This window comes from Microcoleus sp. D2_18a_B4 (genome assembly GCF_036702475.1).
In the GTDB taxonomy this organism is placed as follows: Bacteria; Cyanobacteriota; Cyanobacteriia; order Cyanobacteriales; family Microcoleaceae; genus Microcoleus.
Genome location: NZ_JAUBTL010000010.1, coordinates 57,672 through 149,897 on the forward strand (window position 1 = coordinate 57,672; position 92,226 = coordinate 149,897).

Consider the following 92,226-nt stretch of genomic DNA (forward strand, 5'->3'; position numbering starts at 1 on the left):
GCTGCTAATGCTGGAGAAATTGCCAATCAAGTACAACAACAGGGCGGCGTTAATATACCGAATCAAGCGCCGAATGTAGACCCAAATCAAGTTCGCGATATAGCTGGTAATACAGCTAAAGCTGTTTGGTCATTTCTACTTGGCTCTTTGCTGGGTTTGGCAGGGGCAATGAGTGGTGCTGCTCTTGGCGCTCGCAAACCTCGCGTTTATGCTTGATTAGCGGTCAACCACCCACCACTAATCGGAGTACCGATATAGTGGGGGCACAGAAATTGCCAAGTTGACCAGTCTAGGTGTTAAATCACTACGTTTAAGGCAAGTGTTAAAGACCTACCAGAGAATGCGTTGCTAGTTCTGTGCTCTAGAACTTAAAAGTTAAACAGGTGTAAGGGTTAAGCCAGTGCTTTTAAGATAGTTACCGACCTTAAACATTGACGAAGCTAACATTACCCCGAAAGGGAGGACTTAAAATGTCTAACTTTGTTTTTGTACTAGATACCCAAAAACGACCGCTCAATCCAATCCACCCAGGAATGGCCCGTAAATTGCTAACTAATGGCAAAGCTGCTGTTTTTAAAAGGTATCCATTCACACTAATTCTCAAGGTAGAGGTGACAGCAACCCAAAAACCAATCACTCTCAAAATAGACCCTGGCTCTCAAACCACTGGATTCGCATTACTGCAACGAGAAAAAGTAATCTTTGGTGCCGAACTAACTCACCGAGGTCAAGCTATTAAAGCCAGCCTTGAATCTCGTCGTTCATTGCGTAGAGTCCGGAGGAATCGCCATACTCGCTATCGTCCAGCTAGATTCCTAAATAGAACTCGCCTTAAAGGTTGGCTAGCCCCAAGTTTGCAACATCGCGTTGAAACAACTATAACATGGGTGACTAAATTGATGAAAGTAGCCCCCATTGTTTCTATTGTTCAAGAACTTGTGCGGTTTGACTTACAACAATTAGAAAACCCGGAAATTTCTGGAATCGAGTACCAACAAGGCGTTTTGTGTGGCTACGAGGTTCGCGAATACTTGCTCAACAAATGGGAGAGAAAGTGTGCTTACTGTGGTGTTACAAATACACCATTACAAGTCGAACATATTCATCCTAAAGCTAAGGGTGGTTCTAATCGTATTTCTAATCTTTGCCTTGCTTGTGAAAAGTGCAATATCAAGAAAGGAACTCAAAATATAGAGCAATTCCTGTCTAAAAAGCCAGAGGTTTTAAAACGGGTTTTGTCTCAAGCAAAGCGTTCTTTAAAAGATGCGACAGCAGTCAATTCAACTCGTTGGGCATTATTTAATCGGCTTAGCATGATTGGTTTGCCTGTTTCTACTGGCAGTGGTGGCTTAACAAAGTTCAATCGCACTCGATTAAGTCTAGCTAAAACTCACTGGTTAGATGCAGCTTGTGTAGGGAACGTTGAATCGCTGAAAATTTTAACAAACAAGCCGTTGTTAATTAAAGCTACTGGGCATGGGACGCGCCAAATGTGTCGTACCGATAAGTTTGGATTTCCATGTCGCTATGTTCCCCGGCTTAAGTTTGTTAAAGGTTTTCAAACTGGAGATATTGTCAAAGCAATCGTTACTTCTGGCAAGAAAGTTGGTAAATATGTTGGGCGTGTTGCCGTTAGAACGAGTGGTTCATTTAATATTGCCGCATCAGAATTGGTGTCAGGGGTTAGCCACAAATATTGTTCAATTATTCACAGAAAGGATGGTTATTCGTATGCAGCATAAACCTTGCCCCCCTTGGACTCCCACCACGCTCCCTGAGTACAGGTGAGCGTGGGGGTCTCCAAGGGGGAAGACAGATGAACGAGCTAAAAACCTTTTATAAGGTTTGGGCATAGAGATTTAAAAGAAGATGAAGCGATGCAACAGCAGAGGATCTGGCAAAAATATACAAGGTTAACAAGTTCGATCTTGTTAACGGCAACGGTTTTAGTTGCTCCCTCGTTCGCCGCTGATAGAAATCAAAAACAGATTCAAGGTGAATCTTTACTAGCGCAAGTACCCGATAGCTGTCGCCAGGTTATTGCGAGGAATGGTCTTAATGTTCGGCGACAACCGACGGCTAACAGCGAAGCGGTTGGCACCATCGGTTCCGCACGAAATGTGACGATTCAAAGTCTTGGTGAGAATGGCTGGGTACCAATTACAGCCCCGCTACAAGGCTACGTATATGGTGGTTTTCTCGGATTGTGTGAAGCCGCAACCGCCCCGCCTCCTACTAACTGCCGCCAAGTTGCAGCCGCCAGAGGAATTAACGTACATCAAGCACCTTCCACTGATGGGGAAAGGGTTGGAGTCGTCGCGAGTGGACGAAGAGTGACGATTGAAAGTTTAGGAACGGATGGTTGGGTGCCGATTACAGTGCCTGTGAGAGGCTACTTCCAAACTGAAAACCGGGCGTATTGTAGTTAATGGAAAAAACAGTGATGGATCACCAATCAAAGCCAAAAAAAGAAACTAATTCACAGCAAAAGTCTGGTTGGTTAAATTTCATTGCCGAGACAACAGAATCTGCACTGAATACAGGCAAAGCGGTTGTTGAAACAGCAGTTAATTGGGGGGAAGCTGCTGCTAAACAAACTTATCGATTGATTGGACAAGCGACGCAAGGAACCGGAGATGCGGTAACTTATGTTGGCAATTTTCCCTTTGTTAAACAAGTGGCAGGGGTACTCAGGCTTGATTGGTTAGTTGGGGTCAGCGATCGCATCGACTTAGCTAAAGCCGAAGCTCAAGTCAAGGAACTCCAACAAAAGTATCCCAATGAATATCCCAGCGAAATTGCCCATCGCATTATGGTGGAAAAAGCGATTCACGCCGGTGGTGTTGGATTTGCTAGCAGCATTTTACCCGGTGTCGCGGCTGCACTGCTGGCGATCGATCTAGCCGCGACTACTGCGATTCAAACCGAAATGGTTTATGAAATTGCCGCCGCTTATGGGATGAATTTGCAAGAGCCAGCCCGAAAAGGCGAGGTTTTGGCAATTTTTGGGTTAGCGCTAGGCGGTAGCAACGCAATGAAAGCTGGTTTGGGCTTTTTACGCAACGTACCGCTGGCTGGCGCGATGATTGGTGCGAGTACGAATGCTACGATGCTGTACGCGCTGGGATATGCGGCGCGCCAGTTTTACGAAGCCAAACTGAGGGAAGATACTGAAGAACCTGGAACCGAAACGCTGCAAGCGATCCAGCAACAAAGCGAGAAATATCTCGATGTTGCGATCGCGCAGCAAGCAGGGATGGATCAAATTATGGTTCACATGATTTTGGCAAGTTATCCCAACAAAAACTGGGAAGATATTCTGCCAGAATTGAAGGCATTGCAATTAAATGCGGATTCTCTCAAAAGGATTGCTGCTAACATCAAGTCCCCTAAACCATTGGGTGCATTGTTAGAGCAACTTAACCCCGACTTTGCAGTACCGCTATTAGCTCAATGCCGTCGCATTGCCGAAAATAGCGGAGAGGTTTCCGAAGCAGAACAGAAGGTGCTGGATGCGATCGCACAAAAACTCAACGGTCAAGATGTGGCTTCGATATCCGCTTGAAAAAAATTGTTGGTGTGTTAGCTTTCTGCGTAACGCATCATCCCCAATATTTACTGTGGCTGTGTAAGTCCTAAATTAGCCTCACGTTAAAGTAATCTACAGCCTTAAGATAGAGTTTGACATGGCTAATTTTAATACTATCAATAATGATTGAGGCAAGAGGAAGTTTTATGACAGCAGAAATATCCGCCGACTCAGCGCCGGATTATCCCGCCTCGCTCAAAGGGATTTTCCCTCGCCCTATCGCTACGACGATGAAGATAATTTGCGCGTCATTGTTGAAGGAGTGACGTTTGAAGGGTTAGTCGATGCTGCCTTTAACCAAATTCGCCAGTACAGTAAATCAGATGTGGCGGTAACAATTCGCTTATTGGAAGCTATAGCTTGCATCGCCACTTACACCCGCAATTCCACACAACGAGAAGCTTTACGCCGTCAGGCGGAGAGGATTTTAAATAGTAGCCACGAACAAATCTCTCAGGAGCAAGACCAGAAAGATGTCCAAGAGCGGTATTATCAAGTCATTAAAGCTTTAAGACAGGATTAATTTGGTTGAGCAGAATTATGGTAATAACAGCAGCTTTGCGATCGGCTCCTAATAATTTAGCTTTAACCGCGCTGATTGCCATTGGTTTAGCGCTGACACATTTATTTTGCGGCAAGTTGCGGTTTGCTCCTATTCCTCGCAGTGGCTGGCTTTCAGCGGCTGGTGGGGTTTCGGTAGCTTATGTTTTTGTGCATATTTTACCGGAATTAAATCTGCACCAAGCGGTATTAGAGCAAGTAGAAGCAGGAGTTATTTCTTATCTAGAACACCACGTTTATTTAATAGCTTTGTTAGGATTGACTGTATTTTACGGCTTGGAGCAAATTGCAAATTTATCTCGTCAGCGTGGCGAAGATGATGTGACGAGTCCTGGTGTTTTTTGGTTGCACATAGGCTCTTTTGCAATCTACAACGCTCTGATTGGCTATCTGCTGGTGCATCGGGAAGAACCGGGCCTTACCAATCTGCTGTTGTTTTCTTGTGCAATGGCACTGCACTTTGCAGTGAACGACTCTGGTTTGCGGGAACACCACAAACATATTTATGACCGCATCGGACGCTGGATACTAGCAGCAGCTATTATTGTGGGGTGGGTGTTGGGTAGCGCTACTGAAATTGGAAAAACTGCGATCGCAGTTTTATTTGCTTTTTTAGCCGGAGGAATTGTTCTCAACGTCCTCAAAGAAGAATTGCCAGAAGAACGAGAAAGTCGGTTTTGGGCATTTGCCCTTGGTGCTGGAATTTACACCGCTCTTTTATTGGCTTTGTAGAGGAATCATATCGATTCCGGTTGCACCGGAATGATTGTTGACTGTTGACTGTTGACTGTTGACGGTGAGTCAAAAGAATGAATATTACGCGAATTATTTGTGGGCAGCTTGATTCGACTTTTCGGCCGACGATGAAGCGCGGATTTGATATCATCATTCCGGCGCAGCCGGAATGATGATATCAAATAAAGCCAAAACGTTCGAGCTTAAAACCATTATCAGGAATCAAGTGTTCTTTCAGACGGCGTTTAAAATTACCGGAAGAATTTTTCCTAGCACTGCTACCCACTGCGGCGGTATTAACAGTCTTAACTTTAAAAGGTAAAGCTCTGCTCATAGTTTAAGTGCTTAAAAGCTTACATTTATCTGACAGACTTTTTACTCCCTCATATAAATGTGTAGTTACTAAGACTACCCAGTTATCATTTTTGGCGATTTCACGCCATATATTGTCGCCAAACTCTTGCAGTTAAAGAGCCACTTTTTCGCTAGACCTGAGTCATCTATGATTAGGGTGAACCCCGTTTTTTGGGATTTGTGGGTAAAAACATCGTCTCTCGCGGCGAAACCATTTATCGAAGCATGGGGACATTGTGGTGGGAGTTGTTTCCTTTATGAGAGTTTTTCGACGTGGAAGCGCCAACTACACTACAATGGATTTTACAATAAAAGGGACTAATTTTTGGTTTAAGTCCCTATAATCAACATTAAAGGCCGCAGCCTGTCAAGAGGTGTTGGAAGATTTATGTGTGTCAACTTAGGGCATATCCTGCATGAAAGCTACGAAATTCTCGCTTTGTTGGGAGAGGGAGGGTTTGCTAGAACCTACACGGCTGTACAAATGAACCAACCTAATAATCCTCTGTGCGTTGTTAAGGAAATTCCTTTTCCCCCATCGAACGAGCCGCGCGTCTTGGAGGGGGCAAGGCACCGATTTGAAAGGGAAGCTAGGGCTTTGCGCCGTCTGGGGAGAAACTCGCGCATTCCCGAATTATTCGATAGCTTTGAAAAAAAGGATTATTTTTACTTAGTGCAAGAATACGTTCAAGGACATCCGCTTAGTCAAGAACTCACTGCGGGCGATCGGTGGAATGAGCAACAAACTGTTGCTTTGTTGCGGGAAATTCTGGAAATATTAACATCAGTCCACCAAGAAAATATTATTCACCGCGATATTACACCTTCTAACTTAATTCGGCGCAAAACAGATCAAAAAATTGTTTTAATTGATTTTGGGGCCGTCAAAGAAATCGGCACTTTTACCTCTAACTCTACAGGTGAAATATTCAGCTCGCAGGCGATCGGCACCAGGGGTTATATGCCTGCCGAACAACACGATACGCGGTCTCTCCCGCAACCCTACAATGATATTTATGCAGTAGGAATCATCGCGATTCAAGCCCTCACCGGGCGGCGTCCCACCAATCTGCCGCAAGACCCCGAAACTGGTGAAATTGTCTGGGATTATTTAACATCTGAACCTGTTAGCTGCAAGCTCAAAAATATTTTAACCAAGATGGTGCGTTTCCACTTTCAAGACCGCTACCAATCTGTTGATGAAGTTTTGCAAGACTTGGATTTGTCGATCGTCCCAGGGCCCCAGGTACCCAAAACTTCGCGGAAGTTGCGATCGGGCTTTCGCGGGCTGCTGTTCGGCGTTGCGGGAATTGCGGCTTTTGGGGCGATCGTACTTTTAATCCCCAGAATTTCCCCGCTAATCCCCAGAATTTCCCCGCAACCAACGCTGGCTACGCCCTCCGCAGATGGTGTAAGTTCCGGCGAAAAACTTCTAGTGCAAACCTCCGCCTTGTGGTCAAAACAAAGGGGAATCAATGAGTTTGCCGATTCTAATTATCCCGAAGCTTTAAAATTGCTCAAACAGTCCTGGCGGGAAGACCGCAGAGATCCAGAAACTTTAATTTACATCAACAATGCTCTGCTAAAGGCAATAAATGCAGAATATTACACGATCGCAATTGTTGTCCCTATCCGCAGAAATCAGGACGGCAGCATCCTCAACGCAAATTTAGCAGAAGAACTGATCCGCGGCATTGCTCAAGCTCAAACCGAAGTTAATTTAGGTCTTCTGGCTGCAAATGAGAACAATAAAGATTTTCCCGGTCAAGGCTTTCTCGAACCAAAAGCTATTAAAGGAAAAGGTCTCAAAGTCATCATTGCTGATGATGGCAATATCAAATCATACGCGGTTCAAAGGGCTAATTATCTGGTCGCTCAGCCCGATATTCTAGCAGTTATCGGACACTACACCAGTGACATGACTGTGGAAACAGTAGATATTTACAATCGAAATCAACTAATCGCCATTTCTCCGGGAAGCACAACAGAAGAACTGACGCGAAAACCTAGAAAATTTTTCTTTCGGACGGCTCCGACAACTAGCATAGAAGCTGAAGCTTTGGTAAATCAACTGCTCTTGGTCGGTGAGAAAAAAGTCGCAGTATTTTACAATCCCAACAGTCCGTTTAGCGCTTCTTTGTGGGAAGAATTCAAAAAGCAATTTGAAGCAAAAGGAGGCTCGACTTTTAGGCTAAGTAATTATTACGACTTATCTAAAAATAATTTTAAGGCCGAAGCAGCAATCACAGAAGTTGAGAAAGCCGGAAAAACAGCCTTACTTGTCATTCCCGACGGTCAAGTCACTAATTCCCTGGAAAATGCGATCGAAATGATTAAAGCTAATGGCGATCGCAATTGGATTGTCGGGCCTTGGACTCTGTACGAGCCGAGAACGTTAGAAGTAGCAAAAGAGCTAAAGTCTGTTGAAAAACTGGGCATATCCGTGTTTTGGCATCCGTTAATAAGTTTTGACAAAAAATTTCCGCAAAACGCTGAAAAATTGTGGGGAGGCCCGGTCAATACTCGATCGGCTTTAACCTACGATGCCGCCCGGACGCTGATTAAAGCCCTCGAAATGCAGCCAGAACCCAGCCGCGAAGGAATGCAAAAAACCTTAGCCGATCCCAACTTTAAAGCCGAAGGAGCTACGGGTATAATTGAGTTTGACTCAAAGACTGGAAATCGGAAAAACCCTCCTAAACGAGTGGCGCATATTGTGCCGTGTTCTAGAGAACAGTTTGGAGTTACATTTGTGCCGAACGAATTTCCCACAGCCGCAGCCGCAGGTTTAAAATGCGATTGAATTAATATCTTGTGGCATTTTCCACAAACCTTTTAAGGGCGGGCTCTCCTGCCCAACCCCTACTCCCCACAATAAAATTTACTCTTTAAGGGCGGGCTCTCCTGCCCAACCCCTACTCCCCACAATAAAATTTACTCTTTGTCGAACCGGCCGTCGGGCCTGTTGCTGAGAATGATGCAATAGGGGCGAGTAAATTGATATCTTGCGGCATTCTCCCCAAACCTGTAGATCCGCGTTTTACCAACTATAATTGCCTAAAATCAATAATCTCATAAACCCGCCCCACCCGACGATAAAATGCTGGATAGAGAATTGTGGAAGATGTGCGAGTGAATTGATATCTGGTGTCGAACGCAACAATCCGCCAGATATTTCAATCCCACAGCAGACTATTGCCACAGGTGCAGCATATCAATTTATTAGATATATTAAACAAAGCTAGTTTTTTTTATAATAACGCTTATGACTGTCAATCTCGCTCCCTTCCCCGGTTCTAGCCTCAAACCAGAAGCCCAGAATATCTCAGCACTCAAACAAGTCTTTCAGACAATTGATGCCGATAGCTGTCCGGGTTCCTATAATTTTCATATGCACACAGTCTACTCCGACGGGCGATTGCAGCCAGAGAAATTGATGGAACAAGCCATAGCCAGAGGTCTCAAAGGCTTAGCTATCACCGACCACCACAGCACCGAAGGCTACGTTAAAGCTCAAATTTGGCTGGATAATTGGAAATTAAACCATCCCGACAAAAATAGCGAAGCACCTAGTCTCTGGACAGGCGCTGAAATTAATGCCGAATTGCTCAACAATGAGGTACACATTCTCGCTTACGCCTTCGATCCGCAACATCCCAGTCTCAAACCATACCTACGAGGTAAAAGCACTGAAGGCACTTATTGTTATTCAGCAGCCAGGGTAATTGAAGCTATTCATGAAGCAGGAGGTTTAGCAGTTCTCGCACATCCTTGCAGGTATCGATCGACTGCAGATAAACTAATCCCAGAAGCAGCCAGTTTCGGCATTGACGGTGTAGAAATTTACTATGCTTACGGTAATCCAAATCCTTGGAAACCGAGTCCCAAACAAACTGCTTTAGTGAAAGATTTAGCAGAAACTTATGGTTTGCTGGGAACTTGTGGCACGGACTCTCACGGGCTGAGTCTTCTCGTCCGAATCTAAATAGTTCGGAAATAACAAGTGCTTTATCCTGTCATTACCAGTCTAAGCGTTAGCGGATATATCTCTTATGAAAGCAATCACAATGAGCCGAAAACAAACAGTTTATCAGGGCATATTATGTCCGCTAAAATGACGACTATAAAATTGTTTGGTAGTGAGGACTTCAGTCCTCATAAAAGTCTCTGGACTGAAGTTTTCACTACTTGCCTTATAACGGCTATTTTACGGGACGTGATATCATTGCGATCGCCAGGATGAGCTTTCGCTTTCCCAAAGAAAGCAATTGCTTTCTTCAGGTATTATTGTGGTAACTCCTAGAGACATTGCGCCCTCAAAACCAGTCGCCATTCTACCGTTCGGGGAACAACTGACAGGCCCTATTAGTTGGCTGATTTGCCCAATCCAAGCGAGAATTCCCAAATCGATCCATCCAACCTTCCAAATAAGCCCGATTAGCCTTTCTTTCCTCTGGATCTGATGTATTCATTGGATGAGGTGCTAGACCGAAAATAGTCGCCGTCGTCACGCAAAACATCGACTTTTGAAAACTCTGGCAAATTTGCACCCGCACATCGTCTTCACCGCGACAGCTAGTGCGATAAACTTCGTGCAAATACTCCGGCAAATAATGACGCATATCTTGCATTAATTGAGTTGGCGGAATCCCTGCACCTCCAATCGGTAAAGGGTCAGCAAACAAAGCCCCGTAGGCAAATTCTCTTTGTTCTTCCGGGATTTGATGAGCTTGAGCGTTGTAGGAAACTGTACCAAAAAACGCAGTGCCCCGAAAGAAAATTGACTCTACATAAGGCACTGCTACATCTGGTAAAAATGTTAAGTTAGCGCTCGCCGGAATGATATCGTAGACTTGAGGGCCAATCTTGACGCTGTAGGTAATTGGTAAACTGGCGGCGCTAACCAAACCTGCTAAGACAAAATCAACTACGTCTGCGATCGACTTAATTTTACCGGCTTCGTAGGAATCAGATAAGTCGATGAACAAATCGCTCATTACCCGCCAAAACTGACCGAGACCGGTGTAGTAAGCCAGCATCCGCACTTGTTCCGGCAAAAAATCAGGAAATGCTTTGTTTAGTCCCTGCATGAAAAAATTGCCTTTCAATTTAGCAGCGATCGCCTTTTCGACCAAACTGCTAAATTCCGGGGAATCCAAATAAGTGTCCAAACCGCCGCCCCCGTGCCACAGCATTGTTCTCATACAATACTCAGCATACTCAAAATTAATGCGATCGTGCCACAAATAGCGAATTAATTTGGGTAGCGTTACCTCTCCGTTGAAATATTTAAAAAACGGGAAAAGCACTAAAAACTGTTCTTCTGCAATATAATTGAGATTGCGAGAATAGGCATCGAGAACCACACCGTAACTTTTGAGAATGCCGACAACTTCTACTACATTTTCCGCCGATTCGGGAAGCAAAGCTTTGCCTGATTCCAAGAGGTCAATGTATGCGGATAGGGGATGGGAAGAGGGTTTTAATACGGTACTTTTCATTCTTATTTAACCTTAAGTGAAGGAAGGAACGACAAGGATTTGAACACGGATACACTGATAAAGGGAATAGGTAGGGACACGGCAGTGCCGTCTCCCTACAGCCGTCTGCTGTATTTCATGGGATTGAAAACTGCCATAAGACTAAAGTCCGATGCTACGAACCTAGGTCATATTTTATTTCAAGTTTTGAGCAATCACTTTAACTTGGGGTGGCACATTAGCAACCATTCCGATCGCAGTTTTCTCGCTCAAAGCAACTAAAACTCCCGGTTGCACTCCCATGATTGCGATAATTATGGCTAAAACCAGCGAAGGGATGCGATCGCGCCAGCGGACTTGCGGCAAATTTACCACCACATCCGAAAGGCGGCCGAAAAAGGCGCGGTTGACCATAATTAAAAAGTAAACAGAAGTTAAACCAGTGCCGATCATGCAGAGCAAAGTTTGCACCGGAAACACTGGCAAACTGCCCCGAAATATCAAAAATTCAGCAATAAATCCAGCCAAACCCGGAATGCCGGCACTAGCCATCACGCCGAGGATCATTAAACTGCCAATCATCGGCAAACCGCGATCGGGATTGAACAAACCTTTGAGCACATCGATGTTGCGGGTGCCGGATTTTTTGTAAACAACGCCGACACTCAAAAATAGCAGCCCCGAAATTAAACCGTGGCTAACCATTTGCAAAACAGTTCCCAGCATACTAATCGGAGTAGCTGCGGCGCTAGCTAACAAAATGTAGCCCATGTGAGCGATCGAACTGTAAGCTACAATTTTTTTCATATCTTTTTGGGCGATCGCGCAACTCGCCCCGTAAAGCACGCTTACCACCGCCCAACTCGCCAAAGTCGGCGCCGCCACCGCCCACGCATCTGGAAACAAACCCAAACCAAAGCGCAGCATCCCATAAGTTCCCAGCTTCAAAAGCACCCCCGCCAGCAGCACCGAAACCGGCGTCGAAGCTTCTACGTGAGCATCCGGCAGCCAAGTATGAAAAGGCACTAAAGGCATCTTAATTCCAAAAGCCAGCAACACCCCTGCCAGCAAAACAATTTGCCTTACCAAAGGCAATGGCAATCCTCCTTGCAAATGCGATGCGCCCGCTGCACCAACCATATCGAAACTAGAAGCACCACTAAGCCAACCAGTCCCCAAGAAAGCAGCCAGCAGCACAATTCCCGAAAATGCAGTATAGATTAAAAACTTAGTAGCAGCATAACCCCGGCGCTCGCCTCCCCAAATCGCAATTAACAGGTAAAGCGGAATCAATTCTACCTCAAAAAACAGGAAAAACAGCAGCAAATTTTGAGATAAAAAAGCCCCGGTTACGCCGCCTGTAATTAACAGAATCAAAGAATAATAAAGTCGAGGTCTGCGGATCGACTCATCCGTAGCGTAAATAGCTAGCCCTGTCAGCAGAGTATTTAAAATTACCAAAGGCAGAGACAAACCATCAACGCCGAGATTGTAATTCAATCCCAAAGCATCTATCCAAGGGATAAATTCCGAAAACTGCAACTGACTGGTACTGGCATCAAACTGAACTGCCAAAATCACCGATAGAATAAAAGTTATACCCGCAATGGCGATCGCGACATTCCGAACTATTTTAGAACTGATCGCACCGGGCCAGAGCCCAATCAGGGCGGCCGCCAACATTGGTATCCAGATTAAAGCACTGAGCATCAATTAAAACTTTCCTTTATTACGCAGTTTTTAGAACTATATTTAACATTAACGCAAACCAACTGCATAAAAAAGCGATCGGCTAATTTTCTTGTTAACATAGATTCAAATGTCTCTGGAATCCTCCTATGACCTCAAGTCTTACCGATCGGGAAGATTTGCAAATTCGATCGGCCTATCCTTCCACCAGGCTAACAGTTACCGACTTGGAACAACTGCAAGGTATACTCTCGGAAGCACATCTAGACTACCAATTAGAACTCGTAGACGGGAAGATTATCGTTAGGGGCCCATCAGACATTGTATCGAGCGAAATTGGGGCAGAGTTTGGCAGACTTTTGCTTAACTGGGTCAAACCCCGCAAACTCGGACGAGTGTTTGAGTCCAGCGGCGGGTTTATTCTCCCCAATTCAAATGTTACAGCCCCCGATGTTTCTTTTGTGACAGCCGATCGCCTCAAACAAAGTAAAAGGTATTTTGCCGAACTTGTCCCCGACTTAGTTGTAGAAATCAAATCTCAGTGCGATCGCCTCAAACCCCTGCGACAAAAAATTCTATCATTCATCGAACTCGGAGCAAAAGTAGGAATATTAATCGACCCAGACAAGCGCACAGTAACAATTTACACTCCGACAGCCGAGCCAGTGGTATTGAGAGACGGCGACATGATTTCAATTCCCGAACTTTTGCCCGGTTGGGAAGTTGCGGTGACAGAATTGTGGCCGATCGAGTTTGAATAAAATTAGATAAAAAAGCAGACCAACCCAGAATAAAATCATCTGCGTTTATCTGCGTTCATCCGCCCTCATCTGCGGTTTAAAATTAAATAACATCGGGAGCATCTCAATGAAAGCAGCAAAGCTCGAAATTGGAATTAGGAGTCAGGAGTCAGGAGCCAGGAGAAAAGAGTCAGAAGGAAGAAGAAAGAAGTGTTTTTGCAAATATGAGATGCTCCCATAACATCAGACAAAAAGCAGACAAACCCCGAAAAATTCATCTGCCAACCTCTGCGGTTTAAAACTGCCAAATAATCAACGCCAGCAACACAGCAACCCCCGTCGCAATAGTCAACACATAAAACTGCGACTGACCGGTGCCGCTGTACTTCAACCCTTCACCGCTGAAAATTGTGGCAAAACCGAACAAATTCACCGCCCCGTCCACCACATACCTATCAGTCCAAGCGCTGATTTTAGAAATAAAAGCCACAGCCCAAACGACAGTCACGCGGTAAACTCGATCGATATAAAAATCGTAAGCAAACAAATCCTGCAACGCCGGCACCGGCAGCCGTACCGGTCGAGGTAAAACCCCGTACCAATAAATCGCCACCCCAACCGCAACGCCTATCAACCCAGATAACATTAACAGCGGAAGATGCAGAGTCTTCAACAGCAAATTTAAAGTATCAAAATCCCCCGTTTCCGCCCAAGGCCCAGTCCAACTAATTAACAATTGCCACTGCTGCAACATCCAAGGCACTAATAGCCCCATCACTGTCAAAATTACCATCGGCAAAGCCATCTGCCAACCAACTTCTGGAGCTCTGCGAGTTTTCGGCTGCGGTTTTCCAGCGAACACTAAACCGAATATGCGAGTTAAATTTAGCGCCGTCAAACCATTAACCAAAAGCAACACAATTACCAGCCACAAAGGCAGAGTCCAAAAACCGTTGAGCCAGCGTCGCATCGCCCAAAAGTTGCCCAGAGGTAACAGCGCCACCATCCCCGCAGCGCCTACTAAATAAGCCGTAGTCGTGGCAGGCATCTTCGACCACAACCCACCCATTTCTGTTAAATCTTGAGTGTTAGTTGTGGTAATAATTGACCCTACGCTCATGAATAATAGGCCTTTGGCGATCGAGTGCGCGAACAGCAACAGCAAAGCAATGTCAACTTGATTTAGCCCCACGGCGATAAACACCAAACCCAAAGATGCGCTGGTAGAATGCGATAGTGCTCTTTTGATGTCGATTTGGGCGATCGCCACCAAGGAAGCGCCAACAGCCGTCACCGCACCCAAAACCACCAGCACCGCATCTGCGATCGGCGAAAGCGCTAAAACAGGCTGAAGTTTAATCAAAACATAAGCCCCAGCGCCCACAACTACCGTATTCCGCATAATCGAAGCCGGGTTGGGCCCTTCCATCGCCTCGTCGAGCCATAGATGGAAGGGAAATTGAGCGCACTTGGCCGTAGGTGCGGAGATTAAAGCCAAACCTAAAAGAGTCGCCACTAGGGGAGACAAAGTTGCAGTTTCAGCCCATATTTCCAAATCGGAAAAATTCAAACTTCCTGCTAAAGTTGAAAGCGTCACTACTCCCATCAGCAGTGGCACGTCTCCTACACGCTTGGTTAAAAACGCATCTCTAGCGGCTGTTACTACCAGCGGTTGAGCGTACCAAAACCCGACTAGCAAGTAAGTTGAAAGCGTCAGCATTTCCAACAAAGCGTAAGTTAGAAGCAGCGAGTCGCTAATGGCAATGCCGCTAATTGCCGCTTCAAAAAAACCCATCAGCCCAAAAAATCGAGCTAGCGCCCAGTCTTTTTCCATGTAGCCTAGAGCGTAAATTTGTGCTAGCAAACTCAGAACACTAACTAACTCCATTGCTCCGACGCTGACGGTGGAGATTTCTATTGCAAAAGACAAATCTAAATCGGCTGCTTGCACCCAGTGCACGAGCAACTGTTGGGGCGGTTGATCCCAAGTCGCTGTAAAAATAACTGATCCGTGTATGAAAGCTAACACCGTCATCAGCAAATTGAAGTATGCTGCAGGTCTCGGGCCTGTTCTGCGAACGGTGCCCGTAGACCACGGCAAAGTTAAAATTGCGCCTATTAAGCCATATAAAGGTACCCACCAACAGGCTTGGAGGAGAAATTGAGTCATTTAATTTATGCCTTAAACTTCAAATTACTGGCTGCCTTTATAGCTGGTAAAAGTATAGTCATTTATAGGCATGGGAGGCTTCAAGCCCCTCCCCCTTCACTTTTACTTTGAGCGGATTAACCCGCCTCGGCTGAACTACGCAGCTCCCTATCCCATCGCTGAACGCATTTGGGATTGCTTTTCTGAGGATGTTGTACGAAGCGTTGATATCAGAATTAATTAACTGACCAGTCGATGTTTTGTACAAACCTCGCTTAATACGCTTACCAGTAAACATTGGCTCTTTTTCTGTTTTCCCGTAGACAGGGATTGGGTCTAGACCCACGAAGTTGGCCCGCGATGTGTAGGATTCTTCCTGCACAATTACTGTGATTCCCACCAACCGAGCTTTGTACTCCAACATTTCAATTAATCGAGAGTGAGGAATACTAACAAAGTTTTGGTTGGTTTGCTTCCCTAGATCAATTTCAGTTTTCCACTGTGCATTCTTGCCAATTACTAGCGTCCCAATTTGTTTGGTATTTAAAATCGCAACAATCACACGACTAGCATGATGCAAGTAATTATCAACTTTCTGATTGCGACAGCGAGTTAATCGCGCTCATCCTGGGTGAGGTTTGACGATTCCCTTTTAACTGGGATTGTAATCGGGATTTGCGTTTGTTATAGAACTGGTTAATCGATTTTAATGGTCGCCCGTTAATCAACAAAGGGATAAATCCCGGCTGATTTGAAGTTAACGCCACTAAATTATCCAGTCCCAAATCAATACTAGCTACAGAGTTGGCATTGCCAAGGGTGGACTCCGGTTCATCATAAATTATCTCAATTACATAGGAATCACATTTCGGAACCAGTCTAACTTGACAAATCTGGTTGGGATTGAGTAGGGTTTTAATTAAAAGTTCAGTCCCCGAAAGTTTAATGATTCCTTTCTTCAACTGTTTACTACTAATCGCTTGAATCGTGTAGACGAGAAGGTTTCGCCCTTTGGTTTTGTCTTTGTACTTTGGCAATTTTGGGCGACCAGTGAATTTTGAAGAGTCAGCTTTGTAAGCTTTAACGGCTTCAAAAAACGATTTCCAATTCTTGTCTAGCACCATCAAGATTTGCTGACTAACTTTAGCAGGCAAAGCCTTGTAGGCTTCATGAGACTTCATCAATCGGTTCATTTCGTTATAACTGACATAACCCCATCCATAAATAAAGCTCTGACGAATGACGTAATTGGCGGCATTGTAGAGGTTTTTCGACTGGAAAGCTAGTTCGTCTATTTGGGCGAAACGGTGTTCCGTTGATTTAATGATGTGCCTCTGTGTTAGTTGCATTTGAGACTTGCGTTTTTTGGGCTATGCGTATTCCTTGTTCAACACTCACAACAATATAATACCATTATTGTTTATAATTGCTTATAAACTCCATGAAGTTTTACAATACAAAAACTGTCGCGGGCGATCGCGCGATACCCTAAAACTTTCACTAAACCCGATCGTATAGTTGTGGCAAAATAATTTGCACTCCAGATTAACTATACATTAAAGCATCAAAACTGATAATTATTTCAAGACAAAATTACAGGCTGAGCAGAGGAGGCACTCAAAGAAAAAAATGCCGGCCGATGGGCCAAGACTGCCTTTTTTGCCGATTTACCCGCGATCCCCCTTTTGAAATCCCCAAGTTTCCCGGGTGCGATCGGCTCCGGCTTCACATACCGAACTCTACTTTATGAGTATTATTACTTACTTTAATCCCCCACGCCGTCGGCATCTACCCCTCTATATATTAAGATTATTAAATAAATATTAAATTACTTTAAGTAACATAAAAAATTTTAATTTTTGTTATTAAACATTATGATGTTAGTTTATATTGTCAAGGTGGACAGCTTCCCCTATTCTTATAGGATAGGAAGCTTTACACTGCCTTACTAATAAATGTGGGCCTCCCCGTCCAAATTTTTAGATTTCTCAAAGATTTGTAACGGTAATTTCGCTCATCCTCAAAGGAGATTCAAAAATGTCAATTGCCGTGGGAATGATTGAGACAAAAGGTTTTCCCGCTGTTGTGGAAGCTGCCGATGCTATGGTCAAAGCTGCCCGCGTTACCCTCGTGGGCTATGAAAAAATTGGCAGCGCCCGCGTCACCGTAATTGTGCGCGGCAACGTGTCGGAAGTCCAAGCCTCAGTCGCCGCAGGAGTGGAATCCGTCAAGCGGGTGAACGGCGGAGAAGTCGTCTCTACCCACATCATCGCTCGCCCCCACGAAAACCTAGAATACGTTCTGCCGATTCGATACACAGAAGCAGTAGAACAGTTCCGAGGCTACTAAGTTCTTAGCGCACAAAAATTTCGTTAAAGAAAAATTTGTGCGATCGTCAAAAATTAACTGTTTAGTTCCCCAAATATTCAATCAGGAGTAAAACCAATGGCAATTGCAGTTGGCATGATCGAAACCCTAGGCTTCCCCGCAGTGGTAGAAGCCGCTGACGCGATGGTCAAAGCAGCCCGCGTCACCTTGGTAGGCTACGAAAAAATCGGTAGCGCTCGGGTTACGGTCATTGTAAGAGGAGATGTCTCGGAAGTGCAAGCTTCTGTCGCAGCCGGAGTAGAGTCAGTGAAGCGCGTTAACGGCGGACAAGTCATGTCCACCCACATTATCGCCCGCCCTCACGAAAACTTAGAGTACGTGTTGCCCATTCGCTACACCGAAGCTGTAGAACAGTTCCGTGAAGGCGTGAGCGGCATTCGCCCCCTCAACAGATCATAAGATAGGCTCACGGCTGTTAGGGGCGTTTGGTAATTAAAAATTAAAAATTAAAAATCGCGCTGTTTTTGATTTAGCATTTTTAATTTTTAATTGAGGTGGGTATGGGATATTGGTTATTAGTCATGAGTCATGAGTCATAAGTCATTAGTTACTAGACGAAGCTCTAAAAAGCGGACAGCGGACTGAGGACAGAGCTAATTAAAAAAAGACAAGTGACAGTGTAAAAATGACAGTTACCAATTACCTATTACCTATTACCTAAAATGCAAATGGCCAAAGTTCTCGGCACAGTTGTCAGTACCCAAAAAGAGCCGACACTGAGAGGATCGAAATTTCTACTGCTGCAATTCATCGATGAGGAAGGTTCGCCAGTTCCCGGCTATGAGGTAGCCGCTGACTGTGTGGGCGCTGGTATAGATGAATGGGTTTTAGTAACCCGAGGCAGCGCAGCCCGGATCGCGCCCGGAAGTGAAAACCGTCCGATCGATGCTCTAGTAGTAGGCATTATAGATACTGTCAATGTAGAAAACCGCCTCATTTACAGTAAAAAAGACGACCCGTACGGCTAGTTGCAACCGTTAACAGTTAGCAGTTAGTGGAAAAATAACTAACAACTAACAACTAACAACTAACAACTAACAACTAACAACTAACAAAATTTTTTTCAGCTTAGGAGAACTTAATTTATGGCAGTCCGCAACGTTGCGGCTCCCCCGACGCCTTGGTCGAAAAACTTGGCTGAGCCCAAAATTCACGACACCGCCTTCGTACATTCCTTTTCTAACATTATTGGGGATGTGCATATCGGTTCTAATGTGATGATTGCCCCCGGGACATCTATCCGCGCCGATGAAGGCACTCCTTTTTATATCGGAGAAGGAAGCAACATTCAAGACGGAGTAGTGATTCACGGCCTAGAACAAGGCCGAGTCACAGGAGACGACGACAAATCCTATTCTGTGTGGGTGGGGAAAAATACTTCCCTCACCCACATGAGTTTAATTCACGGCCCTGCCTACGTGGGCGAGAACTGCTTTATCGGCTTTCGCTCTACGGTGTTCAATGCCAGAGTGGGCAACGGCTGCATTGTCATGATGCACGTACTAATTAAAGATGTGGAGATTCCCCCCGGTAAGTACGTACCTTCGGGAGCCATCATCACTAATCAGAAGCAAGCCGATCGCTTGCCTGACGTTCAAGATTCTGACATTCAATTTGCGACCCATGTCATCGGCATCAATGACGCTCTGAGAACGGGTTATCGCTGCGCTGAGAACATCGCCTGTCTAGCACCAATTCGCAACGAGCAAACTAAAAACCCAAATATGACTCAAACCAAATATTCTACCAATGCCGGCACCCAATTGAGTTCAACTCTTGCCGATAGCATCCGCAATTTACTAGCTCAAGGATACAGCGTGGGAGCCGAACACGCCGACGTGCGACACTTCCGGACCGGTTCTTGGCGCACTTGCGGCCCGATTTCCTCAACCCGTGACTCTGAAGTAATCGCGGCTTTGTCAGCTTGCATGGCCGAGCACCAAGGAGAATACGTCCGCTTGATCGGGATTGACACCAAAGCCAAGCGCCGCGTACTCGAAGAAATCGTCCAAAGACCCGGAGACAACGGCTCTAACGGTTCTAACGGTGCCAAAACTCACCAATCTAACGGTAAAGTTGCACAACAAGCTTCAAACCACAATAGCGGTTCCGTGTCAAGCGGAAAATTGAGTGCCGAAACAGTGGCTCAGGTTCGCGGCTTGCTAGCTCAAGGCTACAAGGTGGGGACGGAACACGCCGACGCGCGCCGCTTCCGCACCGGTTCTTGGCAAAGCGGGGCTTCGCTGCAAGTGAAAAACGAATCTGAGGCGATCGCCGCTTTGGAAGCTGTGATGAACGAGTACCCGGGTGAGTACGTGCGCTTGATCGGGATTGACCCGAAAGCTAAGCGACGCATAGTTGAAGAAATTATTCAGCGTCCCGACGGCCCGGTTGCTCAATCGGCTAAGCCGGCAGCAACATCTAACTCGGCAGCAACATCGGGATACAAAGCAGCTTCGACTGGTTCGGCCAGCAGCGGAAGTTTGACCGGCAAGACGATCGACCAAATCCGCAACCTGCTTTCCCAAGGCTACAAAATTGGCACGGAACACGCCGACGCGCGCCGTTTCCGCACCGGTTCTTGGAGCAGTTGCGCCCCGATCGCATCCAACCACGAATCCGAAGTGATTTCTGCCCTCGAAAGCTGTCTCAAAGAACACAGCGGCGAGTACGTCCGCTTGCTGGGCATCGACTCCAAGGCGAAGCGCCGGGTACTCGAAGAAATTATCCAGCGTCCTTAATTTGCTAGGTAATTAGCTTGCTTCTCCCGTTAAGCCCTCGCGCTGGGCTAACGGGAGAAACCCCAGCGGATTTAAGTTGGATTTGAGATAGTTAAAAAGCTCGAATGAGAAATGTTGGTCAGAATCTAGAATCTTCTGAAAGTTTCTATAAAACGTTAAAGCATCAAGCTTCTCAGTATTAGTAAATTATCGTTTCTTAGATTGACATGGTTAAATTTATCAGTCGAGAAAACCCATAATTTAAAGTCGTTTTATCGAAAAAAATAGCTCCTTTCATGGTGAAGTCGAATGTATTTATCGCCACTGCAATTAAGTAGCAACTCTCAGATTTTGATGAGTGGCGATGTAGTTGTGAATGAGGGTGCGGCGATCGCCCCTGGAGCAATCCTGCAAGCAGAGCCCGGAAGCCGGATCTCGATCGCCGCCGGTGCCTGTATCGGTATGGGAGTTATCCTTCACGCCCGTGAAGGTACTCTGGAAATCGCCGCGGGCGTTATTCTGGGTGCAGGGGTGCTGGTGGTAGGTGCGGGAACGATCGGGGAAAATGCGTGTATTGGCGCCGCGACGACGCTAATCAATCCTTGTATCGACAAAATGCAAATTATGGCAGCAGGTTCTCTAATGGGAGATACCAGCCGCCAAGTCGCCGCAGAACCAACAGCAGCAGCGCCAACAGCAGCGCCAACAGCAGCGCCAACATCACCAGAAACCCCCGAAGCCACTACGCCACCAGTCGATCGACCGATCGAGCCGATCGAGCCGCCACAACCCCCCCAAACACCGCCTCAAACTGCGCCGGAGACGGCCCCAGACCCGCCGGAATCCACCGCCGCAGAGCCACCCCAACCAGGGGAGACGCCAACTATTCTGTACGGTCAAGCTCACATCAATCGGCTGTTGGGCACGCTGTTTCCGCACCGGCAAGCTTTTAATCGATCGGAGGAAAACGGCCAAACTCTATCGGGCGGTTCCGGGTAGCCGTCATTTCGGCAAAAGCCAGCTATGCTAAAGGCAGAAAGATCAAATATCAATAGGTAATCTCATATTATTGGTAGCTCAGCAATTTGTCAGGCCTTGCAGCAGCAATCAGTGTTTTGTAGCTCGTGCAGTCTGTCTTCTCATCTGAGAAACTATAAACTATCAACAAATTTTTATTTTGGGAAGTTTCTAAGGGTAATAGAAGATGGACGGACAAACAGATCGTAACAGTCACGAAGAGCGATCGCAGCGCCAGGAATACTTCAAAGACACTGCTTTGGGTTTGGTATCCACCAAGAGTTTTCCGGCAATTGTGGGGACTGCTGACATGATGCTCAAGTCGGCAGGAGTGATTTTAGTAGGATACGAAAAAATTGGTTCCGGTCACTGTACCGCGATCGTCCGGGGCAGAATTTCGGATGTGCGTTTGGCTGTGGAAGCTGGAGCTCAAACTGCCGAACAGTTCGGGCAGTTTGTTTCTAAGTTGGTGATTGCTAGACCTTTGGCTAATTTGGAAGTGGTTTTGCCGATCGGCTTTCGGCTGACTGAACTTTCGGAAAAAGGCAGTTATTCTCGGCTTAGCAATCAGGCGATCGGTTTGCTCGAAACGCGGGGATTCCCGGCAATGGTGGGCGCTTGCGATGCTATGCTCAAATCCGCAGACGTACACTTGGCAGCTTACGAGAAAATTGGCGCCGGTTTGTGTACGGCCATTATTCGCGGTGCAGTTGCAGATGTAGCAGTAGCCGTAGAGGCCGGGATGTACGAAGCTGAGAGAATTGGCGAGTTGAACGCGGTGATGGTAATTCCGAGGCCTTTGGAAGATTTGGAACAAACTTTACCTCTGGCGAGTTGCTGGATCGAGCAGCGTAAACCTGTGATGATGCCCGTGTCGGTTAAGGAAAAGGAACAAGAATTGATCGAACTTCCAGATTTGGAGAAATTGAGAGTTTATGTGGAAGAGGAAATCAATCGGTAATTGGTAATTAGGCAACAAAAGTTTGTAGAGACGTACTGCCGCAAATACTGAGACGAAGTTTGTCAAAAAAATATAGAGTTTACTCGGTAGGACTGCTGGCAACAATTTATACTGAGTAGCGGTCTCAAACTTAATTGGGCGATCGAGCCGATCGCCGCCGCATCAAGAGACACAGAGCACCAAGTAAAACTAGACTTTTGAGATTAAGTCGATCGGGTAAACAATCGAACTGACTAATAAGTAACTCCAGCCGAGGCGCAGAGCCTTTCAACAGGATTTAACTACTGTTAAAATAAACCCAAAATCCTGTATACGGTAGATTGCCGGGAATCATTCAAGAGTTACTCTGACCCCAGGTGGATGCTCTTCCAACAGATGAACGGCCCTCTAACTCAAAACTGACTGCACAGGAATCAACCCCCAGAATCAAGCAATCCTGAAAGTTGACCTATGAACCTCAAACAATTTTACAAGCGCGGTTTGCACAGCGCCAAGAAAGGAAACTATGAAGCGGCACTTGAGGACTTCGATCAGATACTGCAAGTCAATCCCGCCGATGCCAAAGCCTATAACAATCGCGGCTTGGTTTACTATTACATGAAAGACTACCAAAAAGCGATCGCAGACCTCAGCCAAGCCTTAGATATCAATCCTAACTTCTTCGAGGCTTACTTGAATCGAGGCAATGCTTGGCGTCATCTCGGAGAACACGAAAAAGCCATTGATGATCTAAACTGTGCTTTAGCAAATAAGCCTAACAGCTACGCTATCTACAACAACCGGGGACTTGTACTTGCTAATTTAGGAAATTACGAAGAAGCAATAGAAGACTACAATCGATCTCTATCTATCAATTCCAACAATTATAAAACCTATTACAACCGGGGGCGCGCTTACTACCTTTTGGGAGAAAAAGAGGCAGCAACGGAAAACTTTAACGAAACGCTGCGGTTGAATCCTAGATATATCAAAGCTTACATAAATCGAGGTCTCTGTTACCACCAATTAGGAGACAATACGCAGGCGATGGCCGATTACAACATTGCACTCGGCATCGATCCACAAAATATTTATGCCTATTATAACAGAGGTTGCGTTCGCTATAAATTAAAACAAATGCAGTTGGCAATTGAAGACTTTGACAAAGCAGTAGAACTCGATCCGAACTATGTTAAAGCTTATCTCAACCGGGGTTTAGCGCTGTATAAACTGGGAGATGTGGCGGCAGCAAATAAGGATTTTTACCACGTAATGTGCATTAATGCTGAAGCTTATGTCTACTACCAAGCCCAGCGGTGTACGCCTGATATTAATTCGTACTTCAAAGAAGCGCCGCAGGTGGAACTTAATAATGCTGTAGAATACTACAACACAACCTTAAATACGATGTCAACTTCCTTAAGTTCCGCAGCATTAAACGCGGTCTGGAATCAAGAAGATTTAGAGAACAGAGACTCGATTATCTGTGAAAGTGAATTTATTAATGATTGATTTAGTCAGTAGTCATTAGTCAGTAGTCATTAGTCCTTAGTCATTAGACTTATTGCATAAATCATTGAGCGACAGGAAAACTGCTGATGCAACGCAGAGGCATTTAAATATACTTTGTGAATGTATAGCAATCCTTGCAGGAGTCGTAAATTTTTGACCCCACCCCAACCCTCCCCTTATCAAGGGGAGGGAGTAAGAAATTCACAAAGGATTTAGGATGGCTATATGCAATTCAAGTCTAATGAGTCAGCAGTCATTACTCATTCGTCATTAAGTAGGTCATCGGAAAAAACAATACCTCAGAAACCCGGTTTCTGCGTATATTTATCGTGAGTCGTCGCAAAATCTTCTAGAAACCGGGTTTCTCGCCCCCTGCGTAAGCCCTGATCAAGAGGTTTTTAACGCGGATTGGGTAGGAGTTAAAAATTAAAGTCCTTACTGCCAACAAACAGCAAGGACTTTAATGATTTATTCCTGAGTGTTAAGGATTAACATCCTTACTACACACGTTAAATACTAGCCATCACTTCACGCGCTGCTGCCAAAGTTCGATCGATATCTTCGTCAGTATGAGCCAAAGAAGTAAATCCAGCCTCAAACTGCGAAGGAGCAAGATAAATTCCGTGCTCCAACATTCCCCGGTGAAAGCGGCTGAACTTCGTCAAATCCGACTTCTTCGCATCCTCGTAATTGTGAACCGGGCCAGCCGCAAAAAACAAGCCAAACATCCCGCTAATTTGCCCGCCCCAAACCGCGTGTCCCGCTTCCTTAGCAATTTTTAGCAATCCGTCAGACAGTTTTTTAGTAATCTTATCCAACTGTTCGTAAGTGCCGGGTTTTTGCAGCAATTCCAAAGTCTTAATCCCAGCAGTCATCGCCAAAGGATTTCCCGAAAGCGTACCCGCTTGATACATCGGCCCAGCAGGAGCCACCATCCCCATAATATCCCGCCTTCCCCCGTAAGCTCCCACCGGCAAACCGCCACCGATAACTTTACCCAAAGTAGTCAAATCCGGGGTGACACCGAATCTTTCCTGAGCTCCGCCGTAGGCGATGCGGAAACCGGTCATTACTTCATCAAAAACTAACAAAGCACCGTTATCTTTAGTAATTTCCCGCAAACCTTCGAGAAAACCTGCATCCGGGGTAATAAAACCGGCATTCCCCACCACTGGTTCGAGAATTACGCCTGCTATCTCGCCGGGATTTTCGGCAAATAAAGCTTTTACTGCTTCTAAGTCATTGTAGGGAGCGTTGAGGGTATTGGCAGTAACGGATTTCGGCACGCCCGGAGAGTCGGGAAGGCCCAGAGTTGCCACACCGGAACCTGCTTTTACCAAGAACATATCGGCGTGCCCGTGATAGCAGCCTTCAAATTTAATCAGTTTATCGCGTCCGGTGAAAGCTCGCATCAGCCGCAAAACGGCCATACAGGCTTCGGTGCCGGAGTTGACAAATCGCACCATTTCAATGCTGGGAACCGCATCGATGACCATTTCGGCGAGTACGTTTTCCAACAGCGATGGTGCCCCGAAACTCGTACCTTTTTCTAAAGATTCGTGCAACGCTTTGATGACTTCCGGGTGGGCGTGGCCACAGATGGCTGGGCCCCAAGTGCCTACATAGTCAATGTATTGGTTTTCGTCAACATCCCAAATGTAGGCTCCTTTTACCCTGTCAAAGACGATGGGCTGTCCGCCTACGGATTTGAAGGCGCGGACGGGGGAACTGACGCCACCTGGCATCAACTTCTGGGCGGCGGCGAAAATTTCTTCTGATTTGGTCGTTTTCAAGGTTGTGGAAACCAATGTTTTCTCCTTAGTGAACGTCTGTTGTTGGTAGAATAATTTTATAGCCAGTTCAACATAAAGGTTAGGTCGATTCAAGGAAACTATTCTAGTAGATTTTAGGGTACAAACCAATGAGTAGCAATACTAGCTTGGGTTTTTTAGGCTTTGTCGCACTAGCGCAGTGAAGCGAAGCTATCCCGTAGGGAATCGCCCTAAAATGTAATTTTTTGTAAAATAGTTCTTGACAATTTACCCATCACTTGCTCAATCTTCTCTCTTCCTCTGCGTCCTCTGCGTTCTCTGCGGTTAATAAAAAAAACAATCTCCGACAGGAAAGCGTTAATCTATATTACCAAGTTGAAATAAAATTATGTCTACTACTGATTTATCGAATTTGAGCCGATCGATCCCAATTGAAAAGATCCGTTACGACGATCGCGGTTTAGTGCCTGCGATCGTCCAAGATTATTTGGACGGTACGGTGTTAATGATGGCCTGGATGAATCGGGAGTCGCTGCAAAAAACGCTCTCTACCGGGCAAACTTGGTTCTGGAGTCGTTCTCGCGCTGAATTGTGGCCCAAAGGCGCGACTTCGGGACACGTTCAAAATGTCAAAGGCCTGCGTTACGACTGCGATAGCGATGCTTTGCTGGTGACAGTCGAACAAGTCGGAGATATTGCTTGTCACACCGGAGAAAGAAGTTGTTTTCACCAAGTTGATGGGGAAATTTCACCGCCGCCAGGGGATATGTTATCTCAATTATTTGCGGTAATTTGCGATCGGCGCGACAATCCTAACGAAAGTTCTTATACTTGCAAATTGTTCGAGGGCGGCGACAACAAGATTCTCAAGAAAATTGGCGAAGAGTCGGCGGAAGTTGTGATGGCTTGCAAAGATGACGATAAAGAGGCGATCGCTGGGGAAGTTGCTGATTTATTTTATCACGCTTTGGTTGCTTTGGCTCACCATCAAGTTGATTTGAGAGCAGTTTACCGCAAATTGGGCGATCGACGAAAATAAATTAGTTATTGGTTATTGGGCATTGGGCATTGGGCATTGGGCATTGGTAGCAGCAACAAATGACTAATGACTAATAACTAATGACTGCTGACTAATGACTAATGACTAATAACTAATGACTGCTACTTTTCAACATTCGATCGAGCTTTTGCAAAATAAAAATAGCCGCGCCCACACTCAAAGCCAAACCCAACCAAAAATTATCTGCCGCCCATTTACCTCTATCCAAAGCCACACCGCCCAGGGGTGGCCCGATTAAATAGCCGATCGCCCAACACTGAGAACTAACCGCCAAATACACGCCCCGCAAAGACTCCGGCGCTAAATCCACCACCAAAGCCGAAGCAAAAGGCGTATAAGCAACAGTCGCCATCGACAAAAAGCTCAAGCCTAAAACAGCTAACAATAGATTGCCAGTTGCAGCCATTCCCGTCAAGCCGATCGCGATAAATCCCATTCCCCACAGCAGCGCAGAAATCATCAAAGCTTTCGGATCGGAAAACCGCCTCAAAGCTTTAACAACCGGCAGTTGCAAAGCCACAGTTAAAAACGTGCTAAAAGCAAACAAAACGGTAATTGTACCCGTTGAAAAGCCTGTTCCCGTTCCCACCGCGACAAACTTGCTAAAGTACAGCGGCATTGTGGTTTGGACTTGGGAAATATATAATGTGAACAGAGTATTTACTACAGCATAAACTAGAAGACTTCGATCCCTCAGCGCCACCATCCAGCCATTTTCCAGATTTTTTTTGCCTCTATCCGCTGACTTAGCTGGTTTGTAGGTTTCGGCGATCGCGATCGCAACTACTGCAAACAGCACTAAAAACGAGATACCATCAATAATAAAGAGCGATCGATAATTACCCGTTACCTCAATCAACAAACCGCCCAAAATAATCCCAACTTGCAAACCCAAATTATCAGCAAGCCGCGTCAAAGCAAAAGCTTCCTGTCGCTGTTCGCCCTCAGTTAAATCCGCCACCATCGTCTCGGTTGGAGGCCAATACAAACCCACACCAAAACCCATCAGTAAATTGCCCGCAATTAAGCCAGCGAAATCATTAGTCCCCGCCAGTACAAAAGAAGCCGCCGCCGCTATTATTGTCGCCAGCAATAAAGTTCGCCGCCTTCCCCAAAATTTGGAATCGCAAAAAGAACCGCCCAAAATTCTGCCCAATATTCCCGAAACTGAACCGCTACCCAAACCAATCCCAACAGCAGTAGCAGATAAACCGACGCGATCGACAAAAAATATCGGCGCGTAAAATAAAGTAAAACCGGTGCCGCTTTGGGAGAGGAATCTGCCGGCGGCAAGAATCCAGACTTGAGAGGGGAGACGGGGCAACCAAGAGGATAATTGAAATTTAGGCATATATTATTTATAATAGTCGGCGGTTGAAACCGCGTCTAAACTAATGAACAGTCGGCGGTTGAAACCGCCTCTACACAAACGAAGTCCGCCTTCGCGGACTCAAGAATTAAGCAGGTATTAAAGCAGGATTTGGTATTATGGAGTCAAACCCAAACTTAACCTTACTTGTTCGCGAACTTCGCGACAAAAATTTAATGCTTCGCGCGCTGTATCTTTATCAGCCGAAGCCCCCGGATAGCGATAGGCAACGGAGAAAGCAGTTAACGCTAAAAGTTTTGTGCGAAGCTTATCCCACCCAGGCTCAACGGGCAACAGCAAATCTAACAAAACAGTCAAATTATGCGTTCTGCTGAAAGCAATTACTGCTTCCTGCAAACGCGCTTTTAGATATTTCTCGGCACACTGTTGAGCGTGAAAACACGCCGCATCATAATTCGGAGATTTTCGCGCTCGCAATTCCCGCAAAGCTGTAGTAAAATCGCCCTCAGCTTTATCAACCCATTCAAGTGTGAGCGGATTCATAAATCACCTTTCCTTTCTCGATGATTTCCCGCAAAAATAAATCATTCCAAGCTAGACGTTGTTCAATTTCCGAAGGAGTTCGCACTAACAAATCTACAGCAAAGTTTGGCTGAGTTTGATTTAATATTTCCCAAGTTTTACGAATATTATTACCATCCGAAGATAAAACTACCAACATATCAACGTCCGAATCTTCTGTGGGATTTCCATAGGCGTAAGAGCCGAACAAAATTATTTTTTGCGGTTGGAATTTATTGGCTATTGCCCGACTCAATTCCATGATTGTGTTCATTTCAATCATTTGCTAACATTTTTAATATTTTTCAATTCAACTGTAATAATAACACATGAAATTTCTGGAGTCTCTCCCTCCAATGAGTAATTATCAAGAGATTTTTGACGATCGCCATAAATTTTAAACTGTTGCTGTTGGCTCGCCCGTTGGCGTTAGCGAAGCGATCCGAAGGAAAGCCATCGAAGAGGAGCACCCGCAAGCTTAACAATTCTTCTCAGTTAGTTACACAAAAGTTACCATTAATTTAAAAATACTTAACACGATTTTATAAAAAAGTTAGTTAAACTCTAGAAAAGGCAGAAGAAAATTTTAGAGGCTCAATTATATGACAGCTATTACAACATCAAGAGTGGAATCAATCAAACCGCGCTGGCAAGCAATTGTCATGGTTGCCCTAATTTTCTGGCTCAGCGTTAGCCTGATTTTGGATCTAGTAATTATGCCCAGTCTCTACGTATCTGGCATGACGACATCACCGGAGTTTGCAACAGCCGGGAATTTAATGTTCTGGGGATTCAACCGCGTTGAGTTAATCTGTTCGGGCGTGGTGGCAACGGGTTTGATGGTTTTGAGCAATTTAGTCGGTGACTTCGGCAAGCGCAGCCGCACAGCAATCTTATTATCATTGGTACTTCTGGCGATCGCCCTGATTGACACCTACGCCCTGACACCCCAAATGAGCGCCTTGGGAATGCAGCTAAATCTGTTCGATTCCGCAGCAGAAGTGCCCGCCGGGATGAATCTACTGCACCAAGGCTATTTTGCCTTGGAAGCGCTGAAGTTGGCTGTCGCCGGTACGCTGCTGGGCTGGTGCTACCAAAACCAAGTTTAATCGACACAATCCTCAGAGGTTGAGTTGAGAAAAACTCAACCTTTAGCAGCGGGCATGAATTCACGCCCGCTGCTAATTTTTTTTAAATTTTAACGCGATCGTAAACACCGGATTTGATATTCATCGGCCTTAATCTCTGTTTATCTGCCTGTATCTGCGGTTAAAAAAAGAGAATTTCTTGGGCCGCAGATGACAATGGATTCACGCTGATTCACGCAGATGAAGATAAGAGAGATATGAATAATCTCCGATGCTAACAGATTTGAGATAACTATATTTTCAAGTTTCCTGACCCGCCCAAAAACGGAGACAAGCCCCCAAATCCTGTTGTGGAGAACTCAACATTTTAGACTCTGGTTCAAACTCCCAGATTCATCTGTGAAGTAAATCTAAAATCTAAAATCTAAAATCTAAAATCGACTGACGGCACGCCCTATTCGGATGCTTCCGGTAAATCTGCTTTTGGCCACAGCAGGCGCAAGCCCATCACCGCAAATCCGATCGCCGCGAGTCCCTTTACCAGTCTCTCCGGCAACACTTCTGCCGTGCTGAAGCCAATGCCCACGCCGATTAAACTCGCCAGCAGCAGCGCCGACGCCGTACCGAAAAATACAGCCCGCGGCGAGTTACAACTGCTGCCCAGGGCGATCGCAGCTAATTGACTTTTGTCTCCCAATTCTGACAAAAACACTGTAATAAAACTGATTCCCAAAAGTTGCCAGTCCATATTTTTTTCAGTTCTTAATTAGCTCTTGTAGAAATCTACGACTTACCGACAGGCAGACAATTAACCCAGCACTTCCCACAGCAGAACCGCCGAAATCGCCAGTAAAATCACTCCGGCTGCTCTCTCCAAAGTTCTCGGAGCAATCCGACTAGCCAGCCACCTTCCTAGCAACACCCCCAGCAAACTGGTTGCTATCAAAGCCGAACCCGCACCCGCAAAAACGATCCAAGGATTTCGAGATTCAGCCGTCATCAGCAAAATCGCGAGCTGAGTTTTGTCTCCAATTTCAGCTAAAAAAATAGTTGCAAAAGTCGAAGCAAAAATTGCCCAGTGCTTGGGCTTCAGTTTCTTTTGTTCCTGACAAATATCGGGATTTACAGTCACTGAGAGTTCAGCGGGCTCCGGGGTTAAAGCAGCACAAATCTCAGTAACCTCTTTTATTTGTAGTTGTACCTGTTGTGGCAAATCATAATTGAGGTTTACTGAGTCAGAAGCAGACAAGCTTGGCGGAACAGAATCAAGTTTCACGGGCAATGAGTGCTAAACGCTATTTATTTTTGACTTGTACTTTTGATTCTAACTCTCTCGGTGCCTGCTTTTACCAAACCAGGGTCATCTTTTTCCCCGAAGATTTCAGCAACTGATTCCTGAAACACCTCACCGCGCCCAAAAAGGGAGACAACCCCCCAGATTTATCTGTCGAGTCAATCTAAAATCTAAAATCTAAAATCTAAAATTGACTGACTGGCTGGTTCATGTGCCGTAAGTTCGATCGCCCGCATCTCCCAAACCAGGTACAATAAAGCCCTGTTCGTTGACTATTTCGTCGATCGTTGCCGTGTAAATCATCAAACTCGGGTACTCTGCACTCAGCCTCTTCAAAGCCGGAGGAGCAGCCACCACAGAGATAATCCGAATCAAGCTCGGATCAATTCCCCGTGCAGTCAATTCCTGCATAGTCGCTATAATCGTCCCGCCAGTCGCCAGCATCGGCTCGCTAATTATCACCCGCGTTTGCGGGATAAACTGCGCCGGCAATTTGTTCAAATAACAAGTCGGTTGTAGCGTATCCTCATTTCTTGCCATGCCGAGGTGGTAAACCGACGCCAGCGGCACAACCGTCTGAATTCCTTCGAGCAGCGCCAAACCCGCCCGCAAAATCGGTACCACAACTAACGGAGCTTCCGGGTTGATAAAAGCCGCCGGACATTCTGCCAAAGGCGTCTGCACCGTTGTTTCCACTGTCGGCAGCCATTCTCGAATCGCCTCGTAAGCCAGCCACCTTCCCAATTCTGTCATCGCAGAACGAAAAAGTACCGAGGGGGTGGCGGCGTCGCGGGCAACAGCCAGCCAGTGTTTAATTAATGGATGCGGAGGAACGTAAACGCGCAGTTGCAGGGACATTAGGAAATTGGGGAGATTGCTAGGTTTGAGGATTTTATGCGGTGCGATCGATCTTCTTCGAGGGCTTCGCCAACGGGCGATCGATCGCTCTGTGCAACTTATCACATCCTTGAGGGCGCATACAAGCCAGAGATTGAGTTAGAACCCATTCGCCGATCGACCTCCATTAGCTTATTGAAATATTTTTCCAATAGTATTGACATTAATTAGCAACAAGGCTATAGTGATTTTTAGTGTTCTCCTCTCAAAGGATCGGCAGACGGGGGCAGTCGGCAATGGTAGACTGTTCCCGCATTTTTTTGGGGAAGCAGGGGCATCAGGCATCGGGCATCGGGCATCGGGCATCGGGCATTGGATATTGGGCATTGCCGAACTTGGGTCTTCCTGACATCCGTTACATCCGCTACATAATCCGTTGCCGAACTTCTTGCTTCTGGAGCGATCGACTGTAAAATCATAGAAATATTAAGATTTTTAACCCAATGTCAGCTCCTACCCAATCCCAGTTATTTTCTCCCAACTCCCGCCCTACAGAGCAAGAGTTTGATGTAATTGTCATCGGTTCCGGCATTGGTGGACTCGTGACAGCCACCCAGCTAGCGGCTAAGAAAGCCAAAGTTTTAGTGCTCGAAAGCTATACAATTCCGGGGGGTAGCGCTGGATATTTCGATCGAGAAGGCTACAGATTCGATGTCGGCGCTTCTATGATTTTTGGTTTCGGACAGCGCGGCACCACCAACCTCCTCACCCGCGCTCTGAAAGCAGTCAACGTCACCTTAGAAACCATTCCCGACCCCGTACAGCTTCACTATCACTTACCCAGCGGCTTGGAACTTGAAGTTCCCCAGGCTTATGAGAAATACTTGCAAGAATTAACTGACAGGTTCCCTCACGAACGCGAAGGAATCCACAAATTTTACGGCGAATGCTGGAACGTCTTTAACTGCCTCAACGGCATGGAATTGCTATCCCTAGAAGAACCCGGATATCTCGTCCGAGTCTTTTTTCAGAATCCTTTAGCCTGTTTGGGATTAGTAAAATATCTGCCTCAAAATACTGGCGACATTGCGCGCCGCTATATAAAAGACCCTACTTTGCTGAAATTTATCGACATGGAATGCTACTACTGGTCTGTAGTACCCGCAGACTTGACGCCGATGATTAATGCCGGAATGGTATTTTCCGATAGACATTACGGTGGCATCAATTATCCCAAAGGCGGAGTCGGTCAAATTGCCCAAAAATTAGTAGAAGGATTAGAAAAATGCGGCGGGAAAATTCAATACAAAGCTAAGGCGAAAAAAATTATTACAGAAAACGGCCGCGCTGTGGGAGTAGAGCTAGCAACCGGCGAAGTTTACCGGGCAAAGCGGATAGTTTCTAACGCCACGCGGTGGGATACTTTTGAGAAATTGCTGCCCGCAGAAGAGATGCCAGCTAGCGAGAAGAAATGGCAGCAGCGCTATCAAAAAGCCCCCAGTTTCTTGAGTTTGCATTTGGGAGTGGAAGCAGCCGTAATCCCTGCCGGTAGTGCCTGCCACCACATTTTGTTAGAAGATTGGGACAAAATGGAAGCGCCGGAGGGAACTGTTTTGGTGTCCATTCCGACCGTGCTCGACCCGGATTTAGCTCCCGCAGGATATCACATCGTTCACGCTTTTACTTCGAGTTGGATGGAACAGTGGGAAGGACTTTCGCAGCAGGAATATGAGGATAAAAAGGAAGAGGCCGCAGGGAGAATTATTGAAAGATTAGAAAAGATTTTTCCCGGTTTAGATGCCGGTTTGGATTATATGGAAGTGGGGACAGCGCGCTCTCACCGCCGCTTTTTGGGGCGCGAAGACGGAACTTACGGGCCGATTCCGCGACAGAAGTTAATGGGTTTGCTGGGAATGCCGTTTAATCGAACTTCTATGCCTGGTTTGTATTGTGTGGGTGACAGTACGTTTCCCGGACAGGGTTTAAATGCGGTGGCGTTTTCTGGGTTTGCTTGCGCGCACCGAATTGCGGTTGATTTGGGTTTTTAGTGGTCGTGGTAGGGTAGGGTACGTCAGATTGTTCGCTTGAAATACGAGAGAAAATGTAAGACAAGGCTTCGAGGGTTCCTACAAAAAGACTAAAAACCCGGTTTCTGGATAGAAACCGGGTTTTTAAACTGAAAATTGGCGTTTTCCATTCTTTTAAGAAGTTTACTGGTCGTAGCTGCCGCCGACGCCGATTTGGGTATTGTAGATTTTGGCATTAGTGATGGTCATATCTTCCATTGATGCGCCGGATACGTCAGTGGTGTTAATGATGGCCGCGGTCAGATTTGCCCGATCGAGGTCTGCGTCATTTAAACTGGCATTAGTCAGAAAAACTGCGGTTAAGTTAGCACCCGTCAAGTTAGCACCCGTCAAGTCCGCGCCTTCGAGGTTGGCACTAGATAGGTTTGCGCCTCGTAAATTTGCTTCTCTCAAATCAGCACCAATTAAATGGGCTCCCATTAAATCTGCTCCTGACAAGTCGCACTTAAAACATTGCCCGGTTGACAATAACTGTTGGACGTGAGCGGGATTTTCAGCGCGAGCCGGGCCTGCCAACAGTAGGGGAGTAATTAAAAAAGTAGCGGCTAATAGATTGCGTTTCATAATCCCTTTTCCTCACAGACTCTGTATTCAAGTTCTTGTCTTGATATCTACAATCTTACCACGGTTGTTTTCGGAAGTTGCGATCTAATTCACACATTGGCTGTGATATCAATTGCACTCAACAACGCATACATGGTCTCGACCAGCTTGCAAAACTTACATTTTGCAAAACTTAACACTGCCGAACTTAATACAGTGCCTTTTTGTAGTAACCTTTTCTAGGTTAACCCGGATAGCCAACAGATGCGTCTTTCTGAAGATGGATATGATTCGCAATGCTATGGATGATTTTAGCTGCGATCTTATCGCAAAAAGTGGGAGCATCTCATATTTGTAAAAATACTTCTTCTGGCTCCTTCCTTCTTCTGGCTCCTTCCTTCTTCCTCTTTCCTTCTTCATCTTTCCTTCTGCCTCCTGCCTTCTGCCTCCTGCCTCAAAACTCCTATTTCTAGCTTGGCTGCAAAGGTGAGATGCTCCCCAAAAAGTTGACAAAAAATACCTGGTTTTTAATAAAAGTGTCACGAGACAGAAAATTTAATTTAAAATAAAGATAAGCTTATAACTTTATAGGTAGAGGAAAAGCAGTCACAGGCCCGATCCCCAGCCCAAGCTCGGCTGCATTTTTAACAATAAATTTTAATTAGGTCTCAGCAGCGCCGTAAAAATCCACCTAGTGCTTGGAAATCAGCACTTTTTTGGAATGTCGCAGAGTCTACGCGATCGCAAAACTCAATTAAATATGCTCAAAAACGATTCCTCCAAGTATCTGCCAACCTTAGCTCAAGTAATAGACCGCTACCCCTTGACAGTTGCGCCCGATACCCCACTAGCAGAAGTAATTACCCTGATGGGCCAACGGCGCGGAATTTGCTCTCTAAACGCAGACATTCCACCAACCGATATCTATCAGCCACTAACAGAAATCGCAAATCCCCCCACCTCAAGCGCGTGCAGAGACGCGACAGGTATCTGCGTCTTTGTCGTGGAAAAATCACTCTTAAAATTATCCTCGCACTCGGCTCCACATTCTCACTTGCAAGGAATCTTCACAGAAAGGGATCTTGTCGATTTGATTGCCTCTGGCAAAAACTTAAAAGGTGTCACCATCGCAGAAGTGATGAGGCAGCCGGCAGCAACTCTGACAAAATCCGAGACTCAAGACATTTTCAGCGCCCTAATTCTGCTGGGGCAACGAAGAATTAAGCACTTGCCAATATTGGATAGTGAAGGTCAACTCTTAGGAGTAATTACGCCGGAAAGCATTCGCCAAGCCATGCTGAAACCGGCAAATATCTTAAAAATGCGCCGCGTGAAAGAAGTAATGACCGCACAAGTCATTCAAGCACCTCGCTCCGCGTCAGTTATGAGTTTAGCCGAGTTGATGGCCCAGCACCGCGTTAGCTGCGTGGTAATTACAGAATCAACAGAATTATCGAGGGATTTACCGTTCCCCATTCCAGTAGGTATCGTCACAGAACGGGATATTGTGGAATTTCAAGCTTTAGATATAGATTTGTCGCAAACGATCGCCCAAACTGTGATGAGTACCCCCTTATTTAGCCTCAAGCAAGAAGACTCGCTGTGGGTAGCTCATCAGGAAATGCACCAGCGTTTAGTCCGCAGGTTGGTAGTAACGGGGGAACAGGGAGAACTCCTGGGAATAGTGACTCAAACCAACATACTGCGCGTACTTGACCCGATGGAAATGTCCGGGGCGATAGATATTCTGCACGATTCAGTGGCAGAAAGGACTAGGGAATTGCAAAAAGCGATCGCATCCCTCAGCTTGACTAACGCCAGACTAGAAAGCGAAATTGCTACCCGCGTTAGGGCCGAGGCCAGACTCCACCTTTTAGAATCTGCTGTAGTGAACGCTAACGACGCGATCGTGATTATGGATGCCGGAGACAGCGATATCTCCGACCCCACCATCATCTATGCCAACGAAGCTTTTACCCAAATGACGGGCTACCTACCCGAAGAAATCATCGGACAAACCCCCAGTTGCTTGCGCGGCCCAGAAAGCGACCCCACCCAAGTCGATAAAATTCGCCTGGGTTTCTCTCGCCGAGAACCCCTACGCCTAGAATTGATTAACTACCGCAAAGACGGTTCAACTTATTGGGTGGAACTCAACAGCGTACCTATTGCCGACACCTCCGGGAACGTTACCCACTGGGTGTCGGTGCAGCGGGATATTAGCGATCGCAAGCGCATGGAACAAGCATTTTTTGAAGAAAAAGAACTCGCGTTTGTTACTCTACAATCGATCGGCGATGCCGTAATCGCGACAGACGCCGACGGCTGCATTTCCACCCTTAATCCAGTTGCCGAAACACTCACGGGTTGGTCTACCTCGGAAGCTAAAGGTTTGCCCCTCGCCAGCGTGCTGAGAATAGTTGACGAAACTACCAGGCGGCCGATCGAAAATATCGCCGAAATCGCTTTGTGCGAAGGTCGGATTGTTGACCAAGGACACAACAGCTTGCTGATTGCCCGCAACCAAACCGAATTTGCGATCGACCACTGCGTCGCCCCCATCCACGCCAGCAGCGGCAAAATTGTCGGGGCCGTCGTTGTGTTCCGAGATGTCACCCAGGTGCGAACTCAAGCGCGGCAACTCACCTGGCAGGCAACTCATGACCCTCTGACGCAATTAGTCAACCGCCGGGAATTTGAGTACCAGCTAGAGCACGCCCTACACGGCGCTCAAGGTTACGGGCAAGAACACGTGATGCTTTACCTGGATCTCGATCGCTTCAAAATAGTTAACGACACCTCCGGTCATGCTGCAGGGGACGAACTGCTGCGCCAAGTCAGCCAGCTATTTAAAAGCAATATCCACAAAACCGATATTTTGGCGCGTCTCGGCGGCGATGAATTTGCCGTACTCCTGTACAATCGTCCCGTCGAACGAGGATTGAACGTTGCTGAAACGCTGCTGCGAAGCATTCAGGGATTCCGCTTTGCGTGGCAGGACAAAACTTTTTCGATCGGCGTCAGTATCGGTTTGGTCGCAATCAATCCCAAAACAGCATCGACATCTGCGATTTTGAGCGCGGCCGATATGGCCTGCTACGCTGCTAAAAATAAAGGTCGCAACCGGGTACAGGTTTATCAAGCAGGCGATCGAGAATTAATCAAACAGCACGGCGAAACCGAGTGGGTGGTGCAAATTAATCAAGCTTTAGAAGAGAATCGCTTTTGCTTGTACTCTCAGCCGATCGTAGCTTTGCTCAACTCTCCAACCACCGGCACCCACTGCGAAATCCTGCTTCGCCTCCAGTTGGAAACTGGTGAGTTGGTGTCGCCGATGGCCTTTATTCCGGCTGCAGAACGCTACAACTTGATGCACGCGATCGACCGCTGGGTAATTCGTACTTTATTTAGCAATTTATCTAAAATTTTTACGGCCAATTTATTCGTCCAAGACCCTGGAGTAGGCAGCGATAAAATCGTTACCTTCCCTGCTTGCTCTCTTTTGTCTAATCCGCAATCCTTATTTGGCAAATATCCCAGCATTTATTCAATCAACCTTTCTGGGGACAGCCTCAACGAAGAAAAGTTTATTGAGTTTATTCAGGAACAGTTTTCCATCCATCAAATACCGCCGCAAATAATTTGTTTTGAAATTACTGAAACCGTGGCTATCGGTAATCTCAGCAAGGCAGCCAGCTTGATTTGGCAACTGAAGGAACTAGGCTGCCAGTTTGCCTTGGACGACTTCGGCAGCGGGATGTCTTCCTTTGCTTACCTGAAAAGCTTGCCGGTTGATTATCTCAAAATAGACGGCAATTTTATTAAGAATATTGTCGATAATCCTATTGATGTTGCAATGGTGGAAGCTATTACCAAAATCGCTCACGTCATGGGAATTAAAACTATTGCCGAGTATGTTGAAAATCAAAAAATTATGGATAAACTAAATGAACTTGGGGTAGATTACGCTCAAGGTTATCATTTGGGCAAGCCTCAACCTTGTAACTTCACATCTCCGATTTTAGCGGATGTTTTGGGGGATTTTACGGTTAATTCTTTGGCTTTTGAGGAGGCTAAGCTAGTTTCTTGAAGAGGGACGTTGGGCAATAGATTGTATAACGGATTTAACGGATTTAATGGAGCGATGTTGAGCGAAGAAGGAAAAGAGAGAAGGAAAAGGGAGATTTTAAGTTGTGATCTCAATTCCCCATTCCCGATTACCCATTACGGATTACCCATTACCTTCTACAGTAGTTTCCGCCGCTTCAATGTACTGACTGTCTAAGAGAAAAGCACCTTTTTCAAAGCGAATTCCCCAATAATTGCCGGGACGGCGATCGATCACAACACCTTCAGCGCCGATCGCAATTAAATTCGCCGGCCGCAGCATCGGCATCGGTTCGGCAGTTTTGACGTAAGGCGGCATCGCCACAACTCGGACTTTTTGACCGATTGTAAATTCTTTTTCCATGAGTTTTATTCCTTTTGGGCGCTCTTTCTCCCCCATTATTAAGGCAATACGCTTGGGCCCGTGGAAAATTGTAGGGAAAATGTTGGGTGGAGTGAAACGGAGGGTTCGTTCACTCGGGCCCAACCCTAGCGCGAGCGGTTTTTTAATCACTAACTCAACCGTATTGCATTATTAAGGGGGGCTGGGGGGAATCTCTATATTCTATTGTTTTAGATCGTCGGCTTACTGATCTTTCAAGCGTTTAGCCAGCAGACAATCCTCAAAACTAAAGGATTCTTCATCTAAAAAGCTGGAGATTGCCATTTCGATCGCGGCTTCGAGAGAACATTCAAGTTCAGTGGACTTGGACAAGAGGGCAGCTTTTATGTAGTCAGGCAAATAATCGACCAACTGATGAATAGCTTCTGGAGAAAGGTGGTGCGTGGTGATAGTTTGAGTCATAGTTCTCTGGGGATTTTAACGTTGTAGGGAGGGTTGCTGGCTTGGAGGATGAGGGTTTCTAATTCATATGATAACCCCGGTCTTTGCCATTGGTTGAGAGTGACGAAGGCAATCCTCACGTCGTCTGGATTGTAGCGATGCCTGCGGCTGGCTACGCCTACGAGCCAGCCCCACAGAAAGGCTTTATGTCCGTTGCGAAGTCTGTCTCGCAAGTTTTTGGCTTTGCCAATGTAAAGCAATCCTTCGGAGGAATGCCGAAATGCGTATAAACTCACATCTTGCACCATTCTCAAGAACAGGCTTTTCGGCCTGTTCCACAAAGAGTGAATTTTGTTGTGGAAAAGCCTGTTCATAAAAAGCTTATTGAGAATGGTGCAACATCTCAGTATAAACCTACTCTGGTAGGAATGGTATTAAAGTTGTGGCTGAGGGGTTGGCATTGCTCGAATGGGGTGAAGGCGAGGGTGTCGAGAATTTGGCGCGCTTCTTGTTGGATAGAATTGGGCATGATGACAAGCGAGCGTATTTGCCAGATTTTATATTGAACGATCGCCCATTAATTACCGACATTAACTTCAAGTTCAGAGTCTTTAGTTGCCGCGCCCCGGTTTGCAATCGGCAAAACCAAGTGCTTCGCTATCGAGGAAGTTAGCAATTGCCATTTCCACAACAATTTCGATCGGATATTCAATTTCCGCAGCACGGGCGATGAGGGCCGCACGAATTCGTTCTGGAAGGTATTTTAGGATGGCTTCGGCATCGGCAGCAGATAGTTGTTCCCGAGTTGTCGATCACATGAGTCTAGTTTTCCGGTGGGATGTGAACGTTGTAGGGCCGCTCAGTTGCTCTGTGAATAATGGCTTCTAGCTCTAATAATAACGCAGGGTTGCTCCATGTTTCAGTCCCAGCACGGGAAAAATATTGTGTATGACTTTTTATTTTAAATATTCCTGCAAGAATTTCCAAGCCATTTGAGTACCCTCGCCGGCGTTGACTTTCCCAAAATCTACATCTTTTCTCAAAACTACAAAACCCACACCTTCTTTGATTTCTATTTGATCAAAATTCCTAATCCTAGCCAAAAATAAGTGATTTTCCTGTAGAACTTTTTGATTGTTTTGGGTTTTTTGGTGTATAAAAGTTGTGATAAATTCTATTGTGTAATTGGTTTCGAGGCAAGTTTCTTCCTCCAGTTCTCGCACCGCTGCCTGCTTTGGACTTTCTCCAACGTCCACGCCACCACCAAAAGTAGAAAGCATCCCTTGACTTGCAATACCTACAATATTATCTCGCACTTGTGCCACAATCTGACCGTTGGGGAGAATTATAAAAATGCGAACAATTGACTTAGGAATATTCATATTAGATGTTTTAAAATGTATAGTTTAGTTAAACTTGGTTTACTTGGTTTCAGTCCCCTCGCCGGGAAAAAGTAGAGCATAACACGGATGAACACGGATACACGGATGACTTGAGTCATCTGACTGTTTGCACAATTGGCTAACTTGACCAAAATTTTGGGTACAAGCCCCGTCATTTTATGACGGCTTTCTCTTGACACATTCTGGAATACTATGTTAAGAGAGAAATGGCAACGCGATAAAACGCCTAGATAGCCAATATTGGGTTCTCCCCGTCTACAATGCTCAGCTACGTGCGACATAGTGTAGGAAAGAGGAACAAACAATTAAGTAAATCATTTCAAATGCGGTCGGGCAGTCCGTGTGCGCTTGTGGACGTATCCAAACAGGGGATTAGCAATAATCAAGCGAGAGGACGGATGAAGCAAGAATCCCCACACCTTTAGGTTGGGGAGTGTCAATATCCTCCGTGTATTCGTGTTCATCCGTGTCGTGCTGATTCTCATTTTTTCCCCCGATCGCACATAACACCCGATACCGATCGCGCTACAATTATGGATCGGGATAAAAACGGCTGATTAGGAAAGTAGAGGAGTAGGTGCTATGGCTACAAGTCGTCGCATTGAGCGCGTAGCTTCAATGGTTAAACGGGAAGTCAGCCTGATGTTGCTGAATGGAATCAAGGACGATCGGGTAGGTGCCGGTATGGTTAGCGTTACCGATGTAATTGTTTCGGGAGACCTTCAGCATACAAAAATTTTTGTCAGCATCTACGGTACTGATGAGGCAAAGGCTGAGACTATGGAGGGTTTGAAATCTGCAACTAGCTACGTCCGCAACCAGTTGGGCCAACGATTGCAACTGCGCCGGACGCCGGAAGTGATTTTTCTCGAAGACCGTTCTTTGGAACGGGGCGATAAAATGTTGATACTGCTGAATCAGCTTTCTGCCGATCGCAAACCGGGTATGTTTGATGACGAAGAATTGGCCGATGGCAATGAAAATGATGATGATGATGATGATGAGGATTTAGAAGCAGACGAGGATTAGTGTCTGAAGGTATTGACACTCCCCAACCTAAAGGTGTGGGGATTCTTGCTTCATCCGTCCTCTCGCTTGATTATTGCTAATCCCCTGTTTGGATACGTCCACAAGCGCACACGGACTGCCCGACCGCATTTGAAATGATTTACTTAATTGTTTGTTCCTCTTTCCTACACTATGTCGCACGTAGCTGAGCATTGTAGACGGGGAGAACCCAATATTGGCTATCTAGGCGTTTTATCGCGTTGCCATTTCTCTCTTAACATAGTATTCCAGAATGTGTCAAGAGAAAGCCGTCATAAAATGACGGGGCTTGTACCCAAAATTTTGGTCAACAGTCAACAGTCAACAGTCAACAGTCAACAGTCAACAATTCCTAATTTCCCATGATTGACAATCTTTCCTTACCAGAACTGGTGGCCCAGATGTTCGTGGTGCGCGCTTCTGGCTGCTTGTTCGACCACCAAATTCGCTATCGGGAATGGGAACCAACTGCTAGCAAACTCCGCTATTATCTGGAAAATTTGGGCGTCGGTGGGGTGATTTTGGTCGGGGGAAGTGCTGCAGAGTTGGCAGTTCGATCGCACCAATTGCAGTCTTGGGCTAAGTTTCCGCTACTGCTGGCGGCTGATATTGAGGAAGGTGTCGGCCAGCGGTTCGCGGGGGCGACTTGGTTCGGGCCGCCGATGGCAATTGCCGAAGTGGCGCGCCACGATGCAGGTAAAGCCGATCGATATGCTGAACAAATGGGCGCTGTCACTGCGATCGAAGCTAGGGCGATCGGTCTAAATTGGATTCTCGCACCGGTAGTTGATGTTAACAACAATCCCGACAATCCTGTTATTAACGTCCGCGCTTTTGGCGAGACACCGGAAATTGTCGGGAAATTAGCCGCTGCTTTTATTCGCGGCGCAGGTGAACACCCGGTTTTGACTACAGCTAAGCATTTTCCCGGCCACGGAGACACGGCGGTTGATTCTCACTTGGAATTGCCGGTTTTGCCGCATTCGCCAGGGAGATTGACTGAGGTTGAGTTGCCTCCTTTTGTTGAGGCGATCGCCGCTGGTGCCGATGCTGTGATGAGTGCTCACTTGCTGATTCCGGCTTGGGATGCCGAGTTTCCTGCTACTCTTTCTCGCAAAATTTTGATCGGGAAACTGCGAGAAGAGTTGGGATTTGAAGGTTTGATTGTGACGGATGCTTTGGTGATGGGTGCGATCGCCAATAAGTACGGCGCTAATGAAGCTGCTGTTTTGGCGGCCCAGGCTGGTGCTGATGTTTTGCTGATGCCGCTTGACCCGGAAGGGGCGATTCTGGCTGTCTGCGAAGCTGTCACTCAAGGGCGGATTTCTATATCACAAATCAAGGAATCTGTCAAGCGAATTTGGTCGGCTAAAGCTAAAGTCGGTTTGTTAGTAAAGGAAAAGGAAAAAGCAGTAAATTCAACATCGATCGAGTCGATAGACTTAAGTTTGCTGGCAAATCCTGATGCCAGGGCAACTGCTGCCGATATTTTGCGAGATTCTTTGAAATTTGGCGGCAATCTACCTTTGCAGGTTGCAAAACCAGCAGAAAACCAGCTTTTGCGGAATTTGATTGTTGTAGATGATGTTTTGGGGTGCGAGTTTTTGGGAAACCACACTCCGGCGATCGCCCTTCCCGAACAGTTTGGTTACGAATTGCAACTGATTGACGATCGCACAGGCGCGATCGCTGATAATACAGGTGCAGAGCATTTTTCTCCGACACTGCTGCAAATTTTCATTCGCGGCAATTGCTTCCGAGGCAGTGCTGGTTTGACCGAAGCAGCTCAAGATTGGTTTAAGAAATTATTAAAAACGGGAGAACTGCAAGCCGTGTTAATTTACGGCAGTCCCTACGTTTTAGAGCAATTTTTGCCACACTTGCCTCCGAGTATTCCTTATGTATTTTGTTTTGGGCAGATGCCGGCAGCGCAATCTATCGTTCTAGAAGTGCTATTCGGCATTGACGCAACTGGTAAGGATTGAGTTGCCCGACTTCGGAATCTTTCCTTTGTTGCTTGCTGCGTTAGGAGTTAAATTCATCAACCCGGTTTCTCGCGAGAAATTCTGCCTTTGGTGGCGAAGTATCCAGAAACCGGGAATTGGACGCGGGTTCCTAAGTTCTCAATAGAGCTTTCCAGCAGATCCGCCTGCTTGTGGGGAAAATGTGCTGCTTCTCCACATCCTAAGACAGCTCCCATCACTTACTGATCGTTCCTATAATTTTTTTAAATTGACGGCAGTGAATTGTATAGCTGTATACGGACAAAATTTAACTTCCATATTCGTAAGTTTGGACTATATTATTACCAGGGCCATAAATTTTTTTAGTAAAACATTGAGGGCGCATTATGATTCACTCCACTATTCCCCAAATCCAATACTCTTTAGATGTGATCCAAGATGAAGCGCGTCACCTCGTCCACGAGGGCGTGCTGAGCCGCCAACAGCCTATCTACACGCTGTGCCAATTCATTCCGCCTCGGGAATGGGCTTGTGTAGAGTGCGAATTAGAAAAATGCGACTTCTTGCTGCGCGATCGCATCGCCGACCTGATCGGTTCTGAAAAATGGGAAAATGACTAAAGTTTGGTTCTCTTAAATTAAGTTGGCAAGTAAACTCCGGCTGTGTTAAAGACTCTTGATTCTTTAATACTAGGAATTTTCGGCGCGCAAATTTTCCAACTCGGCTCTGAGCGCTGCCATGTGTGCTGTTAATTCTTGAATCTCTAGCTTTACGTTAGGCTGTACAACCGACTCGGGAGGAGCATCAGTCGCTGCATCTGATTGCTTGGACGAGACAGATTCGCTGTCTGCATTCTCCCGATCGCCCGGTTGAGAGAAAATAGTATCTACAAAATTCCGGGCTTCTCGCTCAGTCATTTCTCCTTTTTCCAGCAGATCATCGGCTAGCTGGCCAAAATCTGACTTCAGTTTGTCAAGATTTTCTTCTCGCTTCAGGGGATCTTGCAATGTCTCAATTAAAAAGGAAGTTGCACCTAAAGTTAGGTGAAATCCTGTTTGCAGCATTTGAGGCAGGTTGTCGGGATTCATCTAAAAATGCCGCTAGAACGTTTTTCTGAGTTTTTGGTTCGCCAGTTGCTCCCAAGTGAGGGCGTAAAGCCGCTTCTTAGCGCGAAGATGCTGGCGTTGTGGGTCGCGATCGCCCCGATTCAGGAAATATCAGCTTTTGGGGGGACGTTTTGTCGTTGTGCCAATACTAATCGTATCATTACTTGGTAAATTAATAAATGTCAAGTGTAAATTTTTGTAACAAGAAATAGAAACCTCCTCACTCGAAAAGTCAGTCTATCAGGACTTACGCATCGGGGCTAGAAACCCGGTTTCTCGGAAAAATTTGGGACGAGGAACGAGAAATACAGGAAGAAACCGGGTTTCATCAGTCAGCGTGCATAAATCTTATCTATTGAAGATTGGACATTTGGAGATTTTAGGTTGAATCCAGTTAAGGATAAAGCGCTTCACCGGTGGAGGGGTCAAATATAAATAGTCGATCGAAGTCAAGCTGTACCGTCAGCCGATCGCCCGATCGCAAGCGAACACTCGCAGGTACTTGCACCTGTACAGTAGTTTCAGCGCTCACCGAAGGCAAACTCGCCCGAATTAAAGTTTCTCGCCCCAGAGGTTCCACTACTTTTACCTCTAGATCGAGGGGGACTTTTTCTAAAGCCCAAACATCGGTTTTCAAATCATCATCTTCTACTGTTTGTGGCGTAAAGATTTCTATATTTTCTGGACGGATGCCCAAATCAAATCCTTGTCCTTCTCTCGCCTGCAATTTTTTCTGAATCGAGGGCGGACAGGCTAAAGCTTGATCTCCTACTTGAAAGGATTCGTTAGTATAAATTGCCGGCAAAATGTTCATGGCGGGATTGCCTAAAAATGTGGCAACCATGCGGTTAGCTGGTTTCGCATAAATGCTTTGCGGGTCTCCAATTTGTTGAATTTTTCCCCCATTTAAGACTACAATCTTATCAGCTAAAGTCATCGCTTCCACTTGATCGTGGGTGACGTAAATGGTGGTAATTCCCAGCCGTTGATGCAGTTGTTTGAGTTCTGCTCTAGTGTCGTCTCGCAGTTGAGCATCGAGGTTAGAAAGCGGTTCATCTAACAGAAATACTTTCGGTTCGCGGGCGATCGCCCTTCCCAGTGCTACCCGCTGCTGCTGTCCGCCTGATAGCTGTTTGGGCTTACGTTTGAGGAGATGGTCGATCGAGAGCGATCGGGCTACTGTTTCGACTCGTTCTTGAATTTTAGTCGGGTCAACATTCCGCATCCGCAATCCAAATGCCAAGTTTTCTGCGACAGTCATGTGCGGATAAAGCGCGTAATTTTGAAACACCATTGCAACGTCCCGCTGTCTCGCCGGAATGTTGTTAACTAAATTATCTCCGATGTAAAGATTGCCGGAAGTGGCGGTTTCTAAACCTGCAATTGTCCGCATAATTGTCGATTTTCCGCAGCCGGATGGCCCGACTAATACCCAAAATTCCCCGTCCGGGATTTTGAAGCTGATGTTTTCGATCGCGGTGACGTTTTGGTAGCGTCGGGTAATATTTTCTAAGCGAACATTTGCCATTTTTTAAGTGTAATTGGTTATTGATAATTAGTGCTTTTTACCTTCAGCCTTCAGCGTTCAGAAAAGTGTTGCAATTCTAAAACTGTGCGGTCTAATTCTTCAACTATAGGCGTTAACTCAGCTTTGCGGAATGCTTCTACTAAAGAACGATAATACCAGAGAGAACCCTCTTTGCCGCCTTTGAAGCGTTCCCAAACAGTATCTCCTAATTGACGGGAATCTTTCAGGATCGATCGAGCATTATAAAGTTTATCAGCAGCCGAGACTAATCTGACCGAGGCAGAAGCTGTAGAAATGCGATCGATATAAGCTTGTTTTCGCTGACGCCAAGGCGGTTTCGGCGTCGCGTCACTGTCGGTACAGCCGTCTACAATCGCTGTGACAGTATCGCCAAAGCGGCGGCGGATGGCTTCGCGGGTGGTGGCGCCGCCTTGATCTTCGATCGCATCGTGAAGCAAAGCTGCGATCGCCTCATCTTCATTTGCCCCATATTCTAAAGCTATACTAGCAGTGCCCAACAAATGGGCAATGTAGGGAACGCCGGAACCTTTGCGAACTTGGGTAGCGTGCAATTCGGCGGCATAGGTGAGGGCTTCTGAAAAACGGTTTGAAAGAATCATGAAAGTCACCTTTCTGAATTGCTATGATATATAAATTGTCGGGCTAAGTTGAAAAGACAAAATCTACCAAGTTCAATCATGTCATCGAATGCGATCGAGAGCGATCGCTTGTAAATTTATAATCGTTAAACCGAGGTTGCGAGCATGACAGCTACTATAATTATACCAAAAAATGCCGACCAAAACTCCGAGCCAGAATTACCGCAAAAATTAGAAAACATACCAGAAATTCCGCCAGAATCTGAGCCTCAAAAAGTCATATCTCTTGAAGATTTTTTAGTCAGACCTGCTGATAGAATGGAATGGGTTGACGGCAACTTAGTGGAGAAAACAGGAATGACATTCAAGCACGGTCTCGCTCAAGTTAATCTAGCTACTTCCTGGAAAACTTACAAAAATTCCAGCGGACAGGGAGGAGAAGTTGTTACAGAAGTCCTTTGTCGCACTAACAAACAGGGTCGCCGTCCCGATGTTGCTTACATTACTCCTGAACTGCTGCCACAATCAGGCAATTTTACAGCATTTTCCCAAAGTTTTCCTTTGATAGCGGAAGTTGCTTCCCCCGAAGATAGCGGCGAAGAGTTATTTGCCAAAGCTCAAGAATATTTGGAATCGGGATGTTTAGAGGTTTGGTTGCTATTTCCTGAAGCTAGATTAATATTTGTCAATGGGGGGCAAAGCTGGCGGTTGTTTAATGCGGATGAAGTTGTTAATACTCAAAGTGTGCTTGCCGGTTTTAGCGTAGCTGTGAGTGAATTGTTGGCTTGAGGTATTTGTTAAACTAATTTATTAAAATCCTAAAAAGAGAAACTCACGGTGAGAAACTTTAGCTTAAGACTGGGTTTAATGAGAATGTGGGAACGATCAAATCGAGTTTAAGATCGACCTACAGGTAACTTTGAAGTATTGATACAGTTAACATCTAATTAGGGGACTGCGGCATAGACTGAAAAGGACTGACCCTAAAGGGTAAGCAGATTCATCCCACGACTAAAAGCCCAGGGCTTTCTTTGGGATTTTCTGTAAACGGTAGTCTTCGATGGGAATTGGGTTGAGAGATTGTTGGTGGAGTGCGTGCGATCGCCTTTAAATTTGAGCCAGAACGATCGCCCGATTTACTAAAAAAACACTCGGCTAACAGATCGCCCGCTGATCACAGTCTCCCAGCCACTCCACCAACCAACGGCACATCAACCAACGAGGGCGATTGTTGCAGTTGCGTGAGAAAGAGAAAACCACTTGCAGCTTGCTAATGCGACTGCTGGTTGGAGGTACGACATTAATTGTTAGCGTCGGTGTCTAGGCAGGAATTTAAGCCCATTGAAAGACCCTACCAAGGTGGATTGAACATCAAGCTAGCAATTCCTCAAAGTCTATTTTCTAGAGAAGCTACTACCATGTCTCTGCCAAACTCATCCCTGAATCTATTTAAACTTAAACGCAAACTTTCCCTGCGATCGCTCTTGATTGTCCCGTTTGTTGTACAAATCTTTGCAGCAGTTGGATTAACGGGATATATTTCTCTGAGAAATGGACAGAAGGCAGTCAATGAAGTTGCCAGTCAGTTACGACAAGAGATGAGCTATCGCCTCAACCTGCAAGTTCTAAACTATTTGGAAAAACCTTATATTGCCGGACAAGTGATCGTAGCTGCCGCCCAAGAGAGTCAGCTTGATTTAACAGATTTCACCAAACTGGAACGAACTTTGTGGCGGTTAGTCAGCCAAAATACCCTCGAAGACGTGCAAATTGGTTTAGAGGATGGCACGAGTATTGCCCTAGATACAACAATCAATGACGGCATCGTTTCTCGCCTCAGTGGTGACAAAGCGCGTCTACCTCAACGCCAATTCTACAAACTTGATAATCAAGGTCAACGAGTCGCACTGCTCAAAACTCAGGCAGAGTTTGACCCTCGGACTCGACCTTGGTATCAAGTTGTACAGAAAGCTGGAAAATCAGCCTGGACATCTGTGCCCTACGTCAGCAGTTCGTATCAATCGGCTACGCTGGCTCTATCCCAGCCGATTTACAATCGCGATGGAACGTTACTAGGCGTGGAAAAAAGCACCTTTCGGCTGGACAAGATTCATCGTTTTCTGAGCGAGTTGAAGGTGGGTCAAACGGGACAAACGTTTATCGTAGATCGATCGGGCAATCTGATTGCGAGTTCAAAGATCAGTCAGCCTTACATTATGGATCTTAAAAAAGAGGAGTTGCAACAAATTCCTGCCGTCAAGTCTGAAAGTTCTGTAATTCGTGCCACAGCGCAAGCTATCCTCGATCGATTTGGCAACTTCAACGCTATTGCACAGAATCAACAGCTTGATTTTATGCTGGCAAACCAGCGGCAGTTCGTGCAGGTTTCCGCCATTCGAGACGAACGAGGTATCGATTGGTTCAGCGTTGTTGTAGTGCCTGAATCAGATTTCATGGCACAAATCAATGCCAATACTCGCACCACAATTTTGCTGTGTATAGGGGCTTTGGTGGTGACGACTATACTGGGTCTTTTTACTTCGAGTTGGATTACCAAACCGATTTTGCAGCTACAAAAAGCCAGTCAGGCGATTAGTTCGGGACAGTTGGATCAAACACTTCAGGTGCAAGGCATTAGTGAATTAGAATCGCTGGCAGATTCCTTTAACCAGATGGCAGGTCAACTCAAAGCCTCCTTTATCGAACTGGAAAGCCGTGTTGAGGAACGCACCGCAGAACTGAAAGAAGCAAAACTGGTAGCTGATGGCGCCAACCAAGCAAAAAGCGAATTTCTTGCCAACATGAGCCACGAACTCCGCACTCCCCTCAACGGTATTTTGGGCTATGCTCAAATCCTCAACCGCAGCAGCGCATTGCCAGCGAAAGAACGTCATGGGGTAGAAATCATTCACCAGTGTGGTTCTCATTTGCTGACGCTGATTAACGATGTGTTGGACTTGTCCAAAATTGAAGCCGGTAAATTAGAACTCGCACTTCAAGCGATTCACTTTCCCTCATTCCTCCAAGGTGTCGCTGAAATCTGCCGCATTCGTGCCGACCAAAAAAACATTGGCTTCGTTTACGATCCCGATCCACATTTGCCAGAAGGGATTTTTGCCGATGAAAAACGGCTGCGTCAGGTGTTACTCAACTTGGTGGGAAATGCGATTAAATTCACCGACAAAGGTTCTGTCACGCTCAAGGTTGCCGTAGTTGAGAATCCTCCCAATCCATCCACTCCTGCTTTCAAATTTCAAGTTGAGGATACGGGTGTAGGAATTGCGCCCAATCATTTGGAGAAAATTTTTCAGGCTTTTGAACAAGTGGGCGATCGCCAGCGCCAAGCCGAGGGCACGGGTTTAGGATTGGCGATCAGCCAAAGAATTGTCCAACTTATGAACGGACAAATCCAAGTTAAGAGCCAACCCGGAGTCGGTAGTGAGTTCTTTTTTGAGGTGGAATTGGCGATCGCCACCGATTGGGTACAGCAAAACTCCTTCACAACAGGAAAACAAATTATTGGTTACGAAGGACAACGACGCAGCATACTTGTAGTAGACGATCATTGGGAAAACCGAGCCGTTCTCGTCAACTTGTTAGAGCCACTAGGATTCCAAGTTAGTGAGGCCGAAAATGGACAAGCAGGATTGGAAAAAATACGACAGTCTCAACCTGACTTAGTGATTACAGACTTGGCAATGCCAGTCATGGACGGCTTTGAACTGCTCAAACAAATTCGCAGTGCAAAGGATTTGCCCCACCCGAAGATCATTGTCTCTTCTGCATCAGTTGCACAAGCCTATCGACAGATGAGTTTAGATGCAGGGGGAAATGATTTCCTGGCAAAGCCAGTGGAAGTCAGTGAATTATTTAACCTCTTAGCCACTCATTTGGAATTAAAATGGAAATATGAAATGACAGGCTCCAACGAGTCTGAACCATCCACTCCAACCACTGCATTAGAGAACCCAGAAGGGATGATTATTCCTTCGGCGGTAGACTTAAAAAAGTTACTAGGATTGGCACAACAAGGCAACTTAAAACGGCTACGCTCGCACACAGAGCATATTGCTCAATCTAACCCTCGCTACGCTAATTTTGCCTCAGAAATTCTTCAGTTGGCCAAGCAATTTAAAGCCGAAGAGATTGAAGAGTTGCTACAACAACATCTCACAGAGAAGAAAGCCGATGTCTAGTCCTGAATTAATTCTGGTGGTGGATGATACCCCTGCAAACTTAGAAGTAGTTTGTGAAACTTTAAGTGATGCGGGGTACGAAGTAGCAACCGCAATCAATGGCGATCGCGCTCTTAAGAGAGTCCAAGCTTATCCTCCGGATCTGATCTTGCTCGATATTCAAATGCCAGGAATTGACGGCTTTGAAACCTGCAAGCGTCTGAAGGCAGATCCGAAAACCGCAAGTATTCCCATCATTTTTATGACCGCTCTCTCCGATGCCGATAGTAAGGTGAAAGGATTTGTCCTGGGTGCTGTGGACTACATCACCAAACCCTTTCAAGAACAGGAGGTGCTAGCACGGGTAAAAACTCATTTGCAGCTACGGCAGTTAACTAAAAATCTCGAACAGCGTGTAGCTGAGAAAACCGCTGATTTAGAAGCAGCACTCACACAACTGCAACAGTCTCAAATTCAGTTAGTCCACACCGAAAAAATGTCGGCTTTGGGCAATTTAGTGGCGGGTGTCGCGCACGAAATTAATAACCCGCTTGGCTTTATTGCTGGCAATCTGAAACCCGCTCAGGATTGTATAAAAGACCTCTTTCAAGTTATCGCTCTCTACCAAAAAGAACTCCCTTATCCAAGTGCCACGCTACAGGCATTCCTGGAGGAAATAGACTTGGAATACTTACAAGAGGATTTACCCAAGTTAATTGATTCGATGCAAGAAGGAGTCGATCGCATTCACACAATCAGCACCAGTTTAAGAACCTTCTCGCGTTCGGATTGCGATCGCCCCATTCATTACAATATCCACGACGGCATTGACAGCACAATCTTGATTCTCAAGCATCGCCTCAAAGCCAACGAATGTCGCCCGGAAATTGAAGTGATCACAGACTATGGCGATCTGCCACCGGTAGAATGCTTTGCCGGACAGTTGAATCAGGTATTTATGAATGTGCTGGCAAATGCGATCGATGCCCTTGAGGAATCAAATAAAGGACGCAGTTTTGCTCAGATCAAAGCCAACCCCAACCAGATTACTGTCAAAACCCAATTGTCGGAATCTCAGGCACTGATCCGAATTCAGGATAATGGGATTGGCATTACGGATGCGGTGAAGCCAAAAATCTTTGAGCATCTGTTTACCACCAAAGGCGTGGGGCAAGGAACAGGGCTGGGATTGGCGATCGCTCATCAAATCGTAGTCGAGAAACACTCTGGAACTCTAGAAGTTAACTCAACTTTAGGTGAAGGTACAGAGTTTGTGATTTCAATTCCGGTGAGGGCGATCGCTGTAAAAGACATTCAGGCAAGGATCTGCGTTGACGCAGTATAACAAATCGTTGCAGCGGCAGCAGAAACCTGATTAATCCCCTCTTCAAACCCTCCAAACTATTGATATAGTAGTACGCGGTGCAAAAAACGGTAAACCATGACAGCCACAAATCTCATCAATAAATTTGAGTACAAACCCCTATACAAACCAAATCAATTAATTTGTGGAACGGGGCAAACAGCCATTGTCAGCGGCTGGACAGTAAAAAGTGCGATCCTTTCCAAGGGCTGCGCTAACGGCAAAAATTTACAACCCAACGAATTTGCTGTCATCGGACAACTGTACTCTCCTACTCGCGGCATCAACTTCTTAATTAGAAACTTGCTGTGCAATCCCCACGTCCGCTTTTTAGTAATTCTCAACGCTACCAAAGAAGACAGCAACTCCGGTGCTGCCGCGTGCTTACTCGACTTTTTTCGCAACGGCTTTGAAGCGGGAAAAAGCGATACTGGTAGAGATTGCTGGCTAATTAAATCTTCAATATTTGGCTACATTGATATTGAAATAGCAGCAGAAGCCTTAGAACTATTGCGTCATTCCATCGAATGGAAAGAAGCCAAAAATATAGCCGATACAGTGACCTTTGTCAAGTCTTTTGCCCAAAAAGAATCTGTTGAACCTTGGGGAGAACCCTTAACTTTTCCGCTAGTTGAAATCGTCCCGACTGTACTCCCCGGTCAGAAATACGGACACAGAATCGAAGGCAAAACTATCGCCGAAACTTGGGTAAAAATCATCCATCGAATTAAGACCACCGGCACCTTGCGGCCGACTGGTTACGACGGACAGTGGCAAGAATTAATCGACTTAATGGCAGTGATTACAGATGAACCTGCGGAGTTCTATTTTCCCGAACCGAATTACTTACCAATAGACCGTGATTTCCTCGAACAGTACAAACCGCAAATGCTCGAAGATGCCCCATATAACGAAGGCATTAAATATACCTACGCACAGCGGATGCGGTCGTGGTTTGGACGCGATCAAATTGAAGAAGTTATTGCCAAACTAATTAAGGAAATTGACGCGGCAAGTGCTGTAATTAGTTTGTGGGATGCCGGCGGAAATATTAACAGAAGGCCTGACGGTTCCTCCGACCACCAGCACAGTGGCAGTCCTTGTTTAAATCACATTTGGGTGCGAGTTGTGGATGAGGAAATATCGCTAACTGCAACTCTCCGCAGTAACGATATGTTTGCGGCTTGGCCGGCCAATGCAATGGGTTTGCGGGCTTTGCAGCAGCACATTCGAGATGAAATTGCGAGGCGTTCCGATTATAATTTGACAATGGGCCCGTTGGTAACGTTGAGTCAATCGGCTCACTTGTATGACGATACCTTTGAAAATGCCGATCGACTTATTCAAACCCAATATGCTAAAATCTGCGAAGATAGAGACTTTTTCGATGCAGCAGGCAATTTTTTAGTTGAAGTAGCCGACAATCAAATAGTTGTCACGCAAACCACTCCCGGCAGCGGCGAAGTTGTCACCTGTTATTCTGGAACAAACCCTCTCAAGTTAGTGCGAGAAATTTGTGCGGCTTCCCCTGCCATCAAAGGCGAGCATATTGGTTATTTGGGAATAGAATTGCAAAAGGCGGCCGAGTGTCTGAAAACGAGCAAGCAATACATCCAGGATAGACGATGAATTTAGAAGAAGACAGACCGACTTGGGATGAATACTTTTTAATGTTGGCAAAATTGGCTGCTACTCGATCGACTTGTTTGGCTTTTCCTGTAGGCGCCGTGATAACTAAAAACAAGCAAGTTTTAGCAACGGGTTACAACGGTTCGCCGTCAGGTTCGGCACACTGTACTACTCAAGGCTTCTGCTATCCAGGTTTGAGTAGTTGCGACGCCAGCAAAACTTTGCCCTCAAGGGCGGTTCACGCGGAAGCAAATGCGATCGCCAAAGCTGCTAAACACGGTATATCTACTGCTGGGGCTAGTATTTACGTCACCTTAGAACCCTGCATCTATTGTTTGAAATTAGTCATTGCGGCGGGCATTAGAGAAGTGTTTTACGAAACGAGTTTTAACAGCGGAGAAAAAGCTGCTTTGAGAGATACTTTTATCAGTGAAGGTATTGTTGAGTTAAAACAAATTCAGTTATCTGAAGATACAGCAAAAAAGGCGGCTTTGTTTTTGTTGAATCCTACATCTGTGTCCAAAAACTTAGTATAGGCTCAATCCTCCCCGTGGTTGTGGCAGCCATAGGAAATAACTGTGCTGTGTTCCTATAAATGATATTTATTTGCTAGTCCTTTGTAGGGATACGGCACTGCCGTATCCTAAATCCCGCGTGATATCATTTCCGGTTACACTCATACATGATGTTGACGGTTGACTGTTGACGGTTGACTGTTGACGCCGTGAACAGTGAACAGTGAACAGTGAACAGTGAACAGTGAACTCGGATTTACTATTCCGATGCTAACGGATTTGATATGATACAAGTGATATTTATTTGACGCTTTGTAAAGACACAGCACTGCCGTGTCCTTACCACAAATAGAGATGGCAATTAACCCAAAAACAGCCTTACAAATTTTGAATACCGTGTAGTTCAATCAATCAAACTCATTCACCACTTGCAAATAGTCGATCGCCGCATCTATCCTCGAAGAATACTTAAAAGCAAACTGATCGAACCAATATCCCTCATCGGAATTCTTATCCAACTTTTTCAGCCAAACCTGAGCTTGCCTAACTTTCTGTCTGTGCGTTTGTACGTCCAACTGCGGCCCCGCGACTTTTTCTGGTGGCTGCGGTTCCAGTGAAGCCACTGCCTGAGCTTGATTTTGTGCTTCGTGCTCAGCCTTAAGCGGTTGCTGTGAAGCCACTTCCTGAGCTTTATTTTGTGCTTCGTACTCAGCCTTAATTTGAGCTAAATCCTTATCCAAAGAACCAGCATACAAATTTATATCTGATGTTTTAAATGTTTGATTTGACGGCACTGTTGCTTGTGGCAAAGGCACTTGTGCTGGCACCGGCGCCTGAGTTTTCAACTCAGCATTTTTTTGAGATGCTTGATACTCTGCCTTAAGTTCACCTAACAGGCGCTCGATAGATTCCATAACTTAAACCCCCTAAAAAATGCTGCTGGGCAAACTGGCCCAAATATAATCGCCTGAACTTCGCCCGCCTCCTCAATCAGTTATTGCATTCAGCAATACCTCTGTCAGGGTCATTCCTTCTATATCATCCATCGTGACAGTATCAACGATATCGAATTTAGCCCCGGCGCTTTGCAGTTCGTCATCCAATATCTTGAGAAACTTAGTAGCTTCCGGCGCATCCCCTACTTGAATGAAAGAAATCGCTAACTCTTCATCTCGATCGAGCTTCCGGGAAGCCTCTATAATGGTTTTCATCACTTCTTTGCGATCGTCCGGTTCTCCGTCCGTCACCACTAATATTGTTTCCCCATTTTGCTTGGTCTTACCGGATGCTTTGCGCTGAAAATAACTGTTCAGAGCGTCTTCCAGAACAGCAGCTAAATTCGTAGTTCCCGAAGGTTCGTTTTCTTGGAATATTTGCACGACTTTAGCTGCTGTTACGTTGTCGTAGCGCTTGAAGCGACCGGAAAACACATAAACTGTTATGCCATCAGGATCGAGTTCTTCGCATTTATTCGCCAATGCGATCGTCGATTCTTGCATGAGCGCCCACCGACTTTTACCGCCCATGTGGTCTTTTGTGTACATACTGCCGCTTTTGTCAATAATGATGGTATAATCGCGGTTCTGAAGCATAAGATTTTTCCTGTTAATTAAGTAGTTCCCAAAAATATCAAAACCAGCGAGCAGAAGCTGTTGAGCTTTAGTTGCTCGCTGCGTTTTTTAGTTGATTTGCGATCGCAAATACCGGAATTTAAGCTGCAACTAAAGCATCTTTAAGTGGCTTCCAGCTAAAAGCTCGATCGCCCCCCATCTCCACTGCTATTTTAACTCGCGGTTCTAAGGTCGGCAAAACAGTCAAATACTCAATCTCCTGACTCGACAAAATCTGCCCTTCAATAATCCACAGCACCAGTCCTTTTGCTTTAGGTGGCAAATTGTCTAATTGAGTTTTCAACATCGGCGGCACGTAGTACGTATAACCCACAGCCCCTTCATTGCCAGTAGTTTTCTTGCCCAAATGCGGCGGCCGCACCCCGTGAACCCCCGTTAAATACATCGCCAAATCACCCAAACCCCGCGCCGAAATCGTGTACCCACCGTAGCCCGCAGCCCTCAGCCTGCGGAGGTAGCGCCCCTCAAATCCTCCTTCTAAAGGAACGTACAGGGCCAGCGACCCCGACTTTTCCAAATCCCGAATCAGATCAGATCCCGTCGTAATCAGTCCCATAAATTTGTGTTTCCTGCTGTATCAAAATTTGGTCGATCGCTGCTTGCGAGCTGGAAATATTATAAATCCTAAAGTTGAGCCGAAAAATTCTCATCCCGGCCTTGACAAACGCCAAACACTTCATGTACTATTGTGAATTGTCGCCGTAAAGGATACTGAGTAGTTTGCTGCTCAAGTCCTGGCGCAAACAAGCAAGACCGAGACAAAACTCGGAGATCTAGCAGGTAAAAAGCCGCGAATCTCAACCCTTGCAAGACTTCCACAAGCTCGCTCCCAAATTTAAAACTCCAATTTTAAACACCGAGGAAGGCTGTTGGTTGATAACAGTTAATTGCAGGAACACTGAAATAAATGTTTCTGCACAAGAGCAAGCGGATTGACGAAAACTTCGCAATCCGAAACCTCTTGCGTAAATAAAAGGAAGAAAATCCGTGTCTGTAGGCATTCTTGGCACTAAACTAGGCATGACTCAAGTGTTTGACGCCGAAGGGAGAGCCATCCCCGTCACCGTCATACAAGCAGGGCCTTGTACAGTAACTCAAATCAAAACAAAACAAACTGACGGCTACGGTGCCGTTCAAGTTGGATACAACGAAGTCAAACCAAAGGCTCTCAACAAGCCAGAACTAGGACACCTTGCCAAGTCGGGGGCGAATCCACTGCGCCACTTGCAGGAATACCGATTGGAAGACACCAGTTCATTTGAATTAGGTCAACAACTAAAAGCAGATACCTTTACACCGGGACAAATAGTAGATGTCATCGGTACAAGCATCGGTAAAGGTTTTGCAGGTTTTCAAAAGCGCCACAACTTTAAACGAGGCCCCATGTCTCACGGTTCCAAGAACCACCGCGAGCCTGGATCGATCGGGCCTGGAACTACTCCTGGTCGCGTTTATCCCGGTAAAAGAATGGCAGGACGTATGGGCAACGTTCAAGTCACCGTCCGCAAACTAACAATTGTCCGGGTGGATACAGAGCAGAATTTGCTGCTAATTAAGGGAGCAGTTCCCGGCAAAGCTGGCGCCTTAGTCAATGTTGTGCCTGAGAAAAAAGTAGGACGTTAGTCAGTAGTAAGTAGTCAGTAGTCAGCAGTCAGTAGATAGTGGTTGGCCGTTAGTAGCAAGCAATAACTAAGAACTAAAAGCTGAAAACTAAGAGCTGAAAACTAAGACCTGAGAACAGACAACAGACGACAGACAACAGACAACAGACAACTAATCAACAGACAACTAACAACAGACAAAGGACAAAAGATATGGTTAACTGTGTAGTGCGAAATTGGCAAGGCGAAGAAGTTGGGGAAACAACTTTAGAACTGCGCGTAGCCAAAGAAGAAAATGCGTCTCACATCGTTCACAGAGCATTGACGCGGCAACTGAATAACGCTCGTCAAGGAAATGCTTGCACCAAAACTCGATCGGAAGTCAGAGGCGGTGGCCGCAAACCCTGGCGTCAAAAAGGCACCGGCCGAGCCAGAGCAGGTTCTATCCGTTCTCCGCTGTGGCGGGGCGGCGGTGTCATCTTCGGGCCAAAACCGAGAGACTTTGAAGTCAAAATGAACAAAAAGGAACGCCGTCTCGCTTTGCGGACAGCATTCCAAAGTCGCACCGAAGACATCATTGTGGTTGAAGAATTTGCAGAGCAATTTCCGAGACCCAAAAGCAAAGAATTGCTGAGTGCGATCGCCCGCTGGGGTATCGAACCCGATACAAAAGTTCTGTTAATCTTGCCAGAACCGCAACCAAACGTCTACTTATCAGGACGCAACATCGAATTAGTAAACGTCATCTTGGCAACATCCCTGAATGTTTACGACGTTCTCGCGGCGGACAAAATTATCGTCACATCTACAGCCATAGCTAAAATTCAGGAGATTTACGGTGAGTAAAATCGACCCCCGCGACTACGCAGATTTGATCCAGCGTCCGATTCTCACCGAGAAAGCTACCCGAATGATGGAATTAAATCAATTCACATTCGACGTAGCCCCCAAAGCGACGAAGCCTCAAATCAAAGCTGCAATCGAAGAACTATTTAAGGTCAAAGTCATCGGCGTCAACACCCAAAACCCGCCGCGCAAAAAGCGTCGAGTTGGCAAATTCGTCGGCTTTAAACCTTGTTACAAGCGAGCAACCGTAACTCTGACAGACGGAGACTCGATCCGCAAACTCCTATTCCCAGAAGTCTAGACGATTTTGGATTTTAGATTTTAGATTTTAGATTTTAAATTGCGGTTAACTGGTGGAAATTCTCGAACCAGAAAACTCGTAAGTTAACCAAAGATCGCCAATCTTCAACCTAAAATCTAAAATCGATAAACGTCAAATCCAAAATCCAAAATCCAAAATCTAAAATAGATCGATTATGGGCATCCGTTCTTACCGACCTTATACCTCCAGCACCCGAGAACAAACCGTCTCGGACTTTGCTGAAATTACCAGATCAGAACCAGAAAAGTCTCTAACCAGCAACAAGCACACCAAACAAGGCCGCAACAACCGAGGCGTCATCACCTGTCGCCACCGGGGAGGCGGTCACAAACGGCTGTATAGAGACATCGACTTCCGCCGCGACAAACACAGCATTCCCGCTACCGTCAAGGCGATCGAATATGACCCCAATCGCAACGCCCGCATCGCCCTCGTGTTCTACAAAGACGGCGAAAAACGGTACATCCTGCACCCGCTCAACTTAAACGTCGGTACAGTAATTGTCTCAGGCCCAGACGCGCCGATCGAAATCGGTAACGCCCTCCCCCTGAAGAACATTCCCCTCGGTACGAGCATCCACAACGTCGAGCTAGTACCCGGAAAAGGCGGACAAATCGTTCGCTCCGCCGGCTCCAGCGCTCAGCTAATGGCAAAAGAAGGTAGCTACGTCACCCTCAAACTGCCATCCGGCGAACAGCGCAAAGTCCGCGCCGACTGCTACGCCACCATCGGTCAAGTCGGCAACACCGACGCCAGAAACATCAGCTTGGGTAAAGCAGGTCGCACCCGCTGGAAAGGTCGCAGACCCACCGTTCGCGGTAGCGTCATGAACCCGGTAGACCACCCGCACGGCGGTGGCGAAGGCAGAGCTCCCATCGGACGTCCGGGGCCTGTCACTCCTTGGGGTAAACCAGCATTGGGTGCAAAAACTCGACGCAAAAACAAGCGCAGCGACGCTTTAATCGTCCGGCGTCGCCGCAAAGCTTCCAAGCGCGGCAAGGGCGGCAGACAAAGCTAGTCATCAGTCAGCAGTCTTCAGTGCTTAGTTATTAACTGCTAACTAATGACTGAGGACTGATGACCAATGACTGCTTAATTCTGACTAATGACTCCTGAATTACTAAAAAAATCATGTCTCGATCGCTAAAAAAAGGGCCTTTTGTCGCAGATGCTCTGATGACAAAAATCGAAAAACTCAACGCCGCCGGCCAAAAACAAGTAATTAAAACTTGGTCGCGCTCTTCCACAATCCTGCCCCAAATGGTAGGTCACACGATCGCCGTTCACAACGGCAGACAGCACGTACCCGTCTACCTCACAGACCAAATGGTAGGTCACAAACTCGGAGAATTTTCCCCCACTCGCACCTTTAGAGGTCACGCGAAAAGTGGTGATAAAAAGGCGAAAAGATAGCCGAATTAGGTGACAGGTAATAGGTAGTCGGAAAAAAAAATTACCAATTACCAATTACCTTTTGCCCAATTACCAATTACCAATTACCGAAATCGAAATGGCTATAGATACCACATCCGAAATTAAGGCGATCGCCCGTTACATCAGAACATCCCCCTTCAAAGTGCGCCGAGTCCTCGACCAAATTCGTGGCAAAAGCTATCAAGAAGCGCTGATTTTACTCGAATTCATGCCCTACCGCGCCTGCGAACCAATCGTCAAAGTTTTGCGATCGGCAGTAGCAAACGCCGAACACAACGCAGGATTGGATAAATCCAAGCTAGTAGTGTCTCAAGCTTACGCAGACCAAGGCCCAGTCCTCAAACGCTTTAGACCCCGCGCTCAAGGTCGCGCCTACCAAATTCGGAAGCCAACCTGTCACATTACCGTAGTAGTAGCTCCGCTCCTAGAAAACTAAACCAGGGAAAAACGTAATAGGTAATAAACAGCTTAAAGTTGAAAAAAATGGGTAATCACCAATTACCAATTACCAATTACCAATTACCAATTACCAATTAACTCATCAACTATTATGGGCCAAAAAATACATCCAATTGGTTTTCGCCTCGGCATTACCCAAGAGCACCGCTCTCGCTGGTTTGCCGATCCCAAAAACTATCCAGAACTCTTGCAAGAAGACTATAAAATTCGCAAGTACGTTCGTAAAACCCTCAGCAATGCTGGGATTTCCTCGGTCAGAATTGAGCGGAAAGCCGATCAAATCGACCTAGAAGTGTTCACCGCCAGACCAGGCGTTGTCGTAGGCCGCGGCGGAGCAGGCATCGAAACCTTGCGCGTCGGTTTGCAGCAGCAACTCGGTAGCAACCGCCAAATCCGCATCAACGTCGTCGAAGTCCAGCGAGTAGACGCCGATGCCACATTGATCGCAGAATACATCGCTCAGCAACTAGAACGGCGCGTATCCTTCCGCCGAGTAGTCCGCCAAGCAATCACCCGCGCCCAAAAAGTCGGCATCCAAGGGATCAAAATTCAAGTCAGCGGACGCCTCAACGGTGCAGAAATTGCCCGTACTGAATGGACGCGCGAAGGAAGAGTCCCCTTGCACACGCTGCGGGCAGACATCGACTACTCCTACTGCACTGCTCAAACCATCTACGGTATTCTGGGCATTAAAGTTTGGGTTTTCAAAGGCGAAATTATTCCCGGACAGGAACAAGAGGCTGCACCAAATGCAGCAGTGCCCCGCACCAAACAAAAGCGCCGCCGCCAGAACTTTGAAGATCGATCGAACGAAGGCTAGCTAATTGTTAACTGTTAGTTGTCACTTGTTAATTGTCAGTTGTTCCAAACCAATTAGCAATTAGCAATCACCAATTACCAATTACCAATTACCAATTACCCAACTCCCTTTCGCCATGTTAAGCCCTAAAAGAACGAAATTCCGCAAACAACAGCGCGGGCGAATGAGCGGTATTGCCACCCGCGGCAATACAGTTAGCTTTGGCGACTTCGCGCTCCAAGCCATCGAACCAGCCTGGATCACCTCCCGCCAAATAGAAGCCGGACGGCGCGCCATGACCCGCTATATCCGCCGGGGCGGCAAAATCTGGATTCGCATTTTTCCCGACAAACCAGTCACCGAGCGCGCAGCAGAAACCCGGATGGGTTCTGGTAAAGGCTCACCAGAGTTTTGGGTTGCCGTGGTCAAACCGGGCCGGGTAATGTTTGAAATTGGTGGCGTAACTGAAGAAACTGCCCGCGAAGCAATGCGTTTGGCATCTTTCAAATTACCAATTAAAACCAAGTTCATCACTCGCGAAGAAGGCCAGTCATAGCGATAATCGAAGGTAGAAGTAGGTAGGCATTGGTCAAAATTTTAAACGGCTACAGCAATTTAAAATCGGTCATTCATAACTTTTCTTTCCTTCGACATTCAGCATCTAGACAATTCTGTCTTCTGTCATACCGATCGCTAACGAGAAAGCACACAATTATGTCTTTGACCAAGATTAAAGAAGCTAGAGAATTAAGCGATGCTGCAGTAGCAGAGCAAATTTTAGCAGTCAAGCGCCAACTAATGGAATTGCGGCTCCAGCAAGCTACCGGCCGCATGGAAAAGCCTCACCTGTTCAAGCACGCCAAACACCGGCTAGCTCAATTGATGACAGTTGAACGCGAGCGCCAAATCGTTGCTGAGAAAGAAGCGGCAGCAAAATCAGCCGCAGCTAAAGAAACGGCAGATTCTGCTCCCAGCCCAGAAGTCAGCCCAGAGTGAGCAGCAGCCTAGCCTCGGCTCGCACAGTAGCTAAAAAAAAGTCAATTGCACAACAAAAATAGGTAGCTATGGCAATTAAAGAACGAGTTGGCGTAGTAGTCAGCGACAAGATGGATAAAACCGTCGTGGTAGCAATCGAAAACCGCTCCTCCCACACCAAATACGGCAAAATCGTAGTCCGCACCAAGCGGTACAAAGCTCACGACGAAGAAAATCAGTGCAAATCCGGCGATCGCGTCCGCATCACTGAAACTCGCCCTTTGAGCAAAACCAAACGCTGGACGGTTGCTGAGATCTTCGGGACAAAAAACGGCTAACAGTTAATTGCGATCTTGCGCTCGCCCGATCGGTACTTGATTAATCAATTAGCCGTCAACAGTCAACAGTTAACAGTCAACAGTTAACAGTCAACAGTTAACAGTCAACAATCACCATGATTCAACCCCAGACATACCTCAATGTCGCCGACAATAGCGGAGCCCGCAAACTGATGTGCATCCGCGTATTGGGAGGCGGCAACCGTCGCTACGGCGGAGTCGGCGATGTCATCATTGCCGTCGTCAAAGACGCCATCCCCAATATGGCCGTCAAAAAATCAGATGTCGTCCGGGCTGTCATTGTCAGAACCCGCAAAGGTCTGCGTCGCGACAGCGGCATGAGCATTCGTTTTGACGATAACGCCGCCGTTATTATCAACGTAGACGGCAACCCCAAAGGCACTCGCGTCTTCGGCCCCGTCGCCCGCGAACTGCGCGACAAAAACTTTACTAAAATCGTTTCCTTAGCCCCGGAGGTACTTTAAAATGTACGGAAAAAAGGGTAAAGCAACTAGCGAACTGCAGCGCTACAGAATGCACGTCAAAGCAGGCGACACCGTGCAAATAATTACTGGCAAAGAGAAAGGAAAAGTCGGAGAAATCTTAAAGACATATCCTAAAGTCAGCAAAGTAATTGTTAAAGGTGTAAATATCAGAACCAAGCACGTCAAGCCCCAGCAAGAGGGAGAATCAGGCAAAATAGTCACGTTTGAGGCTCCCATTCACAGCTCAAATGTCATGCACTATTCCGAAAAAGAGAAAATAGCCAGCCGCGTTTGCTATACATTTAGCGAAGATGGCCGGAAACTGCGACAGCTCAAAAAAACCGGAGAAATCATCGATAATTAGTCATTAGTCATTAGTCATTAGTCATCAGTCATTAGTCATTAGTCATCAGTCATTAGTCATTAGTCATTAGACAAATGCTTTCCTGACAACAGTCAACGGACAACGGACAACGGACAACGGACAACGGACAACGGACAACTGACAACTGACAACTAATAATTCCCTGACCAAGCCCAGGGACAGTTAACGAAACACAAAAACTATGCCGGACAAACTCAAGGTTCTTTATCAAGGAAAAATCGTTCCCACACTGATGGATCAGTTTAAATATACTAATATCCATCAGGTCCCCAAACTCGTCAAAGTCACAGTGAACCGCGGTTTGGGAGAAGCATCTCAAAACGCTAAGGCACTGGATTCGTCGATCAACGAAATTGGCATCATCACCGGGCAAAAACCCGTGGTGACGCGGGCGAAAAAAGCGATCGCAGGCTTCAAAATCCGCAAAGGAGTACCCGTCGGCGTAATGGTGACGCTGCGCGGCGATCGGATGTACGATTTTCTCGATCGGCTCATCAACCTCGCACTCCCCCGCATCCGCGACTTCCGCGGCATCAGCCCCAAAAGCTTTGACGGGCGTGGCAACTACAGCTTGGGTCTGAGAGAACAGCTAATTTTTCCAGAAATAGAATATGACCGCATCGATCAAATTCGAGGCATGGACATTTCAATTATCACCACAGCAAACACCGACGAAGAAGGACGCGCCTTGCTTAAAGAAATGGGAATGCCGTTCCGGGACAACTAAGCACTAGAGTAAGAAGCAAAAGATGGCAGCTAACGATACCATAGCAGATATGTTGACGCGCATTCGCAATTCTTGCATGGCGCGCCACCAAACAACGCAAATTCCAGCTACAAAAATGACCCGCAGCATCGCCCAAGTCCTCAAAAGTGAAGGCTTTATCAGCGAATTTGAAGAAGCCGAACCAGAAGGGATTAAGCGACATTTAGTGCTTTCTCTAAAGTACAAAGGTAAAACTCGCAAGCCCATCATAACGGCACTTAAGCGAGTCAGCAAACCAGGACTCCGCGTTTACTCGAACCGTAAAGAATTGCCCAGAGTGTTAGGCGGAATTGGCATAGCCATTATTTCCACCTCCAGCGGCATTATGACCGATAGAGAAGCTCGACGCCAAGGTTTGGGCGGTGAAGTGCTTTGTTATGTTTGGTAGTCATTAGTCATTAGTCATTAGTCGCTGGTCGTTGGCAACAGACTCCAAAATCAATAACTAAGGACTAATAACTAAAGACTAATAATCAAGGACTAATAACTAAAAACAAAGGACAAAAAACTATGTCGCGAATTGGCAAGCGTCCGATTAGCATTCCCAATAAAGTCACCATCACCCTAGACGGTCAAAAAGTAGCCGTCAAAGGTCCTAAAGGTGAACTTTCCCGAGTTATCCCAGCCGAAATCGTCATGGGACTCGAAGGCGAGACTTTACTCGTTACCCGCCGAGACGAATCTCGCGTCGCCAGACAACTGCACGGCTTGTGCCGCACCCTAGTCGCCAACATGGTCGAAGGTGTATCCCAAGGTTTTCAGCGGCGTCTCGAAATTATCGGCACAGGTTATCGGGCACAGGTTCAAGGACGGAACCTGATTTTAAACGTCGGTTACAGCAAACCCGTTGAAATGCCTCCTCCAGAAGGCATCACAATGGCAGTTGAAGGCAACACCAACGTCATTGTCTCCGGCATTGACAAAGAACTCGTAGGCAATACAGCAGCCCGCATCCGCGCGGTGCGTCCGCCCGAAGTCTACAAGGGCAAAGGCATTCGCTACAGCGGCGAAGTTGTCCGGCGCAAAGCTGGTAAAACAGGCAAAACAGGTAAGAAGTAACCGTCAGTAACCCAGGTCTAAAGACACTGGGCTTGTAGGGGCAATTCCCGCAAGCCATACTGACCAGCCTAAGACTTTCGATGTCTACGTTTTTGGAGTCACGACACCGGGAGAATGCGTAGCTAGTTCCCTGCTCTGTCATTTGCAACTAAACAGTCTTAAGGTCACTGAGATAGTGTTGCAAGTCTAAAAAGCTCTTAAAACATTGGCGAAGCTAACATCACCCCGCAAGGGAGGCTCCGAGGAGCAAATCCGAAGTGTCATTTCTCTCTCAGGTCTAAAGACTCTGAGTTTCCCATTTACCGAGTATTTATATGAAGCTTACTCGCAAAGAATCAGTCCAGCGCAGACACCGCCGGGTGCGGCGCAAGGTGTTCGGCACATCCGAACGTCCCAGACTAGCGGTATTTCGCTCAGATCAGCACATCTACGCTCAAGTAATCGACGACACCGCCCAGCATACTTTGGCAGCCGCGTCAACCCTCGACCCAGAATTGAAGTCAACTCTCAGTTCTGGCGGCAACTGCTCCGCGAGCGTGCAAGTCGGTCAGTTGATTGCCAAACGCTGTTCCAGCGCTGGCATAGTCAAAGTCGTATTCGATCGGGGGGGCAACCTCTATCACGGTCGTGTCAAAGCCCTCGCAGAAGCAGCTCGCGAAGCCGGGTTAGACTTTTAGGAAGAAGGAAGAAGGAAGAAGGAAGAAGGAAGAAGGAAAAAAGAATATACAACAAAATTCTTAATTCCTAATTGTTAATTTCTCATTTCCAACTACCAGTTACTAATCCCCAATTCCCAAAGAACAAAACTATGGCAGAACAAAAAGAACAGCGCAACAAGAAAAAAAGCAGCAGCAACAACAAAGGGCGCGAAAAAGAATCCGAATGGCAAGAACGGGTTGTTCAGATTCGGCGCGTTACCAAAGTAGTCAAAGGTGGTAAAAAACTCAGCTTCCGCGCCATAGTCATTATCGGCAACGAACGCGGTCAAGTTGGAGTAGGAGTCGGCAAAGCTAGCGACGTAATCGGTGCCGTTAAAAAAGGCGTCGCTGACGGCAAAAAGCACCTAATTGAAGTCCCCCTCACCAAATCTAACTCCATCCCTCACCCCATCAACGGTGACGGTGGCGGAGCTAAAGTGATGATGCGGCCGGCAGCTCCGGGAACCGGGGTAATTGCAGGGGGAGCAGTGCGAACTGTTCTCGAACTAGCAGGAGTCCGCAATATCTTAGCCAAACAGCTAGGTTCTGGAAATCCCTTAAACAACGCCCGAGCCGCAGTCAATGCCCTCTCCACCCTCCGCACCTTGTCCGAAGTTGCTCAAGAGCGCGGAATTCCAGTAGAAAATCTCTACGGTTAGGGCACGCGAGAATGGGAAACTGTAAGTTTTGAGTGTTAAGTGCTTGCGGTGAAAATAAAAAAATCCGCAACTTAAAACTCACGCACTCAAAACTACTGCGTACCCCCTCTCTAAATACCAATTACCAATTACCAATTACTAAAACTATGAGATTGCAAGACGCCCGACCCAAAGCAGGCTCCCAAAAGCGCCCCCGACGCTTGGGCAGAGGTATTTCTGCCGGTCAAGGCGCGAGCTCCGGCAAAGGGATGCGCGGTCAAAAATCTAGAGCCGGTAGCGGCACTAGACCCGGTTTTGAAGGAGGTCAAAATCCTCTCTACCGCCGTCTCCCCAAGTTGAAAAGCTTCCCTCTAGTGAACCGGAAAGAGTACACTACCATTAATGTAAGTAAATTAGCATCGCTGCCAGCAAACACCGAAGTTACTCTCACCTCTTTGATCCAAGCAAAAATTGTCACCACAGACGATGGGCCGCTGAAAATCTTAGGAGATGGTGAACTGAATGTACCTTTGCAAGTGCGCGCCTCGGCTTTTACCGCAGGTGCTCGCACAAAAATTGAAGCTGCAGGCGGAAGTTGCGAATTAGTTGCGTGAAGATTTGAGGTTTGAGAGTATGTCCAAATCTCAAATCCTCAAGCTTGCTATCAGAAAATGATTTAGTCGAAAATCCCAAATCTAAAATCCCAAATCGTAACTATGGACGTTAGTAGAGAGAAAGCGCCAACTGCACAAGAGACGTTCATGCAGATGGCTCAAGCTGCTGGTTTACGAGGCCGCATCCTCGTAACCATTGGCTTACTGATTTTAGTACGCCTGGGTGTCCACTTGCCAGTCCCCGGCATCGATCGAGTCGCCTTTGCCCAAAACGTCGAAAATAGCCCTTTAATTGGCTTTTTGGATTTGTTCTCAGGAGGTGGCTTGTCAGCTTTGGGGATTTTCGCGCTGGGGATTTTGCCCTACATTAATGCTTCAATTATTGTGCAACTTCTAACTGCGGCTCTGCCAAGTTTAGAAGAGTTGCAGAAAAATGAAGGAGAAGCAGGGCGGCGCAAGATTTCTCAAATTACTCGCTACGTTTCTTTGGGCTGGGCAATTTTGCAAAGTATTGGCATTGCGATTTGGGTCAGCCCTTTTGCTCAATCTCCATCGCCTTTATTCATAGCACAAACTGCTTTGGCTCTAACAGCCGGCTCCATGTTTGTGATGTGGATATCGGAAGTGGTGACGGAGCGAGGTATCGGGAACGGAGCCTCGCTGCTGATTTTTATCAATATTGTGTCGGTATTGCCGCGCTCTTTGGGACAAACTTTTGAATTGGCTCAAAGTGGGGACACGCAAGTTGTCGGCCGTGTAGTCGTTCTGCTGCTGGTCTTTTTGGTGACGATTGTCGGGATTGTTTTTGTTCAGGAAGGTACTCGCCGGATTCCGATTATTTCGGCCCGCCGCCAAGTCGGCCGCAAAGTTTATCGGGAGAGCCGGAGTTATCTGCCCCTGCGCTTGAATCAAGGCGGAGTGATGCCGATTATTTTTGCATCTTCGGTGTTGATTGTGCCTTCTTTCCTCGCTCAGTCTCTCAATAACCCGTTTTTGGTTCAAGTTGCTAATGTTTTGAGTCCGAACGGGCCGACGCCTTGGGCTTACGCGCTGTTTTATCTGACTTTGATTCTGTTCTTCAGCTATTTCTACGCTTCGTTGATTGTCAACCCCGTAGATATGTCTCAGAACTTGAAAAAAATGGGCGCCAGCATTCCTGGAATTCGTCCGGGTCAGAAAACGAGTGATTATGTGGAGAAGGTTTTGAACCGTTTGACTTTCTTGGGAGCGATTTTTCTCGGTCTGGTGGCCATTGTACCAACTGCTGTAGAAAGCGCGATCGGCGTGCAAACTTTTAGAGGTTTTGGCGCAACTTCCCTACTGATTCTAGTAGGTGTGGCGATCGAAACTGCTAAGCAAATTCAAACTTACGTCATCTCCCAACGATATGAAGGAATGGTGAAGTAATCGCAATGCAATTTATTTTCATGGGGCCTCCAGGGGCGGGAAAGGGAACTCAGGCTCAGATATTAGGCGCTCTCTGGAAAATACCCCACATTTCTACGGGCGACATCCTGCGCGCCTGCGTGGTGGCGAAAACTGCCTTGGGGCTACAGGCGCAAGCCTACATGGACAGGGGTGAGTTGGTTCCCGACCAATTGCTGATGGATATCGTGCAGGAACGCTTGAATGAACCGGACGCTAATGCTGGCTGGATTCTTGACGGCTTTCCCCGCACTGTCGCCCAGGCAACTTTTTTAGACAAACTGCTGCACGATCTCAGCATTGCCGAGGGGAGTACACCGAACCCGAAATTTGATCTCAAAGCTGTTAATCTCGACGTGCCTGACGACATTTTGGTGTCTCGCCTGCTGTCGCGGGGTCGACAGGATGACAATGAGGAGACCATCCGCCGCCGATTGCAAGTTTATCGCGAGCAAACTGAGCCTTTGATTGATTTTTACAGCGGCCGCCAACAGTTAGTTGCGGTTGATGGTGATCGAGCAATGGAATTAGTCACCGCAGAACTGCAACAATCTCTCTCGATCGACTCTTGAACCCTCTCAATACAGCTTGTTACTCACAAGCTTTTGCTAAGATATGTTAACTAGGAGCTTTTTGTGCTATCAGGTTTTGTGAGGGTTGCTAGAGACCGGATTGAACTCGATACTAATTGCCACAACTTTACTCAAGTAAAGCTAAAGCGAGCCGTTGGTTGAGTCAAGAAGTCGATCGAGTCGCCCGAATTCTTGCCCCGTTTCCCGTTTCACTCCTACCAGTAAATAGGTGTTGAGGTAAAGAGCGGGACACTCCTAGTTAATCAAATGTAGAGTTGAGGTAAATACCAAATTGTCTAAGCAAGATTTAATTGAAATGGAAGGGACAGTGACGGAATCCCTGCCTAATGCGATGTTTCGCGTTGACCTAGATAATGGGTTTAACGTGCTAGCTCACATTTCCGGCAAGATCCGCCGCAACTACATCAAAATTCTGCCTGGCGATCGCGTCAAAGTCGAATTGACTCCCTACGACTTGACCAAAGGCAGGATTACTTATCGCCTTCGGAAAAAATAGGCTTAGATAAAACTTTCTAAAAACTAATTCTAAGTTTAATTAGAGAGAATTTGGTAAAAAGCGTCAAATTTATGCTATAATGCTACGTTTGTAGTGTTGCCGAGAAGGGCGTCAACAACCCACCGGTGTACCGGGTTAAGTCATTGTTACACCGTAAAAGTATCGCTCACCAACATTTTTGTTTTGTGCAGGCGAACTTTACCCAGCAATGGGAGTGGGTGCAAGCGGGCTCCTTCATGAAACAACCCGCACTTTATACAATTTAATCGAGGAGAGGCCTACACCTTGCCCAGCCTCTCCTCCCACCGCTCTACGGGCAGTCCCAGCGTGCCTGTTCTCCGCTAGAGCGGGGTTCTCCAGGCAGGAAGAAAGATGAAAGTTCGAGCATCTGTCAAAAAAATTTGTGAGAAATGTCGCGTCATCCGCCGTCGCGGTCGAGTGATGGTGATATGCACTAACCCGAAACACAAACAGCGCCAAGGTTAGAAAAAAAGAAGATTGGGCAATGCACGCAGGTGCATCCTAATTGAACATTGTAGCCAAACAGGAAAACTAGGGAGACAAAAGTGTGGCACGGATTGCCGGGGTAGACCTTCCACGCGATAAGCGCGTCGAAATAGGTCTGACATACATTTACGGAATAGGCTTGTCGCGGGCCCAAAAAATTATCGCTGCAACAGGCGTAAATCCTGACACTCGCGTCAAGGATTTAACAGAGGCCGACGTGACAGCTCTGCGGGCTCATGTAGAAACCACATACCAAATCGAAGGAGACCTCCGGCGCTGGGAGTCAATGAACATCAAGCGCCTGATGGACATCGGAACTTATCGCGGTCGGCGTCACCGTTTGGGTCTGCCGGTGCGGGGACAACGAACCCGTACCAACGCCAGAACCCGTCGTGGCGTCCGCCGAACAGTTGCGGGCAAGAAAAAGGCTCCTTCCAAGAAGTAACATCTTTTTGGGAAAAATACGCTGGGGGCTGCTGGCTCCTAGCGCTTCGGGACATTAGTTGAGAGAAACGTTAAAGAGACTAATATGGCGCGACCACAAACAGGCAAGAAATCTGGTGCAAAAAAGCAGAAACGGAATGTACCCAATGGGGTAGGCTACATCCAGTCTACCTTTAACAACACGATTGTAACTATTACCGACCTCAACGGCGAAGTAATATCCTGGGCATCCGCAGGTTCCAGCGGTTTTAAAGGAGCTAAAAAGGGCACTCCCTTTGCAGCTCAAACAGCAGCAGAAAGTGCTGCCCGCAGAGCCAACGACCAAGGAATGCGCCAAATAGAAGTAATGGTGAGCGGACCCGGAGCAGGTCGAGAAACGGCTATTCGGGCGCTGCAAGGGGCGGGACTGGAAATCACCCTGATTAGAGATGTTACCCCAATTCCTCACAACGGCTGTCGCCCTCCCAAGCGGCGTAGAGTCTAAAACGATTTGAGATTTTAGATTTTAGATTTTGGATAATGGCTAACTGCTTAAAGTCAAAAACTAATGGTTCTAACTGTTGCCCCGTCCATCCAAAATCCGAAATCCATTCAGGGGTATGCTCTGCAATCTAAAATCCAAAATCAAAAATCCACAGTGGAAAAGGGAGGTCACTCCGTGGCGCAGTTTCAAATTGAATGTATAGAGTCTAACACTGACAAAGACCGGAGTCAGTACGGAAAATTCGTCCTGGAACCGCTCGATCGCGGTCAAGGAACAACTGTTGGGAATGCGCTTCGGCGAGTTCTGCTGTCAAATTTGGAAGGAACAGCAGTAACTTCAGTCCGAATCGCGGGCGTCAATCACGAGTTTGCCACGATCGAAGGGGTACGTGAGGATGTTCTAGAAATTCTCCTGAACATGAAAGAGGTCGTCCTCAAAACTCATTCTCAGCAGCCGCAAATCGGCAGGTTGCGGATTGAGGGGCCTGTAACAGTTACGGCCGATCGATTCGATTTGCCCTCAGAGGTGGAATTGATCGATCGATCCCAGTACATTGCAACTCTCTCCCCAGGCTCAGTTCTGGAAATGGAATTCAGAATTGAAAAAGGCATCGGATACCGAGCAGTAGACCGCAGTCGCGATGATGGGTCGGCTTTGGATTTTCTCCAAATTGACGCCATCTTTATGCCGATTCGCAGAGTCAACTACAGCGTTGAAGATGCTAGGGTAGGCGGCACGGTCGAGAAAGACCGGCTGATTATGGAAATCTGGACTGATGGCAGCGTGACGCCTCAAGAAGCTTTGAGTCAATCTGCCCACATCCTGGTAGATTTATTTGCACCTCTCAAAGACATCACCCAAGATTCTCTCAAACCAGAGTATCCCGGTGAAGCCGATCCTACTAGCCAAATTCCGATCGAAGAATTGCAGTTGTCCGTCCGGGCTTACAACTGTCTCAAGCGGGCTCAGATCAACTCAGTCGCAGACTTATTGGATTATACCCAAGAAGACTTGCTCGAGATCAAGAACTTCGGCCAGAAGTCTGCAGAAGAAGTGATTGAAGCTTTACAAAAACGCTTGGGCATTACCTTGCCACAGGAAAAATCAGCTAAAAGTTAATCAACGGGTAACGGGTAAAAAAGTTCTGAATTTTAAGTAGGTGAGTTTTTAAGTTAAAGAATTCACCCCCCTAGATCGCGGACTATCCCGGCGCCCAATTACCAATTACCAATTACCAACTGCTATGCGTCACCGCTGTCGCGTCCCCCAACTCAACAAACCGGCTGACCAGCGCCGCGCCCTGCTGCGCTCGCTGACCACCGAATTAATCCGCCACGGTAAAATTACTACCACTCTCGCCCGCGCCAAAGCGCTGCGCCCAGAGGCGGACAGAATGATTACCCTGGCAAAAGATGGCTCCTTGGCCGCTCGCCGGCAAGCTATGGGCTTTATCTACGACAAACAGTTAGTACACGCCTTGTTTGAAGCAGCCCAAGAACGGTACGGCTCGCGCAACGGGGGCTACACCCGCGTAGTACGAACTGTCCCCCGCCAAGGAGACAATTCCGAAATGGCGATCGTTGAACTGGTTTAATTCAATTTTGGGTTGGAGATTTGTGATTTATGACTGACAATCGAAAATCCCCAATCGAAAATCCCCAATCGATACAGCGCGTTGCTCTGGTGATCCAATACCTCGGCACTAACTTTCACGGTTGGCAGCGACAGCCGAACCAGCGTACAGTACAAGAAGAAATTGAAACAGCAATATCGACTGTTCTGGAACGCCCGGTAACGCTGCACGCTGCCGGGAGAACCGATGCGGGAGTTCACGCCGCTGCTCAAGTAGCCCATTTTGATGCCTGGGGCCCAATTCCGGCTCACCGCTGGGCAAGCGTTCTCAACTCTCGACTGGCAAAAGATATTTTAATTCGAGCTTCGGCAAAGGTGGAACCTACCTGGCACGCTCGGTTCTCAGCCAGTTGGCGGCGCTATCGCTACACCCTTTATACAGATCCGACCCCTAATTTGTTTGTGCGTCCTTTTGCTTGGCACTGCTACCACGCCCCTGTGGATGAATCTTTGATTCAGACAGCATTGACACCGCTCATCGGGCGGCATCACCTGGCTGCTTTCCACCGCGCGGGGTCTGCCCGCCCCCATTCCTGGGTGGACGTACAAGCGGCAGAGTGTCAGCGTTCTGGGCCTCTTATCTATATTGAGGTTCAGGCGAGTGGGTTTCTATACGGGATGATGCGGCTGCTGGTGGGGTTGCTGGTGCAGGTGGGTCGCGGGGAAAGGCCGATCGACAATTTCACAGATATCTGGGTCAACGAACGCCGAGAAATGGTAAAATATGCCGCTCCCGCTCAAGGTTTGTGCCTGCTGCGGGTTGGCTATTGTGAATTTCCCTTTCCCCCAGATGTCTGGTACGACACTCAGCCAAAATTAGTCATTAGTCATTAGTCATTAGTCATTAGTCATTAGTCATTAGGTAACTACTAATAAAAAACTAAGGACAACTAACAATTAAAAACTGACAACTGACAACTGACAACTGACAACTAACAACAGTTAACAGTTAATAGACAACTAACAACAAACAATGAACAAAACTTACGTCCCTACTCAAGACTCCCTAGAGCACAAGTGGTACGTGGTCGATGCCGCCGACCAGCGGCTGGGCCGTCTGGCAACTGAAGTTGCCATGTACCTCCGGGGGAAACACAAACCGACTTACACTCCTTCTATGGATACCGGCGACTTCGTAATAGTCATCAATGCTGACAAAATCGCTGTTACTGGCAAAAAACGCACCCAGAAAATCTACCGCCGCCATTCTGGAAGACCGGGCGGCATGAAAACAGAAACTTTTGCCAAATTGCAAGCACGTTTGCCCGAAAGAATCGTCGAAGAAGCTATACGGGGAATGCTGCCTCACACTTCTTTAGGCAGACAACTGTTTACTAAACTGAAGGTGTACGCTGGCCCCAACCACCCGCACCAAGCTCAAAAACCAGAAGAATTAATTGTTCACACGATTCCGGGAGGAAATAAGTAATGCAAGCAACAGATACCGGCCGCGCTGTGTACTGGGGTACCGGCCGCCGCAAGTGTTCAGTAGCGCGGGTGCGCTTGGTTCCCGGCACTGGCATACTGACTGTCAATGGTAAAGAGGGGGATTTGTACCTGCAATTCAACCCAACTTATTTGGCGCTCGCTAAGGCCCCTCTGGAAACTTTGGGTCTGGAAAATGAGTATGACATTTTGGTGAAAGTTGAAGGCGGTGGCTTGACAGGCCAAGCTGACTCGATTCGCTTGGGTGTCGCTAGAGCACTTTGCCAATTAGACCCGGACAACCGCAAGCCTCTCAAGACTGAGGGCTATTTGACTCGCGACCCGCGGGCAAAAGAACGGAAAAAGTACGGTTTGCGGAAAGCTCGCAAGGCTCCTCAATACTCCAAGCGGTAATCGAGGTTCGGCAGCAGATTGTGTAACGGATGTAACGGATGTAACGGATAGAAGGAAGAAGGAAGAAGGCAAAATTATCCAGATTCTATCTTCCTTTTTTTTCAAGTCTATTTCCGATTCCTGCTTCCTGGTTCCAACAGATATAAGGCAAAATTGGTGCTGTTGTTGGTGTACAAGTCCTGCGGCAGCTAAAATGGTTGTAAAGTCAAAAATTAGAGAGTAAAAAACAATGGCAAAAGATGGCATTCACCCTGAGTGGTATCCCGAAGCTCAGGTTTATTGCAACGGGGAACACGTGATGACGGTTGGTTCGACTAGACCAAAGCTTCAAGTTGATGTTTGGTCGGGAAATCATCCTTTTTATACTGGCACTCAGAAGATTATTGATACAGAAGGTCGTGTGGAACGCTTTATGCGGAAATACGGCATGACCGAGGTAGAAATGCCGAAGGCAGATGCTTCATCTGGACCGCTGAAAATGGAAGATCCCAAAGCAGATGCTTCTAAGGCTGCTGGTAAAGGCAAAAAGAAGAAGTAGCCGGATTGTCATTTGTCCGCAGTTTGTTGAGAGTAGTTCTTTCTACTGGCAACTTACCGCCCTCGGATTTTAGATTTTAGATTGAAGACTTCGCTATGCAGGCAGTTGAGTTCTATCGAGTGGAGTTTGAGCGAGATTCTATCCCAACTGTTCTTCAAATCTAAAATCTAAAATCTAAAATCTAAAATCTAAAATCGATTGACAAAGGACAACTGACAATGGCTGAATCTTATTTGCTGGATAAATTGAAGTCGGTAGAGCAAACTTTTAATGAGTTGACTCGCCGCATGGCTGACCCGGATGTGGCTAGAGACAATCAAGAGTTTCAACGGGTAGCGAAAGCTCGATCGTCCTTGGAGGAAGTGGTCGATACTTTTGCCCTGTGGAAAACCACTCAGGAAGATTTGGTGGGCGCGCGACAGGTTCTCAAGGAAGCCACGGGCGATCGAGATATGCAAGAAATGGCTGCGCTGGAAGTTCAAGAACTTGAGGCGAAGCTGGAGAGTTTGGAAAGTCGTTTGAAGGTTTTGCTGCTCCCCCGCGACCCGAACGATGACAAGAATATTATGCTGGAAATTCGGGCGGGTACTGGCGGAGATGAGGCTAGTATTTGGGCTGGAGATTTGCTGCGACTGTATACCCGTTACGCTCAAACTCAAGGCTGGCAGGTGAAGTTGGTGAGCGAGTCGCTGGCGGAAATGGGTGGCTTTAAAGAGGTGATTCTGGAAGTTACAGGCGACAGCGTTTACAGCAAGCTGAAGTTTGAGGCTGGGGTACACCGGGTGCAGCGAGTGCCTGTGACTGAGGCTGGCGGCCGGGTGCATACTTCGACGGCGACGGTGGCTGTGATGCCGGAGGTTGATGATGTGGAGATTCACATCGATCCGAAGGATATTGAGATGAGTACGGCTCGATCGGGCGGCGCTGGCGGCCAAAACGTGAACAAGGTGGAAACTGCTGCGGATTTGTTTCACAAGCCGACGGGAATTCGGATTTTCTGTACTGAGGAGCGCAGTCAGTTGCAGAATAAGGAGCGGGCGATGCAGATTTTGCGGGCTAAGCTCTATGAGATGAAGTTGCGGGAGCAGCAGGATGAGGTGAAGTCGCGGCGTTTGGCTCAGGTTGGTACTGGTTCGCGATCGGAGAAGATTCGCACGTACAACTATAAGGACAATCGGGCTACCGACCACCGTTTGGGGGAGAATTTCTCGCTCAATAGTGTTTTGGAAGGTGATATTGAGGGGATTATTCAGACTTGCATTTCTCAGGATCAGCAGGAACGTTTGGCTGAGTTGGCTGCTTCTACTAATTGATGGAGTGATGGGGGACTAGGCGCATTGTTTGCTGAGCCTCAGTTCCCTTGTTACGCGGGAGATCTGGTTGAGTAGGGCTTCCCAAATTGCATCGGCGATCGCCACTGGATATTTGAAATGTTCGAGGTCGTATTGTACAATGACTTCTAGGGGTGCTAGGATTTGCTGGTTTCGACAACTGGCAATTGCTGCGATCGCCTCTTGTTGCCATCTGGCAAATAGTCTGTAGCTGAAAAAGGAACTGCATTTTTGTCCTTTCTTGTTCAGGTAAACAACTATTACTTGATGTTGTTTGGGGTAGACTTTCACTATGCGGTTGACCGGCATTCTCAGGGCTTCGGCTGCTTCCATTTTGGAGATTTGCCAGCATTGGGGTTTTAGCCAACCCGAGGCTGTGAGGCTTTGACGGGTGCGGCTGGGCTTGTGAGTTTTTAGATTGCGTCTCTTGGTCATTTTTACTTTCCCTGATGTCGGTCTTCGGTTTCAAAGTTCGATCGGGCTGTCCCCTTATGTTGGGTTCCTCGCTCAGAACCATTTGTTTAGCGACTCCTTGGGTCTATCAAAACTTAAGTTGTAATTATTAGTTTACTTGCAATCCTTTCCTGTGTCAAGTGTAATTATGAATTGCAAGTGGAAAATTTAGGAGTTGGGAAGTAAACTGAGTTATGTGGGATTAAGTAGTGACGGCAGTTGTGAACGCAGAAGCTAAGAAAAAATTGATCGAGATTGTCAAACTAGCTCGCGGTTCGATGAGTCAGCGGGCATTCGGCAAGCTTCTGGGCGTCTCTGCGACTGCGGTTCAGTTGTGGGAAAAAGGTCAGAGCATCCCAGATACAGAAAATTTGGCTCAGATTGCTGTGAGGGCGGGGTTTACACTTGAAGAGCTGCTCGCTCATCTGGAAGGCAAACCCATGCGTGAACCGGTAGATACTAACGATCTGCTGAAAAAAATTCAATGTATACCAATTAGTGAGTTAGCCGTGGTTGGTAGAGCCGTGATGGATAGACTCGCGGCGGCGGCTGAGTCGTCTGGGAAATATAGTTGATGTATCACTTCGTAAGTAGACTGGTAGATACGGTTGAGTAACCTTCGAGTCGTGAACATCCAAAATAGACAAAAACTTAGTGAAATTATCAAAACAGCTCGCGGGACAATGAGTCAGCGAGCCTTTGGCAAGCTTTTGGGCGTTTCTGCTACTGCTGTTCAGCTTTGGGAAAGGGGCGATACTGTTCCAGAAACGGAAAACTTGGGTAAGCTCGCAGCGAGAGCTGGTTATTCGCTGGAAGAACTTCTGAGATTTTTGGATGGGAAGCCAGTGTCAGATCCGTTAGATATTCAAGATATTGTCAAAAAAATTCAGTTTTTGCCTCTGAGTCAGGTGGCGCTAATTGGTAAAGCTGTCGCGGAGAGATTCGCTGCGTCGGCTGAGGCTGCTGGGGAATGAGTATTAGGCAGATTTATCTGTAAACTAGGAATTGTGGTTATCTGGTGGCTGATACTGTGGACGCAGAAGCTAAGAAAAAACTGAGCGAAGTTGTGAAGCTAGCGCGTGGCTCCATGAGTTTTAGCGCTTTTGGTAGGCTATTGGGAGTCTCTGGGTCTGCTGTTCAGTATTGGGAGAAAGGACAGGTGCTCCCGGATACGAAAAATTTGACTCAGATTGCGGCAAGAGCGGGCTTTACGATGGAAGAGTTAATGGCTCATCTCGAAGGCAAGCCAATGCCGGAACCTGTTAATACCAACGAGCTGCTGAAGAAAATTCAATGTATGCCACTGAGTGACTTAGCAGTGATTGTTCGAGCTGGTATGGAGCGACTGGCGGCGGCTGCTTTAGCCTCTGGGAAGTGTGGTTGAGCTGGTTGGCGTAAAGTCCGATCGCCCTTAAAAATTTCTACCACTCGTGCCTATCACAAATCGAGTAATTTGTCAAGGCAAAATCTACTTTGTTACGGAGTGCGATCGCCCTTATCGACTGACGCACTCCGACAAAGAAACCTGGTTTTTTACCGAATCTGCGGGATACAACGCGTCTTATCGTAAAAAACCCGGTTTCTGGGCCCCTATGCGATCGCCCTTATGAAAAAACCACTCGCCCTATCCCTGACTCAATATGTCTAAAAACTCTTGGACAATGCGATCGGGTTCTTCGCAGCATCTGTTAGCGTCGCAATAGTGGATGATGCTGATACCGTGAGATGCAAACAGTCGATCGCGCGTTTCATCTTTTTGTGTGTCGGGATGCGATATTTCCAGAATACCCCATTTGCCTTGGTGGAATATGAGGAAATCTGGTTCTTGGTTTTGTCGGCCTGCGGGTGTTGTGAGGCGGGCTTTGGAGTTGGGGAAGAATAGGGTGTTTGTGCGATCGAGGGCTTCGGCTATTTTTACTTCTTCTTCGCAGCGAAAGCGCAGATCGTTCCAGTGATAAATCCGTTCTTTTGTGCTAGACAAAATTCCCTGGTTATGCACGTCTTCAGCCTTGATAATTTCATCTGATGCCGTCTTATTATCAGATATAATTGCACCGTGTAAATCTGCTGATGAATCAGATTCACTTAAGTTTGCGAATAATATTCTGGCTCCGCTTAAGTTAGCACCGCTGAGGTTAACTCCGATAACTTGAGTTCGATGTAATGTCACTTGATGTCGTCGCAAGTATCGTTTAAAAACCGAGCGTAAATTATTTTTTTTTACCTTTTCATCAAAAGCCTCTGAGAGTTGTTTCCAGAGTTTAGCTGCCAGCGCTTTTATGTATTCATCATTATATTGAGAGAGTTGAGAAATTTCTTCATAGGAATGTCTGCCTTCCCAGCATTGTCTGAAGATGAGCTCTTGCACGTCGTTTAAGCCTTCGCCATCGAGGAGAGTTTCTGCGATCGCGATTGCTTCATCAACGGTCATGGCTTAAGTTTCCTTAAAGTATATATTTGGTGAAGTTTTGACAATAATACCATTTTTTTATGATGCTGTATAGAATCCGATCCCCCCTAAAGAGGGCGGGCACGGGGAGTAGGGGTCGCACCGCCCCTACAATGGGGGGACAAGACTCTTCTCAAAGTCCCCCTTCTTAAGGGGGATTTAGGGGGATCGAGATATGTGCAACGACCCATTAAATTAATATAAGAGGCTATATCTTAGGAATTAAGGCTGATGTTCATTCAACCAATTGGTTAAATCTGAGGCTTCTGAAAAGTCCAAAAGCGCCTCTCCTAAATCCTCTAATTCTTCTACGGATAAAGTCTGAATTTGTTCGCGGGTTTCAGATGCGATCGCACCGATGCGTCGAGTCAACTGGCGAGTGAGGAACGACAGCGCCTCATCTTTCCTTCCTTCAAGGAGGCCTAGTTGTCTTCCTTCAAGGAGGCCATCTTCGCGAATTTCTTGGTAAATCACAGAACCGCGCATAGTTTCCTTCCTAAATAGTTGTCTGATTAAGTCTTTTTCAAATCTCAAACCTGCGAGCACTTGGGTACAAGCGAGTAAATCCGCTTGTTGGGTAGGTTCTTCTATTGTAGCAATCTGAGTAGCTATTTGCTCTAACAAAGTTCGTGGCGAGTTGGTTTGGGATAGTGTCGCCAGTGGGAGCAAGCCGGGGACGGACAGCAGTAAAGCGGGGTCTTGTTCCCACAGGCGGATAACTCGATATCCGTGTCGGGTGTTCGTGTCTGTGTACTCGGATACAAAAACTTGTTCTGAGGCTGTTTGCTGCAAAAAGATTACTACTTGATTGATGGAACAGGAGTATTGCCGTTTCAGCCTGACGTAGTAGTCTAGCATTCTGAAGGCGATCGGCGGGTCGGAGTAGGGTCTGGTTTCAAATTCCAGATGCAGGATTTGGCGATCGGTTTGCAGGAAAACGAGAGAATCGGCTCGGATGGGTTCTTGAATTAGTTCGGTTTTGAGTACCTGAACGTCAGTGGGTTTGTCAATTGGTAGCAGCCAGTGGACGAAGGCGGCGGGGAATTTTTCTGCTAGATATTTGCAGGTGTTGTCGTAGGCCAAGGAAGTTGGGTTGTGAGAGGGGTGATTAGAAGAGTTTAACTCTATGGGCATCTACCTGAGAGGAGATTTTTGGGGAATTTGGGGAAAGTCCTTACTTTTTATCACTTTTTATCACTTTTTATCACTGACAAAGATGAGATCATGTTGGTAAACTATTTCTTAACTATAGTACAGAAACAGTTAAGCACATTGCGATCCCATTGTTACAAAAACCTGCTACCAGTCAGTAAATGTTTTGTCACACATTGGCATTATAAAAAGACACAAATGTGAAAAAATCAGTGGAATTGCGGATGTACAGGTTCTCAGAAAAAGACTATGTTTATCGCAGGTAAAATGGAAATCTTAGGAGCTTAATTATGAAGAGCAACGTGAAATTGAAAGTTTTGGTATTGACATTCGTTGCACCAGTAATGGTTGGTGCAGCCCTATTATTTGATGCCGATGTTGCAGCCGCCGTCAACTGGGGTGCGCCGATGCGTGCCGGTTATCGCGCCTATAGTCGTCCAAGTAATTATAACGAGGGTGATAACGAGGGCAGGATAAATGGGGGTATAGTTCTGATGGGTCTTGGATTTATAGGGGCCATGTTTGAGGCTGCTAATAAGAATAAGAAGCGGTAATATTAGCCAAGGCTAGTCCTGGTGTCCGCTACTGGTGGCTGTCACCAATCAGACTACTATATTCCCACTCTATAGGGAAATCAGTTGAAGGGAAATGCGTATTCACGAATTTACGTAGCAAAATTCACTAAAAAATTATGCTAAATACGAAGCAAAAAATTATTCTTGCATTGTTTGTAGTCATACCTTCTCTTGAGTCGGATAAGTGGCATGAAATATATCGTACACTTGAATCAAGTGAGCGAGAAAATATACATCGAATAGCATCGAAAATTGAGAACGTAATGGCCTTCTTTATGCTTATGTTCCTTTTATCACGTTGTGTTAAATATCATGATGAGGCGACATATCAAAATTGTATGAATATGGGTTTTGAGCAGGGTTTTTGTCTTGAACAAGCCCAGGAAGCTTTAGAAAACAATAGACGATAAATAAGCTATTAGTCGCTAGCTATTTTATAACCAAATTAAATTGGTTTTTAAAGTAGAGAGTAATGTTTGTTTTGGATTAGGATGATATTAATCCGACAGGGGATAGTAGAGCGATTAATTCAAAAAAAACAAATTCAGGGATTTAAACCTAAATACTAACTCAATAGTAAAATTGTTATAGAAATAAACTTCGAGATGAACGTTAATATTTTTTAATAAAAATTATGTCTAAACAATCTTCCCCACATACCAAGAAATCTTCTCATGGAACTCTAATTATGGGTCTAGGTCTCCTAGCATTAGGAATGGTAAGCTTTTTATATAGAGGAGAAGAATTGACGATAAAGGATTTATTGTCTTGTATAATAACGGCTGGAGTCAGCTTTTTCTTATTGCCAATATTCTTAATGGTATTCATTCTTATGGCGGCCTCACCGATAACAGGAGTTATATTTTTATTTCTAGGAGTAATGCTTTTTTTGTCTCAGCCAGCGTATGCTACTGGCCTTGGGATTACTATTACTTCTTTGGGTTTAATAACAATGAGCAAAAAAAATCAAAATGATAGTAATTTGGAATAATTATAGTAATTCCCGCTGTTATGATATACAGTAGCAACAATTAGGAAACCAATTTCTTAAATGTTCAGGATTTATTAAGTTGAGGGCAACTGCTATTATTCTATCAATTGATAATTGCTTGCAAAAAGGCCGTTGAAGCCCGATCGCCCTTTCGTCAATTACACAACAAATACAAAACTCGATCGCCCTTTCCTCTCTATTGAAAAAGCCGATCGCATAAGCCGATCGCATAAGCTATCATTTTCAATACACCTCATCATGAAGGTGATAAGTTTCAACGGTTTAGCTCCGCGATCGCTTCATTAACTGTACCTCGAAACACCTTTCCAGATTGATAGTCTTGTTTTCCTTGTGCAATGTTAGCAGCAATTTCGGTGCGACGGCGATCGCTAAGTCTCCGGTGCATGATGACAAGTAAAGCAGTTTGTTCGTCTATAGACAATGTTTCGATCTCGTCTAAAATACGGTCAAATGTTGAGGTTTGCATGGTGAATTAGGTTTTGTGGCGATGAGGGCTGTCTTATTTTACTCAGGTTTAATAGAATTTGCTGAAGGCGATCGCACCTCCGATCGCCTGCTTTAAAGGTTTTTGAAGTCCGTGAGATAATAAATGTCTCTTGCTGGCACGATCGCTCTCTTTTGCGATCGAGGTTGACACTGACTATTATAAGGTGCAGAACTCTCAACCATTATTCGAGAAATTCAATCTGAAACAACACGATCGCCCGTAAGCGTTGCCCTCGAAGAGGATCGCCCCACCCAAATAGTCCTGAACCCACATCGAGGCCAGAAACCGGGTTTCTTCCTATATCTCTAGCCCAGAATCTGCGATTTTTCATAGAAACCCGGTTTCTTCCCGTAACTCCTACCAAATCAAAATCTGGCAATACCCTAAATATAATTAAAATTTGTTAAGATTAACTCGACCTCAGCGCCGGCATCCCATCCGCCGCTAAACCAGCCCTTCCCCAGTCCCCACAACAATGCTGCGACTCGAACACATCAGTAAAATTTACCCCACAGGCGTCGTACTCAAAGATGTCACCTGGGAAGTCAAACCAGGCGATCGCATCGGCTTAGTAGGCGTTAACGGTGCCGGCAAATCCACCCAACTCAAAATCATCGCCGGCGAAATCGAACCCACCGCAGGCGAAGTCATTCGCCCCGCCAGCCTCCACATCGCCTACCTCTCCCAAGAATTTGAAGTAGATCCGACTCGCACCGTCAGAGAAGAATTTTGGCGCGCCTTCAGCGAAGCCAACGAAGTCCACGAATCCCTGATGCAAGTCCATCGAGACTTGGAAAACTCCTCCCCAGAAAATCTCGACGAACTGATCCACAAAATGGATCGGCTGCAACGGCAATTTGAAGGCTTAAACGGCTACGGTTTAGAAGCCCAAATCGAGAAAATTCTGCCCGAAATCGGATTTGAACCTGAAGATGGCGATCGATTAGTCAGCGCCTTCAGCGGTGGCTGGCAAATGCGGATGAGTTTGGGCAAAATTCTCCTGCAAAAACCAGACATCCTGCTGCTAGACGAACCTACCAACCACCTCGACTTAGAAACCATCGAATGGCTGGAAGTTTACCTCAAAGGGCTGACAACCCCAATGGTAATCGTATCCCATGACCGGGAATTTCTCGATCGGCTCTGCACCCAAATCGTCGAAACCGAACGCGGCGTTTCCAGCACCTACCTCGGCAACTACTCCTCCTACCTGCTGCAAAAAGCAGAAGCCAGAGAAGCCCAACTCAGCGCCTACGAAAGCCAGCAAAAAGAACTCGAAAAACAGCAAGCATTCGTAGAAAAATTCCGCGCCAGCGCCACTCGCAGCACCCAAGCCAAAAGCCGCGAGAAACAGTTAGACAAAATCGAACGCATCGAAGCGCCCACTGGCGGATTAAAAACTTTGCATTTTCGCTTTCCCCCCGCACCCCGCAGCGGCCGCGAAGTAGCAATAATTGAAGATTTGGTGCACACCTACGGCGAAAAAATCCTATTCTTGGGAGCCGACTTATTGATTGAAAGGGGCGATCGTATTGCCTTTCTCGGCCCCAACGGCGCGGGCAAATCAACCCTGCTACGCCTGATTATGGGTTTAGAAAAGCCTTCTGAAGGTACAGTCAAATTGGGAGGCCACAACGTCATCCCCGGTTACTTTGAACAGAATCAGGCAGAAGCCTTAGATTTGAATAAAACCGTGATGGAAACCATTCACGACGAAGTACCAGACAGGAAAAATGAAGAAGTTCGGACTTTGTTGGGCCGTTTTCTGTTCACCGGCGAAACAGTATTCAAACAAGTCGGCGCTTTGAGCGGCGGAGAAAAAGCCCGTCTGGCTTTAGCAAAAATGCTGTTGACTCCGGTGAATTTGCTGATTTTGGACGAACCGACAAATCACCTCGACATTCCGGCGAAAGAGATGATGGAAGAAGCGATTCAGAATTATGACGGTACAGTAATTATCGTTTCGCACGATCGCTATTTCATCTCCCAAGTAGCTAACAAAATTGTCGAGATTCGGGATGGAGAATTTCGCCCTTATTTGGGAGATTACCACTACTATCTCGATAAAATTGCTGAGGAAAAAGAGCTAGCAAAAATCGCCAAACTTGAAGCTGAAAAAGCGGCTAAAAAAGCAGAAAAAGAAGCGAAGAAAAAAGCGACTGCTAAGCAAAAATAAAGTGGCAACGGTCGCAGATAAACCTTAGATCTGCGTTTATCTGCGTTCATCTGCGGTTAGAAATAAAACATCCCTATTTCTAACCCAAGACTCTCTTAATCATCTGATTCGCCTGCGACTCATAACTCCCACCAAACAAATTAAAATGATTCAAAATGTGATATAGATTATATAAACTTTTCCGCCGCTCGTAGCCTCCATCCAACGACCAAACCTGATTATATCCTCGATAAAACAGCGCCGGAAACCCGCCAAATAACTCCGTCATCGCGATATCAACTTCTCTATCTCCCAAATAAGTTGCTGGGTCAAAAATGACTGGTTCCCCCGCAGATGTCACCCCCGCATTTCCCCCCCACAAATCTCCGTGAACTAGCGAGGGTTGAGGTTCATAACCTGCTAACAATTCAGGAATCATCTCTAATAAACGTTCCCCTTGCGGAAAATGACCGCCCCGACGCCTAGCCAATTTTAACTGATAACCAATCCGATGTTCTGCCCAAAATTCTGCCCAATTTGCCGTCCAATTATTAATTTGCACAGTTGAGCCGATCGTATTATTAATATCCCACCCAAAACCACCCCTGAGCAAGCCCGAATTAGGCTCTTCTCCACCCCTTAGCAAGGTAGAATTAGGCTCTTCTCCCCCCCTTAGCAAGGGGGGGTTGGGGGGGGTGTATTTGTGCATTTCGGCGAGTTTTCGCCCCATTTCTTCCCAAGCTCGATCGCCCCCGCGACTTCCCAAATCCAGCCATTCCAGCACAATATAAGCTGAATTCCCCTCAGTTCCCCAGCAAATCGGCTCAGGTACTCGAATCGTCTGGGTTTCCCGCATTTGCTGCAAACCCAGGGCTTCAGCTTCAAACATCGCGACTTGGGAAGCTTGATTGATTTTCGCGAAATAAGCGCGGGAACTGCTGCTGATATAATAGCCTTGATTAATGCAGCCACCGCTGATGGAACGGCGATTGTCGATCGCAAATTTGTCTCCCGTTACTTCGGAGATATGCACGCTAATTTTGTCCCACATGGCATCAAATCGTGTTTAGTGCGATCGTAATTAGTTTAACAGCTAGAGTAACAAATATCGCAAATCAAGCTTTGGTAAATTATCCAGCACTTTGATTTAAAACTGCCTCAATTTGCCTTTCTATTTCTTGAAGTTCCCGACGTTTTTCAGCCAGCCAAACTTTTTGGACCTCGCATTCTGCTTGATTTTGGCGATCGCGCTTTTCCTGCTGTTCTAATAAATTTTCCCACAGCGACATTGCTTGTGCGATCGCACCGCTACTCGTCTCAACTCTTTCTTCAAATACTGCAATAATTCTTTCGTGTATCTTATCAAAAATCGACTGCGAAGATTCGTCGAACTTCTTAAACCCTAACTCAAAGACTTTTTGCTTAATCTGAACATGAATTCCATCAACATCTAGCCATCCGAACCCAAATGAGCCACCCGCAGCACTCGCTAATCCCCCTAAAATTACTGGAATAATACCAAGTCCTGTAAACGCCAGCAATATAGCCGCGACGGCTCCACCAAGACCTAAACCACCCAAAAAACCTCCAGCACCTCCAATATCTGAGTCGATTGAGGGAGCGATATCTAGTCCACCGATACCAATTCTATCCAACTTTTCTGCTATTCCTAAGTTCTTGAATTGAGTAACAAGGCTAGTGCTAAGTCGCCGATCGAATTCTTGAAACTCTTGTCGGATTGCATAAATCTCTTCTTTAATTTTTAATTCTAAATTTTCTATTTTTTGTTTTACTATAAACTGCAATTTTTGCTCGATCCAGATATCAATTTCTTGTGTTAGTTCCAACACAAATTGATTAGCATAATTTAGAATTAATTTGTCTTGGCTCAAAATATGATTATGCTCCGAAGTCCATTTATTACTTTTTGTAGCGAGGCGATCGCCCAATCCTTCCGCCCATTCATTCCAAGATTCAATAGTTTCTCCTACAGCTTCCTCCCTCAGTTCATTAGCTAAAATTCTAATCTTAACATCGCGGCCGCTTGCTTCCGCCATTTGTTCAAAAATCTTCGCCTTATCTCCTGGAGAAACTGTCAATTTTCCTTCTAAAATTTCCCTATATTGACTCAATTCATCGCAGCCAGTATTAATAATTTGCTTGATTCCGGCTGCGGATTGGTTAAGTGCGATCGGCCCCCGTTCAACTGTCAAAAACTGTTCCAGAGATTTGGTAAAATCCTGAAAAGATTTCACATACTCATTTTCCCTTCCCTCCAAAATCGCCTCAAGTGCAGATTGAGCCGAAATAAAATGAATCCGGTTTTCACCCACAATCAAAATTTGCTCTTTAACAATCTTTTCTACCCTTTCTCTTACCTGCTTGCGGCTTCCTTCCCGACGCAGCAAATCGGCAAAATTAACTAAAACAAAAATACTCTTCGCAGCTTCATTATCTTTACCCTGATTCAACTCTTTTTTCAAATACAACAGCAGTTCCCGCTCTTTTTCTGTCAAAGCATTTTGAGCGTGAGTCAAAAAAATTACCGCATCAGTTGTTTTGAGAACCTGTTCCGTAACTAACGTGCGTTCCGCTTGTTCGTTCAATCCGGGAGAATCAATAATTTCTACACCATTGGTACACAATTCGAGATTCGGATGCTCAAAAATGATTTCTTTGATTTCTGAATTGACAATTTCATCTCCAAAAGAACCTAAAGCCGCTTCCTCAGAAATCGAGGCTTTATCTTTATATTGCTCAGGTGAAATCTCCTCTTCGCGTCCGTCTTTGTATTTGCAAATCACCCGCTGCTGTAGCCCGTATGTCAAAACTGTCACCGTACCGCTACAGGGAATATCCCGCACCGGTTGAATTTCCTCCCCCAGCAAAGCATTGAGCAAAGTAGATTTTCCTTTACTAAACTCGCCGACAACAGCAACGCGAAACCGCTGAGATTCTAATTTACGAGATATCTTTGTTACTTCTTCTGTTAAATTAGGAGATAGCACGTTGCGATCGCTTCCATCTCGCAGGGTTAAACCTAGTTTTCCACAAACAGCATCCAGTTGTTGCCGATACTCCTGAAACTTTTTCAACTCCTGATAGGACGAGACTGAATTTTTGTGATTTTTTTGCTGTTTCGGTTTGGCTGGCAAATGTTGGATAATGTGACTAGCAGCACGGACAAACATAGAATCGAGAGATTGAAATTGTGCTGGAGCGAGTAACGAGTGGACTTCTGCTAAAGTTGCTGTATCGCTGATTGCTTGATTGCTAAAACTCGCTTCCAAAACAGTCAAAAATCGCCCAGCAATTCCGAGTCTGTTGGCGATGTTTTGCAAATACTGTTTTTCGCGATCGTCTATTGTCCCATCTGCCGCCGACATTTGATACCCAAAACTAATCAGCAGTAGTTTTTCCTCCTCAGAAAAACACGCTGTCAGCGCCAGCAACGCCGTCACTTTATTGTAAACTTGCCGGTCTTGCACGCTCTTAACCATCGGCATTACCAATGGGCGCAAACTGTTGTTAGCGGGGATAAGTTCCGTAAAAGTTGTCCGCAATCGCTGCTTTTCCTCAGCACTTACCGTACCGTCGGCATGGATGACTCCCAACAATACCGTCACTAGCGCCGCCAGAAAAAGCAGAGGCGGAGTAATATCCTCTTTTCGTAGTTTTTGCCCAGTCAGCAGCAAAACAAGCTCAACCGTTTGCGGACTAATTAGCGAAGTGTCCATTTGCAGGGCCTAGTGATAATTTTTTTTTATTTAAACTATCATAATATATTAGTTATTCTGTGGTTTGCTACCAGGGTAAAAATTGATGATGAACTTTGTATTTCCCGCAGCGGTACAGGCTGCGATCGAGGCTGGCAAGTACGCACAAGTGTTTACATCTGCTGGAGTGCCGATCGGCATGGCGAGAGATGCAGCGACGGGACAGTTTGCGGCCCATGCCGTCGGCGCTGCCCTCAACAATAGCCCTCTCTCCCCCTTGGTGTCTCCCATGCAGCTTGTTATGGGCGGCTTGCAGATGCAGCAAATGCACATGGGCTTTCAAGCCGTCCAAGCCAGTTTGGGCGTGCTGCAAGCGACAACAGCCGTCATTGGTGTTGGAACTTTCGCCGGGGTAGCCTTGTCGGCGGTGAATTTGCACCAGACATTGAAACTAAAAAAAGCAGTTGAAAAGCTGGAAGTTAAAGTAGAAAACGGTTTCATCAATTTAGAACAACTTTTGAAAGGCCAAGGTGCGGAAATTAAGCAATTAATTTCCGAAGTTGTTGCAGATATAAAATTTGAGAACCACCGTTTAGTCTTAGTGCAGGCTTACGGGTTATTTAATCAAGCAATTCAACGAATGCGATCGGCTTTGCGACTGGAAGATATCAACCGCCGCAATGCTGAAATTGATGCGGCGCGGGGGATGTTGTTTGAAGCTTTAGCCGATTACAGAAACCCGCATTTGTTGGCAGAAACCTGTGCGGCGGGACAGTTGCGCCGATTAGAGTGCGGTTGGGCGATCGAGCAAAGTATTATCGGCACGTATCAGGTGCAGAATGAATTTGGTGCTGCGGGCGATCGGATTTCTCAACTGCAACAAAAAATCCGTCAAGACGGCCTCGGTATTATAGACTGTTGTGACTCAGACGAAGAGCTTGACTTTCTTTTTCCTGAAATTACGCGAATTCACAATCACGATTTAGCCGCATTAGACATTTGGCTTCATCAGATTGAATGGATTAAATCTTTGCCGCCAAGTGAGTTAAAGCAGTTGCAAAGTGCTGATTTTAATAAATCTGACTCGGCTGTTAAGGTGGAGAAAAACTCAGCCGCAACAGCTTTAGCAATCCCAGACGAACAGTTATTTTATGAAAATTTGCGGCCGAAGTCTCATTTTTATGCGCTTCGCACTCAACTGGAATGGATGCTCGATCGGCAGCGACGTGAAAATTATGAAGATTATATCATTAAGCAAGGGCAAATAGCGGGTCATAAAAGTTTAGTAGCGTCGAATTTGGAAAAAGCCTCTGATTTTGCTGTTGCTAATCTCTTTTACTACTTCAGAGTCCGAGATGAATCGGAAGAGGAATTAGAATTAGATGCCGATCGAACTACAACTGATACCAATACTCCTACCGTTTTTGTTGAATCTTCCCCCAGCCATAAGGTTAAGCAACAAATTTATGAAAAAGTCAAAGCCGTTGTTGCCAAGCAACTAGAAGTTGATGCAAGTGAAGTCACCATCAACGCTAATTTTGCCAATAATTTAGGAGCCGATTCTCTCGATGCAGTAGAGCTAATCATGGCGATCGAGGAGGAATTCGACATTGAAATTCCCGATGAAGCTGCGGAGAACATAGAAACGGTTCAACAGGCTGTTGATTACATTTACAAAAAAGTTGCTGTTTAAAAAGCAAAGACAGTAACCAAGTTCAAATTCCTGAAACAGAAAAAAGCACTAGAAAGACTTCAAGGTTTAATGTAATACCAACTCAGAAGAGCGATCGGTGTAGGTACACAGCACTGCCGTTTCCCTACCAGGAACTCAGGCACAGCGGAAAACAAATTCTGTACGAGCCATGTCATTTTTAGTACAACAATAATCAAAGAAAATGAAGTCTAAATCAGTTACACAAATCAGCGGTCTTCCCGGTCAATTAGTCGGTGCAGTTCCACTCCGAACCAGTGGAACTGGAACTCTTAAAATTATTGGGGACACCTTACAAGGAAATTTCACTTCATTTTTTGGCTTAGAAATCAAAGAAATTGTCATTCCCCTTCAAAATGTCAAAGCAGTTGAAATTGGGGAAGGCTGTACTTGGTGGCTGCTCGGGCTCGGAATTTTAACCCTCGGTTTCTTTTTCATTGGTATTATATTTATTGTGTTGGCTTTTGTTGTAAAACAGCGTTATATTGTCATTTATACAAGTAGAAATAATCTGATTCTGTTTTGTGCAAAAAATGATAAAATCAACCAGTTTCGGAACGAAATTATAGAAGCTTGTCGTCCTAAACTGAGCTATATTTCCCGACCCTCTCAGTCTCCACCAGCACCACCTTCTTTAACCAAAGTGATTGATACTTAGCTAAATTTACCAGGGCGATTGCTATTTCTACCAAAGTGCGATCGGCTCTTCTCTTGAAGAAAGCACGAAGCGCGGTTAGAACAAAAAAGTTAGGGACATACAGTTTAAGGAGTAAAAATCTAATGCAACTAATTTTGGCAGAATTTTGTGGACGCTGGGGCTGTTCTTGGTGGGAGAACATTATCACCATCATCTTGGTTAGTCTGAAGGGTAAGGGTGCTGTACTATTGCTGGGATTATTGCTGATGTCGATATTTTTGGTCGTTCTAATATTGCTAGTAGGCTTGATAACAGCTTTTGAATTTATTGCTAGTTTTGGGAGAGACAAACAACAACCCCAAAACCCAAACAATTCTCATGAACAGGACCAAAGCATTTTATCAGCAGGAGCTAAGTTTGTCGGTCGTAGAGGAGCTAAATATTTGGGTCGTAAATTGAGAGAAGTAAACAAACATGAAGATATGAACAATCAAGATTAGTCTCAGCAAAGAGATAAACATAACAACAACCCAGATCGGTATCCTTTCTCTATTTTTTGTTTAATCATCTCAACAAACAAGGCCCTTTTCTTGATATCAGAAAGAGGCTTTATCTTATTATAAAATCCCAGGCATCGATCTATTTTCTCAGGCAGTGACCCGCCAAATATCTTCGCCACCGCAGCGTTTAACAACCGAGTTCGGGATGGAATCGGAGTGGTGCCACTGCGTCATAGACACCTAGAAAAGCTGTAAGGGTAAAAAACCCTGAAGACTGCACAGAATTAAGTCATCATCATCACCATGTAGAAAGAGAGGTCAAGCCCTCGGTCTATTAGTACGCCTCAGCTTCATCCCTCTCAGGACTTCCACTT

Annotated in this window: 102 protein-coding genes, 1 rRNA gene and 2 pseudogenes (1 of these 105 cut by a window edge); 69 read left to right on the forward strand and 36 right to left on the reverse strand. The window is 46.2% G+C overall.

The features are described 5' to 3' along the window. From QUB04_RS08480 to QUB04_RS08505, 6 genes are all read left to right on the forward strand, one after another. Positions 1–216: the final stretch of a hypothetical protein gene (locus tag QUB04_RS08480; RefSeq protein WP_333283328.1), read on the forward strand. It extends 396 nt beyond the left edge of the window; only the last 216 of its 612 coding nucleotides appear in the window; the start codon falls outside the window, past its left edge; the stop codon is at positions 214–216. A gap of 254 nt (positions 217–470) precedes the next feature. Next, on the forward strand, positions 471–1,742 hold the full coding sequence (iscB, locus tag QUB04_RS08485) for an RNA-guided endonuclease IscB (protein WP_333283330.1): 1,272 nt from the start codon (positions 471–473) through the stop codon (positions 1,740–1,742). Between the two features lie 135 nt (positions 1,743–1,877). Then, positions 1,878–2,429: an SH3 domain-containing protein gene (locus QUB04_RS08490; RefSeq protein ID WP_333283332.1), complete on the forward strand. Its 552-nt coding sequence runs from the start codon at positions 1,878–1,880 to the stop codon at positions 2,427–2,429. Positions 2,430–2,443: 14 nt separating this feature from the next. Then, positions 2,444–3,565: a hypothetical protein gene (locus QUB04_RS08495; protein ID WP_333283334.1), complete on the forward strand. Its 1,122-nt coding sequence runs from the start codon at positions 2,444–2,446 to the stop codon at positions 3,563–3,565. A 184-nt stretch (positions 3,566–3,749) separates the two neighbouring features. Beyond that, complete coding sequence (locus QUB04_RS08500) at positions 3,750–4,112, forward strand: DUF2254 family protein (protein ID WP_333283450.1); 363 nt, start codon at positions 3,750–3,752, stop codon at positions 4,110–4,112. Between the two features lie 17 nt (positions 4,113–4,129). Next, positions 4,130–4,882, forward strand: coding sequence for a hypothetical protein (locus QUB04_RS08505; RefSeq protein ID WP_333283336.1), 753 nt, complete (start codon positions 4,130–4,132; stop codon positions 4,880–4,882). A gap of 181 nt (positions 4,883–5,063) precedes the next feature. Here QUB04_RS08505 and QUB04_RS08510 read toward each other — a convergent pair whose 3' ends face one another. Further along, positions 5,064–5,219: a hypothetical protein gene (locus QUB04_RS08510; RefSeq protein WP_333283338.1), complete on the reverse strand. Its 156-nt coding sequence runs from the start codon at positions 5,217–5,219 to the stop codon at positions 5,064–5,066. 33 nt (positions 5,220–5,252) lie between these two features. Continuing rightward, positions 5,253–5,498: pseudogene (locus QUB04_RS08515) on the reverse strand (hypothetical protein); the annotation flags it as partial. 129 nt (positions 5,499–5,627) lie between these two features. Between QUB04_RS08515 and QUB04_RS08520 the strand changes: the two are divergent. Together QUB04_RS08520 and QUB04_RS08525 are read left to right on the forward strand one after the other, a co-directional pair. Continuing rightward, positions 5,628–8,042, forward strand: a complete 2,415-nt coding sequence (locus QUB04_RS08520; RefSeq protein ID WP_333283340.1) for a bifunctional serine/threonine-protein kinase/ABC transporter substrate-binding protein — start codon at positions 5,628–5,630, stop codon at positions 8,040–8,042. A gap of 462 nt (positions 8,043–8,504) precedes the next feature. Continuing rightward, positions 8,505–9,224 (forward strand): PHP domain-containing protein, encoded by a 720-nt coding sequence (locus QUB04_RS08525; RefSeq protein WP_333283342.1) that lies wholly within the window; start codon positions 8,505–8,507, stop codon positions 9,222–9,224. 349 nt (positions 9,225–9,573) lie between these two features. Here the strand turns inward: QUB04_RS08525 and QUB04_RS08530 are convergent, their stop codons facing one another. Continuing rightward, entirely contained in the window at positions 9,574–10,740 is a 1,167-nt protein-coding gene (locus QUB04_RS08530; RefSeq protein ID WP_333283344.1) for a CO2 hydration protein, read from the reverse strand. A gap of 174 nt (positions 10,741–10,914) precedes the next feature. Continuing rightward, positions 10,915–12,429: an NADH-quinone oxidoreductase subunit M gene (locus QUB04_RS08535; protein WP_333283347.1), complete on the reverse strand. Its 1,515-nt coding sequence runs from the start codon at positions 12,427–12,429 to the stop codon at positions 10,915–10,917. Between the two features lie 128 nt (positions 12,430–12,557). Between QUB04_RS08535 and QUB04_RS08540 the strand changes: the two genes are divergently transcribed. Next, positions 12,558–13,169, forward strand: coding sequence for a Uma2 family endonuclease (locus QUB04_RS08540; protein WP_333283349.1), 612 nt, complete (start codon positions 12,558–12,560; stop codon positions 13,167–13,169). Between the two features lie 274 nt (positions 13,170–13,443). Here QUB04_RS08540 and QUB04_RS08545 read toward each other — a convergent pair whose 3' ends face one another. Together QUB04_RS08545 and QUB04_RS08550 are read right to left on the reverse strand one after the other, a co-directional pair. Continuing rightward, positions 13,444–15,318 carry an NAD(P)H-quinone oxidoreductase subunit F gene (locus tag QUB04_RS08545; RefSeq protein ID WP_333283351.1) on the reverse strand — a complete coding sequence of 625 codons (1,875 nt, stop codon included), beginning with the start codon at positions 15,316–15,318 and terminating at the stop codon, positions 13,444–13,446. A 58-nt stretch (positions 15,319–15,376) separates the two neighbouring features. Further along, positions 15,377–16,646: pseudogene (locus tag QUB04_RS08550) on the reverse strand (RNA-guided endonuclease InsQ/TnpB family protein). Positions 16,647–17,334: 688 nt separating this feature from the next. Here QUB04_RS08550 and QUB04_RS08555 point away from each other — a divergent pair. The 7 genes from QUB04_RS08555 (at position 17,335) to QUB04_RS08585 (ending at position 23,874) form a co-directional block, all read left to right on the forward strand. Then, a complete protein-coding gene (locus QUB04_RS08555; RefSeq protein WP_006635059.1) occupies positions 17,335–17,646 on the forward strand; it encodes a carbon dioxide-concentrating mechanism protein CcmK in 312 nt (103 codons plus the stop codon). A gap of 96 nt (positions 17,647–17,742) precedes the next feature. Beyond that, the gene (locus QUB04_RS08560) at positions 17,743–18,084 is read left to right on the forward strand and encodes a carbon dioxide-concentrating mechanism protein CcmK (RefSeq protein ID WP_006635058.1); all 342 of its coding nucleotides are present in this window, start codon (positions 17,743–17,745) and stop codon (positions 18,082–18,084) included. Positions 18,085–18,347: 263 nt separating this feature from the next. Further along, a complete protein-coding gene (locus QUB04_RS08565; protein WP_006635057.1) occupies positions 18,348–18,653 on the forward strand; it encodes a EutN/CcmL family microcompartment protein in 306 nt (101 codons plus the stop codon). 117 nt (positions 18,654–18,770) lie between these two features. After that, positions 18,771–20,426, forward strand: coding sequence for a ribulose bisphosphate carboxylase small subunit (locus tag QUB04_RS08570; protein WP_333283353.1), 1,656 nt, complete (start codon positions 18,771–18,773; stop codon positions 20,424–20,426). Positions 20,427–20,714: 288 nt separating this feature from the next. Further along, positions 20,715–21,404 carry a carbon dioxide concentrating mechanism protein gene (locus tag QUB04_RS08575; protein WP_333283355.1) on the forward strand — a complete coding sequence of 230 codons (690 nt, stop codon included), beginning with the start codon at positions 20,715–20,717 and terminating at the stop codon, positions 21,402–21,404. Positions 21,405–21,609: 205 nt separating this feature from the next. Next, the gene (locus QUB04_RS08580; RefSeq protein WP_333101844.1) at positions 21,610–22,383 is read left to right on the forward strand and encodes a BMC domain-containing protein; all 774 of its coding nucleotides are present in this window, start codon (positions 21,610–21,612) and stop codon (positions 22,381–22,383) included. Positions 22,384–22,833: 450 nt separating this feature from the next. Then, the gene (locus QUB04_RS08585; protein WP_333283357.1) at positions 22,834–23,874 is read left to right on the forward strand and encodes a tetratricopeptide repeat protein; all 1,041 of its coding nucleotides are present in this window, start codon (positions 22,834–22,836) and stop codon (positions 23,872–23,874) included. 509 nt (positions 23,875–24,383) lie between these two features. Here the strand turns inward: QUB04_RS08585 and hemL are convergent. Further along, positions 24,384–25,682 carry a glutamate-1-semialdehyde 2,1-aminomutase gene (hemL, locus tag QUB04_RS08590; RefSeq protein WP_333283359.1) on the reverse strand — a complete coding sequence of 433 codons (1,299 nt, stop codon included), beginning with the start codon at positions 25,680–25,682 and terminating at the stop codon, positions 24,384–24,386. A gap of 352 nt (positions 25,683–26,034) precedes the next feature. On the opposite strand from hemL, the gene hisIE reads away from it, so the two are divergent. Next, positions 26,035–26,685, forward strand: a complete 651-nt coding sequence (hisIE, locus tag QUB04_RS08595; protein WP_333283361.1) for a bifunctional phosphoribosyl-AMP cyclohydrolase/phosphoribosyl-ATP diphosphatase HisIE — start codon at positions 26,035–26,037, stop codon at positions 26,683–26,685. 112 nt (positions 26,686–26,797) lie between these two features. Here hisIE and QUB04_RS08600 read toward each other — a convergent pair whose 3' ends face one another. The 3 genes from QUB04_RS08600 to QUB04_RS08610 all read right to left on the reverse strand — a co-directional run bounded on the left by QUB04_RS08600 (position 26,798) and on the right by QUB04_RS08610 (position 28,871). After that, positions 26,798–28,057, reverse strand: a complete 1,260-nt coding sequence (locus tag QUB04_RS08600; RefSeq protein ID WP_333283364.1) for an MFS transporter — start codon at positions 28,055–28,057, stop codon at positions 26,798–26,800. Positions 28,058–28,192: 135 nt separating this feature from the next. After that, the gene (locus QUB04_RS08605) at positions 28,193–28,579 is read right to left on the reverse strand and encodes a HEPN domain-containing protein (protein WP_333283366.1); all 387 of its coding nucleotides are present in this window, start codon (positions 28,577–28,579) and stop codon (positions 28,193–28,195) included. Beyond that, entirely contained in the window at positions 28,560–28,871 is a 312-nt protein-coding gene (locus tag QUB04_RS08610) for a nucleotidyltransferase domain-containing protein (protein WP_333283368.1), read from the reverse strand. Before QUB04_RS08610 ends, QUB04_RS08605 begins: the two co-directional genes overlap by 20 nt. Positions 28,872–29,199: 328 nt before the next feature. On the opposite strand from QUB04_RS08610, the gene QUB04_RS08615 reads away from it, so the two are divergent. Beyond that, positions 29,200–29,706: a hypothetical protein gene (locus QUB04_RS08615; protein ID WP_333142851.1), complete on the forward strand. Its 507-nt coding sequence runs from the start codon at positions 29,200–29,202 to the stop codon at positions 29,704–29,706. A 433-nt stretch (positions 29,707–30,139) separates the two neighbouring features. On the opposite strand, the gene QUB04_RS08620 is transcribed toward QUB04_RS08615, so the two are convergent. The 4 genes from QUB04_RS08620 to QUB04_RS08635 all read right to left on the reverse strand — a co-directional run bounded on the left by QUB04_RS08620 (position 30,140) and on the right by QUB04_RS08635 (position 32,295). After that, complete coding sequence (locus QUB04_RS08620) at positions 30,140–30,433, reverse strand: TMEM165/GDT1 family protein (protein WP_333082112.1); 294 nt, start codon at positions 30,431–30,433, stop codon at positions 30,140–30,142. Positions 30,434–30,493: 60 nt separating this feature from the next. Further along, positions 30,494–30,961, reverse strand: a complete 468-nt coding sequence (locus QUB04_RS08625) for a TMEM165/GDT1 family protein (protein WP_333035444.1) — start codon at positions 30,959–30,961, stop codon at positions 30,494–30,496. A 225-nt stretch (positions 30,962–31,186) separates the two neighbouring features. Further along, the gene (gene upp, locus QUB04_RS08630) at positions 31,187–31,837 is read right to left on the reverse strand and encodes a uracil phosphoribosyltransferase (protein WP_333283452.1); all 651 of its coding nucleotides are present in this window, start codon (positions 31,835–31,837) and stop codon (positions 31,187–31,189) included. Between the two features lie 230 nt (positions 31,838–32,067). Continuing rightward, positions 32,068–32,295, reverse strand: coding sequence for a hypothetical protein (locus QUB04_RS08635; RefSeq protein WP_333283370.1), 228 nt, complete (start codon positions 32,293–32,295; stop codon positions 32,068–32,070). A gap of 24 nt (positions 32,296–32,319) precedes the next feature. Here QUB04_RS08635 and crtH point away from each other — a divergent pair, with 24 nt between their 5' ends. Beyond that, complete coding sequence (gene crtH / locus QUB04_RS08640) at positions 32,320–33,864, forward strand: carotenoid isomerase (protein WP_333283372.1); 1,545 nt, start codon at positions 32,320–32,322, stop codon at positions 33,862–33,864. A 162-nt stretch (positions 33,865–34,026) separates the two neighbouring features. Here the strand turns inward: crtH and QUB04_RS08645 are convergent, their stop codons facing one another. Beyond that, a complete protein-coding gene (locus QUB04_RS08645; RefSeq protein WP_333283375.1) occupies positions 34,027–34,467 on the reverse strand; it encodes a pentapeptide repeat-containing protein in 441 nt (146 codons plus the stop codon). Between the two features lie 700 nt (positions 34,468–35,167). Here QUB04_RS08645 and QUB04_RS08650 point away from each other — a divergent pair. Next, positions 35,168–38,536 (forward strand): EAL domain-containing protein, encoded by a 3,369-nt coding sequence (locus QUB04_RS08650; RefSeq protein ID WP_333283377.1) that lies wholly within the window; start codon positions 35,168–35,170, stop codon positions 38,534–38,536. A 141-nt stretch (positions 38,537–38,677) separates the two neighbouring features. Here QUB04_RS08650 and sipA read toward each other — a convergent pair whose 3' ends face one another. The 5 genes from sipA to QUB04_RS08675 form a co-directional block, all read right to left on the reverse strand. Continuing rightward, on the reverse strand, positions 38,678–38,917 hold the full coding sequence (gene sipA, locus QUB04_RS08655) for a regulatory protein SipA (RefSeq protein WP_333101820.1): 240 nt from the start codon (positions 38,915–38,917) through the stop codon (positions 38,678–38,680). Positions 38,918–39,139: 222 nt separating this feature from the next. Beyond that, on the reverse strand, positions 39,140–39,358 hold the full coding sequence (locus tag QUB04_RS08660) for a hypothetical protein (RefSeq protein ID WP_333283379.1): 219 nt from the start codon (positions 39,356–39,358) through the stop codon (positions 39,140–39,142). Continuing rightward, positions 39,355–39,711 (reverse strand): GIY-YIG nuclease family protein, encoded by a 357-nt coding sequence (locus QUB04_RS08665; protein ID WP_333283381.1) that lies wholly within the window; start codon positions 39,709–39,711, stop codon positions 39,355–39,357. Before QUB04_RS08665 ends, QUB04_RS08660 begins: the two co-directional genes overlap by 4 nt. 29 nt (positions 39,712–39,740) lie before the next feature. After that, entirely contained in the window at positions 39,741–39,866 is a 126-nt protein-coding gene (locus QUB04_RS08670) for a hypothetical protein (RefSeq protein WP_333283383.1), read from the reverse strand. Between the two features lie 427 nt (positions 39,867–40,293). Continuing rightward, positions 40,294–40,719: an NUDIX domain-containing protein gene (locus QUB04_RS08675; protein WP_333283385.1), complete on the reverse strand. Its 426-nt coding sequence runs from the start codon at positions 40,717–40,719 to the stop codon at positions 40,294–40,296. 603 nt (positions 40,720–41,322) lie between these two features. Here QUB04_RS08675 and rbfA point away from each other — a divergent pair. Further along, on the forward strand, positions 41,323–41,769 hold the full coding sequence (gene rbfA / locus QUB04_RS08680) for a 30S ribosome-binding factor RbfA (RefSeq protein WP_333283387.1): 447 nt from the start codon (positions 41,323–41,325) through the stop codon (positions 41,767–41,769). 380 nt (positions 41,770–42,149) lie between these two features. Continuing rightward, the gene (locus QUB04_RS08685; RefSeq protein WP_333283388.1) at positions 42,150–43,772 is read left to right on the forward strand and encodes a glycoside hydrolase family 3 N-terminal domain-containing protein; all 1,623 of its coding nucleotides are present in this window, start codon (positions 42,150–42,152) and stop codon (positions 43,770–43,772) included. A 56-nt stretch (positions 43,773–43,828) separates the two neighbouring features. Here QUB04_RS08685 and QUB04_RS08690 read toward each other — a convergent pair whose 3' ends face one another. Beyond that, the gene (locus QUB04_RS08690) at positions 43,829–43,987 is read right to left on the reverse strand and encodes a hypothetical protein (protein WP_333283390.1); all 159 of its coding nucleotides are present in this window, start codon (positions 43,985–43,987) and stop codon (positions 43,829–43,831) included. 150 nt (positions 43,988–44,137) lie between these two features. Between QUB04_RS08690 and QUB04_RS08695 the strand changes: the two genes are divergently transcribed. Further along, a complete protein-coding gene (locus tag QUB04_RS08695) occupies positions 44,138–44,371 on the forward strand; it encodes a DUF4327 family protein (RefSeq protein WP_333255834.1) in 234 nt (77 codons plus the stop codon). 69 nt (positions 44,372–44,440) lie between these two features. Here the strand turns inward: QUB04_RS08695 and QUB04_RS08700 are convergent, their stop codons facing one another. Continuing rightward, positions 44,441–44,839 carry a hypothetical protein gene (locus QUB04_RS08700; protein WP_333142837.1) on the reverse strand — a complete coding sequence of 133 codons (399 nt, stop codon included), beginning with the start codon at positions 44,837–44,839 and terminating at the stop codon, positions 44,441–44,443. Between the two features lie 6 nt (positions 44,840–44,845). On the opposite strand from QUB04_RS08700, the gene QUB04_RS08705 reads away from it, so the two are divergent. Beyond that, the gene (locus tag QUB04_RS08705) at positions 44,846–45,028 is read left to right on the forward strand and encodes a hypothetical protein (protein ID WP_333283393.1); all 183 of its coding nucleotides are present in this window, start codon (positions 44,846–44,848) and stop codon (positions 45,026–45,028) included. A gap of 223 nt (positions 45,029–45,251) precedes the next feature. On the opposite strand, the gene QUB04_RS08710 is transcribed toward QUB04_RS08705, so the two are convergent. Both QUB04_RS08710 and QUB04_RS08715 read right to left on the reverse strand, forming a co-directional pair. Beyond that, on the reverse strand, positions 45,252–46,385 hold the full coding sequence (locus QUB04_RS08710; protein WP_333283395.1) for an ABC transporter ATP-binding protein: 1,134 nt from the start codon (positions 46,383–46,385) through the stop codon (positions 45,252–45,254). 50 nt (positions 46,386–46,435) lie between these two features. Next, a complete protein-coding gene (locus QUB04_RS08715) occupies positions 46,436–47,005 on the reverse strand; it encodes an HD domain-containing protein (protein WP_333283397.1) in 570 nt (189 codons plus the stop codon). A 144-nt stretch (positions 47,006–47,149) separates the two neighbouring features. On the opposite strand from QUB04_RS08715, the gene QUB04_RS08720 reads away from it, so the two are divergent. From QUB04_RS08720 to QUB04_RS08740, 5 genes are all read left to right on the forward strand, one after another. After that, the gene (locus tag QUB04_RS08720; protein WP_333283399.1) at positions 47,150–47,773 is read left to right on the forward strand and encodes a Uma2 family endonuclease; all 624 of its coding nucleotides are present in this window, start codon (positions 47,150–47,152) and stop codon (positions 47,771–47,773) included. A 575-nt stretch (positions 47,774–48,348) separates the two neighbouring features. Next, positions 48,349–51,180 carry an ATP-binding protein gene (locus tag QUB04_RS08725; protein ID WP_333283401.1) on the forward strand — a complete coding sequence of 944 codons (2,832 nt, stop codon included), beginning with the start codon at positions 48,349–48,351 and terminating at the stop codon, positions 51,178–51,180. Then, positions 51,173–52,504, forward strand: a complete 1,332-nt coding sequence (locus QUB04_RS08730) for a response regulator (RefSeq protein ID WP_333283403.1) — start codon at positions 51,173–51,175, stop codon at positions 52,502–52,504. The genes QUB04_RS08725 and QUB04_RS08730 overlap by 8 nt, the downstream gene beginning before the upstream one ends. A gap of 96 nt (positions 52,505–52,600) precedes the next feature. Further along, positions 52,601–54,151 carry a thymidylate synthase gene (locus tag QUB04_RS08735; RefSeq protein ID WP_333283405.1) on the forward strand — a complete coding sequence of 517 codons (1,551 nt, stop codon included), beginning with the start codon at positions 52,601–52,603 and terminating at the stop codon, positions 54,149–54,151. Beyond that, positions 54,148–54,687, forward strand: a complete 540-nt coding sequence (locus tag QUB04_RS08740) for a dCMP deaminase family protein (protein ID WP_333283407.1) — start codon at positions 54,148–54,150, stop codon at positions 54,685–54,687. Before QUB04_RS08735 ends, QUB04_RS08740 begins: the two co-directional genes overlap by 4 nt. Positions 54,688–55,073: 386 nt before the next feature. Here QUB04_RS08740 and QUB04_RS08745 read toward each other — a convergent pair whose 3' ends face one another. From QUB04_RS08745 to QUB04_RS08755, 3 genes are all read right to left on the reverse strand, one after another. Then, positions 55,074–55,580: a salt stress protein, Slr1339 family gene (locus QUB04_RS08745; RefSeq protein ID WP_333283409.1), complete on the reverse strand. Its 507-nt coding sequence runs from the start codon at positions 55,578–55,580 to the stop codon at positions 55,074–55,076. Positions 55,581–55,652: 72 nt separating this feature from the next. Beyond that, on the reverse strand, positions 55,653–56,258 hold the full coding sequence (locus QUB04_RS08750; RefSeq protein WP_333283411.1) for a VWA domain-containing protein: 606 nt from the start codon (positions 56,256–56,258) through the stop codon (positions 55,653–55,655). Between the two features lie 118 nt (positions 56,259–56,376). Next, complete coding sequence (locus QUB04_RS08755) at positions 56,377–56,853, reverse strand: NAD(P)H-quinone oxidoreductase subunit N (RefSeq protein ID WP_333059805.1); 477 nt, start codon at positions 56,851–56,853, stop codon at positions 56,377–56,379. A 431-nt stretch (positions 56,854–57,284) separates the two neighbouring features. Here QUB04_RS08755 and rplC point away from each other — a divergent pair, with 431 nt between their 5' ends. From rplC to prfA, 31 genes are all read left to right on the forward strand, one after another. Then, the gene (gene rplC, locus QUB04_RS08760) at positions 57,285–57,920 is read left to right on the forward strand and encodes a 50S ribosomal protein L3 (RefSeq protein ID WP_333039608.1); all 636 of its coding nucleotides are present in this window, start codon (positions 57,285–57,287) and stop codon (positions 57,918–57,920) included. Positions 57,921–58,111: 191 nt separating this feature from the next. Further along, on the forward strand, positions 58,112–58,744 hold the full coding sequence (gene rplD / locus QUB04_RS08765) for a 50S ribosomal protein L4 (protein ID WP_190657994.1): 633 nt from the start codon (positions 58,112–58,114) through the stop codon (positions 58,742–58,744). Next, positions 58,737–59,045: a 50S ribosomal protein L23 gene (locus QUB04_RS08770; protein WP_006634999.1), complete on the forward strand. Its 309-nt coding sequence runs from the start codon at positions 58,737–58,739 to the stop codon at positions 59,043–59,045. The genes rplD and QUB04_RS08770 overlap by 8 nt, the downstream gene beginning before the upstream one ends. A gap of 175 nt (positions 59,046–59,220) precedes the next feature. Further along, positions 59,221–60,084, forward strand: a complete 864-nt coding sequence (rplB, locus tag QUB04_RS08775) for a 50S ribosomal protein L2 (RefSeq protein WP_333045754.1) — start codon at positions 59,221–59,223, stop codon at positions 60,082–60,084. 113 nt (positions 60,085–60,197) lie between these two features. After that, positions 60,198–60,479, forward strand: coding sequence for a 30S ribosomal protein S19 (rpsS, locus tag QUB04_RS08780; protein ID WP_006634997.1), 282 nt, complete (start codon positions 60,198–60,200; stop codon positions 60,477–60,479). A gap of 97 nt (positions 60,480–60,576) precedes the next feature. Next, on the forward strand, positions 60,577–60,936 hold the full coding sequence (gene rplV, locus QUB04_RS08785; protein ID WP_015178707.1) for a 50S ribosomal protein L22: 360 nt from the start codon (positions 60,577–60,579) through the stop codon (positions 60,934–60,936). 114 nt (positions 60,937–61,050) lie between these two features. Then, the gene (rpsC, locus tag QUB04_RS08790; protein ID WP_242719701.1) at positions 61,051–61,779 is read left to right on the forward strand and encodes a 30S ribosomal protein S3; all 729 of its coding nucleotides are present in this window, start codon (positions 61,051–61,053) and stop codon (positions 61,777–61,779) included. Positions 61,780–61,894: 115 nt separating this feature from the next. Further along, on the forward strand, positions 61,895–62,314 hold the full coding sequence (gene rplP, locus QUB04_RS08795; RefSeq protein ID WP_333157138.1) for a 50S ribosomal protein L16: 420 nt from the start codon (positions 61,895–61,897) through the stop codon (positions 62,312–62,314). Between the two features lie 158 nt (positions 62,315–62,472). Then, complete coding sequence (gene rpmC / locus QUB04_RS08800) at positions 62,473–62,754, forward strand: 50S ribosomal protein L29 (RefSeq protein ID WP_333283412.1); 282 nt, start codon at positions 62,473–62,475, stop codon at positions 62,752–62,754. A gap of 68 nt (positions 62,755–62,822) precedes the next feature. Next, a complete protein-coding gene (gene rpsQ / locus QUB04_RS08805; protein ID WP_006634992.1) occupies positions 62,823–63,071 on the forward strand; it encodes a 30S ribosomal protein S17 in 249 nt (82 codons plus the stop codon). 116 nt (positions 63,072–63,187) lie between these two features. Then, a complete protein-coding gene (rplN, locus tag QUB04_RS08810; RefSeq protein WP_006634991.1) occupies positions 63,188–63,556 on the forward strand; it encodes a 50S ribosomal protein L14 in 369 nt (122 codons plus the stop codon). Position 63,557: 1 nt separating this feature from the next. Continuing rightward, entirely contained in the window at positions 63,558–63,920 is a 363-nt protein-coding gene (gene rplX / locus QUB04_RS08815) for a 50S ribosomal protein L24 (RefSeq protein WP_333283415.1), read from the forward strand. Positions 63,921–64,122: 202 nt separating this feature from the next. Continuing rightward, complete coding sequence (gene rplE / locus QUB04_RS08820) at positions 64,123–64,668, forward strand: 50S ribosomal protein L5 (protein ID WP_006634989.1); 546 nt, start codon at positions 64,123–64,125, stop codon at positions 64,666–64,668. A gap of 22 nt (positions 64,669–64,690) precedes the next feature. Next, the gene (gene rpsH, locus QUB04_RS08825) at positions 64,691–65,095 is read left to right on the forward strand and encodes a 30S ribosomal protein S8 (RefSeq protein WP_332978141.1); all 405 of its coding nucleotides are present in this window, start codon (positions 64,691–64,693) and stop codon (positions 65,093–65,095) included. 122 nt (positions 65,096–65,217) lie between these two features. Then, a complete protein-coding gene (rplF, locus tag QUB04_RS08830) occupies positions 65,218–65,766 on the forward strand; it encodes a 50S ribosomal protein L6 (protein WP_006634987.1) in 549 nt (182 codons plus the stop codon). Positions 65,767–66,080: 314 nt separating this feature from the next. Further along, positions 66,081–66,443, forward strand: coding sequence for a 50S ribosomal protein L18 (rplR, locus tag QUB04_RS08835; protein ID WP_333101803.1), 363 nt, complete (start codon positions 66,081–66,083; stop codon positions 66,441–66,443). Positions 66,444–66,574: 131 nt separating this feature from the next. Further along, positions 66,575–67,123, forward strand: a complete 549-nt coding sequence (rpsE, locus tag QUB04_RS08840; protein ID WP_190745441.1) for a 30S ribosomal protein S5 — start codon at positions 66,575–66,577, stop codon at positions 67,121–67,123. A 146-nt stretch (positions 67,124–67,269) separates the two neighbouring features. After that, positions 67,270–67,716 carry a 50S ribosomal protein L15 gene (gene rplO / locus QUB04_RS08845; protein WP_006634984.1) on the forward strand — a complete coding sequence of 149 codons (447 nt, stop codon included), beginning with the start codon at positions 67,270–67,272 and terminating at the stop codon, positions 67,714–67,716. A 102-nt stretch (positions 67,717–67,818) separates the two neighbouring features. Next, a complete protein-coding gene (gene secY, locus QUB04_RS08850; RefSeq protein WP_333142827.1) occupies positions 67,819–69,123 on the forward strand; it encodes a preprotein translocase subunit SecY in 1,305 nt (434 codons plus the stop codon). A gap of 5 nt (positions 69,124–69,128) precedes the next feature. After that, positions 69,129–69,713, forward strand: a complete 585-nt coding sequence (locus QUB04_RS08855) for an adenylate kinase (protein WP_333283417.1) — start codon at positions 69,129–69,131, stop codon at positions 69,711–69,713. Positions 69,714–70,005: 292 nt separating this feature from the next. After that, a complete protein-coding gene (gene infA / locus QUB04_RS08860; RefSeq protein ID WP_006276978.1) occupies positions 70,006–70,230 on the forward strand; it encodes a translation initiation factor IF-1 in 225 nt (74 codons plus the stop codon). 372 nt (positions 70,231–70,602) lie between these two features. Beyond that, positions 70,603–70,716 (forward strand): 50S ribosomal protein L36, encoded by a 114-nt coding sequence (gene rpmJ, locus QUB04_RS08865; RefSeq protein ID WP_015178722.1) that lies wholly within the window; start codon positions 70,603–70,605, stop codon positions 70,714–70,716. Between the two features lie 82 nt (positions 70,717–70,798). Continuing rightward, the gene (gene rpsM, locus QUB04_RS08870; protein WP_006634981.1) at positions 70,799–71,182 is read left to right on the forward strand and encodes a 30S ribosomal protein S13; all 384 of its coding nucleotides are present in this window, start codon (positions 70,799–70,801) and stop codon (positions 71,180–71,182) included. Positions 71,183–71,266: 84 nt separating this feature from the next. Beyond that, complete coding sequence (gene rpsK / locus QUB04_RS08875; protein WP_332978136.1) at positions 71,267–71,665, forward strand: 30S ribosomal protein S11; 399 nt, start codon at positions 71,267–71,269, stop codon at positions 71,663–71,665. A gap of 174 nt (positions 71,666–71,839) precedes the next feature. Continuing rightward, complete coding sequence (locus tag QUB04_RS08880) at positions 71,840–72,784, forward strand: DNA-directed RNA polymerase subunit alpha (RefSeq protein WP_332958426.1); 945 nt, start codon at positions 71,840–71,842, stop codon at positions 72,782–72,784. Between the two features lie 124 nt (positions 72,785–72,908). Further along, positions 72,909–73,259: a 50S ribosomal protein L17 gene (gene rplQ, locus QUB04_RS08885; RefSeq protein ID WP_190657966.1), complete on the forward strand. Its 351-nt coding sequence runs from the start codon at positions 72,909–72,911 to the stop codon at positions 73,257–73,259. Between the two features lie 29 nt (positions 73,260–73,288). Next, positions 73,289–74,131, forward strand: a complete 843-nt coding sequence (gene truA / locus QUB04_RS08890; RefSeq protein WP_333283419.1) for a tRNA pseudouridine(38-40) synthase TruA — start codon at positions 73,289–73,291, stop codon at positions 74,129–74,131. Between the two features lie 139 nt (positions 74,132–74,270). Further along, on the forward strand, positions 74,271–74,726 hold the full coding sequence (gene rplM, locus QUB04_RS08895; protein WP_333283421.1) for a 50S ribosomal protein L13: 456 nt from the start codon (positions 74,271–74,273) through the stop codon (positions 74,724–74,726). Next, a complete protein-coding gene (rpsI, locus tag QUB04_RS08900; RefSeq protein ID WP_106147490.1) occupies positions 74,726–75,136 on the forward strand; it encodes a 30S ribosomal protein S9 in 411 nt (136 codons plus the stop codon). The genes rplM and rpsI overlap by 1 nt, the downstream gene beginning before the upstream one ends. Before the next feature lie 229 nt (positions 75,137–75,365). Further along, positions 75,366–75,674 carry a 50S ribosomal protein L31 gene (rpmE, locus tag QUB04_RS08905; protein ID WP_333283423.1) on the forward strand — a complete coding sequence of 103 codons (309 nt, stop codon included), beginning with the start codon at positions 75,366–75,368 and terminating at the stop codon, positions 75,672–75,674. 218 nt (positions 75,675–75,892) lie between these two features. Next, positions 75,893–76,987, forward strand: a complete 1,095-nt coding sequence (gene prfA / locus QUB04_RS08910) for a peptide chain release factor 1 (protein ID WP_333283425.1) — start codon at positions 75,893–75,895, stop codon at positions 76,985–76,987. A 15-nt stretch (positions 76,988–77,002) separates the two neighbouring features. Here prfA and QUB04_RS08915 read toward each other — a convergent pair whose 3' ends face one another. Continuing rightward, entirely contained in the window at positions 77,003–77,440 is a 438-nt protein-coding gene (locus QUB04_RS08915) for a hypothetical protein (RefSeq protein ID WP_333202660.1), read from the reverse strand. Between the two features lie 227 nt (positions 77,441–77,667). Here QUB04_RS08915 and QUB04_RS08920 point away from each other — a divergent pair, with 227 nt between their 5' ends. The 3 genes from QUB04_RS08920 to QUB04_RS08930 all read left to right on the forward strand — a co-directional run bounded on the left by QUB04_RS08920 (position 77,668) and on the right by QUB04_RS08930 (position 78,842). Further along, a complete protein-coding gene (locus QUB04_RS08920; RefSeq protein WP_006634971.1) occupies positions 77,668–78,033 on the forward strand; it encodes a helix-turn-helix domain-containing protein in 366 nt (121 codons plus the stop codon). Positions 78,034–78,141: 108 nt separating this feature from the next. Continuing rightward, the gene (locus QUB04_RS08925) at positions 78,142–78,432 is read left to right on the forward strand and encodes a helix-turn-helix transcriptional regulator (protein WP_333101795.1); all 291 of its coding nucleotides are present in this window, start codon (positions 78,142–78,144) and stop codon (positions 78,430–78,432) included. A 44-nt stretch (positions 78,433–78,476) separates the two neighbouring features. Further along, positions 78,477–78,842, forward strand: a complete 366-nt coding sequence (locus QUB04_RS08930) for a helix-turn-helix transcriptional regulator (RefSeq protein ID WP_333202658.1) — start codon at positions 78,477–78,479, stop codon at positions 78,840–78,842. Between the two features lie 240 nt (positions 78,843–79,082). On the opposite strand, the gene QUB04_RS08935 is transcribed toward QUB04_RS08930, so the two are convergent. Both QUB04_RS08935 and QUB04_RS08940 read right to left on the reverse strand, forming a co-directional pair. Next, entirely contained in the window at positions 79,083–79,889 is an 807-nt protein-coding gene (locus QUB04_RS08935) for a pentapeptide repeat-containing protein (protein ID WP_333283427.1), read from the reverse strand. Positions 79,890–80,129: 240 nt separating this feature from the next. Next, entirely contained in the window at positions 80,130–80,990 is an 861-nt protein-coding gene (locus QUB04_RS08940; RefSeq protein ID WP_333283455.1) for an Rpn family recombination-promoting nuclease/putative transposase, read from the reverse strand. Positions 80,991–81,349: 359 nt separating this feature from the next. Between QUB04_RS08940 and QUB04_RS08945 the strand changes: the two genes are divergently transcribed. Further along, positions 81,350–81,613 (forward strand): hypothetical protein, encoded by a 264-nt coding sequence (locus tag QUB04_RS08945; RefSeq protein ID WP_333283430.1) that lies wholly within the window; start codon positions 81,350–81,352, stop codon positions 81,611–81,613. Positions 81,614–82,268: 655 nt separating this feature from the next. Continuing rightward, the gene (locus tag QUB04_RS08950) at positions 82,269–82,625 is read left to right on the forward strand and encodes a hypothetical protein (protein ID WP_333283433.1); all 357 of its coding nucleotides are present in this window, start codon (positions 82,269–82,271) and stop codon (positions 82,623–82,625) included. A 274-nt stretch (positions 82,626–82,899) separates the two neighbouring features. Here the strand turns inward: QUB04_RS08950 and QUB04_RS08955 are convergent, their stop codons facing one another. Genes QUB04_RS08955 through QUB04_RS08965 form a run of 3 tightly spaced genes read right to left on the reverse strand, consistent with a single transcriptional unit; the run spans position 82,900 to position 83,464 of the window. Then, positions 82,900–83,112: a hypothetical protein gene (locus QUB04_RS08955; RefSeq protein ID WP_333283435.1), complete on the reverse strand. Its 213-nt coding sequence runs from the start codon at positions 83,110–83,112 to the stop codon at positions 82,900–82,902. Between the two features lie 48 nt (positions 83,113–83,160). Next, complete coding sequence (locus QUB04_RS08960) at positions 83,161–83,283, reverse strand: hypothetical protein (RefSeq protein WP_333251184.1); 123 nt, start codon at positions 83,281–83,283, stop codon at positions 83,161–83,163. A 31-nt stretch (positions 83,284–83,314) separates the two neighbouring features. Continuing rightward, the gene (locus QUB04_RS08965) at positions 83,315–83,464 is read right to left on the reverse strand and encodes a hypothetical protein (RefSeq protein WP_333283438.1); all 150 of its coding nucleotides are present in this window, start codon (positions 83,462–83,464) and stop codon (positions 83,315–83,317) included. A 144-nt stretch (positions 83,465–83,608) separates the two neighbouring features. On the opposite strand from QUB04_RS08965, the gene QUB04_RS08970 reads away from it, so the two are divergent. Then, the gene (locus QUB04_RS08970) at positions 83,609–85,309 is read left to right on the forward strand and encodes an ABC-F family ATP-binding cassette domain-containing protein (RefSeq protein WP_333283440.1); all 1,701 of its coding nucleotides are present in this window, start codon (positions 83,609–83,611) and stop codon (positions 85,307–85,309) included. Between the two features lie 79 nt (positions 85,310–85,388). Here QUB04_RS08970 and QUB04_RS08975 read toward each other — a convergent pair whose 3' ends face one another. Both QUB04_RS08975 and QUB04_RS08980 read right to left on the reverse strand, forming a co-directional pair. Further along, a complete protein-coding gene (locus QUB04_RS08975) occupies positions 85,389–86,339 on the reverse strand; it encodes a fructosamine kinase family protein (protein WP_333283442.1) in 951 nt (316 codons plus the stop codon). A gap of 79 nt (positions 86,340–86,418) precedes the next feature. Then, positions 86,419–89,025, reverse strand: a complete 2,607-nt coding sequence (locus QUB04_RS08980) for a dynamin family protein (RefSeq protein ID WP_333283444.1) — start codon at positions 89,023–89,025, stop codon at positions 86,419–86,421. 1,441 nt (positions 89,026–90,466) lie between these two features. Here QUB04_RS08980 and acpP point away from each other — a divergent pair. From acpP to QUB04_RS08995, 3 genes are all read left to right on the forward strand, one after another. Further along, positions 90,467–90,697 (forward strand): acyl carrier protein, encoded by a 231-nt coding sequence (acpP, locus tag QUB04_RS08985; RefSeq protein WP_333283457.1) that lies wholly within the window; start codon positions 90,467–90,469, stop codon positions 90,695–90,697. A gap of 202 nt (positions 90,698–90,899) precedes the next feature. After that, positions 90,900–91,373 (forward strand): hypothetical protein, encoded by a 474-nt coding sequence (locus QUB04_RS08990; protein WP_333283446.1) that lies wholly within the window; start codon positions 90,900–90,902, stop codon positions 91,371–91,373. Between the two features lie 122 nt (positions 91,374–91,495). Beyond that, on the forward strand, positions 91,496–91,852 hold the full coding sequence (locus tag QUB04_RS08995) for a hypothetical protein (protein WP_333101778.1): 357 nt from the start codon (positions 91,496–91,498) through the stop codon (positions 91,850–91,852). A 126-nt stretch (positions 91,853–91,978) separates the two neighbouring features. Here QUB04_RS08995 and rrf read toward each other — a convergent pair. Continuing rightward, positions 91,979–92,096: ribosomal RNA gene (gene rrf / locus QUB04_RS09000) — 5S ribosomal RNA — on the reverse strand. Positions 92,097–92,226 lie beyond the last annotated feature (130 nt).

Bases quoted from the DNA above. Each gene is read 5' to 3' on its own strand.
- QUB04_RS08600 (WP_333283364.1), bottom strand. From the start codon at position 28,057: ATGCCTAAATTTCAATTATCCTCTTGGTTGCCCCGTCTCCCCTCTCAA.
- QUB04_RS08490 (WP_333283332.1), top strand. From the start codon at position 1,878: ATGCAACAGCAGAGGATCTGGCAAAAATATACAAGGTTAACAAGTTCG.
- QUB04_RS08745 (WP_333283409.1), bottom strand. From the start codon at position 55,580: ATGGAATCTATCGAGCGCCTGTTAGGTGAACTTAAGGCAGAGTATCAA.
- rpsS (WP_006634997.1), top strand. From the start codon at position 60,198: ATGTCTCGATCGCTAAAAAAAGGGCCTTTTGTCGCAGATGCTCTGATG.
- QUB04_RS08540 (WP_333283349.1), top strand. From the start codon at position 12,558: ATGACCTCAAGTCTTACCGATCGGGAAGATTTGCAAATTCGATCGGCC.
- rplX (WP_333283415.1), top strand. From the start codon at position 63,558: ATGTACGGAAAAAAGGGTAAAGCAACTAGCGAACTGCAGCGCTACAGA.
- rplQ (WP_190657966.1), top strand. From the start codon at position 72,909: ATGCGTCACCGCTGTCGCGTCCCCCAACTCAACAAACCGGCTGACCAG.
- QUB04_RS08605 (WP_333283366.1), bottom strand. From the start codon at position 28,579: ATGAATCCGCTCACACTTGAATGGGTTGATAAAGCTGAGGGCGATTTT.
- sipA (WP_333101820.1), bottom strand. From the start codon at position 38,917: ATGGAAAAAGAATTTACAATCGGTCAAAAAGTCCGAGTTGTGGCGATG.
- QUB04_RS08750 (WP_333283411.1), bottom strand. From the start codon at position 56,258: ATGCTTCAGAACCGCGATTATACCATCATTATTGACAAAAGCGGCAGT.
- rplF (WP_006634987.1), top strand. From the start codon at position 65,218: ATGTCGCGAATTGGCAAGCGTCCGATTAGCATTCCCAATAAAGTCACC.
- QUB04_RS08585 (WP_333283357.1), top strand. From the start codon at position 22,834: ATGAACCTCAAACAATTTTACAAGCGCGGTTTGCACAGCGCCAAGAAA.
- rpsI (WP_106147490.1), top strand. From the start codon at position 74,726: ATGCAAGCAACAGATACCGGCCGCGCTGTGTACTGGGGTACCGGCCGC.
- rplR (WP_333101803.1), top strand. From the start codon at position 66,081: ATGAAGCTTACTCGCAAAGAATCAGTCCAGCGCAGACACCGCCGGGTG.
- rpsK (WP_332978136.1), top strand. From the start codon at position 71,267: ATGGCGCGACCACAAACAGGCAAGAAATCTGGTGCAAAAAAGCAGAAA.
- QUB04_RS08915 (WP_333202660.1), bottom strand. From the start codon at position 77,440: ATGACCAAGAGACGCAATCTAAAAACTCACAAGCCCAGCCGCACCCGT.
- QUB04_RS08520 (WP_333283340.1), top strand. From the start codon at position 5,628: ATGTGTGTCAACTTAGGGCATATCCTGCATGAAAGCTACGAAATTCTC.
- rplD (WP_190657994.1), top strand. From the start codon at position 58,112: ATGGTTAACTGTGTAGTGCGAAATTGGCAAGGCGAAGAAGTTGGGGAA.
- QUB04_RS08510 (WP_333283338.1), bottom strand. From the start codon at position 5,219: ATGAGCAGAGCTTTACCTTTTAAAGTTAAGACTGTTAATACCGCCGCA.
- rplP (WP_333157138.1), top strand. From the start codon at position 61,895: ATGTTAAGCCCTAAAAGAACGAAATTCCGCAAACAACAGCGCGGGCGA.
- QUB04_RS08650 (WP_333283377.1), top strand. From the start codon at position 35,168: ATGTCGCAGAGTCTACGCGATCGCAAAACTCAATTAAATATGCTCAAA.
- QUB04_RS08715 (WP_333283397.1), bottom strand. From the start codon at position 47,005: ATGATTCTTTCAAACCGTTTTTCAGAAGCCCTCACCTATGCCGCCGAA.
- QUB04_RS08675 (WP_333283385.1), bottom strand. From the start codon at position 40,719: ATGAATATTCCTAAGTCAATTGTTCGCATTTTTATAATTCTCCCCAAC.
- QUB04_RS08925 (WP_333101795.1), top strand. From the start codon at position 78,142: ATGAGTCAGCGAGCCTTTGGCAAGCTTTTGGGCGTTTCTGCTACTGCT.
- rplV (WP_015178707.1), top strand. From the start codon at position 60,577: ATGGCTATAGATACCACATCCGAAATTAAGGCGATCGCCCGTTACATC.
- QUB04_RS08575 (WP_333283355.1), top strand. From the start codon at position 20,715: ATGTATTTATCGCCACTGCAATTAAGTAGCAACTCTCAGATTTTGATG.
- QUB04_RS08610 (WP_333283368.1), bottom strand. From the start codon at position 28,871: ATGAACACAATCATGGAATTGAGTCGGGCAATAGCCAATAAATTCCAA.
- QUB04_RS08635 (WP_333283370.1), bottom strand. From the start codon at position 32,295: ATGATTTTACAGTCGATCGCTCCAGAAGCAAGAAGTTCGGCAACGGAT.
- QUB04_RS08735 (WP_333283405.1), top strand. From the start codon at position 52,601: ATGACAGCCACAAATCTCATCAATAAATTTGAGTACAAACCCCTATAC.
- QUB04_RS08530 (WP_333283344.1), bottom strand. From the start codon at position 10,740: ATGAAAAGTACCGTATTAAAACCCTCTTCCCATCCCCTATCCGCATAC.
- QUB04_RS08545 (WP_333283351.1), bottom strand. From the start codon at position 15,318: ATGACTCAATTTCTCCTCCAAGCCTGTTGGTGGGTACCTTTATATGGC.
- QUB04_RS08670 (WP_333283383.1), bottom strand. From the start codon at position 39,866: ATGCCCAATTCTATCCAACAAGAAGCGCGCCAAATTCTCGACACCCTC.
- QUB04_RS08620 (WP_333082112.1), bottom strand. From the start codon at position 30,433: ATGGACTGGCAACTTTTGGGAATCAGTTTTATTACAGTGTTTTTGTCA.
- QUB04_RS08995 (WP_333101778.1), top strand. From the start codon at position 91,496: ATGCAACTAATTTTGGCAGAATTTTGTGGACGCTGGGGCTGTTCTTGG.
- upp (WP_333283452.1), bottom strand. From the start codon at position 31,837: ATGTCCCTGCAACTGCGCGTTTACGTTCCTCCGCATCCATTAATTAAA.
- QUB04_RS08970 (WP_333283440.1), top strand. From the start codon at position 83,609: ATGCTGCGACTCGAACACATCAGTAAAATTTACCCCACAGGCGTCGTA.
- rpmJ (WP_015178722.1), top strand. From the start codon at position 70,603: ATGAAAGTTCGAGCATCTGTCAAAAAAATTTGTGAGAAATGTCGCGTC.
- QUB04_RS08565 (WP_006635057.1), top strand. From the start codon at position 18,348: ATGCAAATGGCCAAAGTTCTCGGCACAGTTGTCAGTACCCAAAAAGAG.
- QUB04_RS08855 (WP_333283417.1), top strand. From the start codon at position 69,129: ATGCAATTTATTTTCATGGGGCCTCCAGGGGCGGGAAAGGGAACTCAG.
- QUB04_RS08695 (WP_333255834.1), top strand. From the start codon at position 44,138: ATGATTCACTCCACTATTCCCCAAATCCAATACTCTTTAGATGTGATC.
- QUB04_RS08950 (WP_333283433.1), top strand. From the start codon at position 82,269: ATGTCTAAACAATCTTCCCCACATACCAAGAAATCTTCTCATGGAACT.
- QUB04_RS08965 (WP_333283438.1), bottom strand. From the start codon at position 83,464: ATGAAAAATCGCAGATTCTGGGCTAGAGATATAGGAAGAAACCCGGTT.
- QUB04_RS08555 (WP_006635059.1), top strand. From the start codon at position 17,335: ATGTCAATTGCCGTGGGAATGATTGAGACAAAAGGTTTTCCCGCTGTT.
- QUB04_RS08755 (WP_333059805.1), bottom strand. From the start codon at position 56,853: ATGGGACTGATTACGACGGGATCTGATCTGATTCGGGATTTGGAAAAG.
- secY (WP_333142827.1), top strand. From the start codon at position 67,819: ATGGACGTTAGTAGAGAGAAAGCGCCAACTGCACAAGAGACGTTCATG.
- QUB04_RS08645 (WP_333283375.1), bottom strand. From the start codon at position 34,467: ATGAAACGCAATCTATTAGCCGCTACTTTTTTAATTACTCCCCTACTG.
- QUB04_RS08580 (WP_333101844.1), top strand. From the start codon at position 21,610: ATGGACGGACAAACAGATCGTAACAGTCACGAAGAGCGATCGCAGCGC.
- rplM (WP_333283421.1), top strand. From the start codon at position 74,271: ATGAACAAAACTTACGTCCCTACTCAAGACTCCCTAGAGCACAAGTGG.
- QUB04_RS08615 (WP_333142851.1), top strand. From the start codon at position 29,200: ATGACAGCTATTACAACATCAAGAGTGGAATCAATCAAACCGCGCTGG.
- QUB04_RS08740 (WP_333283407.1), top strand. From the start codon at position 54,148: ATGAATTTAGAAGAAGACAGACCGACTTGGGATGAATACTTTTTAATG.
- iscB (WP_333283330.1), top strand. From the start codon at position 471: ATGTCTAACTTTGTTTTTGTACTAGATACCCAAAAACGACCGCTCAAT.
- rbfA (WP_333283387.1), top strand. From the start codon at position 41,323: ATGGCTACAAGTCGTCGCATTGAGCGCGTAGCTTCAATGGTTAAACGG.
- rpsQ (WP_006634992.1), top strand. From the start codon at position 62,823: ATGGCAATTAAAGAACGAGTTGGCGTAGTAGTCAGCGACAAGATGGAT.
- QUB04_RS08700 (WP_333142837.1), bottom strand. From the start codon at position 44,839: ATGAATCCCGACAACCTGCCTCAAATGCTGCAAACAGGATTTCACCTA.
- rpsE (WP_190745441.1), top strand. From the start codon at position 66,575: ATGGCAGAACAAAAAGAACAGCGCAACAAGAAAAAAAGCAGCAGCAAC.
- QUB04_RS08570 (WP_333283353.1), top strand. From the start codon at position 18,771: ATGGCAGTCCGCAACGTTGCGGCTCCCCCGACGCCTTGGTCGAAAAAC.
- QUB04_RS08710 (WP_333283395.1), bottom strand. From the start codon at position 46,385: ATGGCAAATGTTCGCTTAGAAAATATTACCCGACGCTACCAAAACGTC.
- truA (WP_333283419.1), top strand. From the start codon at position 73,289: ATGACTGACAATCGAAAATCCCCAATCGAAAATCCCCAATCGATACAG.
- rpsC (WP_242719701.1), top strand. From the start codon at position 61,051: ATGGGCCAAAAAATACATCCAATTGGTTTTCGCCTCGGCATTACCCAA.
- rplN (WP_006634991.1), top strand. From the start codon at position 63,188: ATGATTCAACCCCAGACATACCTCAATGTCGCCGACAATAGCGGAGCC.
- hisIE (WP_333283361.1), top strand. From the start codon at position 26,035: ATGTCTACTACTGATTTATCGAATTTGAGCCGATCGATCCCAATTGAA.
- QUB04_RS08560 (WP_006635058.1), top strand. From the start codon at position 17,743: ATGGCAATTGCAGTTGGCATGATCGAAACCCTAGGCTTCCCCGCAGTG.
- QUB04_RS08685 (WP_333283388.1), top strand. From the start codon at position 42,150: ATGATTGACAATCTTTCCTTACCAGAACTGGTGGCCCAGATGTTCGTG.
- rpmC (WP_333283412.1), top strand. From the start codon at position 62,473: ATGTCTTTGACCAAGATTAAAGAAGCTAGAGAATTAAGCGATGCTGCA.
- rplE (WP_006634989.1), top strand. From the start codon at position 64,123: ATGCCGGACAAACTCAAGGTTCTTTATCAAGGAAAAATCGTTCCCACA.
- rplB (WP_333045754.1), top strand. From the start codon at position 59,221: ATGGGCATCCGTTCTTACCGACCTTATACCTCCAGCACCCGAGAACAA.
- QUB04_RS08660 (WP_333283379.1), bottom strand. From the start codon at position 39,358: ATGACTCAAACTATCACCACGCACCACCTTTCTCCAGAAGCTATTCAT.
- QUB04_RS08505 (WP_333283336.1), top strand. From the start codon at position 4,130: ATGGTAATAACAGCAGCTTTGCGATCGGCTCCTAATAATTTAGCTTTA.
- QUB04_RS08535 (WP_333283347.1), bottom strand. From the start codon at position 12,429: ATGCTCAGTGCTTTAATCTGGATACCAATGTTGGCGGCCGCCCTGATT.
- QUB04_RS08980 (WP_333283444.1), bottom strand. From the start codon at position 89,025: ATGGACACTTCGCTAATTAGTCCGCAAACGGTTGAGCTTGTTTTGCTG.
- QUB04_RS08945 (WP_333283430.1), top strand. From the start codon at position 81,350: ATGAAGAGCAACGTGAAATTGAAAGTTTTGGTATTGACATTCGTTGCA.
- QUB04_RS08975 (WP_333283442.1), bottom strand. From the start codon at position 86,339: ATGTGGGACAAAATTAGCGTGCATATCTCCGAAGTAACGGGAGACAAA.
- QUB04_RS08720 (WP_333283399.1), top strand. From the start codon at position 47,150: ATGACAGCTACTATAATTATACCAAAAAATGCCGACCAAAACTCCGAG.
- rpmE (WP_333283423.1), top strand. From the start codon at position 75,366: ATGGCAAAAGATGGCATTCACCCTGAGTGGTATCCCGAAGCTCAGGTT.
- rpsH (WP_332978141.1), top strand. From the start codon at position 64,691: ATGGCAGCTAACGATACCATAGCAGATATGTTGACGCGCATTCGCAAT.
- QUB04_RS08665 (WP_333283381.1), bottom strand. From the start codon at position 39,711: ATGAACAGGCTTTTCCACAACAAAATTCACTCTTTGTGGAACAGGCCG.
- QUB04_RS08705 (WP_333283393.1), top strand. From the start codon at position 44,846: ATGCCGCTAGAACGTTTTTCTGAGTTTTTGGTTCGCCAGTTGCTCCCA.
- QUB04_RS08690 (WP_333283390.1), bottom strand. From the start codon at position 43,987: ATGGGAGCTGTCTTAGGATGTGGAGAAGCAGCACATTTTCCCCACAAG.
- QUB04_RS08495 (WP_333283334.1), top strand. From the start codon at position 2,444: ATGGATCACCAATCAAAGCCAAAAAAAGAAACTAATTCACAGCAAAAG.
- QUB04_RS08730 (WP_333283403.1), top strand. From the start codon at position 51,173: ATGTCTAGTCCTGAATTAATTCTGGTGGTGGATGATACCCCTGCAAAC.
- QUB04_RS08935 (WP_333283427.1), bottom strand. From the start codon at position 79,889: ATGACCGTTGATGAAGCAATCGCGATCGCAGAAACTCTCCTCGATGGC.
- QUB04_RS08990 (WP_333283446.1), top strand. From the start codon at position 90,900: ATGAAGTCTAAATCAGTTACACAAATCAGCGGTCTTCCCGGTCAATTA.
- QUB04_RS08525 (WP_333283342.1), top strand. From the start codon at position 8,505: ATGACTGTCAATCTCGCTCCCTTCCCCGGTTCTAGCCTCAAACCAGAA.
- QUB04_RS08955 (WP_333283435.1), bottom strand. From the start codon at position 83,112: ATGCAAACCTCAACATTTGACCGTATTTTAGACGAGATCGAAACATTG.
- crtH (WP_333283372.1), top strand. From the start codon at position 32,320: ATGTCAGCTCCTACCCAATCCCAGTTATTTTCTCCCAACTCCCGCCCT.
- prfA (WP_333283425.1), top strand. From the start codon at position 75,893: ATGGCTGAATCTTATTTGCTGGATAAATTGAAGTCGGTAGAGCAAACT.
- rplO (WP_006634984.1), top strand. From the start codon at position 67,270: ATGAGATTGCAAGACGCCCGACCCAAAGCAGGCTCCCAAAAGCGCCCC.